The sequence below is a fragment of the Bradyrhizobium sp. 138 genome, from assembly GCF_023074075.1.
In the GTDB taxonomy this organism is placed as follows: domain Bacteria; phylum Pseudomonadota; class Alphaproteobacteria; order Rhizobiales; family Xanthobacteraceae; genus Bradyrhizobium.
The window spans coordinates 453,043-565,264 of the sequence record NZ_JADPKT010000003.1 but is presented as its reverse complement, the minus strand read 5'-3'; the positions used below and the strand labels follow the sequence as shown (position 1 = coordinate 565,264).

The 112,222-nt window shown below is 63.6% G+C and carries 106 protein-coding genes, 1 tRNA gene and 1 pseudogene (1 of these 108 cut by a window edge); 51 read left to right on the top strand and 57 right to left on the bottom strand.

Features of this window, described 5'->3' with window-relative positions; all coding sequences use genetic code 11:
* The 3 genes from IVA79_RS03630 to IVA79_RS03620 form a co-directional block, all read left to right on the top strand.
* Positions 1 to 740, top strand: the 3' portion of a protein-coding gene (locus IVA79_RS03630; RefSeq protein ID WP_247550398.1) for an acetyl-CoA C-acetyltransferase. Its footprint begins 439 nt before the window's first position; the window shows 740 of its 1,179 coding nt (coding positions 440–1,179); its start codon lies beyond the left edge, outside the window; it ends in the stop codon at positions 738 to 740.
* Between the two features lie 253 nt (positions 741 to 993).
* Positions 994 to 1,719, top strand: a complete 726-nt coding sequence (phbB, locus tag IVA79_RS03625; RefSeq protein ID WP_247550397.1) for an acetoacetyl-CoA reductase — start codon at positions 994 to 996, stop codon at positions 1,717 to 1,719.
* A gap of 141 nt (positions 1,720 to 1,860) precedes the next feature.
* Complete coding sequence (locus IVA79_RS03620) at positions 1,861 to 2,730, top strand: EamA family transporter (protein WP_247550396.1); 870 nt, start codon at positions 1,861 to 1,863, stop codon at positions 2,728 to 2,730.
* 6 nt (positions 2,731 to 2,736) lie between these two features.
* Here the strand turns inward: IVA79_RS03620 and IVA79_RS03615 are convergent, their stop codons facing one another.
* Positions 2,737 to 3,159, bottom strand: a complete 423-nt coding sequence (locus tag IVA79_RS03615; protein ID WP_247550395.1) for a cupin domain-containing protein — start codon at positions 3,157 to 3,159, stop codon at positions 2,737 to 2,739.
* Between the two features lie 22 nt (positions 3,160 to 3,181).
* Complete coding sequence (gloB, locus tag IVA79_RS03610) at positions 3,182 to 3,949, bottom strand: hydroxyacylglutathione hydrolase (RefSeq protein ID WP_247550394.1); 768 nt, start codon at positions 3,947 to 3,949, stop codon at positions 3,182 to 3,184.
* A gap of 108 nt (positions 3,950 to 4,057) precedes the next feature.
* Between gloB and IVA79_RS03605 the strand changes: the two genes are divergently transcribed.
* Entirely contained in the window at positions 4,058 to 4,804 is a 747-nt protein-coding gene (locus tag IVA79_RS03605; protein WP_247550393.1) for a methyltransferase domain-containing protein, read from the top strand.
* A gap of 57 nt (positions 4,805 to 4,861) precedes the next feature.
* Here the strand turns inward: IVA79_RS03605 and IVA79_RS03600 are convergent, their stop codons facing one another.
* From IVA79_RS03600 to IVA79_RS03580, 5 genes are all read right to left on the bottom strand, one after another.
* The gene (locus tag IVA79_RS03600) at positions 4,862 to 5,653 is read right to left on the bottom strand and encodes a DUF4167 domain-containing protein (protein WP_247550392.1); all 792 of its coding nucleotides are present in this window, start codon (positions 5,651 to 5,653) and stop codon (positions 4,862 to 4,864) included.
* A 455-nt stretch (positions 5,654 to 6,108) separates the two neighbouring features.
* Positions 6,109 to 6,990 carry a peptide chain release factor N(5)-glutamine methyltransferase gene (gene prmC / locus IVA79_RS03595; protein WP_247550391.1) on the bottom strand — a complete coding sequence of 294 codons (882 nt, stop codon included), beginning with the start codon at positions 6,988 to 6,990 and terminating at the stop codon, positions 6,109 to 6,111.
* Between the two features lie 3 nt (positions 6,991 to 6,993).
* Positions 6,994 to 8,079, bottom strand: a complete 1,086-nt coding sequence (gene prfA / locus IVA79_RS03590; protein WP_247550390.1) for a peptide chain release factor 1 — start codon at positions 8,077 to 8,079, stop codon at positions 6,994 to 6,996.
* Between the two features lie 57 nt (positions 8,080 to 8,136).
* The gene (ptsP, locus tag IVA79_RS03585; protein WP_247550389.1) at positions 8,137 to 10,404 is read right to left on the bottom strand and encodes a phosphoenolpyruvate--protein phosphotransferase; all 2,268 of its coding nucleotides are present in this window, start codon (positions 10,402 to 10,404) and stop codon (positions 8,137 to 8,139) included.
* 374 nt (positions 10,405 to 10,778) lie between these two features.
* Entirely contained in the window at positions 10,779 to 12,035 is a 1,257-nt protein-coding gene (locus IVA79_RS03580) for an aspartate kinase (protein WP_247550388.1), read from the bottom strand.
* Between the two features lie 149 nt (positions 12,036 to 12,184).
* Between IVA79_RS03580 and IVA79_RS03575 the strand changes: the two genes are divergently transcribed.
* The 3 genes from IVA79_RS03575 (at position 12,185) to IVA79_RS03565 (ending at position 14,472) form a co-directional block, all read left to right on the top strand.
* Positions 12,185 to 12,652: a PH domain-containing protein gene (locus IVA79_RS03575; RefSeq protein ID WP_247550387.1), complete on the top strand. Its 468-nt coding sequence runs from the start codon at positions 12,185 to 12,187 to the stop codon at positions 12,650 to 12,652.
* A gap of 14 nt (positions 12,653 to 12,666) precedes the next feature.
* On the top strand, positions 12,667 to 13,434 hold the full coding sequence (ubiG, locus tag IVA79_RS03570) for a bifunctional 2-polyprenyl-6-hydroxyphenol methylase/3-demethylubiquinol 3-O-methyltransferase UbiG (RefSeq protein WP_247550386.1): 768 nt from the start codon (positions 12,667 to 12,669) through the stop codon (positions 13,432 to 13,434).
* Between the two features lie 138 nt (positions 13,435 to 13,572).
* On the top strand, positions 13,573 to 14,472 hold the full coding sequence (locus tag IVA79_RS03565; protein WP_247550385.1) for an EamA family transporter: 900 nt from the start codon (positions 13,573 to 13,575) through the stop codon (positions 14,470 to 14,472).
* On the opposite strand, the gene IVA79_RS03560 is transcribed toward IVA79_RS03565, so the two are convergent.
* The 4 genes from IVA79_RS03560 to IVA79_RS03545 are packed head-to-tail and all read right to left on the bottom strand — an operon-like array spanning position 14,469 to position 16,938.
* Complete coding sequence (locus tag IVA79_RS03560) at positions 14,469 to 14,951, bottom strand: DUF1178 family protein (protein ID WP_247550384.1); 483 nt, start codon at positions 14,949 to 14,951, stop codon at positions 14,469 to 14,471. The genes IVA79_RS03565 and IVA79_RS03560 overlap by 4 nt on opposite strands.
* Positions 14,948 to 15,823 carry a carbon-nitrogen hydrolase family protein gene (locus IVA79_RS03555; RefSeq protein WP_247550383.1) on the bottom strand — a complete coding sequence of 292 codons (876 nt, stop codon included), beginning with the start codon at positions 15,821 to 15,823 and terminating at the stop codon, positions 14,948 to 14,950. Before IVA79_RS03555 ends, IVA79_RS03560 begins: the two co-directional genes overlap by 4 nt.
* Positions 15,820 to 16,095 carry a glutaredoxin 3 gene (grxC, locus tag IVA79_RS03550; protein WP_247550567.1) on the bottom strand — a complete coding sequence of 92 codons (276 nt, stop codon included), beginning with the start codon at positions 16,093 to 16,095 and terminating at the stop codon, positions 15,820 to 15,822. The genes IVA79_RS03555 and grxC overlap by 4 nt, the downstream gene beginning before the upstream one ends.
* Positions 16,096 to 16,140: 45 nt before the next feature.
* Complete coding sequence (locus IVA79_RS03545; protein WP_247550382.1) at positions 16,141 to 16,938, bottom strand: ComF family protein; 798 nt, start codon at positions 16,936 to 16,938, stop codon at positions 16,141 to 16,143.
* Positions 16,939 to 17,154: 216 nt separating this feature from the next.
* Here IVA79_RS03545 and IVA79_RS03540 point away from each other — a divergent pair, with 216 nt between their 5' ends.
* Positions 17,155 to 18,003, top strand: coding sequence for a methyltransferase domain-containing protein (locus IVA79_RS03540; protein ID WP_247550566.1), 849 nt, complete (start codon positions 17,155 to 17,157; stop codon positions 18,001 to 18,003).
* A gap of 55 nt (positions 18,004 to 18,058) precedes the next feature.
* Here IVA79_RS03540 and IVA79_RS03535 read toward each other — a convergent pair whose 3' ends face one another.
* Positions 18,059 to 18,469 carry a (deoxy)nucleoside triphosphate pyrophosphohydrolase gene (locus IVA79_RS03535; RefSeq protein WP_247550381.1) on the bottom strand — a complete coding sequence of 137 codons (411 nt, stop codon included), beginning with the start codon at positions 18,467 to 18,469 and terminating at the stop codon, positions 18,059 to 18,061.
* A 140-nt stretch (positions 18,470 to 18,609) separates the two neighbouring features.
* On the opposite strand from IVA79_RS03535, the gene IVA79_RS03530 reads away from it, so the two are divergent.
* Positions 18,610 to 19,971 (top strand): TadE/TadG family type IV pilus assembly protein, encoded by a 1,362-nt coding sequence (locus IVA79_RS03530; protein WP_247550380.1) that lies wholly within the window; start codon positions 18,610 to 18,612, stop codon positions 19,969 to 19,971.
* 106 nt (positions 19,972 to 20,077) lie between these two features.
* Here the strand turns inward: IVA79_RS03530 and argJ are convergent, their stop codons facing one another.
* Both argJ and IVA79_RS03520 read right to left on the bottom strand, forming a co-directional pair.
* Complete coding sequence (argJ, locus tag IVA79_RS03525) at positions 20,078 to 21,319, bottom strand: bifunctional glutamate N-acetyltransferase/amino-acid acetyltransferase ArgJ (protein WP_247550379.1); 1,242 nt, start codon at positions 21,317 to 21,319, stop codon at positions 20,078 to 20,080.
* A 117-nt stretch (positions 21,320 to 21,436) separates the two neighbouring features.
* On the bottom strand, positions 21,437 to 22,345 hold the full coding sequence (locus IVA79_RS03520; RefSeq protein WP_247550378.1) for a peptidylprolyl isomerase: 909 nt from the start codon (positions 22,343 to 22,345) through the stop codon (positions 21,437 to 21,439).
* A gap of 353 nt (positions 22,346 to 22,698) precedes the next feature.
* Between IVA79_RS03520 and secA the strand changes: the two genes are divergently transcribed.
* Positions 22,699 to 25,539, top strand: coding sequence for a preprotein translocase subunit SecA (secA, locus tag IVA79_RS03515; protein WP_247550377.1), 2,841 nt, complete (start codon positions 22,699 to 22,701; stop codon positions 25,537 to 25,539).
* Positions 25,540 to 26,774: 1,235 nt separating this feature from the next.
* Here the strand turns inward: secA and IVA79_RS03510 are convergent.
* Positions 26,775 to 27,218 carry a MarR family transcriptional regulator gene (locus tag IVA79_RS03510; RefSeq protein ID WP_128930249.1) on the bottom strand — a complete coding sequence of 148 codons (444 nt, stop codon included), beginning with the start codon at positions 27,216 to 27,218 and terminating at the stop codon, positions 26,775 to 26,777.
* 179 nt (positions 27,219 to 27,397) lie between these two features.
* On the opposite strand from IVA79_RS03510, the gene IVA79_RS03505 reads away from it, so the two are divergent.
* The 7 genes from IVA79_RS03505 to IVA79_RS03475 all read left to right on the top strand — a co-directional run bounded on the left by IVA79_RS03505 (position 27,398) and on the right by IVA79_RS03475 (position 34,873).
* Complete coding sequence (locus tag IVA79_RS03505) at positions 27,398 to 28,582, top strand: substrate-binding domain-containing protein (RefSeq protein WP_247550376.1); 1,185 nt, start codon at positions 27,398 to 27,400, stop codon at positions 28,580 to 28,582.
* Between the two features lie 153 nt (positions 28,583 to 28,735).
* Positions 28,736 to 30,250, top strand: a complete 1,515-nt coding sequence (locus IVA79_RS03500; RefSeq protein ID WP_247550375.1) for an amidase — start codon at positions 28,736 to 28,738, stop codon at positions 30,248 to 30,250.
* A gap of 36 nt (positions 30,251 to 30,286) precedes the next feature.
* Positions 30,287 to 31,144, top strand: coding sequence for a branched-chain amino acid ABC transporter permease (locus tag IVA79_RS03495; protein WP_027577047.1), 858 nt, complete (start codon positions 30,287 to 30,289; stop codon positions 31,142 to 31,144).
* 4 nt (positions 31,145 to 31,148) lie between these two features.
* Positions 31,149 to 32,366 (top strand): substrate-binding protein, encoded by a 1,218-nt coding sequence (locus IVA79_RS03490; protein WP_247550374.1) that lies wholly within the window; start codon positions 31,149 to 31,151, stop codon positions 32,364 to 32,366.
* A gap of 6 nt (positions 32,367 to 32,372) precedes the next feature.
* Entirely contained in the window at positions 32,373 to 33,464 is a 1,092-nt protein-coding gene (locus IVA79_RS03485) for a branched-chain amino acid ABC transporter permease (RefSeq protein WP_247550373.1), read from the top strand.
* Positions 33,454 to 34,185, top strand: coding sequence for an ABC transporter ATP-binding protein (locus tag IVA79_RS03480; protein WP_247550372.1), 732 nt, complete (start codon positions 33,454 to 33,456; stop codon positions 34,183 to 34,185). Before IVA79_RS03485 ends, IVA79_RS03480 begins: the two co-directional genes overlap by 11 nt.
* Positions 34,178 to 34,873, top strand: a complete 696-nt coding sequence (locus tag IVA79_RS03475; RefSeq protein WP_247550371.1) for an ABC transporter ATP-binding protein — start codon at positions 34,178 to 34,180, stop codon at positions 34,871 to 34,873. The genes IVA79_RS03480 and IVA79_RS03475 overlap by 8 nt, the downstream gene beginning before the upstream one ends.
* 774 nt (positions 34,874 to 35,647) lie before the next feature.
* On the opposite strand, the gene IVA79_RS03470 is transcribed toward IVA79_RS03475, so the two are convergent.
* From IVA79_RS03470 to IVA79_RS03450, 5 genes are all read right to left on the bottom strand, one after another.
* Positions 35,648 to 36,496: a DUF3883 domain-containing protein gene (locus IVA79_RS03470; protein ID WP_247550370.1), complete on the bottom strand. Its 849-nt coding sequence runs from the start codon at positions 36,494 to 36,496 to the stop codon at positions 35,648 to 35,650.
* A 100-nt stretch (positions 36,497 to 36,596) separates the two neighbouring features.
* Positions 36,597 to 38,108: a murein L,D-transpeptidase family protein gene (locus tag IVA79_RS03465; RefSeq protein WP_247550369.1), complete on the bottom strand. Its 1,512-nt coding sequence runs from the start codon at positions 38,106 to 38,108 to the stop codon at positions 36,597 to 36,599.
* A gap of 517 nt (positions 38,109 to 38,625) precedes the next feature.
* Positions 38,626 to 39,588, bottom strand: a complete 963-nt coding sequence (locus IVA79_RS03460; RefSeq protein ID WP_247550368.1) for an acetyl-CoA carboxylase carboxyltransferase subunit alpha — start codon at positions 39,586 to 39,588, stop codon at positions 38,626 to 38,628.
* A gap of 269 nt (positions 39,589 to 39,857) precedes the next feature.
* On the bottom strand, positions 39,858 to 40,817 hold the full coding sequence (gene xerD / locus IVA79_RS03455; RefSeq protein ID WP_247550367.1) for a site-specific tyrosine recombinase XerD: 960 nt from the start codon (positions 40,815 to 40,817) through the stop codon (positions 39,858 to 39,860).
* Positions 40,818 to 40,834: 17 nt separating this feature from the next.
* Positions 40,835 to 40,981: a hypothetical protein gene (locus IVA79_RS03450; protein ID WP_057747440.1), complete on the bottom strand. Its 147-nt coding sequence runs from the start codon at positions 40,979 to 40,981 to the stop codon at positions 40,835 to 40,837.
* A 172-nt stretch (positions 40,982 to 41,153) separates the two neighbouring features.
* Between IVA79_RS03450 and IVA79_RS03445 the strand changes: the two genes are divergently transcribed.
* The 3 genes from IVA79_RS03445 (at position 41,154) to IVA79_RS03435 (ending at position 44,336) form a co-directional block, all read left to right on the top strand.
* Positions 41,154 to 41,777: a shikimate kinase gene (locus tag IVA79_RS03445; RefSeq protein ID WP_247550366.1), complete on the top strand. Its 624-nt coding sequence runs from the start codon at positions 41,154 to 41,156 to the stop codon at positions 41,775 to 41,777.
* A complete protein-coding gene (aroB, locus tag IVA79_RS03440; protein ID WP_247550365.1) occupies positions 41,774 to 42,916 on the top strand; it encodes a 3-dehydroquinate synthase in 1,143 nt (380 codons plus the stop codon). The genes IVA79_RS03445 and aroB overlap by 4 nt, the downstream gene beginning before the upstream one ends.
* A gap of 67 nt (positions 42,917 to 42,983) precedes the next feature.
* Positions 42,984 to 44,336, top strand: a complete 1,353-nt coding sequence (locus IVA79_RS03435; RefSeq protein ID WP_247550364.1) for a hemolysin family protein — start codon at positions 42,984 to 42,986, stop codon at positions 44,334 to 44,336.
* A gap of 33 nt (positions 44,337 to 44,369) precedes the next feature.
* On the opposite strand, the gene IVA79_RS03430 is transcribed toward IVA79_RS03435, so the two are convergent.
* Positions 44,370 to 44,639 carry a BolA family protein gene (locus IVA79_RS03430; RefSeq protein WP_247550363.1) on the bottom strand — a complete coding sequence of 90 codons (270 nt, stop codon included), beginning with the start codon at positions 44,637 to 44,639 and terminating at the stop codon, positions 44,370 to 44,372.
* Positions 44,640 to 44,745: 106 nt separating this feature from the next.
* Between IVA79_RS03430 and IVA79_RS03425 the strand changes: the two genes are divergently transcribed.
* Positions 44,746 to 45,378: a DnaJ domain-containing protein gene (locus IVA79_RS03425; RefSeq protein WP_247550362.1), complete on the top strand. Its 633-nt coding sequence runs from the start codon at positions 44,746 to 44,748 to the stop codon at positions 45,376 to 45,378.
* Between the two features lie 2 nt (positions 45,379 to 45,380).
* Here the strand turns inward: IVA79_RS03425 and IVA79_RS03420 are convergent, their stop codons facing one another.
* Positions 45,381 to 46,418: a sensor histidine kinase gene (locus tag IVA79_RS03420; RefSeq protein ID WP_247550361.1), complete on the bottom strand. Its 1,038-nt coding sequence runs from the start codon at positions 46,416 to 46,418 to the stop codon at positions 45,381 to 45,383.
* A gap of 161 nt (positions 46,419 to 46,579) precedes the next feature.
* A complete protein-coding gene (locus IVA79_RS03415; protein WP_247550360.1) occupies positions 46,580 to 47,683 on the bottom strand; it encodes a citrate synthase/methylcitrate synthase in 1,104 nt (367 codons plus the stop codon).
* Between the two features lie 77 nt (positions 47,684 to 47,760).
* On the opposite strand from IVA79_RS03415, the gene IVA79_RS03410 reads away from it, so the two are divergent.
* Positions 47,761 to 48,975 carry a citrate synthase family protein gene (locus IVA79_RS03410; protein WP_247550359.1) on the top strand — a complete coding sequence of 405 codons (1,215 nt, stop codon included), beginning with the start codon at positions 47,761 to 47,763 and terminating at the stop codon, positions 48,973 to 48,975.
* 297 nt (positions 48,976 to 49,272) lie between these two features.
* Positions 49,273 to 50,685 (top strand): allophanate hydrolase, encoded by a 1,413-nt coding sequence (atzF, locus tag IVA79_RS03405; RefSeq protein WP_247550358.1) that lies wholly within the window; start codon positions 49,273 to 49,275, stop codon positions 50,683 to 50,685.
* Here the strand turns inward: atzF and IVA79_RS03400 are convergent.
* The 5 genes from IVA79_RS03400 to IVA79_RS03380 form a co-directional block, all read right to left on the bottom strand.
* Positions 50,682 to 51,407: a Crp/Fnr family transcriptional regulator gene (locus IVA79_RS03400; RefSeq protein ID WP_247550357.1), complete on the bottom strand. Its 726-nt coding sequence runs from the start codon at positions 51,405 to 51,407 to the stop codon at positions 50,682 to 50,684. The two genes, atzF and IVA79_RS03400, sit on opposite strands and share 4 nt — an antisense overlap.
* A gap of 61 nt (positions 51,408 to 51,468) precedes the next feature.
* Positions 51,469 to 52,347 carry an ABC transporter ATP-binding protein gene (locus IVA79_RS03395; protein ID WP_247550356.1) on the bottom strand — a complete coding sequence of 293 codons (879 nt, stop codon included), beginning with the start codon at positions 52,345 to 52,347 and terminating at the stop codon, positions 51,469 to 51,471.
* The gene (locus tag IVA79_RS03390) at positions 52,335 to 53,114 is read right to left on the bottom strand and encodes an ABC transporter permease (protein ID WP_247550355.1); all 780 of its coding nucleotides are present in this window, start codon (positions 53,112 to 53,114) and stop codon (positions 52,335 to 52,337) included. The genes IVA79_RS03395 and IVA79_RS03390 overlap by 13 nt, the downstream gene beginning before the upstream one ends.
* A complete protein-coding gene (locus IVA79_RS03385; RefSeq protein ID WP_247550354.1) occupies positions 53,111 to 54,112 on the bottom strand; it encodes an NrtA/SsuA/CpmA family ABC transporter substrate-binding protein in 1,002 nt (333 codons plus the stop codon). Before IVA79_RS03385 ends, IVA79_RS03390 begins: the two co-directional genes overlap by 4 nt.
* A gap of 214 nt (positions 54,113 to 54,326) precedes the next feature.
* Positions 54,327 to 54,983: a DedA family protein gene (locus tag IVA79_RS03380; RefSeq protein WP_247550353.1), complete on the bottom strand. Its 657-nt coding sequence runs from the start codon at positions 54,981 to 54,983 to the stop codon at positions 54,327 to 54,329.
* Between the two features lie 296 nt (positions 54,984 to 55,279).
* On the opposite strand from IVA79_RS03380, the gene cobS reads away from it, so the two are divergent.
* The 5 genes from cobS to IVA79_RS03355 all read left to right on the top strand — a co-directional run bounded on the left by cobS (position 55,280) and on the right by IVA79_RS03355 (position 61,215).
* Positions 55,280 to 56,278: a cobaltochelatase subunit CobS gene (gene cobS / locus IVA79_RS03375; RefSeq protein ID WP_247550352.1), complete on the top strand. Its 999-nt coding sequence runs from the start codon at positions 55,280 to 55,282 to the stop codon at positions 56,276 to 56,278.
* A gap of 52 nt (positions 56,279 to 56,330) precedes the next feature.
* Positions 56,331 to 58,232 (top strand): cobaltochelatase subunit CobT, encoded by a 1,902-nt coding sequence (gene cobT, locus IVA79_RS03370; protein WP_247550351.1) that lies wholly within the window; start codon positions 56,331 to 56,333, stop codon positions 58,230 to 58,232.
* Positions 58,229 to 59,329 (top strand): esterase-like activity of phytase family protein, encoded by a 1,101-nt coding sequence (locus IVA79_RS03365; protein WP_247550350.1) that lies wholly within the window; start codon positions 58,229 to 58,231, stop codon positions 59,327 to 59,329. Before cobT ends, IVA79_RS03365 begins: the two co-directional genes overlap by 4 nt.
* A 238-nt stretch (positions 59,330 to 59,567) precedes the next feature.
* On the top strand, positions 59,568 to 60,680 hold the full coding sequence (locus IVA79_RS03360) for an NADH:flavin oxidoreductase/NADH oxidase (RefSeq protein WP_247550349.1): 1,113 nt from the start codon (positions 59,568 to 59,570) through the stop codon (positions 60,678 to 60,680).
* Between the two features lie 127 nt (positions 60,681 to 60,807).
* A complete protein-coding gene (locus IVA79_RS03355; RefSeq protein WP_247550348.1) occupies positions 60,808 to 61,215 on the top strand; it encodes a hypothetical protein in 408 nt (135 codons plus the stop codon).
* Between the two features lie 230 nt (positions 61,216 to 61,445).
* Here the strand turns inward: IVA79_RS03355 and IVA79_RS03350 are convergent, their stop codons facing one another.
* The 6 genes from IVA79_RS03350 to rpmB all read right to left on the bottom strand — a co-directional run bounded on the left by IVA79_RS03350 (position 61,446) and on the right by rpmB (position 67,669).
* On the bottom strand, positions 61,446 to 61,691 hold the full coding sequence (locus tag IVA79_RS03350) for a PilZ domain-containing protein (protein ID WP_247550347.1): 246 nt from the start codon (positions 61,689 to 61,691) through the stop codon (positions 61,446 to 61,448).
* 452 nt (positions 61,692 to 62,143) lie between these two features.
* The gene (locus IVA79_RS03345) at positions 62,144 to 63,481 is read right to left on the bottom strand and encodes a DUF2235 domain-containing protein (RefSeq protein WP_247550346.1); all 1,338 of its coding nucleotides are present in this window, start codon (positions 63,479 to 63,481) and stop codon (positions 62,144 to 62,146) included.
* A 93-nt stretch (positions 63,482 to 63,574) separates the two neighbouring features.
* On the bottom strand, positions 63,575 to 63,934 hold the full coding sequence (locus IVA79_RS03340; RefSeq protein WP_247550345.1) for a 3'-5' exonuclease: 360 nt from the start codon (positions 63,932 to 63,934) through the stop codon (positions 63,575 to 63,577).
* 332 nt (positions 63,935 to 64,266) lie between these two features.
* The gene (locus tag IVA79_RS03335) at positions 64,267 to 65,412 is read right to left on the bottom strand and encodes an ATP-dependent helicase (protein WP_247550564.1); all 1,146 of its coding nucleotides are present in this window, start codon (positions 65,410 to 65,412) and stop codon (positions 64,267 to 64,269) included.
* A complete protein-coding gene (locus IVA79_RS03330) occupies positions 65,354 to 67,162 on the bottom strand; it encodes an AAA family ATPase (protein ID WP_247550344.1) in 1,809 nt (602 codons plus the stop codon). The genes IVA79_RS03335 and IVA79_RS03330 overlap by 59 nt, the downstream gene beginning before the upstream one ends.
* Before the next feature lie 195 nt (positions 67,163 to 67,357).
* Positions 67,358 to 67,669, bottom strand: coding sequence for a 50S ribosomal protein L28 (gene rpmB, locus IVA79_RS03325; protein WP_247550343.1), 312 nt, complete (start codon positions 67,667 to 67,669; stop codon positions 67,358 to 67,360).
* 467 nt (positions 67,670 to 68,136) lie between these two features.
* Here rpmB and IVA79_RS03320 point away from each other — a divergent pair, with 467 nt between their 5' ends.
* The 5 genes and pseudogenes from IVA79_RS03320 (at position 68,137) to IVA79_RS03300 (ending at position 74,963) form a co-directional block, all read left to right on the top strand.
* A complete protein-coding gene (locus tag IVA79_RS03320; RefSeq protein ID WP_247550562.1) occupies positions 68,137 to 68,946 on the top strand; it encodes a DUF3108 domain-containing protein in 810 nt (269 codons plus the stop codon).
* Positions 68,947 to 69,605: 659 nt separating this feature from the next.
* Complete coding sequence (locus IVA79_RS03315; protein ID WP_247550342.1) at positions 69,606 to 73,040, top strand: helicase-related protein; 3,435 nt, start codon at positions 69,606 to 69,608, stop codon at positions 73,038 to 73,040.
* A 10-nt stretch (positions 73,041 to 73,050) separates the two neighbouring features.
* A pseudogene (locus IVA79_RS03310) lies at positions 73,051 to 73,314 on the top strand (RNA-binding S4 domain-containing protein); the annotation flags it as partial.
* A 132-nt stretch (positions 73,315 to 73,446) separates the two neighbouring features.
* Positions 73,447 to 73,785: a ferredoxin FdxA gene (gene fdxA, locus IVA79_RS03305; RefSeq protein WP_247550341.1), complete on the top strand. Its 339-nt coding sequence runs from the start codon at positions 73,447 to 73,449 to the stop codon at positions 73,783 to 73,785.
* A 344-nt stretch (positions 73,786 to 74,129) separates the two neighbouring features.
* On the top strand, positions 74,130 to 74,963 hold the full coding sequence (locus tag IVA79_RS03300; protein WP_247550340.1) for a CarD family transcriptional regulator: 834 nt from the start codon (positions 74,130 to 74,132) through the stop codon (positions 74,961 to 74,963).
* 97 nt (positions 74,964 to 75,060) lie between these two features.
* On the opposite strand, the gene IVA79_RS03295 is transcribed toward IVA79_RS03300, so the two are convergent.
* Complete coding sequence (locus tag IVA79_RS03295) at positions 75,061 to 76,449, bottom strand: adenylate/guanylate cyclase domain-containing protein (RefSeq protein WP_247550339.1); 1,389 nt, start codon at positions 76,447 to 76,449, stop codon at positions 75,061 to 75,063.
* 33 nt (positions 76,450 to 76,482) lie between these two features.
* A complete protein-coding gene (locus tag IVA79_RS03290; RefSeq protein WP_247550338.1) occupies positions 76,483 to 76,854 on the bottom strand; it encodes a helix-turn-helix domain-containing protein in 372 nt (123 codons plus the stop codon).
* Between the two features lie 39 nt (positions 76,855 to 76,893).
* On the opposite strand from IVA79_RS03290, the gene IVA79_RS03285 reads away from it, so the two are divergent.
* Positions 76,894 to 77,667, top strand: coding sequence for a glutathione S-transferase family protein (locus IVA79_RS03285; protein WP_346658139.1), 774 nt, complete (start codon positions 76,894 to 76,896; stop codon positions 77,665 to 77,667).
* A gap of 30 nt (positions 77,668 to 77,697) precedes the next feature.
* Here IVA79_RS03285 and IVA79_RS03280 read toward each other — a convergent pair whose 3' ends face one another.
* Genes IVA79_RS03280 through cyoA form a run of 7 tightly spaced genes read right to left on the bottom strand, consistent with a single transcriptional unit; the run spans position 77,698 to position 84,629 of the window.
* Entirely contained in the window at positions 77,698 to 78,231 is a 534-nt protein-coding gene (locus IVA79_RS03280) for a response regulator transcription factor (protein ID WP_247550336.1), read from the bottom strand.
* Positions 78,221 to 79,624, bottom strand: coding sequence for an ATP-binding protein (locus IVA79_RS03275; protein ID WP_247550335.1), 1,404 nt, complete (start codon positions 79,622 to 79,624; stop codon positions 78,221 to 78,223). The genes IVA79_RS03280 and IVA79_RS03275 overlap by 11 nt, the downstream gene beginning before the upstream one ends.
* Positions 79,596 to 80,456, bottom strand: coding sequence for an SURF1 family protein (locus IVA79_RS03270; protein WP_247550334.1), 861 nt, complete (start codon positions 80,454 to 80,456; stop codon positions 79,596 to 79,598). The genes IVA79_RS03275 and IVA79_RS03270 overlap by 29 nt, the downstream gene beginning before the upstream one ends.
* Positions 80,453 to 80,833, bottom strand: coding sequence for a cytochrome o ubiquinol oxidase subunit IV (gene cyoD / locus IVA79_RS03265; protein ID WP_247550333.1), 381 nt, complete (start codon positions 80,831 to 80,833; stop codon positions 80,453 to 80,455). Before cyoD ends, IVA79_RS03270 begins: the two co-directional genes overlap by 4 nt.
* Positions 80,830 to 81,459 carry a cytochrome o ubiquinol oxidase subunit III gene (cyoC, locus tag IVA79_RS03260; protein ID WP_247550332.1) on the bottom strand — a complete coding sequence of 210 codons (630 nt, stop codon included), beginning with the start codon at positions 81,457 to 81,459 and terminating at the stop codon, positions 80,830 to 80,832. The genes cyoD and cyoC overlap by 4 nt, the downstream gene beginning before the upstream one ends.
* Positions 81,460 to 83,457, bottom strand: coding sequence for a cytochrome o ubiquinol oxidase subunit I (cyoB, locus tag IVA79_RS03255; RefSeq protein ID WP_247550331.1), 1,998 nt, complete (start codon positions 83,455 to 83,457; stop codon positions 81,460 to 81,462).
* 11 nt (positions 83,458 to 83,468) lie between these two features.
* The gene (gene cyoA / locus IVA79_RS03250) at positions 83,469 to 84,629 is read right to left on the bottom strand and encodes a ubiquinol oxidase subunit II (protein WP_247550330.1); all 1,161 of its coding nucleotides are present in this window, start codon (positions 84,627 to 84,629) and stop codon (positions 83,469 to 83,471) included.
* 181 nt (positions 84,630 to 84,810) lie between these two features.
* Here cyoA and IVA79_RS03245 point away from each other — a divergent pair, with 181 nt between their 5' ends.
* Positions 84,811 to 86,139, top strand: a complete 1,329-nt coding sequence (locus IVA79_RS03245) for an MFS transporter (protein ID WP_247550329.1) — start codon at positions 84,811 to 84,813, stop codon at positions 86,137 to 86,139.
* Between the two features lie 185 nt (positions 86,140 to 86,324).
* Here the strand turns inward: IVA79_RS03245 and IVA79_RS03240 are convergent, their stop codons facing one another.
* Both IVA79_RS03240 and IVA79_RS03235 read right to left on the bottom strand, forming a co-directional pair.
* Positions 86,325 to 87,716, bottom strand: coding sequence for a M48 family metalloprotease (locus tag IVA79_RS03240; RefSeq protein ID WP_247550559.1), 1,392 nt, complete (start codon positions 87,714 to 87,716; stop codon positions 86,325 to 86,327).
* Between the two features lie 133 nt (positions 87,717 to 87,849).
* The gene (locus IVA79_RS03235; protein WP_247550328.1) at positions 87,850 to 88,617 is read right to left on the bottom strand and encodes a thermonuclease family protein; all 768 of its coding nucleotides are present in this window, start codon (positions 88,615 to 88,617) and stop codon (positions 87,850 to 87,852) included.
* Between the two features lie 393 nt (positions 88,618 to 89,010).
* On the opposite strand from IVA79_RS03235, the gene IVA79_RS03230 reads away from it, so the two are divergent.
* The 3 genes from IVA79_RS03230 (at position 89,011) to IVA79_RS03220 (ending at position 91,889) form a co-directional block, all read left to right on the top strand.
* A complete protein-coding gene (locus tag IVA79_RS03230) occupies positions 89,011 to 90,216 on the top strand; it encodes an ABC transporter substrate-binding protein (protein ID WP_247550327.1) in 1,206 nt (401 codons plus the stop codon).
* A gap of 135 nt (positions 90,217 to 90,351) precedes the next feature.
* On the top strand, positions 90,352 to 91,140 hold the full coding sequence (locus tag IVA79_RS03225; RefSeq protein WP_247550326.1) for an enoyl-CoA hydratase: 789 nt from the start codon (positions 90,352 to 90,354) through the stop codon (positions 91,138 to 91,140).
* A 2-nt stretch (positions 91,141 to 91,142) separates the two neighbouring features.
* On the top strand, positions 91,143 to 91,889 hold the full coding sequence (locus IVA79_RS03220; RefSeq protein WP_247550325.1) for a hypothetical protein: 747 nt from the start codon (positions 91,143 to 91,145) through the stop codon (positions 91,887 to 91,889).
* A 111-nt stretch (positions 91,890 to 92,000) separates the two neighbouring features.
* Here the strand turns inward: IVA79_RS03220 and IVA79_RS03215 are convergent, their stop codons facing one another.
* The 3 genes from IVA79_RS03215 to IVA79_RS03205 are packed head-to-tail and all read right to left on the bottom strand — an operon-like array spanning position 92,001 to position 95,070.
* Positions 92,001 to 92,813: an enoyl-CoA hydratase/isomerase family protein gene (locus tag IVA79_RS03215; protein ID WP_247550324.1), complete on the bottom strand. Its 813-nt coding sequence runs from the start codon at positions 92,811 to 92,813 to the stop codon at positions 92,001 to 92,003.
* Positions 92,814 to 92,828: 15 nt separating this feature from the next.
* Complete coding sequence (locus tag IVA79_RS03210; RefSeq protein ID WP_247550323.1) at positions 92,829 to 93,989, bottom strand: acyl-CoA dehydrogenase family protein; 1,161 nt, start codon at positions 93,987 to 93,989, stop codon at positions 92,829 to 92,831.
* 16 nt (positions 93,990 to 94,005) lie between these two features.
* Positions 94,006 to 95,070: an acyl-CoA dehydrogenase family protein gene (locus IVA79_RS03205; RefSeq protein WP_247550322.1), complete on the bottom strand. Its 1,065-nt coding sequence runs from the start codon at positions 95,068 to 95,070 to the stop codon at positions 94,006 to 94,008.
* Positions 95,071 to 95,316: 246 nt separating this feature from the next.
* Here IVA79_RS03205 and IVA79_RS03200 point away from each other — a divergent pair, with 246 nt between their 5' ends.
* Positions 95,317 to 96,102, top strand: coding sequence for an SDR family oxidoreductase (locus tag IVA79_RS03200; protein WP_247550321.1), 786 nt, complete (start codon positions 95,317 to 95,319; stop codon positions 96,100 to 96,102).
* 141 nt (positions 96,103 to 96,243) lie between these two features.
* Here the strand turns inward: IVA79_RS03200 and IVA79_RS03195 are convergent, their stop codons facing one another.
* On the bottom strand, positions 96,244 to 96,516 hold the full coding sequence (locus tag IVA79_RS03195) for a GlsB/YeaQ/YmgE family stress response membrane protein (RefSeq protein ID WP_014490354.1): 273 nt from the start codon (positions 96,514 to 96,516) through the stop codon (positions 96,244 to 96,246).
* A 42-nt stretch (positions 96,517 to 96,558) separates the two neighbouring features.
* Positions 96,559 to 97,131 (bottom strand): YidB family protein, encoded by a 573-nt coding sequence (locus IVA79_RS03190; RefSeq protein WP_247550320.1) that lies wholly within the window; start codon positions 97,129 to 97,131, stop codon positions 96,559 to 96,561.
* Between the two features lie 162 nt (positions 97,132 to 97,293).
* Between IVA79_RS03190 and IVA79_RS03185 the strand changes: the two genes are divergently transcribed.
* Positions 97,294 to 98,313, top strand: a complete 1,020-nt coding sequence (locus tag IVA79_RS03185) for a 2-dehydropantoate 2-reductase (RefSeq protein WP_247550319.1) — start codon at positions 97,294 to 97,296, stop codon at positions 98,311 to 98,313.
* Positions 98,314 to 98,330: 17 nt separating this feature from the next.
* On the top strand, positions 98,331 to 98,546 hold the full coding sequence (locus tag IVA79_RS03180; RefSeq protein WP_247550318.1) for a hypothetical protein: 216 nt from the start codon (positions 98,331 to 98,333) through the stop codon (positions 98,544 to 98,546).
* Between the two features lie 129 nt (positions 98,547 to 98,675).
* Here IVA79_RS03180 and IVA79_RS03175 read toward each other — a convergent pair whose 3' ends face one another.
* The gene (locus IVA79_RS03175; RefSeq protein ID WP_247550317.1) at positions 98,676 to 99,296 is read right to left on the bottom strand and encodes a hypothetical protein; all 621 of its coding nucleotides are present in this window, start codon (positions 99,294 to 99,296) and stop codon (positions 98,676 to 98,678) included.
* 53 nt (positions 99,297 to 99,349) lie between these two features.
* Between IVA79_RS03175 and IVA79_RS03170 the strand changes: the two genes are divergently transcribed.
* The 5 genes from IVA79_RS03170 to IVA79_RS03150 all read left to right on the top strand — a co-directional run bounded on the left by IVA79_RS03170 (position 99,350) and on the right by IVA79_RS03150 (position 102,838).
* Positions 99,350 to 99,679 (top strand): hypothetical protein, encoded by a 330-nt coding sequence (locus IVA79_RS03170; protein WP_247550571.1) that lies wholly within the window; start codon positions 99,350 to 99,352, stop codon positions 99,677 to 99,679.
* Positions 99,680 to 99,725: 46 nt separating this feature from the next.
* Positions 99,726 to 100,364 (top strand): RraA family protein, encoded by a 639-nt coding sequence (locus IVA79_RS03165; protein ID WP_247550316.1) that lies wholly within the window; start codon positions 99,726 to 99,728, stop codon positions 100,362 to 100,364.
* 136 nt (positions 100,365 to 100,500) lie between these two features.
* The gene (locus IVA79_RS03160; protein WP_247550315.1) at positions 100,501 to 101,364 is read left to right on the top strand and encodes a hypothetical protein; all 864 of its coding nucleotides are present in this window, start codon (positions 100,501 to 100,503) and stop codon (positions 101,362 to 101,364) included.
* 19 nt (positions 101,365 to 101,383) lie between these two features.
* Positions 101,384 to 101,755, top strand: a complete 372-nt coding sequence (locus IVA79_RS03155; RefSeq protein WP_247550314.1) for a cupin domain-containing protein — start codon at positions 101,384 to 101,386, stop codon at positions 101,753 to 101,755.
* Between the two features lie 126 nt (positions 101,756 to 101,881).
* On the top strand, positions 101,882 to 102,838 hold the full coding sequence (locus IVA79_RS03150; protein WP_247550313.1) for a tripartite tricarboxylate transporter substrate-binding protein: 957 nt from the start codon (positions 101,882 to 101,884) through the stop codon (positions 102,836 to 102,838).
* A gap of 56 nt (positions 102,839 to 102,894) precedes the next feature.
* Here IVA79_RS03150 and IVA79_RS03145 read toward each other — a convergent pair whose 3' ends face one another.
* Both IVA79_RS03145 and IVA79_RS03140 read right to left on the bottom strand, forming a co-directional pair.
* The gene (locus tag IVA79_RS03145) at positions 102,895 to 103,188 is read right to left on the bottom strand and encodes a GYD domain-containing protein (RefSeq protein WP_247550312.1); all 294 of its coding nucleotides are present in this window, start codon (positions 103,186 to 103,188) and stop codon (positions 102,895 to 102,897) included.
* A gap of 125 nt (positions 103,189 to 103,313) precedes the next feature.
* Positions 103,314 to 103,667 carry a VOC family protein gene (locus IVA79_RS03140; RefSeq protein WP_247550311.1) on the bottom strand — a complete coding sequence of 118 codons (354 nt, stop codon included), beginning with the start codon at positions 103,665 to 103,667 and terminating at the stop codon, positions 103,314 to 103,316.
* 136 nt (positions 103,668 to 103,803) lie between these two features.
* On the opposite strand from IVA79_RS03140, the gene IVA79_RS03135 reads away from it, so the two are divergent.
* A tRNA-Arg gene (locus IVA79_RS03135) sits at positions 103,804 to 103,880 on the top strand.
* A 322-nt stretch (positions 103,881 to 104,202) separates the two neighbouring features.
* Here IVA79_RS03135 and IVA79_RS03130 read toward each other — a convergent pair.
* Positions 104,203 to 105,096 carry an ImmA/IrrE family metallo-endopeptidase gene (locus IVA79_RS03130; RefSeq protein ID WP_247550310.1) on the bottom strand — a complete coding sequence of 298 codons (894 nt, stop codon included), beginning with the start codon at positions 105,094 to 105,096 and terminating at the stop codon, positions 104,203 to 104,205.
* A complete protein-coding gene (locus IVA79_RS03125) occupies positions 105,093 to 105,569 on the bottom strand; it encodes a helix-turn-helix transcriptional regulator (RefSeq protein ID WP_247550309.1) in 477 nt (158 codons plus the stop codon). The genes IVA79_RS03130 and IVA79_RS03125 overlap by 4 nt, the downstream gene beginning before the upstream one ends.
* Between IVA79_RS03125 and IVA79_RS03120 the strand changes: the two genes are divergently transcribed.
* The 4 genes from IVA79_RS03120 to IVA79_RS03105 are packed head-to-tail and all read left to right on the top strand — an operon-like array spanning position 105,562 to position 107,725.
* The gene (locus IVA79_RS03120; RefSeq protein WP_247550308.1) at positions 105,562 to 105,804 is read left to right on the top strand and encodes a DUF2188 domain-containing protein; all 243 of its coding nucleotides are present in this window, start codon (positions 105,562 to 105,564) and stop codon (positions 105,802 to 105,804) included. The genes IVA79_RS03125 and IVA79_RS03120 overlap by 8 nt on opposite strands.
* 17 nt (positions 105,805 to 105,821) lie before the next feature.
* The gene (locus IVA79_RS03115) at positions 105,822 to 106,148 is read left to right on the top strand and encodes a multiubiquitin domain-containing protein (RefSeq protein ID WP_247550307.1); all 327 of its coding nucleotides are present in this window, start codon (positions 105,822 to 105,824) and stop codon (positions 106,146 to 106,148) included.
* Positions 106,123 to 107,328, top strand: a complete 1,206-nt coding sequence (locus IVA79_RS03110; protein ID WP_247550306.1) for a ThiF family adenylyltransferase — start codon at positions 106,123 to 106,125, stop codon at positions 107,326 to 107,328. Before IVA79_RS03115 ends, IVA79_RS03110 begins: the two co-directional genes overlap by 26 nt.
* Before the next feature lie 28 nt (positions 107,329 to 107,356).
* Positions 107,357 to 107,725: a DUF6527 family protein gene (locus IVA79_RS03105; RefSeq protein ID WP_247550305.1), complete on the top strand. Its 369-nt coding sequence runs from the start codon at positions 107,357 to 107,359 to the stop codon at positions 107,723 to 107,725.
* A gap of 782 nt (positions 107,726 to 108,507) precedes the next feature.
* Here the strand turns inward: IVA79_RS03105 and IVA79_RS03100 are convergent.
* Positions 108,508 to 110,784, bottom strand: a complete 2,277-nt coding sequence (locus IVA79_RS03100; RefSeq protein WP_247550304.1) for an EVE domain-containing protein — start codon at positions 110,782 to 110,784, stop codon at positions 108,508 to 108,510.
* A 113-nt stretch (positions 110,785 to 110,897) separates the two neighbouring features.
* The gene (locus IVA79_RS03095; RefSeq protein WP_247550303.1) at positions 110,898 to 111,944 is read right to left on the bottom strand and encodes a very short patch repair endonuclease; all 1,047 of its coding nucleotides are present in this window, start codon (positions 111,942 to 111,944) and stop codon (positions 110,898 to 110,900) included.
* Positions 111,945 to 112,222 lie beyond the last annotated feature (278 nt).

Below are 112,222 nucleotides of genomic sequence, written 5' to 3'. Positions count from 1 at the left end.
GTCTGTGGGATGCCTTCAACGGCTACCACATGGGCAACACCGCCGAGAACGTCGCGCGGCAGTGGCAGATTACCCGGGCCCAGCAGGACGAGTTCGCTGTCGCCTCGCAGCAGAAGGCTGAAGCCGCGCAGAAGGCCGGCAAGTTCAACGACGAGATCGTCCCCGTCACCATCAAGACCCGCAAGGGCGACGTCGTCGTCAGCGCCGACGAATATCCGCGTCACGGCGCAACGCTCGACGCGATGGCCAAGCTCAAGCCCGCCTTCGAGAAGGAAGGTACTGTCACCGCGGGCTCTGCGTCCGGCATCAATGACGGCGCTGCCGCCGTGGTGCTGATGACCGCCAAGCAGGCGGCCAAGGAAGGCAAGAAGCCGATCGCGCGAATCGTCTCCTGGGCGCAGGCCGGCGTCGATCCGAAGATCATGGGCTCGGGTCCGATCCCGGCCTCGCGCGCCGCGCTGAAGAAGGCCGGCTGGAACGTCGGCGACCTCGACTTGATCGAGGCCAACGAAGCCTTCGCGGCGCAGGCCTGCGCGGTCAACAAGGATCTCGGCTGGGACACAGCCAAGGTCAACGTCAATGGCGGCGCGATCGCGATCGGCCATCCGGTCGGCGCGTCCGGCGCGCGCGTGCTGGTGACGCTGCTGCACGAAATGCAGAAGCGCGATTCGAAGAAGGGCCTTGCCACGCTGTGCATCGGCGGTGGCATGGGCATCGCGATGTGCATCGCGCGCGACTGACGATAGCTGACGTGTAGCTTACGCGCAGTTTGCGCGTGCGCTGCACACACTGGTTAGTGCGTTGCACGCGACTAAAAAGGCAGCGGTTGCAAATCAAATATTCTTCGCAACCGTGCCAGCCTCGACTAAATACAAACGCCCGGCTCAACGCCGGGCGTTTTGTTCTTGATGTCCGTCAAACCAACCGCATAATCCGCAGTTAAAAAACGATCACGTCAGAAACGTCCGAAGAGTCCAAGGGAAGGAATACGACATGGCACGTGTTGCATTGGTCACGGGTGGTACGCGGGGCATCGGTGCTGCGATCAGCAAGGCGCTGAAGGCGGCCGACTACAAGGTTGCGGCGAGCTATGCCGGCAACGATGCGGCGGCGGAGAAGTTCAAGGCCGAGACCGGCATTGCCGTCTACAAATGGGACGTCAGCAGTTTCGACGCCTGTGCCGAGGGCGTGAAGAAGGTCGAGGCCGATCTCGGGCCGGTCGAGGTGCTCGTCAACAATGCCGGCATCACCCGCGACACCGCCTTCCACAAGATGACACTCGAGCAGTGGAACGCCGTCATCAACACCAATCTCGGCTCTCTGTTCAACATGACGCGACAGGTCATCGAGGGCATGCGTTCGCGCAAGTTCGGCCGCATCATCTCGATCTCGTCGATCAACGGCCAGAAGGGGCAGTTCGGTCAGGTCAACTATTCCGCGGCGAAGGCCGGCGACATCGGCTTCACCAAGGCGCTCGCGCTCGAGAATGCCAAGGGTGGCATCACCGTGAACGCGATCTGTCCCGGCTACATCAACACCGAGATGGTGCAGGCGGTGCCGAAGGACGTTCTGGAGAAGAACGTGATTCCGCAGATCCCGGCCAACCGCCTCGGCGAGCCCGAAGAGATCGCACGCGCGGTCGTGTTCCTCGCGGCCGACGAGTCTGGCTTCATCACGGGCTCGACGCTGACGGTCAACGGCGGCCAGTACATGGTGTGATGCGATCGCATCACGCGGCTTGATATTTTTGACATCGTCAGGCCCGGGCTTGTTCCGGGCATCCACGGCCTTACAACAGCCGTCGCCACGGAGAACGTGGATGGCCGGGACAAGCCCGGCCATGACGGAAACATTGGGCCGATGACTCCCCGTACCGCCACGCTGATCGGATTGACCGCGATCCTGATGTGGTCGCTGCTGTCAGTGATGACGGTGGCGACCGGAAAGATCCCGGCGTTCCAGCTCGCCGCGATGACCTTCGCGATCGGCGGTCTGGTCGGTCTGCTGACCTGGATCGGTCGCGGCGAAGCGGCGAAAAGCCTGCGTCAGCCGCTGGTCGTCTGGGTCGTCGGCGTCGGCGGGTTGTTCGGCTATCACGCGCTGTATTTTCTCGCGCTGCGCTTCGCGCCGCCGGCCGAAGCCGGTCTTCTGAACTACATGTGGCCGCTCCTGATCGTGCTGTTCTCGTCGTTCCTGCCTGGCGAGCGGCTCGCCCCGCATCACATCATCGGTGCCGTGCTCGGCCTCGTCGGCACCGTGCTGCTGTTCGCCGGCAACACCAGCGGGTTTGCACCGGAGGCGGTGCCGGGATTGATCGCAGCCTTCATTGCCGCGTTCGTCTGGGCAGCTTATTCAGTGCTGTCACGCCGTTTGAAGGCGGTGCCGACTGATGCCGTTGCGGGCTTCTGTCTGGCCACCGCCGTGCTCGCCGCGCTGATGCATGGCCTGCTGGAGACCACGGTCTGGCCGGAGGCCACGCTGCAATGGCTCTCGGTGATTGCGCTCGGTGTCGGTCCCGTCGGCGCCGCGTTCTATGCCTGGGATATCGGCATGAAGCGCGGCGACATCCGCGTGCTCGGCGCCGCTTCCTACGCGACGCCGCTGCTCTCGACCGGTTTCCTGATCGCCGCCGGTTTTGCCAAGGCCAGCGCCAACATCGCGATTGCCGCGATCCTGATTGCGGGCGGTGGCCTGATCGCGGCCAAGGACATGGTGCTGCGGAAGCGGTGAAGGGAGCTACGGTTCCCAGCCCTGTGGCGCGAGCTCGAAGCCTGCGAACTCGAACGCCGGCGCCACCGTGCAGCCGACCAGCGTCCATTCGCCCGTCGTCTCGGCAGATTGCCAGGCCTGTGCCGGCACGATCGCCTGCGGCCGTTCGCCATGGGCGAGGTCTGCGCCGAGGCGCACCATGTGCTGCGAGCAGCCGTCATGGGCGATGCGCAGCATCAAGGGACTGCCGGCGTAATAGTGCCAGGTCTCGACCGCGTCGACGCGATGCCAGTGCGAGCGCTCGCCGCGTGCGAGCAGGAAGTAGATCAGGGTCGAACGCGAGCGCCCGTTGGCGTCCGTGGCCTGATCGCGAAACGTCTCGCGGTAGTGGCCGCCCTCGGGATGCGGGCGGAGTTCGAGGCGCGCGATGATCTCGGCTGCGGTCGGCATCGATCCCGTCAGGACTTGTTCTTCAGGACTTGTTCTTGCGCTCGCGCAGCTCGCCGAACACGGCGGCGGCATCCGCGCCCTTCATGTGCAGCCTGGCCGCGACCTGTGGCTCATCGGCGCGCAGGAACACGTTGGCCCGCTTCTCGTCACCGAGAAGTGTCGGAATGGTCGGCTTGTTCTCCGCCCGGAGCTTCGCCACCTCCGCCGCGCGCGCCTGGAGCGCCGCATTCTCGGGATCGACGGTGAGCGCGAACTTGACGTTGGAGGCCGTGTATTCGTGGCCGCAATAGAGCTTGAAGTCGTCGGGCAGGGCGCGCAGCTTCAGGAGCGAATCCCACATCATCGGGTAGGTGCCCTCGAACACGCGCCCGCAGCCGATCGAGAACAGCGTGTCGGCGGCGAAGACCGTTTTCTCGGTGTCGAACACGTAGGAGATGTGGTCGAGCGTGTGGCCGGGCGTCTCGATCACGCGCGCCAGCAGATTGCCGATCTTGACCACGTCGGCATTGGCGACACGCAGATCGACGTTCGCAATCCCTGTGGTCTTGTCGTGCGGCGCGACGACGCGGCAATTGTATTTCTGCTTGAGCTCGGCGACCCCGCCGACATGATCGCCGTGATGATGGGTGATCAGGATGTCGGTCAGCTGCCAACCTTCGCGCTCCAGCGCCTTCAGAATCGGGCCGGCCTCAGGCGCGTCGATGGACGCCGTCGCCTTGGTTTCCACGTCGTGGATCAGATAACCGAAATTGTCGTTTAAACAGGTGAAAGTACGAATTTCGGCGGCCATGTCATCTCCATCGCGCTCAGCCCCGCCAGACAAATATGGCGTTAACGTTGCGCAGGCAATGCAATATTCCGCGCGCAGGCGTAGCCCGGCGCATGTTACATTGCGGTCATGACCATCGACGTCGTCGACCTCCGCGAGTTCTATTCCCGTCGCCTCGGGATTGTGGCGCGGCAAATGATCAATCGCGGCATCCGGGAGCGCTGGCCGCGTGCCGATGGCCAGCGCGTGCTGGGCCTTGGCTATCCCACGCCCTATCTGGGGTTGTTCCGGGAAGATGCCGAGCGCTGCATCGCCTTCATGCCGGCGGCCCAGGGCGTCCTGAAATGGCCGACCGGACGGCCGGCGCTGGCCTCGCTGGTCGACGAATTCTCGCTGCCGCTTCCCGACGCCGCGGTCGACCGCATCCTGCTGGTCCATGCGCTGGAGATGTCGGACGATCCGGCCGCGCTGCTGCGCGAGGTGTGGCGGGTGCTGTCGCCCTCGGGCCGCGTGATCGCGGTGATCCCGAACCGGCGCGGGGTGTGGACCCGCACCGACAGCACGCCGTTCGGTCACGGCCGGCCCTATTCGCGCTCGCAGATCACCGATCTGTTGCGCCAGACCTGGTTCACGCCGACCGCCTGGGGCGAAGCGCTGTTCATGCCGCCCTATGCCGGCGGCTGGGTGCTGAAATCGGCGCAGATGTGGGAGCGTGCCGGCGCGGCGCTGTCGCTGCCCTTTGCCGGCGTGCACATCGTGGAAGCCACCAAGCAGGTCTACCGCGCGATCCCCGCCAAGCGCGAACGGGCGCGGCTGATTCCCTCGCTGGCCAAGCCGGTGCTGGTGCCGTCCTCGACGACGGTGACGCGCAGCTGAAAAACAAATCGTCCCGGCGAGGCCGGGACGATTGCAGTCACAAAATCAGAACAGGTGTTACTCGCCCGGTGCGACTTCGTCGCTGGACGCAGCTGGAGCTGCCTCGCGTTCGGGGCGCGGGCCATGCGGCCGGCGCCGCCGGCGCGGATAGCGTTCGCCACCGCCGGCACCGCCCTCGAAACCGGCCTGGCCGCCACTCGCGCCGACATTCACTTGCGGCTGCGCGCCGGTGATGAAGGACGGCAGGCGATCGACGCTGCCGGCATCGGCGATGACGGGCTGCGGCTGGTTCGCGGGGAGCGGCTGCGGCTGATATTGCGGCTGCGGACGATGATCGCGCTCGCGGTGCTCGCGCGGCTGCTGGTTGTCACGCTGATAGGGCTGCTGTTGGTCGCGTTGCTGATGATCACGCTGGTGATGATCGCGCTGGCCGTCGCGGTCGCGCACGAAAGGCTGCTGCGGCGGCTGCGGGACGAAGCCCGGCTCCTGGCCGAAATTCGAGAAGTTCTCGCCGTCGTCCTCGCTGTCGTCGCTATGGCTGCTGATGGGCTCGTCGCCGCGCGGCTGCTGGTTCTGGCGGAACTGCTCCTGTGCCGCCGCGATCAGGCGGAAATAATGCTCGGCATGCTGGTAGTAGTTCTCGGCCGCAACAGGGTCGCCGGAGGAGCGTGCGTCGCGCGCGAGCTGGAGATACTTTTCAGCGATGTGCGAGGCGGTGCCGCGGATCTTGATGTCGGGCCCGTTGGACTCGTAGACCCGGGTCATCGGGTTCTGACTGCGCCGGTTATTGTTGTTGTTATTATTGTTGTTGCGGTTGCGCATCCGCTGCTTGTTCTGACCGTTTCTCATGTCCTGCCTTTAATTCCAGCCCTAAAGGTTGCACGCATTACTGAGGAGTGACCTAGTGACAGCGGTTCACATTGCTCGCGCGGACCGCGCGCAAGAGCGGATTGAACCCTGCAGATGTTCGTCGACCGTCGCGCTCAACAAAGACGCGTTCCCCACCCGCCAGCATTGATCGCCAGCGAACCCATTCATTTTGCTTGCCGAAACAAGCCCAGCTCTGTTGCGTAAGTCTTCAAGCGCAATATCTGGCTTTCGTTCACGTTGCGGTCGGAGAGCGGCGCAGCTCCACTGGCTATCGCGCTTCACAGGACCTGCGGCTTGGAACCTTTATCAGTAAAGCTCTCGCCCGAGAGCCCGGCTTTCACCCGTAGGTCTACGGGGCCGGCACCGATGTGTTGACCGGAACGTAGTCGTTCCCAAGGGATATTCCAAGAGCTTTTTGCAGGCCAATCCGGCTTTTATGGGGGCATTTTTCGGGCCGAAATGGCCCGCGGAATACCCGCCAGGTCGGCCTTGGGTGGCCTGTCCATCGTTAACCCCGCAGCCGCCATCAGGGTTTCAATATTTCTCGCCTGGCCCTGGCCGGCCTCAACGATCAGCGCTCCGCCGGGGGCGAGGCGCTCGCTCGCCTGCGGAATCAGGGCGCGGTAGGCGTCATAGCCGTCATTGCCGCCATCGAGCGCCAGGCGTGGATCGTGCTTGCGCACCTCAATGCTCAATGTCGGAATTTCGGCCGAGGGGATATAGGGCGGGTTCGACACGATGAGGTCAAACGGGCCGCGGAGCGCCGACGCATAGGAACAGGCGACGAAGCCGGCGCGACCGGCGAGGCCGAGCGTCGTGGCATTGTCGCGCGCCGTGTTGAGTGCCGTCAGGCTGACATCGGTGCCGACGCCAAACGCATCGGGAATTTCGTGCAGCAGCGCGAGCAGGATGGCGCCCGAACCGGTGCCGATGTCGGCGATGTGCGGCGGGTGAGATATTTGCCGTTCGCGAAAAATTTCGAGCGCAAGCTCGACCACGGTCTCGGTATCAGGACGCGGAACCAGGGTTGCTTCCGACAAACGAAACGGCAGTCCCCAGAATTCGCGTGTCCCGAGAATGCGTGCCACCGGCTCGCCGGCGAGGCGGCGCTGCGCGTGCTGGCTGAGCCGCGATGCTTCGGCCGTGGTGAGAGGACGGGCAGCCTGCACGACCAGGCCGGTCAGGTCGAGGCCGAGTGCAGCACCGATCAGGATGCGTGCGTCGAGTTCGGCCTCGTCGAGCTGTGCCGATTTCAATTGCGCTGCCAGTGCGCGCCGCGCGCTCTCGATGGATTGTCCGCTGAAGGGGTTGCTCACGCCTCAGGCCGCCGCGCCCTGCGCCGCGAGCTGCGCGGCCTGGTGCTCGGTGGTCAGCGCGTCGGTCAGCTCGCCCAGCGCTTCGCCCGCAATCACCTGCGGCAGCTTGTAGAGCGTCAGATTGATGCGGTGGTCGGTGACGCGCCCTTGCGGAAAATTATAGGTGCGGATGCGCTCGGAGCGGTCGCCGGAGCCGACCTTCTCCTTGCGCTCGGCCGAGCGCGCGGCGTCGACGCGTTGCCGTTCGGCGTCGTAGATGCGCGAGCGCAGGATGTTCATGGCGGAGGCGCGGTTCTTGTGCTGCGAGCGGCTGTCCTGCATCATCACCACGATGCCGGTCGGGATGTGGGTGATGCGGATCGCCGATTCGGTCTTGTTGACGTGCTGGCCGCCTGCTCCTTGCGCGCGCATGGTCTCGATGCGGAGATCGTCGTTCTTGATCTCGACGTCGACGTCCTCGACCTCCGGCAGCACGGCGACGGTCGCCGCCGACGTGTGGATGCGCCCCTGCGTCTCGGTGTCAGGCACGCGCTGCACGCGATGCACGCCGGATTCGAACTTCAGCTTGGAGAATGCGCCGCGGCCCTGCACCTCCGCGATGATTTCCTTGTATCCGCCGACGGTGCCTTCGCTGGCCGAGATCACCTCGACCTTCCAGCCCTGCAAGCTCGCGAAGCGCTCGTACATCCGGAACAGGTCTCCGGCAAATAGCGAGGCCTCGTCGCCGCCGGTGCCGGCCCGGATTTCCAGCACCACGTTGCGATCGTCCATGGCGTCCTTGGGCAGCAGCGCGACGCGGATCTTCTGGACCAGCTCCTCGATTTTCGGTGCGAGCTCGTCGCGTTCGGCTTCCGCCATGCCGCGCATCTCGGCATCGGTTGCGGGATCGGCGATCAGTGCTTCGGTGTCGGCGAGCTCCTTGACGGCGGAGCGATAGGTCTTGACCGCTTCGATCAGCGGCGTGATTTCGGCGAGCTCGCGCGTGATCTGCACGTAGCGTTCGGAGGCGAGCTGCCCCAGCGATTCGGCCTCGAGAGAGGCATGATGTGCAAGGAGCACATCCAGTTTGGCTTCGGGGAGTGACGACATCGGTTCAGTCTCAAATGGCGGAGGGAGGCGAGGCGGCAGGGAGCGGCGACAGGCCCGCTACAACGCCAGGCCTTCGGCCTCGGCAAATTCCGTCAGTTTCTGCCGGATCGAGACGCTGCCCGCCGGCGCGTCCACGAGCGGGCCGAGCATGGCTTCGGCCTTCTTGGCGTCGAGATCGAGCACCATGGCCTTGACCGGACCGAGCGCGGTCGCCGACAGCGACAGCGAGCGGTAGCCCAGCGCGATCAAAGCGAGCGCGCCGAGCGGCTTGGACGCCATCTCGCCGCACAGCGAGAGCGACTTCTTCGCCGCATGGCTCTTGCGGGCGATGTCGCGCAGCGCGCGCAGGATCGGCGCCGACATGGTGTCGAAGCGCTCGGAGACTTTTGCGTTACCGCGGTCGACCGCGAACAGGAACTGAAACAAATCGTTGGAGCCGACCGAGATGAAATCGACCTTCCGCAGGAGCTCGTCGAGCTGATAGAGCAGGGCCGGCACCTCGACCATGGTGCCGATGTCGATTCTTTCAGGCAGCGTGTGGCCGTGCTGACGCAAGTACGTGAGCTCGCGCTCGACCAGCGCCTTGGCCGAATCGAATTCGGCGACCTCCGAGATCATCGGGAACATGATGCGCAGCGCCCGGCCGCCGCCGGCGCGCAGCAGCGCGCGAATCTGGCCGCGCAGCAGGCCGGGACGATCCAGCCCGAGCCGGATCGCGCGCCAGCCGAGCGCGGGATTTTCCTCGATCACGGCTTCCATATAAGGCAGCGCCTTGTCGCCGCCGATATCGAGGGTGCGGAAGGTGACGGGCTTGGGACCGGCGGCATCGAGCACGGTGCGATAGAGCGCGAGCTGGTCGCTGGTGCGCGGCAGGCTCTGGCCGACCATGAATTGCAGCTCGGTGCGGAACAGGCCGATGCCGGCGCTGCCGGTGTCCTCGATATGGGGCAGGTCGATGGCAAGACCGGCGTTGATCATCAGCTCGACCTTCTGGCCGTCCTTGGTGACGCAGGGCCGGTCGCGCAGCGCCAGATATTGCGCCTGGCGGCGGGCGCGGAAGCGCACGCGCTCGGCGAAGGCCGCCTCGACTTCCTGCGAGGGGCGCACATAGATCGAGCCGGAGGTGCCGTCGACGATGATGGCGTCGCCGGGATCGGCGATGCCGGGCGCGTTCGGCACTTCGCCGACCGCGGGAATGCCGAGCGCGCGCGCCACGATCGAGACGTGGGAGTTGGCGGTGCCTTCTTCCAGCACGATGCCGCGCAGCCGCTTGCGATCGTAGTCGAGCAGCGCCGCCGGCCCCATCGCGCGGGCGATGACGATGGCGTTGTCGGGCAGTTGCTCGCGCGAGGGCGCGTGGTCCTGGCCGACCAGCTGCCGCATCAGGCGGTAGCCGAGATCTTCGAGATCATGCAGCCGGTCGCGCAGGTAAGGATCGGTCGAGCGCAGCATGCGCGCGCGGGTGTCGGACTGCACGCGCTCGACCGCGGCCTCCGCGGTGAGGCCGGTGGCGACCGCCTCGTGCAGCTTGTGCGACCAGCCCTGGTCGTTGGCGAACATGCGGTAGGCTTCCAGCACCTCGCGGTGCTCGCCGCCCTCGGCGACGTCGCCGCGCTCCAGCATGCGATCGAGATCGGCGCGCAGCTTGGCGAGCGCGGTGTCGAGCCGCTTGATTTCCTTCGGCAGGTCCTCGGCGATGTAGTCCTTGATGACGACGCGCGGCTCGTGCAGCACGACATGGCCGAGCGCGATGCCCTCCGACAGGATGGCGCCGACCTTCTGCGCGGAATGGCGCGCGGCCGGCTCCTGGCCCGGCTGGGCCAGCGCGGAGAGTTCGCCGGAGGCGATCAGCTCCGCCAGCACCATCGCTGTGGTCTGCAGCGCCTCGAGCTCCTCCTCGACATAGTTGCGCTTGGCGCGGTTCTGCACCACCAGCACGCCGAGCGTGTTGCCGGCCCGCAGGATCGGCACGCCGAGGAACGAATGGTAGATTTCTTCGCCGGTCTCGGGACGGAACGAGAAGGCCGGGTGGCTCTGCGCATCGCTCAAATTGAGTGGTGTCGCCTCGCTGGCGACGAGGCCGACCAGGCCCTCATGGGCGCTCAGCACGGTGTGGTGCACCGCCTCGCGGTTGAGGCCTTCGGTGGCATAGAGCTCCAGCGTGTTGTCGATGCGCAGCACATAGACCGAGCACACCTCGGCCACCATGTTGGCGGCGATCAGCACCACGATCTTGTCCAGCCGCTCCTGGGCCGAGACCTGCTCCGCCATGGTTTCGCGGAGCCGTCTCAACAAGACGCGGGGACCTCCCGACGCGCTCCGCATGAACCGTCAATCTCCTTCGTCTGCCGGGCCCGGCGGTATCGGCCGGCGGCTGGCCCAAAATTCCAGAAAAACAATCAAATTGTTTGTCCGGCGCAGGCACAAGTCCAAAATCTACTTCAGATTTAGCGCTTGTACCGAATCAGCGCCGCCTGAACTGGGACACAGTCTGCGGCAGCCCACCCTGTTCGCCGTATAGCGAATTGAGGCTTGTTTTGCCAAGCAAAACGCCTGCCAAACGCAAAGGTGTGTACACCTCGGCGTTTGCTGCGACCGCTAAGAGAAAATTAGCCTAAGCGCGGTCCGGAAAAGTGCGCAGCGGTTTTCCGGAAAGACCACGCTCAAACACCAATCTGAAGCGCGACGAGGGGCGCGCTTCAGGCCTGATCGAGGCCGTAGAGCGTGTGCAGCGTGCGCACCGCAAGCTCGGTATAGGCGGTGTCGATCAAGACCGAGAATTTGATCTCGGAGGTTGTAATGGCCCGGATGTTGATATTCCGCCCCGCGAGGGCCGAGAACGCCTGGGCCGCGACGCCGGCATGGCTGCGCATGCCGCTGCCGATCACCGAGATCTTGGCGACGTCGGTGGCGGTATCGAGCCGCGCGTAGCCGATCTTGCCCTTGGCGGCGGTAATCGTGTCCTTGGCGCGGGTATAGTCGGCCGCCGGCACCGTGAAGGTGAGGTCGGTGGTCTTGCCGTCCTCGGAGACGTTCTGCACGATCATGTCGACGTTGATGTTGGCCTCCGCGAGCGGGCCGAAGATCGAGGCCGCCACGCCCGGCTTGTCCTCGATCTGGCGCACCGAGATCTGGGCTTCGTCCTTGGAGAAGGCGATACCGGTGACGACGTGGCTTTCCATGATCTCCTCCTCGCTGCAGATCAGCGTGCCGGGCGGCTGGTTGGCATGCGGGTCGATATCCTCGGGCTTGTCGAAGCTCGAGCGAACGAAGATCGGCATGTTGTGGACCATGCCGAGTTCCACCGAGCGGACCTGGAGCACCTTTGCGCCCTGGGAGGCGAGTTCCAGCATGTCTTCGAACGCGATCTTGTCGAGCCTCTTGGCCTTCGGCACGATTCGCGGGTCGGTGGTGTAGACGCCGTCGACGTCGGTGTAGATGTCGCAGCGGTCGGCCTTGACGGCTGCGGCAACCGCCACGGCCGAGGTGTCCGAGCCGCCGCGGCCGAGCGTGGTAATGCGATTGGTGTTGGGCTCAATGCCCTGGAAGCCGGCGATGACCGCGACCTCCTTGCGCTCCTTAAAGCGCTTGATGATCTCGCTGCCGTCGATGTCCTCGATCCGGGCCGAGGCATGGGCGTCGCTGGTCTTGATCGGGATCTGCCAGCCCTGCCAGGAGCGGGCCTGGATGCCCATGCCCTGAAGCACGATGGCAAGCAGGCCGGAGGTCACCTGCTCGCCCGAGGCGACGACGGCGTCGTATTCGCGCGCGTCGTGCATCGGCGAGGCCTCGGTGCACCAGGCCACCAGCTCGTTGGTCTTGCCGGACATCGCCGAGACGACCACGGCCACTTCGTGGCCGGCGTCGACCTCACGCTTCACATGGCGTGCGACGTTGCGGATACGTTCGATGTTGGCGACGGATGTGCCGCCGAATTTCATCACGAGGCGGCTCATGACGACGCGTGCATTCCTTCATAAGGATCAGTATGGTGGCCCGCGCAAGGCGATGCTGCGGGCATCCGACCGCGCGTATACAGAGGGGCGGGGCCGACGGCAAGCGGGTTCCTGCTCCGGCCAATCCGGGCAATGGGTTATCAGAGGTTATGGCGCGCTATATTGACGAAATTCTGCAGCCGGGCGAGCGGGTGCTGTATTCGACCAATGCGCACTGGATCTTCTATTTTCCGGCGATCCTGGCCTGGCTCGCGGCTCTGGGCCTTTTGCTCCTGTCGGGGCAGACCACGGCCAATGGGCTCGTGATGCTGTGCCTCGTCGCCGCGGCGCTGGTGGCGCTCGCCGCCCTGTACTGGACTGTGAAGGGCTGGTTCCACCGCTTCACCACCGAGACCGACGTCACCAATCTCAGGGTCGTGCACAAGACCGGGTTCATCAAGCGCCGCACCTTCGAGATGGCTCTGGATAAGGTCGAGAGCGTCGATGTCGATCAGACCATCCTTGGACGTATTCTCAACTACGGCGACGTGACGATTCGCGGCGTTGGCGAGGGGATCGAGACGATCAAGACCATCGCTTCGCCGCTCGCCTTCCGTAGTTCGATCACCACGCGGTAGGACCGCGCGTAACCATGAGCATGCAGCAAAATACTTCCGCCACTGCCCAGCCGGGCTCGACCGTCGACGCCGCCGAGATCGCGAAATTCTCAAAACTCTCGGCGGAGTGGTGGGACCCCAACGGCAAGATGGCGCCGCTGCACCGGATCAATCCGCTGCGGCTCGGCTATATCCGCGATGCCGCCTGCCGCAAGTTCGAGCGCAATTTGCGCAGCCTCAACTGCCTAGGCGGCTTGCGCGTGCTCGACATCGGCTGCGGCGCCGGCCTGCTCTGCGAGCCGCTGTCGCGCCTCGGGGCGCAGGTCATCGGCGTCGATCCCTCGGCGAGCAACATCGCCGCGGCGAAGCTGCACGCCGACAAGGGCCATCTTGCAATCGACTACCGCTGCACCACGGTGGAGGAGATCGACCCGCGCGAGCGCTTCGACATCGTGCTGGCGATGGAAGTGGTCGAGCACGTCGTCGATGTCGGCGTCTTCCTGAAGCGCTGCGCGGCAATGCTGAAGCCGAACGGCCTCATGGTGGTCTCGACGCTGAACCGCAACTGGAAGAGTTTTGCGCTCGCCATCGTCGGCGCCGAATACGTCCTGCGCTGGCTGCCGCGCGGCACCCATGAATGGAACAAGTTCGTCACCCCCGACGAGCTGACGAAGTATCTGCTCGACAACCGCCTCGTCATTACCGAGCAGACCGGCGTGGTCTACAGCCCCTTCGCCGACAAATGGACCTTGTCGTCGGACATGGACGTGAACTACATGGTGGTGGCGGAGGCGATGGTGTGAGGCTGCGTCCCTGCCTTCGCAGGGGACGGCAGTGAAGTTCGTTGCGAGAGCATCGCACCCATGACGTCGACATGATTGACCTGCCTCGCCGCTGGCGGCAGGTTGGCTGAAATCTTTGGCCCTCCGCTCCATTTCCCCATGCTCACCATCGCCAGCCTCTGGATTCCCTTCACCGTCATTGCCGCGCTCGGGCAGGTCGTGCGCAATGCGATGCAGCGGTCACTGACGAAGCCGCTGGGGACCTGGGGCGCGACCAATATCCGCTTCCTGTTCGGCTTCCCGTTCTCGGTGCTGTTTTTAGGCGTGGTGCTGATCGCGACCGGCGATCATCTCGGTATGCCACCGTTTGCGTTCTGGCCGTGGCTCCTGCTGGGCGCGCTCAGCCAGATCGTCGCGACCGGCCTGATGCTGCTGGCGATGAACGACCGCTCCTTTGTGGTGACGACGGCGTATCTGAAGACCGAGGCGATCCAGACCGCGATCTTCGGCTTCGTCTTTCTCGGCGATCACCTGACCTGGCTGAAGGTGCTGGCGATCGTGATCGCGACAATCGGCGTCGTCATCACCGCGCTGCGGCCCGGCGGCGAGAAGAGTTTTGCGGAATTGAGGCCGACCATCACCGGCCTCGTCGCCGCCGCGGCCTTCGCGCTCTCCGCGGTCGGCTTTCGCGGCGCCATCATCAATGTGCCCAGCGTATCGTTCGTGACCTCAGCGTCGTTCACGCTCGTGCTCGGCCTGTTCGTGCAGACGCTGGTGCTGACGATCTATCTGCTCTGGCGTGCGCCGGACGTGTTGCGAGGGATTCTCGGGCTATGGCGGCCGTCGATGCTGGCTGGCTTCACCGGCGCCTTCGCCTCGCAATTCTGGTTCCTGGCCTTCGCGCTGACCGCCGCTGCCAATGTCCGCACGCTCGCTTTGATCGAGGTGCTGTTCGCGCAAGGCGTGGCATATTACTCGTTCAAGCAGCCGATCGCGCCCCGCGAGCTCGCAGGCATCGCGCTGATCGTGGTCGGCGTGGCGGTGCTGGTGGGAGTCTAATTCCTATCTTCCGGCAGCGTCGGCAGCGGCGAGACCTCGATGCCCTCGTCGATCAGCGACTTCGCTTCTTCCGGCGAGGCCTCGCCGTAGATCGGGCGATGCTCTTTGTCGCCGTAATGCATCGCGCGCGCTTCATTGGGGAAGCGCTCGCCGACATTGTCGGCGTTCTTGACGATGTGGTCGCGCAGCTCCTTCAGCTTGGTGCGCAGCTCTTTTTCCTGCGCCATCAGCAGCGAGGTCGGGCCTGAAGGCGCCGCCTCGGGCGCGGCCGTCGTGGTCGGCTCCGGCGGCGGCGTGGCGCGCCCGCGCCCCTTCTTGCCGACGATGCGCGGCGCCATGATCGCCTTCTCGACCTTGGCCGAGCCGCAGATCGGGCAGGTCACGAGCTTGCGCTTGACCTGCTGATCATACGCCGACGAGCTCTGGAACCAGCTCTCGAAGTCGTGGTCGCGGTCGCAGCGAAGTGCGTAGCGGATCATGCCGATCCCCGAACGAGGTGCAGATGGTCCGGCCCCGCCTTGGGGTCGGACACGCCGAAGCGGCGGCCGTGCTGGAGCGAGGGGATCGCGCGGCGCGCGGTCTCGACCTTGGCCGGATCGATCCTGGCCATGATGATGCCGGGCTCGACGTCGCCCTCGGCGAGGATCTCGCCCCAGGGGTCGATGATCAGCGAATGGCCGTAGGTCTCGCGTTTGTTCTCGTGCAAGCCTGCCTGGGCTGCTGCGAAGATGAAGCAGCCGGTCTCGATCGCGCGCGCGCGCAGCAGCACATGCCAATGCGCTTCGCCGGTCTTGCGGGTGAAGGCCGAGGGCACCGTGATGAAAGACGCGCCGCTCTCGGCAAGGGCACGGTAAAGCGCGGGGAAGCGCACATCGTAGCAGATCGTCAAGCCCACCCGGCCCCAGGGCAGGTCGGAGATCACGGCGGTCTCGCCCGGCTGGTAATTGGCGGATTCGCGATAGCTCTCGCCGTCCGGCAGCTCGATGTCGAACATGTGGATCTTGTCGTAGCTCGCGAGCACGTTGCCCTCGGGCCCGATCAGGAAGGAGCGGTTGACCGCCTTCTCCGGCGAAAAGCGCAGCGCCAGCGAGCCGACATGGATATGGATCTTCAGTTCCGCCGCGAGCGCCCGATAAGCCTTCAGCGAGGTGTCGTCCTCCTCGCTCTGGAGATGCTCGAACAGTGCCTTGCGGTTCAGCTGCATCATGTTGCTGACTTCGGGCGTCTGCACGTAATCGGCGCCATTTGCCGCAGCCTGCCGGATCAGCTTCGTGGCCTGTTCGAGGCTCGGCCCCGGCATCAGGCCGGTGCGCATCTGCACCATTGCGGCGGTGAATGTGTTCTCGCTCATGACACCGCCTTCACGCTTTCGAGCATACCGTCGAGTTTGCCTTCGCGATCGAGTGCGTAGAGGTCGTCGCAGCCGCCGACATGGGTTCCGCCGATCCAGATCTGCGGGAAGGTCGAGCCCTCGCCGGCGCGGTCATACATCTCGGCCCGCCAGGACGAGTTCTTGGCGACGTCGAATTCAGTGAAGGCCGCCTTCTTGCGGGTCAGCAGCGACTTGGCCGCGGAACAATAGCCGCAGCCCGGCCTGGTGTAGATCTCGACAGCAGCGTTCATCTCGTCTGGCGCTCTCTTCATGAATTCATTGAGTTATATGGGACTTTACCGGACCTCCACAACCCGGGCGAACACCAGCACGTCGACCTGGGCTGCCTTGGCGCGCAGCAGGGCCCGCGCGCAGGCATCCAGCGTTGCGCCCGAGGTCAGGACGTCGTCGATCAGGACAATGCGCCGGCCCTGGACTTCAGCCTGACGGTCCGGGGATACCTGGAACGCGCCCTGCACATTGGTGGCGCGCTGGGCTCGCGACAGGCCGATCTGCTGCTCGGTGGCGCGCACCCGGCGCAGCACCTCAGCTCTCGTTTTGATCCCGCTCTGTCGCTCGATGATCTGCGCCAGCGCCCCGGACTGGTTGTAGCGGCGCCGCCAGGCCCGCTGCCAGTGCAGCGGCACCGGCACCAGCATGTCGGCGCCGGCCAGCAGCTCGCCACCGGCTCGGGCCATCCAGCGGCCCATGGCGGGCGCCAGATCTGTGCGGTCCTGGTATTTCAGCGCATGCACCAGCGTGCGCGCGACGTCGTCATAGCGCACTGCTGCGCGAGCCCGCTGGTAGGCCGGCGGGCTCGCGATCGCCTCCATCGACAGCATGTCGGGGCCGGGATCGTAGACGAAAGGGATGCCGAGCCGCGGGCAATAAGGCCGCTCGATGAACGACAGCCGCGCCCAGCACGAAGCGCAAACGCCCTCGCCGTCGACCGGCTCGCGGCAGGACACGCACAGCGTCGGCAGCGCAATGTCGAGCGCGAGCCGAGTGGCGCGCGACAGGATCTGACAGCTGGCCGTCCACGCGGCACGCAGCGGTGCGGCAATGGAGCGGGTGGGTGCGGCGTCGGCTTCCATGACGGGAGGCTAGCGTTCCGTGCTCATCGGCTCAAGCCACCGCTCTCGTGCCCCGGACGCAGTGCGCCGCGTAGCGGTGCGCTGCCGAGCCGGGGCCCAGAGAGCCGCAAGCGCAGATGCATGGGTCCCGGCTCTGCGCAGCAGCGCAAGAGCGCTGCAGCGCGTCCGGGACACGAGAGCGTTGCCAGAACAGTGGTCATCGGCGTAACCAGCGGCATGGCTCAGACCACCCAAACCCCGCCCGCCCTGTTCGATCGCGCCTTGCTGCACGCGCGGCAGCGCCGCGCGCAGGCACAGGGTGAGGTCACCTTTCTGCTCGATCGGGTCGCCGAAGACATGTCCGACCGGCTCGCGGCGGTGATGCGCGAGTTTCACGCTCCGGCCGATCTTTGGACGCCCGGCGAAGGTCTCGCGGTGCTGCGCGCACGCCTGCCTGCCATCGCGCACATCGCGCTCAATGCGTCGGGCTCTGAGAAATTGCCCTTCGCACCCGAAAGCCTCGACCTCGTCGTCTCCGCCCTGGCGCTGCAATTCGTCAACGATCTGCCGGGCGTGCTCACACAGGTCCGGCGTGCGCTGAAGCCGGATGGGCTGCTGCTCGCCGCGATGATCGGCGGTGACACCCTGACCGAGCTGCGCCAGGCCTTTGCCGCGGCGGAGGCTGAATGCGAGGGCGGCGTGTCGCCGCGCGTGGCGCCGTTCGCCGATCTGCGCGATATCGGCGCACTGCTGCAGCGGGCCGGCTTTGCGCTGCCCGTGACCGATGTCGATCGCGTCGTGGTGCGCTATGGCAATGCGTTCGCCTTGATGCAGGACCTCCGCCGCATGGGCGCCGCCAATGTGCTGATCGAGCGGCGTCGCACACCGTCGCGGCGCGCGACGCTGCTGCGGATGGCCGAGATCTATGCCGAGCGCTTTGCCGATGCCGACGGCCGCATCCGGGCGACGTTCGACATCATCTGGCTCTCCGGCTGGGCGCCGCATGCGAGCCAGCAGCAGCCGCTGAAACCGGGGTCAGCCAAGGCGAGCCTTGCGGAGGCCGTGAAGAAGGCGGGGAAAGAGTGACGCGTGTCCCGGACGCGCTGCAGCGCTCTTGCGCTGCGTTCGGGGGCACACCACGTCACATCAGCAAATCAATCAGATGCGGGATCAGCGGAATGTCCGCGGGCGGCATCGGGTAGTCGCGCAGCCTGTTGGCGCGGACCCAGGCCAGAGCCTGGCCTTCACGCGGCGCCACCTGTCCTTCCCAGCGCCGGCAGATATAGAGCGGCATCAAGAGGTGGAAGCTCTCATAGCCGTAACTCGCGAAGGTCAGCGGCGCGAGGCACGGCTCGGCGACGGTGATGCCGAGCTCCTCGTGCAGCTCGCGGATCAGGCTCTGCTCCGGCCGCTCGCCGGGCTCCAGCTTGCCGCCGGGAAATTCCCAGAGGCCGGCCAGCGTCTTGCCCTCGGGGCGCTGCGCGATCAGGACGCGCTTGTCGGCATCGACCAGCGCGCACGCCACCACCAGTATCAGTTTGAGATCGGCCATGCCCGGAATGCGCTCGCTGAGGTCGTTCGCAAGGATTCGTTAATCCCGCTGAGGAGCCACGTTTCTATGGCGCCCATAAGTCATATTTAATCAACGGTTCCTAGAGTGGAAACATATTTAAACTATTCCAGGCTCGGTCCATGCGCGCTGTGCTTTCCACCACCATCCGCCGCTTCGTCCGCGACCGGCGCGGCAATATCGCGGTGATTTTCGCACTCGCCTGCGTCCCCCTGATTACCGTGATCGGTTGCGCGGTCGATTACTCCCGTGCGACGCAGATGCGGGCCAAGCTTCAGGCCGCGGCCGACGCGGCCAGTGTCGGTGCGATCGCCAAGGCGTCGCCGGCCTTTGCGGCTGCGGGCACGATGACGTCGGACGGTGCGATTCCGGTCGGCGTCACCGACGCAAGGAACATCTTCAATGCCAACGTCGCCAACCTGACCGGCTACACCCTCGACAGCGTCACGCCGACCGTGGTCAAGAACGGCTCGACGGTCACCTCGACCGTCGCGTTCAGCGGCAGCATCAAGACCATGTTCCTCGGCGTGATCGGCAAGACCGCACTGACGGCGAGCGGCACGTCGACGGCGACGGCCAGCATGCCGCTTTATGTCGACTTCTACCTGCTGCTGGACAATTCGCCGTCGATGGGCGTGGCGGCAACGCCGGCCGACGTGACCAAGCTGGTCAATGCGACCACCGGCAATAGCTTCAAGCCGAACGACCAGTGCGCGTTCGCCTGCCACGACTACAACGACTCCAACAATTACTACAATCTGGCCAAGAGCATTGGCGTGACCACGCGGATCGATGTGCTGCGTAGCGCGACGCAATCGCTGATGGATACTGCCGTCGCGAGCCAGACCTATTCGAACCAGTTCCGCATGGCGATCTACGATTTCGGCGCGGCGTCCTCCAGCATCGGCCTGCGTGCGCTGTTCGCGCTGTCGTCCAGCCTGTCGAGCGCCAAGACGGCCGCGGCAAACATCGACCTGATGGGCGTCTACGGCAACAATGATTCCTACACCAAGGACATGGATTCGCCCTTCACCTCGGTGTTTCCGGCCCTCAACAATGTGATCAGCGCGCCGGGGGCGGGGACGTCGTCCGCGCCGATGAAGTACGTGTTGTTCGTCTCCGACGGCGTGGCGGACGAGAACAATTCGGGATGCCTGAAGCCGATCAAGAACGTGAGCGGCATGTCGCGCTGCCAGTCGCCGATCAATCCCGCGCTCTGCGACACTCTGAAGAACCGCAAGATCAAGGTCGCCGTGCTCTACACCACCTACCTGCAGCTTCCGACCAACTCCTGGTACATGAACTGGATCGATCCGTTCAATGCCGGCCCCTATGGTCCGTCGCCGAATAGCGAGATCGCCCAGAACATGCAGAGCTGCGCCTCGCCGGGGCTGTATTTCGAGGTGAGCCCGACGCAAGGCATCTCGGACGCGATGAACGCGCTGTTCCGGAAGGCGGTCGCCGACGCCCGGATTTCGGGGTGAGGTGTTTTGCGCGTCCTTCCGGGGCGATGCGCTCGCATCGAACTCTGGTGCACAATTGCGCTCCATAGTTCTCGCTTCGCGAGCCCCGGAATGACAACCTTGGAGTTTACGACCTGTAGTCCCCGTTGATCGCGACATATTCCTTGGTGAGATCGCAGGTCATGACGCGGTCGCGGCCCTTGCCGAGGCCGAGCGAGACCAGAATCGCGATCTCCGGCGCCTTCATCGCTTCCGAGACCTGCGCCTCGTCATAAGACGGATCACGCGCGCCGCTCTTGGCGACGCGGATGCCGTTGAAGGAAATCGAAAGCTTGTCGCGATCGGCCGGCTCGCCGGCCTTGCCGACCGCCATCACCACACGGCCCCAATTGGCGTCCTCGCCGGCGATCGCGGTCTTGACCAGCGGCGAGTTCGCGATCGACATCGCGATCTTGCGCGCCGAGGCCTTGGTCTTGGCGCCCTCGACCGTGATTTCGACCAGCTTGCGCGCGCCCTCGCCGTCGCGCGCCACCTGCTCGGCGAGGTTGGCGAGCACCTGGTTGAAGGCCTTGACGAAGGCCTTCAGGCGCGGATCGCTGGCGCGGCCGATCTTGGGGGCGCCGTGCGCGGCGGCAGCGCCAGTGGCGAAGGCCAGCAGCGTGTCCGAGGTCGAGGTATCGCCATCGATGGTCACCGCGTTGAAGGTGTCCTCGACTCCGGCCTTGAGCAGCGCCTGCAAGGCCGCGGGCGCGATCGGCGCGTCGGTGAAGATGAAGGACAGCATCGTCGCCATGTCGGGGGCGATCATGCCGGCGCCCTTGGCCATGCCGTTGATGGTGACCTTGGCCTTGCCGAGCTTGACGGTCGCGGTCGCGACCTTCGGGAAGGTGTCGGTGGTCATGATCGCCTTGGCGGCTGCGAGGTAGTCGCCGGGCTCGGCGGCTTCGGCGAGGCGGCCGAGCACGCCGTCGAACTTGGTCGCGTCCAGCGGCTCGCCGATCACGCCAGTCGAGGCCAGGAAGATCTCGCTTTCGCTGCATCCGACCGCCTTGGCCGCGATCTTGGCGGTCAGCGCGGTGGAGGCGCGGCCGGTCTTGCCGGTGAAGGCATTGGCGTTGCCGGAATTCACCACCAGCGCGCGTGCCTTGCCGCCCTTCAGTTTTGCGCGGCACCATTCCACGGGGGCGGAGGGGCATTTCGACTTGGTGAAGACGCCGGCGACCGCGGTGCCCTTGTCCATCACCGCCAGCAGCACGTCGGTGCGGTTCTTGTAGCGGATGCCGGCTTCGGCCGTCGCAAGGCGGATGCCCGCGATCACGGGCATGTCGGGAACGTGTTTCGGGGCGAGCGGGGAGACGGTTGAGGACATCGCGGGGCGCCTTGGTGGGGTCTGGATATGCAGATGGCCGGGGAATCCCCGGCCATTGCGACGTTAGATACTATTGGCGTCCGTGAAGTGACAGCGAATTCTTGCTGCTTCGCGGCCTTACTTCTTGGCAGGCGGCGCCATCTTGCTGTCGGACGGCTTGGCCGCGTCGGCGGGCTTGGCGTCTGCCGCCGGCTGGTCCAGCCGCTCGACCTTGGCCTCCGCGCGCAGCTTGGCCACATACTCGGCCTGAGCCTTGCGGGTGACGTAGCTCTCGATCTGGGTCTTGACCTGCTCGAAGTCCGGTGCCTTGCGGCTGCGCTTTTCCTCGACCTTGATGATGTGCCAGCCGAACTGCGACTTCACGGGGTCGGAGATCTTGCCCGGCTCCAGCGCGAAGGCGACGGTCGAGAATTCCGGCACCATCTGCTCCTTGGTGAAGAAGCCGAGGTCGCCGCCGTCGGCCGAGCCCGGATCCTTGGACTTCTTCTTGGCCAACTCGGCGAAATCGGCGCCCTTGTCGAGCTCGGCCTTCACCGCCTTGGCCTCGTCCTCGGTCTCGACCAGGATGTGGCGGGCGCGCACCTCCTGCTCGCCGGTGATCTGCTTGGAGGCCTCCTCATAGACCTTCTTCATGGCGTCGGGGGTGGTGGCGGCCTTGCCCTCGCCCGCGAGCAGGCTGTCCATCAGGAGGCGGTTGCGGGCGAATGCCAGGCGCTTCTTGAACTCCTCGCTATCGGCAACCTTCTTGTCTTCGGCAGCCTTGCTGACGATTTTCATGTCGATCAGGAACGACAGGACGTTCTCGTCCTTGGTCGCCGGGTCCATCTGGGCGAGGCTCGCCCCGAGCTCCTCCTCGGCCATGGCGACGTCGCTCTTCTTGATTTCCGCGCCATTGACCTTCGCCAGCACCGGATCGTCGGCGGCCCGGAGCGGGCCGGCAAACGCCAGGGACAGCGCCAAAGCGAGGCTGCCAGCCAGGGCGGATGCACGGCGGAAACCGGTGGTTACCGGGAACGAGGTGGTCATGGAAAATCCTTATGTTGAAGCAGGGGGCTGCTCGAGCGGGGCGGACACTCGCCCAATTCAGGGGGCCTTGGCAACGCGAAAAGTCTGTCAAAATGATGAATTAGCCGCAATGCGCCCGCCGTTGACAAGGCCCTGACCGGGCCATATCTCTGCCCGGTCGCGACCATGGCGATGGCGTTTATTTTGCTGCGTTTTTGGCCGTTGAACCCAGACTTGCCCAATTCCCACCCATATGGCGGACGACCCCGCAGTCCGGGCCAACGGCGCCATCAGGCGTCACGGTGAGTTGATAGGCAGGCGGGTGACAACTTCTTGGGCCCAACGCGGTTGAATCGCGAACACAGGAACTAGGCATGATCGGCGCGCTCGCCCGCAAGTTTTTCGGCTCCGCCAACGACCGGCGGGTGAAGGGATATCAGTCCCGCGTCAACGCCATCAATGCGCTGGAGGGAGAGGTTTCCAAACTCTCCGACGAGGCGCTCAAGGCCCGCACCGCCGAGTTCAAGAAGCAGCTCGCCGAGGGCAAGACGCTCGACGACCTGCTGGTCCCCGCCTTCGCAACCGTGCGCGAGGCCGCCAAGCGCACGCTCGGCCAGCGCCATTTCGACGTCCAGCTGATCGGCGGCATGGTGCTGCATGAGGGCGACATCGCCGAGATGAAGACCGGCGAAGGCAAGACGCTGGTCGCAACGCTCGCGGTGTATCTCAACGCGCTCGCCGGCAAGGGCGTGCACGTCGTCACCGTCAACGACTACCTCGCCCGCCGCGACTCCGCCTGGATGGGCCAGATCTACAGCTTCCTCGGCATGACCACCGGCGTGATCGTGCACGGCCTCGACGATGCCGAGCGCAAGGCCGCCTATGCCTGCGACATCACCTACGGCACCAACAACGAATACGGCTTCGACTACCTGCGCGACAACATGAAGTACCGGCTCGAGGACATGGTCCAGCGGCCGCATTTCTTCGCCATCGTCGACGAGGTCGACTCCATCCTCATCGACGAAGCGCGCACGCCGTTGATCATCTCCGGTCCGCTCGACGACCGTTCCGACTTCTACAACACCATCGACGGCTTCCTGCCCAAGCTCGACAAGACCGATTACGAGGTCGATGAGAAGCAGCGCACGGTGACGCTGACCGAAGCCGGCATGGAGAAGATCGAGACCCTGCTGCGGGATGCCGGCCAGCTCAAGGGCGAGTCGCTCTACGACGTCGAGAACGTCTCGGTCGTGCACCACATCAACCAGGCGCTGCGTGCCCACACGCTGTTCACGCGCGACAAGGACTACATCGTCCGCGACGACGAGGTCATCATCATCGACGAGTTCACCGGACGCATGATGCAGGGCCGCCGCTATTCCGAAGGTCTGCACCAGGCGCTGGAAGCCAAGGAGCACGTGCAGGTTCAGCCGGAGAACCAGACGCTGGCCTCGATCACCTTCCAGAACTATTTCCGGATGTATGAGAAGCTCGCCGGCATGACCGGCACGGCGTTGACCGAAGCCGACGAACTCTTCGACATCTACAAGCTCGAGGTCGTGGAAATCCCGACCAACGTACCGATCGGCCGCCTCGACGAGGACGACGAGGTTTATCGCACCCACAAGGAAAAATACTCGGCCATCCTCGCCGAGATCGAGCGGGCCAATTCGCGGCTGCAGCCGGTGCTGGTCGGTACGGCATCGATCGAGAAGTCGGAAGTGCTTGCCGAATTCCTGAAGCAGAACGGCTACAAGCAGATCGATTTCGGCAAGGAGAACGCACTCGACAAGCTTTACGCGGCTGCCCGCGCCGGCAAACCGGCAAAGCTGTTCGCGGTGCTGAATGCGCGCTTCCACGAGCAGGAAGCCTATATCGTCGCGGAAGCCGGCGTGCCCGGCGCGATCACGATCGCGACCAACATGGCCGGCCGCGGTACCGACATCAAGCTTGGTGGCTCGCTCGAGATGCGCATCCCGAAGGAGACCGCGGGCATCGAGGACGAGGCCGAGAAGGCCATGAAGATCGAGCAGATCAAGGCCGACGTCGAGCGCTTCCGCGACATCGTGCTCAAGGCTGAAGAGATCGTCGAGATCGAGCCGGCGAAGGGCAGCAAGCCCGCCAAGACGGTGACGAAGCCCGGCGGCCTCTACATCATGGGCTCCGAGCGGCATGAATCCCGCCGCATCGACAACCAGCTGCGCGGCCGGTCCGGCCGTCAGGGTGATCCCGGCCGCTCCAAGTTCTTCCTGTCGCTGGAAGACGATCTGATGCGCATCTTCGGCTCGGATCGCCTCGACAGCATGCTGCAGCGTCTCGGCCTGCAAGAGGGCGAGGCGATCATCCATCCCTGGATCAACAAGGCGCTGGAAAAGGCGCAGCAGAAGGTCGAGGCGCGCAACTTCGACATCCGCAAGAACCTCCTCAAGTTCGACAACGTCCAGAACGACCAGCGCAAGGTGATCTTTGACCAGCGCGTTGAGCTGATGAAGGACGAGAGCGTCGCCGAGACCGTCGCCGACATGCGCCACGCCTTCATCGACGACCTCGTCGCCAAGCACGTGCCCGAGCATGCCTATGCCGAGCAGTGGGACGTTGCCGGTCTGAAGGACGAGCTGAAGCGCGTGCTCGATCTCGACCTGCCGGTCGACGACTGGGCCAAGGAAGAAGGCATCGCCGACGAAGAGCTGCTCACGCGCATCGAGACCAAGGCCGACGAGCACATGGCGGCCAAGGTGGGGCAATGGGGTCCCGACGTGATGCGTTACGTCGAGAAGACCATTTTGCTCCAGACGCTCGACCATCTCTGGCGCGAGCATCTGATCATGCTCGACCATCTGCGCCAGGTCATCGGCCTGCGCGGCTACGGCCAGCGCGATCCGCTCCAGGAGTACAAGACCGAAGCCTTCAATCTCTTCCAGGAGATGAGCGCGCACTTGCGCGAGGCCGTCACGGCGCAGTTGATGCGCGTCGAGATCGTCCCGCCGGAGCAGGAAGCTCCCGTGCTGCCGCCGATGGAGGCGCACAAGTTCGACCCGAACACCGGCGAGGATGAGATGGCGCTCGCCAGCGTCACGCTCGGCGCCCAGGCCTCCGACGCCGCGCTGCGCGATCCCAAGAACCCCGCCAGCTGGGGCAAGGTCGGCCGCAACGAGGACTGCCCCTGCGGCTCAGGCAAGAAGTACAAGCATTGCCACGGGCGGTATGCGTAATCGCTAACTTCGCTGGCATGCGCATGTGAGCCGCGAAGCTCGCGCCTTATTCTCCATTGTCGTCGCCCGGTTTAACCGGGCGACCCAGTGCGCCGCGGCCTCTCAATTCAATCACAATCGTCTCTGGAATACTGGATCGCCCGATTGAATCGGGCGATGACTGTTGTGCGTGTGGCGCGCAACCCTCTCCACATCGTCATCCCGGCGAAGGCCGGGATCCATACCGCGGAATCCATCGATCGTGCGCAGTCGTCGTGCCGCACGAGAAAGACAACTACCAGCCAAAGCGACATCCTGCCGACAAAACACTTCAGTGGGACATGATGCTCGGCACGGCCATCGTGAAATGCGCGCCTGAGCAAGGCGCGAAGCCCAGCATGGCTCGCAGCTGAAGCCTTCGGTCAAAGCGCGGGATCGTGTCTCGGAGAATCCGCGGGGTAGACCACCCAATCTTTGCGGCTGCTCTTTTGTGAACTGGATCACCGCAACAAAGCTCGATCCGTGTTTTGATTGAGATGCATCACGCGGCCCGACAAAAAGGAGCCCAGGCAATGTCTAAACGTGTACTGCCAACCGCCTTTTGTGTTCTTGCCCTCAGTTTCTACGCCTGCGGTTCTGCCGCTGCGAGCCAAGTGGCCGGATGGTGGGGCGGAACGTGGTCGTGCAACATAGACGGCCGGCCGGCCCGGATGAAATGGGCCGCCGTGGATGATAGTCAGACAACCTGCGACGGGAACACTTGTACCAGTAGCTCGGGAGCACGCTGGTCAGGCAGCTTTTCAGACAATGGCTCGCGCTGGGTGAGGCTGACAAATCCACGCAGCGGCACGCAGGGCGGCGTATATTTCAACCATGCCGATGGCAATAGATGGTACTTAGCCAAACCGGCCAGCAACAAGGCTGTGGGCTGGACGACATGGAACGGCCAACGTTATTCCCTCTCGTGCTGGCGATGATGCAATCGTGCGTCGCCTGCTTATTCTCAGCCTGCACTCAAGGCGAGCCTTGAGAACGGAACAAGGTCTGGGTGCGCTCTGTCTGGTATATTTTGCGCGGTGAGCGATGACATCAGCGCTCGACCGCGCACAAGATAAAATGCGGCCAGGCTCTTGAACGCCGTGCCGCCACATCCAGCGTGACCTGCGCGAGTGCTTTCGGAGAGTTTCCCTCTCGATGCATCGAACGGCAGATGAGCGTGTCCGCTTCGATAAGCGCGACCCTCCAATTCACGACGTCTAATTCGAACTGTCGATCAAACTCTCCAGCAGCCGCTTCAATTCGCTGGTCGACTTGTCGCCGTAGCTTTCCAGGATGTGCTCCTCCTGGTCGACCGCCAGCGAGTTGAGCTTCTTGCTCAGCACCTTGCCGCGGTCGGAGATGAACATCAGGACCTTGCGGCGGTCGTTCGGATCCTGCACGCGATAGACCAGCGTGTCCGAGACCATGCGGTCGATCATCTTGGTCAGGGTCGGATGGTTGAGCAGCACGGCGTCCGCAAGCTCGCCCATCGAATGGCCGTTGCCATCCGACAGCACTTTCAGGATGCGCCATTGCTCGACCGGCACGCCTTCCTTGCTCAACCGCAGTTCGAGCTGCCGATTGATTTCCCGGTTGGCTTGCGCGAGCAGGTAGGCGAGGTGTTCGGTGATCGGGGAGTTTTCTTTCGACGGTTTTGCCACGGCTAAGACTTCGTCTTGACCCAAATGAGTGAATGTCTTGCAATCAATGCTGCATCTATATGCACTTCAATTGTTGAATATTCAATATTTTCAAAATAGGATCATTGCCCAACAAAAGGGCGGAAGCCGCGGCCGCCTGCCCAATGTGCTTTCAGGTCTGGTCCCAGACAGGAGTTGGCGTGCACACGACGGTGAACTTCCCGGCTCACGGCGGCCCGGCGTTGCCGCCGTCCTTGCTGTTCAGGAATCTGTCGTCTGCGGCGGCGGATGGCGTGTTGTCGCCGCGCGACCACGCCTCCTTCAGGCGGCGGGGCGCCAACAAGCTGCGTGTCGGTGGCTTCATCTGCTGCACCGGCTCGCCCGGAGTGTGGGGGCCCTGCGCGACCAACAGCGCGACGCTCGCCGTCGCCGAGATCAACAAGCGCGGTGGCATCCTCGGCCGCGAGATCGAGCTTTCGATCTACGATGCCGGCGGACCTCTCGATGACGTCCTGAACCGCGCCGAGCAGGCGATCGCGTTCGACGAGGTCGATCTCATCGTCGGCTTGCACACCAGTGCGGTCCGCGTTGGCCTCCGCGATGTCACCACGCGTCATCGGATCCCCTATATCTATACGCCGGTCTACGAAGGCGGCGAGCGGACGCCTGGCGTGATGGCGATCGGCGAGACGCCGCGCTGGCAGAGCCGCCCCGCCATCCACTGGCTCGCCGACGTCAAGAAGGCCAAGCGCTGGTACCTGATCGGCAGCGACTACGTCTGGCCCTGGCAATCGCACCGCGCGGTGAAGAACTACATCAAGGAGACTGGCGGTCACGTCGTCGGCGAGGAATTCGTTCCGCTCGGCGAGGACAATCACGAGCCGCATCTGGCGCGCATCCGCGCTGCCAAGCCCGACGTCGTGTTGATCTCGCTGATCGGCACCGACAGCAGCACCTTCAACCGCGCGTTCGGCGAATGCGGCCTGGGCGCCACCACGCTGCGGCTTGCCGGCGCCATGGATGATACCGTGCTGCTCGGTATCGGCGCCGACAACAGCGAAAACATGTTCTGTGCCTCGGGCTATTTCACCGGCACCGGCGCGCGCGCCAATGACGACTTCCAGAGCCGCTATCACGCGATGTTCGGACCGAATGCGCCGCCGATCGGCTCGGTCGGACAGTCCAGCTACGAAGGCCTGCGCTTCCTCGAGGCCGTCGCGAACAAGGCCGGTTCGTTCTCGATGGGCCCGATGCTCGCGGCCGGCCGCAACATCGTCTACAGCGGCGCCCGCGGGCCGGTCACCGTCCGCGACGGGCGCGCGCGGATGCCGATGCATCTCGCCGAAGCGGACGGCCTCGATTTCAGGCTGATCAAGCCGATCTGACCTCGCCGCGGCAATCCGTGCGGGCCGGTCTGCAAAATAATACTTGAAAAGGAAAATATTTCCGTTTTGAATGTTCGAGCCGGGCCGGTGCGCTCGTCGCCCGCAACGCGGCCGCACGCCCAAGGACTGATCCAGAAACTTCAGGAGAGCGCCGTGACTGTTGTCCTTCCCACGCCAGCCCAACTTCGCAGCGTCGCCGAGCAGTGCGGCCTTTCGCTGACCGACGACGATATCGCTTCGTTCCGCGGCCTGATGCAGGGCTCGATCGAGGCCTACAATCTCGTTGCCGCGATGCCGGACGAGGTGCCTGAGGTGAAATACCCGCGCACGCCGGGCTATCGGCCCTCGACCGAGGAAAACCCGCGCAATGCCTGGTATCGCAAGTCGACCGTGAAAGGCGCCGCCAGCGGCAAGCTCAAGGGCAAGACCGTGGCGCTGAAGGACAACATCATGCTGGCCGGCGTGCCGATGACCAACGGCTCGTCGACGCTGGAAGGCTTTGTGCCCGATTTCGACGCCACCATCGTCACGCGCATGCTGGATGCCGGCGCCGAGATCAAGGGCAAGGTGCATTGCGAGCATTTCTGCCTCTCCGGCGGCAGCCACACCGGCTCCTACGGGCCGGTGCACAATCCGCACAAGATGGGCTACTCGGCCGGCGGCTCGTCGTCGGGCTCCGGCGTCGTGGTCGCGCTCGGCGAGGTCGACATGGCGATTGGCGGCGATCAGGGCGGCTCGATCCGCATGCCGTCCTCGTTCTGCGGCATCTACGGCATGAAGCCGACCTGGGGCCTCGTGCCCTATACCGGCATCATGCCGATCGAGATCTATGTCGATCATACCGGCCCGATGACCGCGACGGTCGCCGACAACGCGCTGCTGCTCGAGGTGCTCGCCGGCGACGACGGTTACGACCCGCGCATCAAGTCGCCGAAGGTCGAGGAGTACACCAAGGCGCTCGGCCAGGGCGTCAAGGGCATGAAGATCGGCATCGTCAAGGAAGGTTTTGAGCAGCCGACCGCGGAGGCCGCGGTGAATGAAAGCGTGCGCGAGGCCGCAAAGCGCTTCAAGGATTTGGGCGCCACCGTCGAGACCGTCTCGATTCCGATGCATCTCCTGGGCGGCGCGATCTGGACCCCGATCGGCACCGAAGGCCTGACCCAGACCATGATGTTCGGCGACGGCTACGGCCTGTCCCGCGGCGATCTCTATTCGACCTCGCTGATGGATTTTCATCGCGGCTGGCGCCGGCAGGCCGACTCGCTGTCCGAGACCACGAAATTGTTCATGATGCTCGGCACCTACATCAACAACAATTTCGGTCCACGCTTCTACGGCAAGGCGCTCAACATCTCGCGGCGGCTGACCGCGGCCTACGACAAGGCGTTCGGCGACTACGATCTGCTGCTAATGCCGACCACGCCAATGAAGGCGACCAAGCTGCCGGAGCCCAATGCCAGCCGCGAGGACTACGTCGCCCGCGCGCTCGAGATGATCTCCAACACCGCGCCGTTCGACATCACCCATCATCCCGCGATGTCGCTGCCCTGCGGCATGGTCGATGGCCTGCCCGTCGGCCTGATGCTGGTCGGCCGCATGTTCGAGGAATCCACCATCTATCGCGCCGCTCATGCCTTCGAGCAGATCGGCGACTGGAAGAAGATGTGAGCGCGGCCTTGATGCAGGCGAACGGAAGACCACCATATGGCTAACGCGTTCGTCGCAGCGTTCGAGATCCTGAGCTTCGGCGCGATCATCGTCCTGATCGTGCTGGGGCTCGGGATCATCGCCAGCATGATGGGCATCTTCAACTTCGCGCAAGGCGAGTTCGTCCTGCTCGGGGCCTACATCACCTATCTCGCTTATGCCAAGGGACTGCCGATATGGGCCGGCATGGTCGCGGCGCCCTTCGTGGTCGGCGCGCTCGGCTTCGTGCTGGAGGCGCTGATCATCCGCAGATTCTACGCAGCACCGATCGTCGCCATGCTCGGCACCTATGCGCTCGGCCTGATCATCCGCGAATCCGTGCGCGGGCTGATCGGCGGCTTCTATCTCACCGTGCCCGAGCCGATCGGCGGCTCGATCGATATCGGCGCCATGCACATCTCGGCCTGGCGCTTCACCATCATCGTCATCACACTCCTGGTGATGGGCGGCTGCTATCTGTTGCTGTCGCGCACCAGCTTCGGCCTGCGCGTGCGTGCCACGCTGGAGAACCCGTCGCTGGCGCGCGCCTCGGGCATCTCCACGCCGCTGATCTACGGCGCCACCTTTGCGTTCGGCGCGGCGCTCGCCGGCCTTGCCGGTGCGCTGATCGTGCCGGTGTTCAGCCTGTTCGCCGACCTCGGCCTGCGTTTCCTGATCCAGGGCTTTGTCGCGGTCATGGTCGGCGGCGTCGGCTCCTTCATCGGGCCGGTCGCAGGGGCCGGTGTCATCGGCACGCTCAGCGCGGCGCTGCCCTGGGTGATGGCGCCCGTCGTCGCCGACGTGCTCGTCTTCGTGCTTGCCATTGTCTTCATCAAATTCCGCCCGCAGGGCCTCATCGCTGGAAAAGGGGTTTAGCCACATGTTCGATCGCACTCAGCTCTCACGCCGCCGCTTCCTCTCCAATTTCGCCTTTGCCTCCGGCGCGGTCGCAACCGGGGTTGGAAGCTGGGTGATCCCGGCGCCCTGGGCCAATGCGGCGGAAGCGCCGATCAAGGTCGGCATCGCCACCGACCTCACTGGTCCGATCGCCTATGCCGGCAACGCCGACGCCAATGTCGCCAAGATGGTGATCAAGGAGATCAACGCCGCTGGCGGCCTGCTCGGTCGTCCGCTCGAGCTCTACATCGAGGATACCGCGTCGAACGAATCGGTTGCGGTGGGCAACGTGCGAAAACTGATCCAGCGCGACAAGGTCGACATGGTGCTCGGCGGCATCACCTCCTCGATGCGCAACGCGATCAAGGACCCGATCGTGGCGCGCGGCAAGACGCTCTACATTTATCCGCAGCTCTATGAGGGCAAGGAGTGCACGCCCTATCTGTTCTGCACCGGGCCGACGCCGGCGCAGCAATGCGACGAGTTCATCCCCTGGCTGATCAAGAACGGCGGCAAGAAGTTCGCGCTGCCGAGTGCCAATTATGTCTGGCCGCACACGCTCAACGTCTATGCCCGCAAGGTGATCGAGGCGAACGGCGGCGAGGTCGTGTTCGAGGAATACTATCCGCTCGACCAGGTCGACTTCTCCGCGACCGTCAACCGCATCGTCTCCAACAAGGTCGACGTCGTCTTCAACACCGTCATTCCGCCCGGTGTCGGTCCGTTCTTCAAGCAGCTCTATGAAGCCGGCTTCCTCAAGAACGGCGGGCGGCTCGCCTGCGTCTACTATGACGAGAACACGCTCAACATCAATCAGGCCGCGGAAATCGAGGGGCTCGCGAGCTGCCTCGACTATTTCAAGGTGCTGACCAAGGAGAACCCGTTCGACGCCAAGATCCAGGCGGCCTACGAAAAGGATTTCCCGGGCAACTTCCTGTTCGCCGCCGGCAGCGCCGCCACCGGCACCTATCGTGGCCTCAAGCTGTGGGAAGCCGCGGTCAAGGAAGCCGGCAAGATCGATCGCGAGGCCGTTGCCGCCGCGCTCGATCACGCCAAGATCGCCGAAGGTCCCGGCGGGCCGGCCGAGATGGTGCCGGGCAAGCGGCACTGCAAGATGAAGATGTACACCGCGGTCGCCAAGGCCGGGAATTACGAGATCGTCGCGCGCAGCGAGGGTCTGGTCGATCCAAAGGAATGCTGAGGTGGAATGCTGAAGCCGATGAGTGTGGTAAGACAGGCCATCGCCGCCGACGCAGACGACGACATGGACGGTGCGATGGCTGAAGGCGCTGCGGCGGGACAACCGGCGGCGGGACGACGAGTCCTGCCGATCGTGGAGGGCGTCGTGCTCCTTGCGGCGCTGCTGGCGCCGCTGGTGCTGCAGGACTATCTCACGGTGTTCGCGACGCGCGTGATCATCCTGGCGCTGTTCGCGCTGTCGTTCGACCTGGTCTGGGGCTATGCCGGCATCATGAGCTTCGGCCAGGCCCTGTTCTTCGGCTCGGCCGGCTACGGCGTGGCGCTGCTCGCCCGCGACCTCGACATCACCAACATCTTGCTGGTGCTGCCGGCGGGCACCATCATCGGCCTCACCTTCGCGCTGCTGCTCGGCGGCTTCCTGCTGCTGGGCCGGCATCCCTCCAGCGTGATCTTCGTCTCGCTCGGCACGCTGACCGGCTCCTACGCCGCCGATCGTCTCGCGCGCGGCTGGTATTATCTCGGCGGCCAGAACGGCATCCCCTCGATCGCGCCGATGTCGCTCGGGACTTACGAGTTCACGGAAGGGCCGGCTTTCTACTATCTCGTGCTCGGCATCCTCGTCGCGGTCTACCTGCTCTGCCGCTTCCTGGTGCGCTCGCAATTCGGTCTCGCGCTGGCGGGTTTGCGCGAGAACGAGCAGCGCATCGCCTTCTTCGGCTACAAGGCGCAGCACCTGAAGGCGATCATCTTCACCATCGGCGGCGGCGTCGCCGGGCTTGCCGGCAGCCTCTATGCCTTTCACGAAGGTTTCGTCTGGCCCAACATGGTCGGCGTCGTGGTCTCGACCCAGGTGGTGCTTTACGTGCTGTTCGGCGGCTCCGGCACGCTGATCGGCGCCGTCATTGGTGCCGTCATCGTCGAGGGCGTCAGCTTCTGGCTGTCGGACAATTACCGCGACATCTGGCCGATCATTCTGGGATTGTTGCTGCTGCTGGTGATCCTGTTCCGGCCGCTCGGCCTGATCAGCTTCGTCCTCGGCGAGCGTGAACGGGTCGGCAGCTTCGGCGCCAAGGTCAAGGAGAAGCGCAATGCTCCTTGAAGCCGCCGGCATCAAGAAGATCTTCGGCAAGCTCACTGCGCTCGACGGCGCCGCACTCGCCGTCGGCGAAAACGAGTTCCACGGCCTGATCGGCCCGAACGGCTCCGGCAAGAGCACGCTGATGAAGTGCATCGCCGGCGCCGAGGTGCCGACGCAGGGGAAAGTCTCCTTCGTCAACACCGACATCACCGCGTTCACGCCGACCGAGCGGGCGCGGGCCGGCATGAGCCTGAAATTCCAGATCACATCCGTGCTGCCGTCGCTGACGCTGTACGACAACATCCTGCTCGCGCTGCAGGCGCAGTCTTCGCTGTTCGATCTCGTATTCTCGCGCACCAGGGGCGCGCTGCACGACCAGGTCATGGCCATGCTGAGGCAATTCCGTCTCGCCGACCGCGCCTTCGATGCGGCGGCGGCGCTGTCGCACGGCCAGCAGCAATGGCTGGAGATCGCGATGGCGCTGGCGGGCAAGCCGAAACTGCTGCTGTTGGACGAGCCGACCGGCGGCATGAGCCTGGAGGAGCGCCGCGTCACCGGCGAATTGCTCCAGCCGATCAAGCAACATTGCTCCCTCGTCATCGTCGAGCACGACCTCGATTTCATCCGCGATATCTGCGACCGCCTCACCGTGCTCGACCAGGGCAGGGTGCTGGCGTCGGGCACCGTGTCCGAGATCCAGGCCAACACATCCGTCCAGGAGATCTATCTGCGCCGTGCCTGAATTTTTGGACATCAAGCATCTCGACGCGGGCTATGGCCGCAGCCAGGTCCTGTTCGACGTCAACCTCGGCATTCCCTGGCGCGGCGGCGTCGCCGTGCTCGGGCGCAATGGCGCCGGCAAGACCACGCTGATGAAGACCATCGTCGGCGAGCTGCCGGCGTGGAACGGCGAGGTCGCCTTCGACGGCCGCGACATCAGCCGCCGCGCCACCCAGGAGCGCGTCCGCGCCGGCATCGGCTACGTGCCGCAGGAGCATTCGGTGTTCGCGCGCCTGTCGGTGCGCGACAATCTCGCCGTCGGCTCGCTCGCGTCCAAGGATGCCTCCGCGGTCGACCGCGTGCTGACGATCTTCCCGAAGCTCGGCCAGCGCCTCGACCAGCCCGCCGGCACGCTCTCCGGCGGCGAGCGCAAGATGCTCGCGATCGGCCGCGCCATGCTGGGCGATCCAAAATTGCTGCTGCTGGACGAGCCGACCGAAGGCGTCTGGATCGGCGTGATCGAGGAGATCACCGAGCGCCTGATCGAGCTCGCCAAGACCATCGCCGTCATCATCGTCGAGCAACATCTCGACCTCGCGCTGCGCGTCGCCGACTACGCCTACGTGCTCGACCGCGGCCGCGTCGCGCTGCAGGGGGAGGCGGGGGCGGTGAGGGGCAATCCGGAGCTGATGCGGTATCTGGCGCCGTGACTCAGCTGCCGTAGCCCGCATGAGCGAAGCGACATGCGGGACTCATCCGCGACATTCCCGGATATCGCTTCGCTCATCCGGGCTACACGCCGTCATGCGCCGGCCCGGCGGAGATTGCGGCGGCCTTACTCGGTTCAACTGTCAAACAGCCACATGACATCGCGATCCCGCGGCGCCTTGCGCCCGGGTTTTGCTTCGCTTCTGGCGCCCCCTTCGAATCGGAAGGGCGCAGGGAAGGCCGGGTACCGGCTGGCACCCGCGAGCCCCTGTGCATGAGTGCGTAGATAAACGCTCACAGGGGAGACACAGGTGCAGCCCGATAACCGGCCTTCCCTGCGCAGTGGTTTGACGGCTTATGTCGCGCTCTCCCCGGGGAGCGAAGCACTTTTGCCCCCGTCGCCCTGCAGATCGCTGATGCGCGCGTCCGGTCGGACCGCCACACCACTGCAGCACTTGACGCCAGCCAGCGGGCGCCAGGACCACACGATTTTGCCGTACGCGCGCCGTGCTGTCGTACACGCGCCCGCTGATCGCTCACGGGGACACCCCGCCCTGCGACCGCCTCTGGCGCCAACACCGCCCACGTCCACCGCAACTCACCCCACGAACCGTGACGATCGCGACCCGCCCCCTCCGGCGGGATGAGATGGCAAGGGAGTATAGGGTGTGTCGTGCTTCGGGTAAAGGGAAATTATGAATTATCCGAAGGAATTGAGATTGGGGAAAGTGTGCCCGGCAAGGCGCGTTGCGGCTCCAAAAATGATGAGCCTAACGTTATCTCGGTTCGGCAGAGTATGCGGTGGGCGCCATCAAGAGTGCATCTTCTAGCGGTGGCGGGATCTCGAACATCTGAGCGCCGTTCCGGAAATGAAAGACACGTCGGATCCGGTACACGTCACTTCGCTCTGCGGCAACGTCGACCTCTCGCCTCGTGAGCCAAAACGCAGTGCGCTCGTGTCCACATGTCGTCTTGATCTCCAGCAATCGCTCTTCTCCATCAGGCTCAAAGGATCGCACGTCGTAGCCGTATCCATCGCCATCCAAATCGGAAACCCAACGAACGTTGGTGGCAAGGTCGTCACGCCCGGCCCGTCGCAGGCGGTCGCGTTCAAACTCCACGACGAATTTCTCGCCTGCTTTTCCTAGCTCACGATTTTTGGCGTCTCGCTCAGCTGGATCGAACTTGCCGACGAGACGTCGAACCGCTGGCGTCAGCATTTTGTCCGAATTGGCGAACGATGGCGGAGGAACGAAGATTGCGTCATCGTTCAGCGCTAGTGGTTGAGTGTCTGCGTTTGCGGGGTAGAGAAAATCTGAAGCTCGCCCGACATTCCGCTCAACAGCCGCGACCAGGGCATCCTGATAATGCGCCAACGGTTTGTAGCCGTTGATCCACTGCGCCCCGAGCATATCGAGAACCGCGGAGATATTTTGAAGCTTGCGTTCGATCGAGCCTTCAGACCGACGCACGATCGTCATGAGCTGGCGACGATTCTGAGCCTTGCTGTACGCTGCTCCTGCTATTTCGGAAGCCAGCATCCGAAAATAGCTGTCGACCACGGCGGAGAGCTCGCTCTCCGTCCAAGGTGTTCCAGCGATTCCCTCGGTGTGCTCCCGGTCCAAGTTTCAGCCTCTTGGACTGGGAGAGTATCAGGGAAGTCGCTCGGTGCAACGGCGGCGCCCAAGACGTAGAAAAACCGCTTCGTCGTGAGCGATTGGATTGTTACTTCATCGCCCCAAAGCGGCTCTCGAACGAGTTCGACGACACCACCGGCGCGGCGCCGGCCATCTGGCCGCTCTCACCGGCACCATCGCTCACCGACGGCTTCAGCGCCGGCCGCGTCGCGGCAAGTCGCGTGTCGGGCTGCTTCGCCGGCTCGGCGGGCTTGGCGGCAGCAACAGCCGGCTTCGGCGCATCCTTCGCGGCATCCTTGGGCTTGTCATTCCCCGGCACGAAGCGGCCCACGGCGGCCTTGAGCCGGGACGCTGCGGTGGGCGGCGTCGGGGCGGTCTGGGCCGGCGCGACGGAGGCGGTGGCTTGCGGCGGCGGGGTGGTGGCCGTGGTGTCGGCGGTGCCCATGCCCATCTTGCGGCCGAGGTTGGAGAAGAAGCCGCCGCCTTGAGATTTTTCGGCAGGCGCGGCCGTGGCGACGCGGGTGCTGCTTGCGGGCACGGCAACGACCGGCTCTTCCTGCGGCGCGGGCGCGGACGCCACCGCATCGAGATTCGGCTTGGGCGGATTGACGTGACCGGGGATCGTGCCCGGCGCCTTCGCCATTGCCAGCATCTGCAGCGTGTTGCCTTCGGCGCCCTCGGACAGGCCGGTCGAGCCTTCCGGAATCTTCGCGGCGAAGATCTTGTTCATGCCGCCGTCGATGCCGGTGTTCATGCGCGCCACCGGCGTGCCCTTGGCGACGAGCCTGGCGTATTCCGCCTCGTCCTTGGCTTGCTTGCCGCGCACGGCGGCGACGACGTCCTCTGGGATAACATAGGCCGGGCACTTCGCCGAGGCGTCGAACACCGGATCGCGCTTCGCATCGGGCGGCTTGGTTGCGTCGAAGACGTACTTCTTCTCGCAGAAATCGACCTTCGGCTCCTGCCGCGTCACCTCGAAATGATCATAGCCTTCCTTGATCATCTTCCAGAACGGCATGTTCGGATTGTTCCGGTGCTTGGCCATGTTCACCGGCGTCATCTTGAACGGATAGGCCTGCAGCTGGAACGCCTTCTGTCCTCCGAAGAAGGATTCGCGCCCGAGCGAATAGATCTCCGCGATCTGCTCGTCGGTCATCGCGTAGCAGCCGCGCGAAGAACAGTCGCCATGCACCATCAGCTGCGAGCCGGTGCGCCCCAATGCCTTGTCGAACGCGTTCGGATAGCCGGTGTTGAACGACAGATAATAGGCCGATTGCGGATTCATCTGGCCAGGATTGATCGAGTAGAATCCCTCCGGCGCCTGGCGGTCGCCTTCGCGCACCTTGGGGCCGAGGTCGCCCGACCAGCGGCAGATCGGATAGGTCTTGAGCAGCGCGAACTGGCCCGAGCGGGTCTGCTTCCAGACCTCGAGCTCGGCCTCCTGCTTGAACAGGCGGACCAGGATCGGCGATTGCAGATCCATGTCCTTCTCGACCATCGCGGCGAGCAGCTTCGGCGGCACCGGCTGGTTGGCCTTTGCGTTGGTCGCGAGCGAGACCTGGTCGGTGTCGCAGCCGGCCAGCAGACCGCCAGCCGTCATCAGCGCAACCGAAGCCAAGAGCGCGCGAGCAAGCGAACGAGAAATCAAGATGGACCCCACACCGTGCCGGGCAAGAAGCGCGAACCCCAATTCATGGGAGCATGATCCGACCGGACAACCGGACCCGTCACGACGGGCTTTTTCAGCTCACGCCCCAGCGCTTATGCCCTGAAGCCATTGATTAAAATTCTAACCTCTGGGTCATGTGGTCGCAACCCGAGCGGGGATCACGAGCCCGTTGGCCCATCGGCATGGTCAACGAAGACTGAACGGACGCGACTTGATGGACGTGACTTGGGACGGAACTTGGGCCTTTCGGCCCAACCCGGACTCAGATCGCCGATTTGGGCAAAAAAAGGGTTAATGCGGGGTTACCGGGGTGCCCCCGGGAGGTCTCGCAGGGTGGGCAAAGGCGCATCGCGCCGTGCCCACGATCTGCGTGTGATCGGTGAGAATTCGTGGGCACGTCGCGCAAGAGCGCGCCTTTGCCCACCCTACGGCACCGAATCCGCCCGAATCAGCCCAGTTTCCGGCCGATATCGAGGAATTTCTGCCGGCGCTGCTTGCGGATGGCGTCGCCGTCGAGGCCGCGCATCTCGTCGAAGGCCTTGGCGATGGCCTCCCCGGTGGTGGCGATCATGGCGGCGGGGTCGCGGTGGGCGCCGCCGACCGGCTCCTTCAAAATGCTGTCGATCACGCCGAAGCGGAGCATGTCCTGGGCGGTGATCTTCATGTTGTTGGCGGCTTCCTGCGCCTTGGTGCCGTCGCGCCAGAGGATGGAGGAGGCGGCCTCGGGCGAGATCACGCTGTAGATCGCGTGCTCCAGCATCAACACCCGGTTGGCGGTGGTAATCGCAATGGCGCCGCCCGACATGCCCTCGCCGGTGATGATCGCGACGTTCGGCACGGTCAGCGCCAGGCACGCGTCGGTCGAGCGCGCGATCGCCTCGGCTTGTCCGCGCTCCTCGGCGCCGATGCCGGGATAGGCGCCGGCGGAATCGGCCAGCGATAGCACCGGCAGGCCGAACCGCTCGGCCATCTCCATCAGCCGCACGCATTTGCGATAGCCTTCGGGCCGCGCCATGCCGAAATTGTGCCGGATGCGGCTTTCGGTGGAATCGCCCTTTTCCTGGCCCATCACGCAGATCGGCTCGCCGCGGAAGCGGCCGAAGCCGGCAACCAGCGCCTCGTCCTCGCCGAACTTGCGGTCGCCGGCGAGCGGGGTGAATTCGGTGATCAGGCCCTTGATGAAGTCGTTGAAGTGCGGCCGCTGCGGATGCCGCGCCACCAGCGTCTTCTGCCACGGTGTCAGGTTCTGATAGAGGTCGGCGAGCGCCTGCGCCGCCTTGTCCTCGATCCGCCCGATCTCGTCAGAGATGTCGGTGCCGGAGGCCGCGAGCGTCCTGAGCTCGTCGACCTTGGAGTCGAGCTCGGCGACGGGCTTTTCAAAGTCGAGATAGCTGCGCATCTGGTCTTGCATCAACTCAATATAGGGGACGGGGCGAGGCGGCGAAGCGGATTTCGATTTGCGGAGAGAAGCGTAGCTTCTTCAATGGGTTGGCTTGTGTACTGCGAGCGAGCCCGCCAAATCATGCGAAAGGCCCCGGCTCTTTCTGCGGAGATGTGGCCGAAGTCAAGGCGGTTTGATGGGTGATGCGTAGCCCGGATGGAGCAAAGCGCAATCCGGGAAGGTCTTTCCGTGACCTGAGAACCCCGGATTTCGCTGCGCTCCATCCGGGCTACGAAAACTCACTTCTCCGCCAGCGGGTGCAGATCGCGCACCAGGCTCTTCAGCCGCTCCTCGACCACGTGGGTGTAGATCTGGGTCGTGGAAATGTCGGTGTGGCCGAGCAGGGTCTGCACGATGCGCAAATCAGCGCCGTTGTGCAGGAGGTGACTGGCAAAGGCATGGCGCAGCACGTGCGGGGAGACCAGCCGGGCCTGCAGGCCGGAGGCGACCGCGAGCTCCTTGAGGTCGCGGGCAAAATGCTGCCGCGTCAGATGCCCGCTCTCGCCGAACGAGGGGAATAGCCATTTCGAGGCGGCGAGGCTGTCTTTCTTCTTCTCGGTTTTCGCAGCCTCCGTCGCCGCGAGATAATCCGCCATCGCCTGCCGCGAGGCCTCGTTGAGCGGCACCAGGCGCTCCTTGTTGCCCTTGCCGCGCACCACGATCATGCGGGCGTCGCGCTTGGCCGCCGAGCGCGGCAGCGCCACCAGCTCGGAAACGCGCAGGCCGGTGGCGTAGAGCACCTCGAGCAGGCAGTAGAGCCGCAAGCTCCGCAGCCGCTTGGCGGGCGAGGCATCCTCCGCCTCGCTTAATTCCTTGGCGCGGCGGAGCATGCGGTCGACATCGGCGATCGACAGCACCTTCGGCAGGCCGCGGCCGCGCTTGGGGCCGGACAGGATCGCGGCGGGATCCTCGGCCCTGATGCGTTCGTTGAGGAGAAAGCGATAGAGGTGCCGCATCGCCGACAACCGGCGCGCGACGCTGGTGGATTTGAAACCGCGCGTGTCGAGATCGGCGAGATAGTCGCGCAGGACTTGCGTCTCCGCGTCCACAAAATTGTGGCCGGCGCGGCCAAGAAATTCCGAGAAATCGGTGAGGTCGCGGCGATAGGCGTCGAGCGTATTGGGCCCGGCGCCCTGTTCTGCCGCGAGCATGTCGAGGAACAGGCCGGTGAGCTTGCTATCGGAGGGCTTGGTTCGCATGCCCTTCAGGCTAGCTCCTATTTCTTGAGAAACTTGTCCGGCGGGATCGTCACCGTCATTTCCCGCGGCTTCGGATTGACGAAGTTCGCCAGCGCGAAGACCGCGCCATAGACGATGCCGGCGATCACGGCGACGACCGTCAGGAAGCGGAACAGGCTGGGCATCGTTCTGGGGTCTCTACGGGGTTCCGGAGGGCAAATTAACCAATGAAATCATCCAACATGTTCGCCGTTTCGTGGCAAGAGTCCTCTGGCGAGGGCACCCTCGGGGTCGTATAGGTGGCCACAGCGTGCCGCCTTTGGCGGCAGATCGAGCGAGATCCATTCGAGCGAGACCATGTCCGACGCCGCGTTGCCGATACCAGCTTCGCCTGAAGCCGACATCCTGTCGGCGCTCGGCGCGCGCTCGATCGTGCTCGTCGGCATGATGGGGGTGGGGAAATCGACCATCGGCCGCCGGTTGGCGGCCCGTCTCAAGCTGCCGTTCGTCGATGCCGACACCGAGATCGAGACGTCGGCCCAGATGAGTATCCCGGAGATCTTCGAGCGTCACGGCGAATTGTATTTCCGTGACGGCGAGGCGCGGGTGATCGCGCGGCTGCTCGACGGCGGGCCGGTGGTGCTGGCAACCGGCGGCGGCGCCTTCATGCGCGAGGAGACGCGCGCGCGCATCGCGGCAAAGGCGGTGTCGATCTGGCTCAGGGCCGACCACGACGTCATCATGCGCCGCGTGCGCCGCCGCGCCGACCGTCCGCTGCTCCAGACCGCCGATCCGGAAGGAACCGTGACGCGCCTTCTCACCGAGCGTGAGCCGGTCTATGGCCATGCCGACCTCACCATCGCCTCGCGCGACGTGCCGCACGACAAAATCGTCGAGGAATGCATCGAGGCGCTGCTCGCCCATCTTTGCGGCCAACAGGCCGCCCAGCCACCTGCCGACGTTGCGAGTGCCATACGATGACTGCGCCGTTGAAACATTCCGATCCTGTCAATGTCGAGGTCGCGCTGGAGAATCGCGCCTATGACATCGTCATCGGCCGCGGCGTGCTGGCTTCGCTCGGCGAACGCGTCGCGCGCCTGCGGCCCGGCGTGCGCACAGCTATCGTGACCGACCGTACGGTGGCCAAGCACTGGCTCGAGCCCACTGAAGCCTCGCTCGCGGCGAGCGGCATCCCGACCTCACGCATCGTGGTCGAGGAAGGCGAGATCTCCAAGACCTATGCCGGCCTCGAAAAGGTCAGCGAGGCCCTGATCGCCGCGAAGATCGAGCGCAACGATCTCGTCATCGCGCTCGGCGGCGGCGTGGTCGGCGATCTCGCCGGCTTTGCCGCGGCGATCCTGCGCCGCGGCGTCGATTTCGTGCAGGTGCCGACCTCGCTGCTGGCGCAGGTCGATTCATCCGTCGGCGGCAAGACCGGGATCAACTCGCCGCAGGGCAAGAACCTGCTCGGGGCCTTCCACCAGCCGGTGCTGGTCATCGCCGACACCGCCGTGCTCGACACGCTGTCGCCGCGCCAGTTCCGCGCCGGCTATGCCGAGGTCGCCAAATACGGTGTGCTCGGCGACGAGGCCTTCTTCACCTGGCTGGAGAAGAACCATGCCGACATCGTCAAGGGCGGCTCGGCGCGCGAGCACGCGATCGCCACCTCCTGCCGCGCCAAGGCCGGTGTCGTCTCGCGCGACGAGCGCGAGACCGGCGAGCGCGCGCTGCTCAATCTCGGCCACACCTTCGGCCACGCGCTGGAGGCGGCGACGGGCTTCTCCGACCGCCTGTTCCATGGCGAGGGCGTCGCGATCGGCATGACGCTGGCGGCGCAGTTCTCGGCCAGGCTCGGCATGATCGGCGAGGCCGATGCGCTGCGCGTCGAGCGGCACCTGATCGACGCCGGCCTGCCGACGCGCCTGCAGGACATCGCAGGGTTCGCGCAGGAAGGGCTTGCCGATGCCGACGCGCTGATGGCGCTGATGGCGCAGGACAAGAAGGTCAAGCGCGGCAAGCTCACCTTCATCCTGCTGGAAGCCGTCGGGCGCGCGGTGATCGCAAAGGACGTCGAGCCGGCCCCGGTGCGCGATTTCCTGAAGGCGAAGTTATCACAGTGATGGCAGGACCGCTTGGCACGGCCGCCCACGAAGCGGCGCGGAATGCCGAGGCGGCCGCGAGGCAAACATGAGCTCGATCTCGATCAATCTGCTGCTTGCGGTCCTCCTGCTCGCCGCCAACGCGTTCTATGTCGCGGCGGAATTCGCGCTGGTGAAGAGCCGCGGGTTTCGCGTCAAGGCCATGGTCGAGCAGAACCGCTTCGGCGCCCGCCTGCTGCAGACCATGATGGGCAACATCGAATCCTATCTCGCCTGCTGCCAGCTCGGAATCACCATGGCCTCGCTCGGCCTCGGCTGGATCGGTGAGCCGACCGTTTCTGCGCTGCTGAGCCCCATCCTCCAGCCGCTCGGCCTGTCGGAAGCCACGCTGCACTTCACCTCGTTCGTCGCCGGCTTCCTGGTGTTCTCCTCGCTGCACATCATCATCGGCGAACAGGTGCCCAAGACGCTTGCGATCCGGGAGCCGATGCCGGTGTCCCAGTGGATCGCGTATCCGCTGTATGCCTCGTACCTAGTGTTCTATCCGCTGAGCTGGTGTCTCAATACGGCTTCGAGCGCGATCCTGCGTCTGATCGGGGTCCAGGAGTTCTCGCAGCACGAGATCCTGACGGATTCCGAGATCGAGGGCCTGGTCGAGGAATCCGCCGTGCACGGCAAGATCGAGAGCGGCGAGGCCGAGTACATTCACAATGTCTTCCGCCTCGGCGAATTGACGGTGTCCGACGTGATGGTTCACCGCACCGCCATGGTGATGATCAATGCCGATCTGCCGCCGGAGGAGCTGGTGCGGGAGGTGCTGGCCACCGAATACACCCGCATTCCGCTGTGGCGCGACAAGTCGGAGAACATCATCGGCATTCTGCACGCCAAAGATCTGTTGCGGGCCATCCGCGCGTCAGAGGGCGACACCTCGCGCATCGACGTCACCACCATCATGCTGCCGCCCTGGTTCGTGCCGGAAATGCGGCCGATATCCCAGCAGCTCAAGGCGTTCCGCCGCCGCAAGACCCATTTCGCCCTCGTCGTCGACGAGTATGGAGAGGTTGAAGGCCTGGTCACGCTGGAAGATATTCTGGAGGAGATCGTCGGCGATATCTCCGACGAGCATGACGTGGTCGTTGCCGGCGTGCGCCGCCAGCCGGACGGCTCGGTCGTGGTCGACGGCTCGGTGCCGATCCGCGACCTCAACCGCGTCATGGACTGGCACCTGCCCGATGAGGAGGCGACGACGGTCGCCGGCCTCGTGATCCACGAGGCGCGCTCGATCCCCGACCGCGGACAGAGTTTCACGTTCCACGGCTTCCGTTTCCGCGTCCTCCGCCGCGAGCGCAACCGCATCACCGCGCTCCGTATTTCACCGGTGGCGCGCGATGCGGAGCTGGAAGAGGCCAAGCCGAGGCGGGCCGGGACGTCGTTTTGATTTTCTTACCCTCCCGGAGAGGGTAAGCGAAGATCATCCTTCCCCCGGCGCCCTGGCCTGGATCGCCAGCGCGTGCACGCCGCCTGAGAGTTCCGCGGCCAGCGCCGAATTTATCATGCGATGGCGGTCGACCCGGCTCTTCCCTTTGAAGGCGGCAGATACGATATACACACGGAAGTGCGTCTCGCCGCTCGGCCGATGGCCGGCGTGGCCCTCATGCAAATGTGACTCGTCGACGACTTGCAGGCTTTCCGGCGTGAAAGCTTCCTGCAACCTGTTGCTGATAGTGTCGCGCATAGCCATGTTGTGCCAATCGGGTGTAGAGATCACGGCCCGTTATTTGCCGGGTTTGCAGCGAATTGCAATGTCAAGACTTGAAGGTTTTTGCATTGCGTAGTCAAAGTCAGCCATGCCGATCGATTCATCAAAGTTCTTCGACTCCATCCGCGTGAAGCCGCGGGGCAAGCAGCCGGAAGTGAAGCCGCGCGACACCGCGGTCGCTTGCGAGTGGGCCGGGTGTCAGAACAAGGGCGCGCATCGCGCGCCCAAGGGCCGCGAGAACCAGCGCGAGTACTGGCATTTCTGCCTGGACCATGTGCGCGAGTACAACCAGAACTACAATTTCTTCTCCGGCATGAACGCCGATGCGGTCGCGCGCTACCAGAAGGATGCGCTGACCGGCCACCGTCCGACCTGGAAGATGGGCGCCAATGGCGGCAAGAAGGGCGCGGAAGCCGAGATCGACATGGCATCCGATCCGTTCAGCATGTTCAGCGAGATCAACGGCCGCGCCAGCTGGCGGAAGGGGCCGGAGGCCGAGCCCAAGGCCGAGACGCGCAAGGTGATGAACGCCGAGCGCAAGGCGCTCCAGGTCATGGGCCTCGGCCCCAGTGCCACACTCGCGGACGTCAAGAGCAAGTACAAGGCCCTGGTGAAACAGCACCATCCCGACGCCAATGGCGGCGATCGCTCCACCGAAGACCGCCTGATCGAGATCATCAAGGCGTACAATTATCTGAAGACGGTGGTGCGGGAAGCGTAAGCCTACGCCTCCGGGAAGGACAGTTCGCAAACCAGCCCTTCCGGCCTCCACTGCCGGGTCACGCGTCCCCGCAAGGTCCGGATGATGCCGTCGACCGCGCCGATGCCGAAGCCCTTGCGCGTCGGTGGCTCGTTGACCCGCGGACCGCCGCGCTCCGACCAGCGCAGCACGAGAGGCTCCGCGTCGGTGGTCTCCCAGTGGATGTTCAGCCTGCCCGACTGTGTCGACAGCGCGCCGTATTTGGCAGCGTTGGTCGCCAGCTCGTGCACGGCGACGGCGATCGATTGGGCGAGCGTGGCCGGCAGACGGATGTCGTCGCCAGCGATGCTGATGCGTTCACCGTCTCCGCTTGTGTAGGGCCGCAGCTCCTCTTCGACGATCGTCTTCAGACTGGCACCGGTCCAGCGCGACGCCGAGAACAGCCGCTGCACGTTGGCAAGCGCGCTGAGCCGGCCTTGAAACGCGGCCTGGAATTCCGCGGCGGTCTCGGCCTTCGTCAGCCGCAGCATCGCCTGGGTCACCGCGAGCAGATTGTTCGAACGATGATCCACCTCATAGGCGAGGAGCATCATTCGCTGTTCGGCCTGCTTGCGGGCCGTGATGTCGACCAGCATGTTCACGGCGCCAAACAGTCTACCATGTTCGTCGCGAAGCGGCGTCGGATAGGGCATGAAGCAGATCCGGGAGCCGTCCGGCCGTTCGGCCACAGCCTCGACATCGCGCACCGGCCGGTTCTGCTTCAGCGCGATGGCCATGGGGCACTCATCGTGCGGAAGCGGCGTGCCGTCGGGCAGATAGAGCTTCCATGTCACGCACCACATCTCGCCGACCTTCGGCGTGCGTCCGGCAAAATCGATGCAGGCTTGATTGAAGAAGGTGATGCGGCCTTCTGCGTCGGTCGTGTAGATCGCGGCCGGCAGCGCCTGGAGCAAGTCCTGGAATCGCCTCTCGGAATCCGCACCGGCAGCGCTCCTGCTCGCTGCCTGCCTGGCGATCTCCCCGATCCTGGCCTCGTCAGATTGTCCAAGCAAGTCCAGCATCGCGTTCCTTTGCGGGAGCCAGATCATGCAATTCGCTGCGCGCAAATACGTTCCAAGGTGCAGATCAGGGATGACGGATCGTCATCAATCCAAAGAGACAGTTCAGGACTTCGCCCGCACGACAGCGGAGTGGAGCTCCGCTGTCGTCGTTCTCTTAGTCCTTAGTCGCATGAGGCCTGCGGCATGGCCCCGACATAGGACGAACTCGGGCGGATCAATCGTCCCGTGCGCTGTTGCTCGCGCGCATGCGCGGTCCATCCCGCAGCGCGCGCCATTGCGAAGACCGGCGTGAACGCCTGGCGCGGGATCGCCAGCGCATCGAGCAGGATCGCCGTGAAGAACTCGACATTGGTCTCCAGCGGCCGCTCCGGATTCTTCTTGCGCAGCGCGCTGCGGATATAGGCTTCGACCTCGCCGGCAAAGGGCAGGCCCGCGCCATCGGCCGACAGCCGCTCGATCGCAGCCTTCAGCACGTCGGCGCGCGGATCGCGCACGCGATAGACGCGATGGCCGAAGCCCATCAACCGCTCGCCGCGGGCCAGTGCCGCGTCCACCCATGGCTGGATCCGCTCGCTCGCGCCGATCGCGTCCAACATCTCCAGCACCGGCTCCGGCGCACCGCCATGCAGAGGGCCGGTCAGGGCGCAATAGCCGGCGGTGACGGCAGCGAACAGATCGGCCTGCGTCGAGGCCACCACGCGCGTGGTGAAGGTCGAGGCATTCATGCCGTGATCGCAGACCGTGACGAAATAGGCATCGAGCGCCGCGACCTCGCGCGGCTCGGGCGAGGCGCCACGCAACATCTGCAACGTGTCGGCGGCATGGCTCGCATTGGCATCAGGTGCGACCGGCTCCAGCCCCTTGGCGCGGCGGACCAGCGCGCCCGCGATCACCGGAAACGCACCGACGATGGTCGCCTCATGCTCCAGCCCGTTCTCCGCGCGAAGCCCCGCGACCGCCGCGCGAAACCCCTCGACGATGCCCATGCCGCGTGTCGCCGGCAGCAGATCCGGCAGGCGTGCGAAGGCGCGCTCGCGCGCCGCGCCCAGGCTTGCCCGCACATTTGCTTCGCTGAGGCCAGTCTTGCCGGCGCCGTTCCAGAGCCGGGCGGTGGCGCCCTCGAAGCTCGACTGGCTCGCCAGCCGGCCGACATGCTCGCCTGCAATGATGAGCTCGCCGCGCTCGCCATCGACATGGCTCAGCACGGTTTCGGCCGCGGGAACGCCGTCCAGCCCGATCTGGCTTTTAGTGAGGTGGATGTTCATGGCCCAATCTCCTGTTCACGGAGGACACAAGGTCAGGCCTCTCGACACATTGATCAATCTTGATTACATAAATCAATATGAAAAATTCGGCGCTCTATCTGTCTGCCCAGGAGGCCGCGGCCGAGCTCGCGATCTCGCCAGCCACCCTCTACGCCTATGTCAGCCGCGGCCTCATCCGCTCCGAGCCGACGCCGGATTCGCGGAAGAACCGCTATCGGGCCGAGGATGTCCGCGCGCTCAAGGAGCGCCGCGTGCCGTCGCCGGAGCCGCGGGGCCTGCGCAGCTTCGACGCCGATCTGCCTGTCATGGACACCGAGATCTCGACCATCACCGAGGAGGGCGCAATCTATCGCGGCGTCAACTGCGTCGATCTCTCCGAGAACGGCACGCTGGAGCACGCGGCGACGTTGCTGTGGGACGTCTCCGGGGTCGATCCGTTCGATCAGGACAATCAACCCGAGATATCCGAGGAGATGCGCGCGATCGGGCAAGCGGCGCGGCGGGCAGCGCCGATCGACCGCGCCATTGCCGTGCTGGCGCTGGCCGCAAGCGCCGACCCCCGCGCCTTCACCCGGGCGCCCGACGGCCGCGCCATGGTTGGCGCGCGCATCGTCCGCCTGCTGGTGGCGACCATGCTCAATGCCGAGCCCTCGGCCGCGCCGCTGCATGAGGACATCGCGAGGGCCTGGGCGGCGGACAACAAGCACGCGCCCGATTTGATCCGCCGCGCGCTGGTTCTGCTCGCCGATCACGAGCTGAACGCCTCGACCTTCACCGCGCGCTGCGCGGCCTCGACCGGCCTCAACCTCTATGATGCCGTGATCGCCGGTCTCGCCGCGTTGAAAGGGCCGCAGCATGGCGGCGCCGGCGTGCTGGCCTCGCAGCTCGTCAAGACGCTGGTCGATCGCGACGTCGAGCCGATGGTGCGCGAGCGCGTCGCGCTTGGCGAGCGTTTTGCCGGCTTCGGCCATGGCGTCTACAAGCGCGGCGATCCCCGCGCGCAATCGCTGCTCAATGCGCTGTCGCGCGCCGGCGCACCGCGAAAGTTCACCCGCGAGGTGCCGGAGCGGATCGCGGAGGCAACCGGCGAGTTCGTCAACATCGACTATGCGCTCGCCGTGCTCGTGCACGCCCTGCGCCTGCCCGCCGGCAGCGAGCTCGCTCTGTTCGCGATGGCCCGCAGCGTCGGCTGGATCGCGCACGCCAGCGAGCAATTGCAGTTCGGCAAGCTGATCAGGCCACGAGCCCGGTACGTCGGGCCGGCGCCGGGGCGGCGGGCCGGCGTTTCTTAACGTCCCTCGGTTGCGGGAAGAGCTATCGCATATGAGAGCTTTTCGCCGCGACCATCCTTCGAGACGCGCTCCTTTAGAGCGCTCCTCAGGATGAGGACGGAGTGCGTGGCAGCAGTTTCAACGGGCACCGACGCCGATTAGCCTCATCCTGAGAAGACCGCGAAGCGGTCATCTCGAAGGACGAGGCGTGCGCGCAGGCAATGCAGTTCACCGCAACAGGCGAAGCGCTTAATTGCTTTCCGTGTCGTCGCCCCCCGGGCAGGCTCGCGGCATCTTCGATCGCCTCCGGAGCCATTCGTGTCGCAAGCCGCCCTACCCAGCCGAAGCCGCGCCCTTCGCACCTCCGCCGAAATCGCTTCGGCCATCGCAACCGCTTATGAGCGTATCGAACGCGACCGACACCGCAACTGCTGGATCTATGTGAGGCCGATGCGGGAGGCGCTGGCGGAAGCCGAAGCTCTCGCACGACGCAGCGCGCAAGGCGAAGTTCTGCCGCTCCTTGGTGTGCCTTTCGGGGTGAAGGACAACATCGACGTGGCGGGCATGCCTACGACGGCGGCCTGTCCCTCATTCGCCTATGTTGCCGAGCGATCCGCCCGGTGCGTCGAGCGCCTGGCCGCAGCGGGTGCAATCTGCCTCGGCAAGACCAATCTGGATCAGTTCGCCACCGGACTCTCCGGGGCCCGGTCACCGTATGGCGTTTGTCCGAGTGCCGCCGACGATCGCTATGTCTCGGGCGGGTCGAGCTCGGGCTCGGCTGTCGCCGTCGCCTCCGGCCATATTGCCTTTTCACTCGGAACCGACACCGGCGGCTCGGGCCGGATACCGGCTGGCTTCAATGGCATCGTTGGAATCAAGCCGACGGTCGGGTTTGTCTCATCCCGCGGGCTCCTCCCGAACTGCCCGACGCTGGATTGCCCATCGATCTTCTGCAATTCCGCCGCCGAGGGCAAGCTGCTGCTGGGGCTCGTCGAGGGCTTCGACGACGAAGACCCCTACAGCCGTCAAGCGCCCGACCTTGTGTCTGCTTTTCCCAACAAATTCCGCTTCGGACGTATTTCCGCGCCTCAGCTGAACTCATTCGGCATGCCCGAATGCGACGCTCTCTACGAACAGGCATGCGAGAGGCTCGCGGGGTTGGGCGGCCACGCCATCGAGATCGACTTCACCCCTTTCGCCGAGGGGGGCGAAATGCTGTTTTCGGGGCCCTGGATCGCTGAACGCCATGCGGCGATCAGCACCCTCATCGATATCGATCATGGTGGATTGCTGGAGGTCACGCGCAAAGTCCTGGATTCGGCGTCGCACTTCGCCGCGACAGATGCATTCGCGGCGCAGCACCGTCTCCTGAAGCTGCGGCGGCAGGTCCAGCTACTCTTCAAGCAGATGGATGTCCTCGTAGTACCTACCGCACCGCGTCCCTTCACGATTGCTGACATGCTGGAGGACCCTGTCACGCTCAACAGCCGTCTCGGCTACTACTCCTATTTTGCCAACCTTCTGGACTTGTGCGCGGTGGCGCTTCCCAATGCCACGCTCTCAACGGGCATGCCCATGGGCATCACCTTGTTGGCAGCCCCATGGCACGACCATGCCCTGCTGGACTTTGCCGCGAGATGGCAACCGGACGACGGCGGCGCCCTCTTCGATCTGAAAGTCTACTCACCTGCCGCCAAATCTGGAGCTTCGCCTGATCTCATCGCGCTCTAGACCAGTTCGAGATCGAGCGCGCGCAAATTCAGGATGACGATCAGTCCTCTGTCGTAGCGGATGACGCCTCTTGCCTGCAGCCGCGAAAGCTGCACCGTCACCCACTGCCGTGTCGCTCCGATCAGGTTGGCGAGATCGCCATGGGTGAACGGAATGCCGATCACGATCTCGCGGCCATGCGGCGATCCGTAGATCTTGGAGAGAAAGATGAGCAGACGCTGCAAGCGCTCGGTCACTGACCGCGTGCCGAGCATCTGCGCCATGGCCGAGTAGCACCTTGCCTTGAACGCCAGCGCATCCAGAAGCGCAACCGCGATGGTGGCCGACTGGAGCGCAAGGTCGCGCAGCGCAGGGCCGGGCAGGAACAGCAGCCGGCTGCGCTCAATTGCAACCGAGGACCACATATGCGCTCCGGCCCCGAACAGGTCCGGCCCGCCGACGAAATTGCCGGCGAACCAGTACGCGAGCGTCACCTCACGACCGGAGGGTGCTGCATAATAGCTGCGGATCCGGCCCGACTCGATCAGATAGATGCCACTCTGGGTGTCGCCCTGGCGCCAGACATGCTTGCCGGTTTCCAGAACCTCCTGACGACCAATGGCAAGGACGCGACGCCGGTCCGCCTCGCATAAGGGATCGAGCAAACCCGGCAACGAACTGACCAGAGTATCCGACTCGGCCAGCATGACCCCGGCCGTGGTCCTGAGAGTTGTCGCTGACATCTGCCCGCTCCGTGGTAGCCGGAGCAGAACTATTCAAGAGCCATGCCAGCCCACACTATGGCTAGGTGGCTGTTTCCATTTGCTCGAACGCCTTGCGGCCTTCGGTCCGGATCAGATCGAGGCAATCCCGCTTGAGGGCGAGATAGGCGGGATCGGTCAGGATCGCGCTGGAGCGCGGGCGCGGGAGGTTCACGCAGAGATCCCGCAGGATACGACCGGGGCCGGCGCTCATGATCAGCACCCGATCCGACAGGAGAATGGCTTCGTCGATATCGTGCGTGACAAAAACGATCGTGGCATTGATCCGGTCGCGAAGTTCGAGAAGGTTGTCTTGCATCACCGCGCGGGTCTGCGCGTCCAGAGCGCCGAACGGCTCGTCCATGAGCAGGACACGCGGCTGGTTCGCGAGGGCGCGAGCAATCGCCACGCGCTGCTGCATGCCGCCTGAAAGCGTATGCGGATAGGCGCTCGCGAATCTCGTCAGCCCGATCATTTCAATCAGATCGTCGGCGATCCGCAGCGCTTCCGTTTTGGACTTGCCGAGTGCGCGTGGGCCGTGAGCGACGTTACGGCGCACCGATTTCCACGGGAAGAGATGCGGCTGCTGGAAGACCATCCCGACATCCGGTCGGCGTCCCAGCATCGGCCCGCCAGCCACCATCACCTGGCCTTCGAACGGCCGTTCGAGGCCTGCCATCGCATTCAACAGCGTAGACTTGCCGCAGCCCGACGGGCCCACGAGCGAGACGAATTCGCCCGACATGACGTCCAGGGACACCCGGTCCACCGCAATGATTTGGCCGCGTTGCGCATCGAAGACGATGCTCAAATCTTCGACGCGGATGATCGGTTGAGGTGTTGCCGATGAAGGTGCGGGCGGAGCATCCACGAGCCGGAGCGGTGAGGTCGGACGGAGCGGGTTGTGCATCATCGCCACCATACCGCCCGTTCGGCAATCGCCGCGAAGGAGCGATCGGCCACGAATGAGAGCAGTCCGAGCGCCGCCAGCCCTCCCATGACCTGTCCGGTCTGCATGTTCTGTTGCGCGATCTCGATCCGGTAGACGATGCCGGCAAACGCGCCCGCCAGCTCGGCGGCGACGAGGGTGTAAAAGGAGATACTTACCGCCGTGCGCAGGCCGACGACGATGTAGGGAAGCGCGCCCAAGAGGACGATCTCCGACAGCATCTGTCGGCGCGGCGTGCCGAGCATCAGCGCGGCACGAATGAGGCCGCGATCGACCTTATGTACGCCGATATGGGTTGCGAGCCACACCGTGAAGAACACGCCCCAGACGACCAGGAACAGTTTGCCAGTCTCGGACAGCCCAAACCAGAGGATCACGATCGGCACGAAGGCGATTGGCGGGATCGGGCGTAGAATATGGAACAAGGGGGAGAGCAGGCTCGAGACCAGCCGGAATTCGCCGGTCAGGACGCCGAGCACGATCCCAGCGGTGGCACCAATCGCAAATCCAGCCGTGACGCGGAAGAGGCTCGCTGAAAGGTCGCCGAAAAACTGTCCGCTGTGGATCCAGTCGAGCACGGCGACAGCGACCGTCGAAGGCGGCGGAAACAGCACCGCGTTGACGATGCGTGATCGCGCAACCAATTCCCACAGGCCGACAAAGGCCGGCACGGAGAGCGCGCCGACCAGCACGCTCAGGCGCCGGGCCGCGTTGGCACGGGCGCGTCCGCCGGCGCTCATGGATTGGCCGACAGCGTCACGCGCGCGCCATCAAGCGTTTTCAGCGGCGCCGTCACGATGACCTTCGCGAAATCGGGCATCCCCGCGCCGGGCGGATGATTGCCGGTCTCGAGGCGCCAGGCGGCGTGCGTCTTCAGCGTCTCGAGCAGCTTGTCGTCGAGGCGCACGTGATAGATGTAGTCCGACCAGATCGCCGCAAGCTCGTCGCGCTTCATGCCCGACGCCGTGGCGACAATGTCGATCGCTTCATTCGGATGAGCCTTGACCCAGCCCTCGGCTTCAATGAGGGCGGCCAGGAATTTGCTGACGACCGCCGGATTTGCCTCCAGATATGGCCGCGTCACGACGATGTTGAAGGTCTCCGAATAGATTCCCTTGGTGTCGAGCAGGACGGCACCCTCGCCGAGAGCCTTCTTTGCATTCGCGACATGCGGCTCCCAAGTGTCGAACGCATCGATGCTCCCCGCCGCCAGGGCCGGAAGCATCTCCTGCGGGCGAAGATTGACCAGCGTAACGTCCTTGGCGGTCAGTCCCGCCGCTTTCAACAGAGAAGCGGTGTAGACCTCGCTGCCCGTGCCGGCCGTGAAGCCAATACGCTTACCGCGCAAATCGGCTTTCGTTCTGATCGCGGCGGAGGCGGCCGTCATCGTCTTCAGATCGGAATATTCCATCCCGGCGACGAAGGCGATCGGTTGCTGGGCCATTGCGGCCGCCGTGACCGGAGCCTCCGCGGTCGTTGCGATATCCGCTCCGCCACCCATCACCGTGTCGAGGCACTGCTTTCCGCTCGTGAAATTCGAGACGGAGATATCGAGTCCCTGCTTGGCGAACAGGCCGTTCGCCTTGGCGACAATCGCCAGGCCCGAAATCGGCGCGAGATTCTGCGCAAGCCGTGCCTTCAGCACATCTTCGGCTTTGGCCGCGGAGCCGGGATTGAGGACAGCCGCACACGCGGAGATCGCGAGCAAGGCCATGTGGAGAGCTGTCTTCGAGCGCATGCAACGACCCCCAAATCGTGTCGGCGGCCGCAACGGCCCGCCTGTGATTGGACGAGGGTCATCCGAAGGCGAGGGGTCGTGAAGCAATTAATCGACAACGGAGTTCGCTGACCCGTTTTTGCGCATCGTGGATGCCCGGTGGACTGCAATTTGAGCAGCGGAGAGCTCGGTCCGCCCGCCTCTTGTGCGGCGCCAGCCCGGCTCGCTCAGGTCGCTAGGCCCGCGGCTTCGCCGCGACACGGCCGCCGTTCCGCCGGCGATAGATCCACACCGCCGCGCCCGCAACGATCGCGACACCAACCACGGCGAGGATCCAGATGTGCTTGCCGACATGCCCATGGTGAGGCAGCCCGGCATATTCATGCAATGCCGACACGGCCAGCACGCCGGGCAACACATGGGCCGGCGCCCACAGCAAAATCGCCGGGATGTTCACCACATAGAACTTTGCCGGCGCCATGCCGAGCGCGCCTGATGTCACCGGCACGAAGGCGCGGATCGGGGGCACGAAGCGGGCGAAGAACACGGCCCAGGTGCCGAAGCGATGGAAGAAATTCTCGCTCTGCGCGACCACGCGCGGATAATTGGTCAGCGGCCAGGTGGTGAGGATCTCGCGCTGCCGCCGGTGCCCGATCCAATAGGCCGATCCGTCGCCGAGCACGGCGCCAAGGGCAGCGGCAAGCAGCACCCATGGCAGCGCCAGCTCGCCGCCCGGAACCAGGGCGCTGAGTGCCAGGATGATGGTCGAGCCGGGGATCACCGAGCCCACCACCGGCACCGCTTCCAGCAGCGCCGCCAGGAACAGGGTCAGATAGGCCAGCCACGGATGGGCCGAGACGAAGGCGATGAGGGGATCGAGGAAGGATGTCACGTCGACTTTCGTATCGGCGATGGACCTGCGGAGGACCCTACCTAGTTAAGGATGGGCGGTAAAAGTGCCATTCGCGTAGGCAGGGCCGCCGGTCGCGACCGAAATTCGAGCGTGATTCGCAAGGCAGCCCTCCAAAAACTGCGTTCCTTGCCTATCTAAATGAAAACACAATGGAACTTTGATTGGCGGCCGGGCTTCTGCCGGCCACTTGTCTCTGATAGGTTGATTTTCAGCACCCAGCCGCAGCCAACGTGCGAATAACCGGTTTCGGGACCGCCCGGGACCTCGGAGGATTGATGACGACCGCCGCTCTGTCCAAAGTTGAGGAAGTTTCCGGTCAGCCCGACATGAAGGTGTCGGTGCGCCAGGTGTTCGGGATCGACAGCGATCTCGAAGTCCCGGCCTATTCCGAAGTCGATCCTCACGTGCCCGAAGTCGATTCCGATTACCGCTTCGACCGCGCCACCACGCTCGCCATTCTCGCCGGCTTTGCCCGCAACCGCCGCGTGATGGTGACCGGCTATCACGGCACCGGCAAATCCACCCACATCGAGCAGGTCGCGGCCCGCCTGAACTGGCCCTGCGTGCGCGTCAACCTCGACAGCCACATCAGCCGTATCGACCTCGTCGGCAAGGACTCCATCGTGGTCCGCGACGGCAAGCAGGTCACCGAATTCCGCGACGGCATCTTGCCCTGGGCGCTGCAGAACAACGTCGCGCTGGTGTTCGACGAATACGACGCCGGCCGCCCGGACGTGATGTTCGTGATCCAGCGCGTGCTGGAGGTCTCCGGACGCCTGACGCTGCTCGACCAGAACAAGGTGATCAAGCCGCATCCGGCGTTCCGGCTGTTCGCCACGGCGAATACGGTCGGCCTCGGCGACACCTCGGGCCTCTATCACGGCACCCAGCAGATCAACCAGGGCCAGATGGACCGCTGGTCGATCGTCACCACGCTGAACTATCTCAGCCATGACGAGGAAGTGGAGATCGTGCTGGCCAAGGCCAAGCACTATCGCACCGGTGAAGGCCGCGACATCGTCAACAAGATGGTGCGCCTTGCCGATCTCACCCGTAACGCCTTCGCCAACGGCGATCTGTCGACGGTGATGAGCCCGCGCACGGTGATCACCTGGGCCGAGAACGCCGACATCTTCGGCGATATCGGCTTCGCCTTCCGGGTCACCTTCCTCAACAAGTGCGACGAGCTCGAGCGTCCCCTGGTCGCCGAGTTCTACCAGCGCTGCTTCAACGCGGAGCTGCCGGAATCGGCAGTCAACGTGGCGCTCAGCTGATTCCTCCCGGTGTGTCGTCCCGGCCTTCGCCGGGACGACGGATCAAGGTGACATGACCACCTCCAACTCCAAATTCCGCAATACCAAGGAAGCACCGACCGAGCCGTTCAAGCGCTCGGTCGCTTCCTGCCTGAAGGCGATCGCCAAGACGCCGGAGCTCGACGTCTCCTTCGCCGCCGAGCGTCCCGGCCTTGCGCCCGGCAAGGCGCGGCTGCCTGAGCCGGCGCGCAAGATGACCAAGCGCGATGCGGCGATCGTGCGCGGCCACGCCGATTCCATCGCGCTCAAGATCGCCTGTCACGATGCCAAGCTGCATCGCAAGCTGATGCCCGGCAATCCGCAGGCGCGCGGCGTGTTCGAGGCGGTGGAGCAGGCTCGCGTCGAGGCGATCGGCGCGCGCCGCATGGCGGGCGTTGCCAAAAACCTCACCGCGATGCTCGACGATCATTTCCATCGCGGCAAGTTCGACGAGATCACCGACCGCGCCGACGCGCCGCTGGCGGATGCGCTGGCGATGCTGGTGCGCGAGCGCCTCACCGGCATGGCGCCGCCGACCGCGGCGAAGAAGATGGTCGATCTCTGGCGTCCGATCCTCGAAGACAAGATCGGCAAGCGGCTCGACCGGCTCGATGGCCTGGTCGAGGACCAGACCCGGTTCGGCGATGCCGTGCATGACCTCCTCACCGCGCTCGAGCTCGGCGACGAACGCAACGCCGATAGCGAAGACGATGACGACAACGACGAGAACCAGGACGGCGACAACGACCAGTCCGGCGCCGAAGGCTCGCCCGATTCAGACGCCGCCCAGGAGATGAGCGCCGACCAGGCGCAGGCGAGCTCGGAAGAGATGAGCGAGAGCGCGATGGAAAGCGCGCAGGCCTCGACCTCCGACACTTTCGACGACGGCGAGCTCGGCGACGACGAGACGCCGGGCGAGGCGACGCGTCCGAACGCGCACGGCAGGAACGAGCCGCGCGGGCCGGAATATCACGCCTTCGCGCCGAAATTCGACGAGGTCATTGCCGCCGAGGACCTCTGCGACCATGACGAGCTGGAGCGCCTGCGCGCCTATCTCGACAAGCAGCTGGCGCATCTGCAAGGCATCGTCGCCCGTCTCGCCAACCGGCTGCAGCGCCGCCTGATGGCGCAGCAGAACCGCGCCTGGGAGTTCGATCTCGAAGAGGGAATTCTCGACCCGGCGCGGCTGTCGCGCGTCGTCACCGATCCCTATCACCCGCTGTCCTTCATGCACGAGAAGGAGGCGACCTTCCGCGACACCGTGGTGACGCTGCTGCTCGACAATTCCGGCTCGATGCGCGGACGCCCGATCACGGTCGCGGCGACCTGCGCCGACATCCTCGCCCGCACGCTGGAGCGTTGCGGCGTCAAGGTTGAAATCCTCGGCTTCACCACGCGCGCCTGGAAAGGTGGCCAGTCCCGCGAAGCCTGGCTTGCCGCCGGCAAGCCGGCCAATCCCGGCCGCCTCAACGATCTCCGCCACATCATCTACAAATCCGCCGACGCCCCCTGGCGCCGTGCGCGGAAAAATCTCGGGCTGATGATGCGCGAGGGTCTGCTCAAGGAGAACATCGACGGCGAGGCGCTGGACTGGGCGCACAAGCGCCTGCTGGGGAGGGCCGAGCAGCGCAAGATCCTGATGATGATCTCGGACGGCGCGCCTGTCGACGATTCCACGCTGTCGGTCAATCCGGGCAATTATCTCGAGCGGCATCTGCGCCACATCATCGAGGAGATCGAGACCCGCTCGCCGGTCGAGCTGATCGCGATCGGCATCGGCCATGACGTGACGCGTTATTATCGCCGCGCGGTGACGATCGTGGATGCCGAAGAGCTCGGCGGCGCCATCACCGAGAAGCTCGCCGAGCTCTTCAGCGAGACCAACACCGCACCCACGCAAGCGGCCGGTCGCCCGCGACGCAAATTGCATTCGTGAGCACGCATTCATCCCGCCGCAGCTTTCTTCGGTGCGCTGCGGCGGGATTCTCCACTCTCGCAGCCTCTCGTTTCGCGCTGGCGCAAGCCGCGGCCGAGCCGCCGCCAAGAACAGCTCAAGTTGCGCTTCAGAACGAGCGCGCCGTCATCGAGCCCGTCAGCATCGAGGTCAACGCGCGCGCCATTCCCAATTTCGAGCCGCGCGACCGCACGCGCACGCGGTTCGGCTCGCTGGAGTATCGCAGCGGTCTGGTGCTGACCTCGCCCTTTCGCGGCTTCGGCGGCTTGTCCGGCATCCGGCTCGATGCCAGGGGCGAGCGCTTCCTCGCGGTCTCCGACCAGGGCGGCTGGTTCACCGGCCGCATCCGCTACGCCAGTGGCAAGATGGCCGGCCTCGACGACGTCGAGGCCGCGCCGCTGTTAGGTGCGGAGGGGCGGCCGATCACGGAAAAGCGGCTGTGGTGGGATTCGGAATCGGTCGCGCGCGACGGCAACCTGGTCTATGTCGGGCTCGAGCGCGTCAACCAGATCCTGCGCTACGATTTCTCCAAAGGCGGCACGCGCGCGCGCGGCGAGGTGATGCCGGTGCCTCCGGGCGTGCGCAAGCTGCCGTCCAACAAGGGGCTGGAGGCGCTGGTTGTCGTGCCCAAGGACAAGGGCAAAGACCAGAACATGCCGCTGGCGGGCACTTTGATCGCCTTCTCCGAGCGCGGGCTGGATGCCGACGGCAACCTCACAGCCTTCCTGATCGGCGGGCCCACGCCCGGCCAGTTCAGCGTGCGCCGCATCGAGAAATACGACATCAGCGATGCCGTGCTGCTGCCCTCCGGCGAGCTCCTGATCCTCGAGCGCAAATTCTCCTGGTTCACCGGCGTCAACATCCGCATCCGCTCGATCCCGCTGAAGGGAATCGCGCCCGGCGCGCTGGTCGACGGCCCCGCGCTGTTCGTCGCCGATCTCGGCCACGAGATCGACAACATGGAAGGCATCGACGCCCACGTCACCGCCGACGGCGAGACCGTGCTGACGCTGATTTCGGACGACAATTTCTCGATGCTGCAGCGGACCCTGCTGCTGCAGTTCACGTTGGCGGAGTAGGGGCCGGCTCTCTGCCCGTCATTGCGAGGAGCCCTTGCGACGAAGCAATCCAGACTGCCTCCGCGGAAAGATTCTGGATTGCTTCGCTGTGCTCGCAATGACGATGCGGAGGCAGGCTCGCGCCAAGCCGACACCGCAATGCGTGGCGCCACTACCGGCCATTCCCCGCACGCAACTAGCAATCCGCGCATCCCTCACTACACTCCCATCACCTCTCATCCCTCCGGAACCTCCCCGCATGTCCGTCCTGTTTTCCCCGATCAAGCTGCGCGGCCTGACGCTACCGAACCGCCTCGTGGTGTCGCCGATGTGCCAGTATTCGGCCGATGACGGCGTCGCCACTGACTGGCACTTCACCCACATCAACAATCTCAGCCTGTCGGGCGCGGCGATGTTCTGCATCGAGGCGACCCATGTCGAGGCGATCGGCCGCATCACGCCGGGCTGTCTCGGGCTCTACAGCGATGCCTGCGAGGCCGCCTTGATGCCGATCCTCGCCTCGGTGCGCAAGCATTCCTCCACGGCCATCGCGATGCAGCTTGCGCACGCCGGCCGGAAAGCGTCGAGCGCGCGGCCCTGGGACGGCGGCCAGCTGATTCCGATCGAGCAGGGCGGCTGGCAGACCGTGGCGCCGTCGGCGCTGCCGCACAAGGAGGGCGAGGCCGCCCCGCTGGCGCTGGATGCCGCGGGCCTCAAGCGCATCCGCGAGGCCTTCGTCGACAGCGCAAAGCGCGCCGCGCGGCTCGGCATCGACGCCATCGAGGTTCATGGCGCGCACGGCTATCTCATGCATCAATTCCTGTCGCCGATCTCCAACAGGCGCACCGACGAATATGGCGGCAGCTTAGAGAACCGCATGCGCTTTCCGCTCGAAGTATTTGACGCCGTGCGCGCTGTCTTCCCACACGACAAGCCCGTGGGCATGCGGGTGTCGTCGACCGACTGGGTCGAGGGCGGCTGGGATCTGAGGCAAACGATCGAATTCGCGCGCGCGCTGAAGGCGCGCGGCGTCGACTGGATCGATGCCTCCTCCGGCGGCGTCTCGCCGCTGCAGAAAATCCCGCTCGGCCCCGGCTATCAGGTGCAGTTCGCCGACGCGATCCGTCGCGAGACGGGACTTGCCACCATCGCCGTCGGCCTGATCACGGACGCCAAGCAGGCGGAAGAGATCGTCAGAAGCGGCAAGGCCGACATGGTCGCGCTCGCCCGCGGCATGCTCTACGACCCGCGCTGGGCCTGGCACGCCGCCGCCGAACTCGGCGGCGAGGTCGAGGCTCCCCCGCAATATTGGCGCTCGCAGCCACAGGCGCAGAAGGCGCTGTTCGGCAGGACCACGTTCGGCGCGCGGTGAGGGTGCGCGCGTGTGGCGCGACCTTTGCGCCCCTCACCCCCTCACGCATCCGTAACTCTCCTCACCTTCCACCTCCCGCAAAACTGGCCTAACCTCCGTCCCGTCAACTCCGCAACGGAGGCCCGCCATGCGTTTTCGTGTTCGCAAAACGGCTCACCTCTTCGAGCGCGTCGGCCTTGCGATGGCGGGTGCCGCGTGCGGTCTGTTCGTCGGCGCTTACGTCGGATCGGCGATCCCGCAACTCACCACGCAGGGTTTTCTGCTCTTGATGATGCTGCTCGGCTTCATCGGCTTCTATCTCGGCATCGACACGCCGCAAATGCCGTTCGACGCCGCGCACAGCCAGATCGACGCCGCCGAATTCATGAGCTCCGCCGGCACGCTCTGCGCCACGCTCACCGCCTTCGTCTCCGTCCTCGTCATCGTGCTCCGCCTCGATCCGCACGCGGGCTGGACCTGGCTCGTCTTCGTCGGCTGGATCCTCGGCGTCGTCATGCAGATCGTCGCCGGCGCAAAGGCCAGGATGCGGAAGTAAGAATCTTACCCGCAACGGAGCAAGCGCCTCGTCCTTCGAGACGACCGCTTCGCGGTCTCCTCAGGATGAGGCTTCGCGGCATTGGGGGGCTTTGAAATTGCTGCCGCGTACTCCGCCCTCATCCTGAGGGCCCGCCGAAGGCGGGCGTCTCGAAGGATGCGCTGCGAGGAAGCTGATCTAAAACGCGATTGCCCCGCTCCGACGGAGGCTGAGCGAGCAGCGCCCGCCCCCTAAAACACCACGCCCACCCGCGTGCCGCGCTTCCAGGCGATGCGGCAGCGTTTCTTGGTGTTGACGTGCAGCAGCTCGAATCTGTCGGGGATGTTCACCTGGCCGCCGAGATCGACGCAGGCCCCGCCCGGCGAATAGTCGATCAGCGTGCAGTTGATGACCGGCGCGCGCGCGTCGGTGATGATCTTGGCCTGGCGCGACACCAGTCCTGCGGGCTTCACGCGGGCATATTTGCGCGGATACATTGGCACTCTCCTCCAATTCCGCAGGTTTCGCGGCGGGTTCGCGGCGATGATGGAACGCAGATGATGCGATCCGGCTAAGGCGGGCCGGAGAATTTTAATGAAAAGTAGCAGCGAAAGCAGAAAGCGGCGGTAGCGGGGTGGGGGAGGAGGAAGGAAGTCGCATCCAGCCTCCGCTGTCGTCCCTGGCTAGTGCGCAATTGCGCACGGGGCGCAGGGACCCATACCGCGTGATCTCTCGGTTGTGGGCGGTAGCAGTACCGAACAACGAGTCTTCGCCAAACCGCCGCCTGTGGTTATGGGTCCCTGCTTTCGCAGGGACGACAGCTGCGCGTGTTGCGCGAGCCTGCCTCCACTCCGTCATTGCGAGCGCAGCGAAGCAATCCAGAAATGTATCCGCGGCGGCAGTGTGGATTGCTTCGTCGCAAGAGCTCCTCGCAATGACGAGCCCCCGCTCACCCCGTCACGATCTCCTCCGCCTCAGCCTCGGCGCCGGCATGCGGCCCCACCGGCATTGGCACCGTCACATACTGCTTCGGCATGTTCACCGGCCGGTAATCCGGCTCCACCGCCATCCGCTTCAACACGCTCTCATGCACATGCGCGCCTTCGGGGATGACGCGCGGCTCGCAATCGGGGATGTAGAAGCCGAAAAACACCTTCCGCTCCGGCCACTCCCGGTACTTCGCACTCTTCGGCAGATATTCCAGCAGACGCCAGCCCGCCGTCATGGAATCGTGCAGCACGCCCGTCTTCCCCGTGTAGGCGGGCTCGACATATTGAAACGGCGAGTTCTTGCGCTGGATGCCGAAGGCGAGCTGCTTCACGGTCGCCGGGTTGAAGTTCAGCCCCGCCTTCTCCGCCTCCGCGATCATCCAGATCAGCGGATATTTCGAGTCCCCGCTTTGCGCCTCCGGATAGCCGCCGCCGACGTCGCTGTGCACGCCGGCGAACCACACCTGCAGAATGTCCTGCGGCACTTTCTTCTCGTCAGGCACGTAGCGGTTGCTCCAGAACTCCTGCGGCTCCCGGTATTGCTTCAGGCGGAACATGCAGCGCCGCTCGTCGATCGCGATCGCCTGCCGGAAGGTCTTGACGCTGGGGTTGCGCAGCGTGAAGGCGAGCTCCTCCAGGCTCGGCCAGAACAGCCGGTCGGCGCGGGGCACGATCACGCTCGCCACACTGTCCCACACGCCGATGAAGTGGATGGTCGGCCAGCGCGTCGAGGTGATGCGCGCGAACTGGGCGGCGAGATCGAATGCGTTCTTCGGCAGCGGCCCCTGGTCGTCGAACGCGACGCTCTCGACATCCTCGATGTCGTTGCCGCGCCCGGTGCCGGAATATTGCTTGTAGGCGATAAGGCCCGAGCCGGCGAGATTCGCCTGCTCCGGCGAGATCAGGCCGATCTTGTGAATGAGCCCCGCCAGCACGCGCACCGTGTAAGCCCCGCGCGAAAAACCGAACAGATAGATGCGGTCGCCGGGCGCGTAATGCTGAACCAGGAAGCAATAGGCCGAGAGCACGTTGGCATCCAGCCCATAGCCGGTGGCGAGCCCCAGCACCAGATTGATATTGGCTTTCAAGCGGTGCCACGTCGTCGGCTCCGTCACCGTGCCGACCCCGGGATCGTAAAACACCATCTGCCGCGGGTGCGTCTTGTCCGTCTTGCGCAGGCAGCGATAGAGCTTCAGGACGTTGGAGATGTTCTCCGAGATCTCGTTGCCGGTCCCGTCACAGCAGATGACGAGGTTTTTGGAGGAGGGGTGGGGGGCGGTTGTGGCTGCGTGGTCCATGGGATGCGCCTCGGGGGGGATGCTACCGGGGCGAGTATAGCGGAAAATGGGAAGACGCTGAGAAGGAAATCGGCCAAACAGGCGCAATGTCGACTATGTCCCGTCTGCCTCTTTCAACCGTTTGTCGACCTCAACGACAAAAGGAGAAGGATTTCCCTTTGAATATACTAGGTGAAGCTCTGATTTTGCTCTTGTAAAACCGACGTAGAACAATCGGCGAGCTTCGAGGATTTGTTGAGGCCCGGCCGACTTTCTGGGGACGCGTCCTTGGTCCATACCAAAAAGAATGACGAGATCAAACTCGCGGCCCTTTGCACTGTGCAAAGTGGAAAGATTGACTCGATCAGTGCCTAAGCCGACACCAGAGAATTCAGCCAAAGTCATCGTGGTAAGGTCGCCGCCGCTGGACACCCTCTCCACAAATTTAAGTAGCCCATCGAAATCGTCATCCATTGTTCTGCTGCTCTTTACGAGTTGGTCAATGAATTCTGATCGTAGCAACATTAGCCAATCATGCAGCGCCGCATTCTCATCTCTCTGCTTCCAAAGGGTCGCTATCAGTTTAGTAAGAAAGTCACTACGAGCATGTTCGCCGTTCAATGCTTCCGAAAATAAGCGTGAGCCCTCTCGAGAGAGCCGTTGGAAGCTTGGCGAACCCGTTTTCCAACCTTGACAGCACCAAGTTGCACAAGACTCCAGCCAACGCATTAAGCGATTGCCGCGAGGATAGGGTGCGTTTTGGTCGGTTCTTACCGTTTCAAATCCGTACTTTGCCGCCGCATCATTCACAGCGTTGCCAATAAACGCTGCCGAATATAGAATTGCAATCTCACCAAGCTGAAGTTCGGGATCGCGCTTTTGTGCGGCTGGAATAATTTCTGAGAAGATACTATCTGCCTGTTCGACAAGGCTACCTGCAAAAGGGTGAAAATAGATAGTACCTTTTGGCGCGGTCTTCGGAGCTTCGTAGTCTCTCTTTCTCCAAGCGCGTAAGCAGACGCTGTCACGATGGATGATCCACACCGGTAGTTTAACCGCAATTGAAACGTTTCGACATCCTTCCGCTCCGACAGTTGCTTTAACATGGTTGGGTTGGCGCCCGTAAAACCGTATATGGACTGGTCGGCATCGCCAACTGCGAATAGCCTGATGCCAACTTTGAAGCACAGCCCGAGTACCATTCGGTGTAGGGCTGAACCTAAATCTTGGTATTCGTCGACTGCTAAAATCGGATACTTCGCAAGAATTGCTCGTTGGAGCCACTCGTGTTTCAATGCCTTCACAGCAAGTAGAGGCATGTCGTCGAAATCGATCAAGTTGGCCTTGCGCAGCTGGGCTTCGTATTCTTCGATGAGCCGGGCCGTCTGTGCCTTCGCTTCCCACTCCGGCGACTCTCGGTCCAGCACAGAACGCCGGTGTACCGCCATCGGCAGATCCCAATCGGATGGTTTGTCTCGTCCGTTGATGACCTTGTAATATGCGCGTTCAAGAGCCGCAGCCCTCTGCTTAGTAGTCGCGACTTTGAAGTTGTCTGGAAGGCCGAGCTTTGCGCTTTTGGCGTAGGGTAAAACGATCTGAGTTAGCGAGAATGAATGCACCGTTCCAATAAATACGCGACCGCTAGGCTCAATACCGAGCTGGGATAGCCGTCGTTCTAATTCTCCCGCGCATTCGTTGTTATAAGTGATGCAAGCGACTCCACGAGGTTCAAAAACGTCCTCGGACAGCATTCGAGCCAATTTTAGAGTTAGGGTCTTTGTCTTCCCGCTACCTGGCCCAGCCAGTAACACGCAGTGTCCCTTGGATTCATACGCGTGCCATTGCCCCTCATTGTCTCGAAGGTCATTCGCGGCCTTTATATAGAGCCTTCGGTCATACACGTTGGGCGACGTACTTAATTGCTCTTGAGATGTAGCCGGGGGGATTAGCATCGCCAACTCGGCTCGCTAAGCGTTGTGCAAATCGTCCCTTACCAATGCGCTCAATCATCGTCAGATATTCAGCTTGATCGAGGCCGTCTGAATCTTTCGCCCATTCGTCGACTAGCGCTTTCTTTTTCTTGCTTAATCCCGATTCAATCAATGTCTCGATGATGAGCGGCTTGATTGCTTTTACCTTGAACAAGTCGACTTCAAGCGTATTGCCTCCAGTGAAGATACCTATTTTGTCCCATTCGTCGCTCATCTTGTTGTAGGCCCCATCGAGAGCCGCGATTGACTTAGTCAATTTTTCTGCTGCTTCAGTTCCTTCGTTTGCAGCGTGGATTAGTTTCGTGAGCTTCATGGCGCGATTGTAGCCGAGAGGGCGCTTCTGTTCTTCGTCTTCGATTGGGTCCCAATCCGTGATGACCGCGAATGGTATGCGCAGTCCGGTCAGAAGCTTAGCGTACGGCTCAAAGTTGGTGCCCGACACGGAACAAACTGAGATGCCAAGATGGTCCAATGAGATCTTCAGCTTCTTGGCGAAAGCTGGCACGAGATACTCCTCTGCAGGGCCCTCTACTAGGATAACGCCGCGCGCGAAAAGCATTTCGGCGCGTGTCACATCAAGGTACCGTGTTAGATCCTCTTCCTCTGTGTCATTCAAGCCAAGAGCTGCAGTCGACATGCCGACAGTCCCTTTGCTTGAGTCCCTCAATAAAAGAATTGACCTCAAAGGAGAGATACTTGCGATGTGTGGCGAATGCGTCGTCAGAAAAATTGATAGGTTGATCTCGTCGTCGTCGTCGGTCTTTTGAAAGAGGTGCCGGTAGACCGATCTCTGTAGGTGAGGATGCAGGTGAGCTTCTGGTTCTTCAATGGCGAGAAATGTGTGGTTGCGGCGCCCTTCATTGATCAGGCTTTGTAGTTCGAGGGTCTTTAGGGTTAGAAAAAGCAGGTTGGCCGATCCAAGGCTTGCTTCGCTTATGGTGCGGAGCCCATCGTCTATTAGCAGCCGTATGCTTCGGTGAAGTCTGCTTACATCGGTGGCAGTGAATCCCAGCGTGGGCTTGGCATTTTGCTTCGGGCCGGTCATCGACAGAGATAGCGACTGTATTTGGCTTGCGAGTGCTTTGACTTCGTCGAGGTCGCCAATTGCAGCTGTAGCTGTCTCGATTGATTTTCCAATCTTAGCCAATTCGCCCGTTTCAACTCCGCTGAAAGCTTTCTCAATAAGAGGGCGGAGCGGGGAACGTCGCCAAATAGCTAAGTCACCCTCGGCATCGCGTAATGCTGGTAGCAAGTCCATGCAAAGACGTCGCCGTAAATCATGGCCAAAATTCTTTGCCTCATCTTCACCGCCGAAACAGATGTATTCGAAGTCGCTTTCTGTTTTCGGATCATCTTCTAGATCCGATCGAGGACGAAACTGGTACGTTAGCCGCGCGGTCTCCGGCTCATCATCTAGACGAAAATCCGTCAAAAGCGCGTTGACCTTCAGGTCGCTCTCGAAGTCCTCAACCTCGACCAAGATCGTTATCACTTGGCCTGTGTAAACTCCTCCAAGGCCATCCCAAAAGTCGGATAGGCCAAGCTGACGCGCACTGTCTGGAAGCGTAGGGTCAAATAGGAGGCGCAACGCGTAGATGAGGTTTGTCTTGCCGACGCGGTTTTCTCCGACGACAACGACATTGCGCCGCAGCTCGACATCGAGCTTGGAAAAGTTCCGGAAATTTTCAATTCTAATTCGCGACAGGTACAAATGCTCGCTCCGCAAGCTTAACGTTCAAGTCTCGGCTAGCTCAACCTTCTGCCACAATAGCCATTCTTTTACGGTTTGTGAGGTCCCATCAAACAAAAACGGCCGGATCTTCCGATCCGGCCGCAACGCAAAACTCTACTGGCTAAGCCTACGCCACGCGACGCAACTTAGCCCCCGCCCTAATGGTAAAACTTCTTAGCTGGCCTTCTTCGCCGGCGCGGTCGACGGGCCGACCTTCTTCTGGATGGCGCGCTTCAGCTCGAGGGCGCGCGGCGACAGCGCGTCGGCGTTGGCCTTGAGCAGGAAGGCGTCCAAGCCGCCATTGTGGTCGACGCTCTTCACCGCGTTGGTGGAGACGCGCAGGCGCACGTTGCGCTCGAGGGCTTCCGAGATGAACGTCACGTTGACGAGGTTCGGCAGGAAGCGGCGCTTGGTCTTGATGTTGGAGTGGCTGACCTTGTGGCCGACGAGGGGGCCCTTGGCCGTCAGTTCGCAGCGGCGAGACATGGCATCAATCCTTATCCTAAACCCCCAACGATTTGCGGCCGCCATTCTGGGCGCCACGGGGGCGAATTCTCTGTCCTTGCAGGGAGCGGGCGGACGTATAGGGGGGAAGGGGCCTTGCGTCAAGGTTTTGGGCGCGGATTCGAGGCCGTTGAGTTGCTTGGCGCGCCAGAGCTTGAGTGAAGGCGGCAAGCCGGGGCATGACAGCGAAGGGCAGGCGAGGCTTGCAGCCCGCGGCACCCTTCCAATCACCAAAACGGCAATGTTTGTCGCGCCTTACCATCACATAAAGGGCGTATTCGCGCTTGAAGAGTCCGGTGGAGTTCCCGGCTTCAGGTGCCCGGACACATTGTTTGCCGCGGTTTTTGGCTTAAGTAACAGCCATCGCGCCCCGATTGGAATGTTTCGTGCTCATAACGCCCTTTTCTGCGCCAAAACAGCGCTCAGTCCGCCCGCGCTTGGCCGGCTGGCTGGCGGCGTTTTGCGGGCTGGCGTTGGCGTGGAGCGCGGCGCCGGCGGCCGCGCAGGGCAAGCTCGAAGCGCAATATGAGGCCTCGCTGGCGGGCATTCCCGTCGGCAAGGGCGGCTGGAACATCGACATCCAGGACGACGTGTTCTCGGCGGCGGCCGCGGGCGGCACCTCGGGGCTTCTAAAGTCGTTCACGGGCGGGTCCGGCACCGGCGCTTCACAGGGCCGCGTCGTCGGCGGCGCGCTGGTTGCGACCGGCTACCAGGCCTCCACCACCACCCAGAAGAAGACCGAAGAGATCCGCATCACGCTCGACAAGGGCAATGTGAAGGATTTTGCCATTCTGCCGGAGCCGCCGGTCGACCCTGATCGTATCGTCGTCACCGACGCGCATCGCCGCGGCGTCTGGGACCCCATGACGGCCTCGATGCTGCGCGTGCCCGGCACCGGCGATCCCGTTTCGCCTGAAGCCTGCCACAGCGCGGCGCCCGTGTTCGATGGCCGCATGCGCTACGATCTCAAGCTCGATTTCAAGCGCATGGAGACCGTGAAGGCGGAGAAGGGCTACAAGGGCCCGGTCGTGGTCTGCGCGCTCTATTTCGTACCTGTGGCGGGCTACATCCCCGACCGCCCCGTGATCAAATACCTCGCCGCCCAGCGCAACATCGAGATCGCGTTCGCGCCGGTGGCGGGCACCCGCATCCTGGTCCCGTTCTGGCTGAAGGTGCCGACGCCGCTCGGACCTGCCATGCTGGAAGCGACCAGCTTCATCACCACGCCCCAGCCGCCAAGGGTGGCGAAGACGCAGTAGGGCGGTAGCGGCGCGTCGTAGCCCGGATGGAGCGTAGCGCAATCCGGGATTCTCGCCCGCGGCTCCCCGTATTCCGCTCCGCTCTATACGGGCTACGGTCTGGCTTCCGGGCGCGAATGAAATACTTCGCTATTTCAACCACATCCCTACTGTGCATGGGGTTGTTTTCGCGAAAAATGAGTTGGGGGGCCCGCCTGCCCGGGAATCCATTTGACTCCGCCCCGATTCTGATTCGACTCCGCGCCGTCCCCAACTTAAGGCTTTGCGCCATCGAAACGTCACTTGTGCGGCAGCCCAAAACTCCATCTAGTTGCCGCCGACAGGACTCCCGCGACATATTGCGTGAACGGAACGAGACTCAATCTGGAGTCAGCGATTCGGCCGCGATTCGTTCTAGAGTCGTTCCGAAGTTTAAGACGGGCAGGAAAAGCGTCGCAAAGTGAGACAGTTGCGCGGGATTTGGGGAGGGTGCGGCCGCACCTTCGGTGTGCCCCTCACCCTGAGGAGGCCGCGCAAGCGGCCGTTTGCCCGGCGGCACCAGCCGGGCCTTCATCCTTCGAGACGCGCTGACGCGCTCCTCAGGATGAGGAGCAACAAGCGCCCCCGCCTCAATCCGGCACTGACATTCGCCCAAATCGCCATTACCTAATCCCCCAGACATGGCCTTTTCCTCCTCCCCCTTCGCCTCCGAGCGCGCCCTGCACGATCGAGTGCCTGGCGCCGGCGTCACTGCGGTGCTCGGGCCGACCAACACCGGCAAGACCCATCTCGCCATCGAGCGGATGCTCGCGCATCCCTCGGGCATGATCGGGCTGCCGCTGCGCCTCTTGGCGCGCGAGGTCTACAACAAGATCGCAGCAAGGGTCGGAGCCGAGGCGGTCGCGCTCGTCACCGGCGAGGAGAAGATCAAGCCGAGGAGCCCGCGCTATTGGGTCTCGACCGTCGAGGCGATGCCGCGCGACCTCGATCTCTCCTTCCTCGCCGTCGACGAAGTCCAGATCGCCGGCGATCTCGAACGCGGCCATGTCTTCACCGATCGCATCCTCAACCGCCGCGGCCGCGACGAGACGCTGCTGCTGGGCGCTGCCACCATGCGCCCGATCATCGAGCGCCTGTTGCCCGGCGTCTCCATGATCACGCGGCCGCGCCTGTCGCAGCTGGAATTTGCCGGCGACCGCAAGATCACGCGCCAGCCGCGCCGCACCGCCATCGTCGCGTTCTCGGCCGATGAAGTCTACGCCATCGCCGAGCTGATCCGCCGCCAGCACGGCGGCGCCGCCGTGGTGCTGGGCTCGCTGTCACCGCGCACGCGCAACGCGCAGGTGGCGATGTTCCAGAACGGCGACGTCGATTATCTCGTCGCCACCGATGCCGTCGGCATGGGCCTCAATCTCGACGTCGATCACGTCGCGTTTGCCTCCGACCGCAAGTTCGACGGCTATCAGTTCCGCCGCCTGACGCCGTCCGAATTCGCGCAGATCGCGGGCCGCGCCGGCCGCGCCACGCGCAACGGCACCTTCGGCACCACCGGCCGCTGCGCCCCGTTCGAGCCCGAGCTCGTCAACGCGCTGCAGAACCACACCTTCGATGCCGTGAAGATGCTGCAATGGCGGAACGCGAAGCTGGATTTCGCCTCGCTCGGCGCGCTGCAGGTCTCGCTGAACCTCGCCCCCGGCCACGAGGCGCTGACGCGCGCGCCGATCGCCGAGGACATGCGCGTGCTCGACCACGCCGCCCGCGACGTCGAGGTGCGCGATATCGCGCATGGCAAAGAGGCGGTGGAACGGCTGTGGGAGGCCTGCCAGGTCCCGGACTACCGAAAACTGTCGCCGGCCGCCCATGCCGAGCTGGTGACGACGCTTTACGGCTTCCTGATGCAGAAGGGCTGCGTCCCCGATGCCTGGTTCGAAGCCCAGGTCACCCAGGCCGACCGCATCGACGGCGATATCGACACGCTGTCGGCCCGGATCGCGCAGATCCGCACCTGGACCTTCGTCGCCAACCGCCCGGACTGGCTGAAAGACCCCGAACGCTGGCAGGGGGTGACGCGGGAGGTCGAAAATAAATTATCGGATGCGCTCCATGAACGCTTGACTGAGCGTTTCGTTGATCGCCGGACCAGTGTATTGATGCGCCGCCTGCGGGAGAACACGAGCTTGAATACTGAAATCGGCAAGACCGGCGAAGTCATCGTCGAAGGCCATGTCATCGGCCGCCTCGACGGCTTCACCTTTGCACCGGACGCTGCGGAAGCGGGCTCCGATGCGAAAGCCTTGCAGGCTGCAGCGCAAGCGGTGCTCGCCGGCGAGATCAACACGCGCGCCGAACGGCTCGGCAATGCGCCTGATGACCAGTTCGTGCTGACCTCGGAAGGCACCATCCGCTGGACCGGCGATGCCGTGGCGCGGCTGTCTGCCGCAGAGGACGCGCTGCATCCGCGCATCCGCATCATCTCCGACGAGCGCCTGACCGGCGGTCCTCGCGACAAGGTGCAGGCCCGGCTCGAACTCTGGCTCAAGACGCATATCGAAAAACTGCTCGGGCCGATGTTCGAGCTGTCCAAGGCCGAGGATGTCACCGGCATCGCCCGCGGCATCGCCTATCAGCTGGTCGAGGCGCTCGGCGTGCTCGAGCGTCCCAGAATCGCCGGCGAGCTGAAGGATCTCGACCAGCCCTCGCGCGCGGTCTTGCGCAAATACGGCGTCCGTTTCGGCGCCTATCACATCTATTTCCCCGGCCTGCTCAAGCCCGCCGCACGCGCGCTCGCAGCGCTGCTCTGGGCGCTGAAGCAGGACAATGTCGATCTGTCCTCGCTGTCGGGCGCGCAGCATCTGGCATCTTCGGGCCGCACCTCGTTCCCGGTCGACAAGGCGCTGCCGCGCGATGCCTATCGCGTGCTCGGCTACAAGCAGGCCGGCGAGCGCGCCGTGCGCGTCGACATTCTGGAGCGCCTTGCCGATCTGATCCGCCCGGCGCTGGCCTGGCGCGAGAACGCGTCCGGCGAAAAGCCCGCCGGCGCCTTCGACGGCCGCAGCTTCGTGGTGACGCAGGCGATGACCTCGCTCACAGGCTCCGCCGGCGAGGATTTTGCGTCGGTCCTCCGTGCCCTCGGCTATCGCATGGAGAAGCGCCCGCCGCTGCCGCAAAAGCCTGTCGTGACTGAGCAGGTTGTAACTGAAACGGTCGCCGCAGAGACGCCGCCCACTGAGGGCAGCGCCGAGACCTCGAGCGAGACCGCTGCGGAGGCCGTCGCGGGCCTGCCCGAGGAGGCATCCACCGCAGCCGCCGCGGAAGCCGTCACCGTCGAAGACGCCCCCGGCATGGAGCAGCAGGACGAGGCCGCGCAAGCAGAGCCCGCGCTGGAAGCTTCCCCCGAGGTTCCCGTCACGCCTGAAGACGCGCCCGGCATTGCGCCGCCGGCCGAAGAGGCCGCTGCGTCCCCGGAGGCTGGCGGCCTCGAAGCTGCTGCCGCCGAGACCGTGGCAACGGAAGCCGCCGCATCGGCCGACGCTGCCGCGCCTGAAGCCGCGGCTGCGCCCGCTGCGCCCGAGCTGATCGAGGTCTGGCGTCCCGGCGGCCGTCACGAGGACCGCAAGCCGCGCCACGAGCGCCATCGCCATCAGCGTCACCACCATCAGCGTCCGCAGGCCGGCGCCGAGGCTGGAGCTGCACCCGCGGAAGGCGGGGCCGCGCAAGCCGCCGACGGCGAGAAGCGCAACGAGCGTCATCGTCACGGCGGTGGTCATCGCAGGGACGGCGGCCGAGACTTCCGCAAGCCGCGCGAAGGTGGCGAGGGCGCGCCGCGTCCCGAGGGGCGCGACGACAAGAACCGCCGCTTCGAGGGCAAGGACCGCGACAACAAGGGCCGCGATCGCGACAAGGGTAAATTTGGCGGAGATCGCGACAAGGGCCGTGACAACCGCGGCCGCGATCGTGACAAGGGCCGCGACCGCCGAGATCGCGAGTCCGGTCCGTCGCTGCGCCCCTACGCCTCGAGCGCGAACCCGCGCGAGCGCGATCGTCCAGCCGATCCGAACTCGCCCTTCGCAAAACTCGCCGCGCTGAAAGAGCAATTGTCCGGTCGGAAGGAGTGATCCCACGACCGAGCGGCAGCGCCTCGACAAATGGCTGTGGCACGCGCGGGTGGTGAAGGCGCGCACCTCCGCGGCCGAGCTCGTCGCCACGGGCCACGTCCGCATCAACGGCGCACGCGAGACCTCGCCGGGGCATGCGGTCAAGATCGGCGACGTGCTCACCATCGCGCTCGACCGCACCGTGCGCGTCTTGAAAGTCACGGGCTTCAACGAACGCCGCGGCGATGCCGCCTCGGCGCGGGTGCTCTACGAGGAGCTCGGCGTGCGCAATTAATTGCGCAACGTATTCATTTCTTGGACGATCAAGCGCACACAAGTGTCATGATCGGGCCTTGCCGACCTTGCGGCGCCGGGCCATCCGCGCTACGCAAGCCGCGACTTTTAAAAGAGCTTTTCGGAGCGTTGGATGACTTACGTCGTCACTGAAAACTGCATCAAGTGCAAGTACACCGACTGCGTCGAGGTCTGCCCGGTCGACTGTTTCTACGAGGGTGACAACATGCTCGTCATCCACCCCGACGAGTGCATCGATTGCGGCGTGTGCGAGCCGGAATGCCCCGCCGACGCCATCAAGCCGGACACGGAACCGGGCCTGGAAAAGTGGCTCGAGGTCAACGCCGACTACGCCAAGAGCTGGCCGAACATCACCCAGAAGAAAGAATCACCTGCCGACGCCAAGGAATTCGACGGCATGGAAGGCAAGTTCGAGAAATATTTTTCTCCGAACCCCGGCTCCGGCGACTAAATCGGGCCCAAACTTAACCCTAATAGCGGCGCTGCCGCCGAAAACCAGCCCTGAAGACCCCTAAATCATTGATTTTTGCGGGAAATGTGCTATATTGGGCACATTAAGCCGAACCCCGTCAGCCCCGTTGGCCCCTCTGGGTTCCCGTGAAACCAAATGTCGAACAGGGGCGTGGCAGTTTCCGCGCGCAGGCTGTGTCACAGAAAACGCGTAAAAAGAGTACTTCAGCGAGGGCTTCCCATAAGGAGGCCAAAAAAGTCGCCGCGGCCAGCCGTAGCGCATCCAAGGGTCGGACCGCGACGAAGGCGCCGGCTGCAAAATCCTCGAAGAACAAAAGAAGCGCAATGCCTAACAAGACTGCCAAACCGGCCGCGAAAGCGACCGCTGCTAAGCCTGCTGCCAAGCCTGTGACTGCCAAGCCTGTGACTGCCAAGGCTCCCGCAGCCAAGGCCTCCGCTGCCAAGCCCGCCGCGCCGAAGGCTGCCGTTGCTGCTGCTCCTGCCAAGGCTCCTGTCGCTGCTGCGAAGCCGGCCGCGAAGCCCGCTGCTGCGCCGAAGGTCGAGGAAAAGAAGGTCGTGACCCAGCGTCAGGGCTTCAAGGCCAACGAATTCGTCGTCTATCCCGCTCACGGCGTCGGCCAGATCCTGGCCATCGAGGAGCAGGAGATCGCCGGTGCGAAGCTTGAGCTGTTCGTCATCAACTTCATCAAGGACAAGATGACGCTGCGCGTGCCGACCGCCAAGGTCGCCAATGTCGGCATGCGCAAGCTGTCGGACCCGACGCTGGTGAAGAAGGCGCTGGAGACGCTCAAGGGCCGCGCCCGCGTCAAGCGCACCATGTGGTCGCGCCGCGCCCAGGAATACGAAGCGAAGATCAATTCGGGCGACATCGTCGCGATCGCGGAAGTCGTGCGCGACCTCTACCGCTCGGAGTCGCAGCCGGAGCAGTCCTACAGCGAACGCCAGCTCTATGAAGCGGCGCTCGATCGCCTCTCCCGTGAGATCGCGGTGGTGCAGCACTCGACCGAGACCGAAGCGGTCAAGGAGATCGAGGCCCAGCTCGCCAAGAGCCCGCGCCGCAACGCCAAGGCGGAAGCCGCCGAGGGCGAAGCGGATGCCGAGGGCGATAGCGACGATACCGATGGTGACGACACCACCGTCGCCGACGAGGCCGCGTAAGCGTCTCTCGCTTCGATTCCAACAGATCAAAAGCCCGGCCGTTCGGCCGGGCTTTTTGTTTGGGTTCGTGACAGCGGCGTCGAGCACGATCGGCATGCTACAAGCCGCGGGCCTGAGTCCATATTCCGATCGGACGCTGGATCCCACGGACCGCCTGTGGCTCCTGCGCCATCAGTGGCTGAAATGCTTCGGCTGCGCTGCCAAGCTCGGCCTTCGCGCGGCTGATGAGATCGTCGCTTGCCACCAGCGCGCAGTCGAGCGTGCGGGTCAACGCCTCGAGACGGCTCGCCGCGTTGACGGTGGCACCGATCACGGCAAATTCTAGACAGGTCTGCCCGATATCGCCGAGCACCACCGGCCCATAATGCAAGCCAAAACTCACACGCAGCGGCGACTCTCCCAATGCCGTTCGTCGCCCGTTCCAACTGTTCGCCGCGCCGATCATGGCCTGGGCACACCGCAGCGCGTTGCTGGCATCGTGCGCGCCGGCAAAGGGAGTGCCGAACGTCGCCATCAATCCGTCACCGAGATATTTGTCGAGCGTGCCGCTGTGGCGGAAAACCTCCTGCTCCATCAGCCCGTGGAATTCACGCAAGGTCCGCACCACCTCCTGCGGCGTGCGCGCATCGGCAAAGGCCGTGAAGCCGACGATGTCGACGAACAGCACCGCAGCGTGTTGCGTGCGCACCTGCCTCAGGGGCTCGTCCTGCTTCGACAATTCCGCGACGACATTGGGCGAGAAGTAGCGTGCCAGATTGCCGCGTTCGCGCTCCACCGCGGCATGTCGGACCAGCAGGTCATTGCTGCGCCGGACCGCGAGCGCCAACGTCATGGCCACGATCATGAATACGACGATTTCCTGGGTGCGAAGGTGGAATCCGATCGCACTGGGCGAGATCATTGCGAACAAGCGGTGATCGTCGCCGACTGCGGCGGCAATGCGGGCCGTCAGCCCCGGATCGCGATCGGGTTGCCACCACACCCAGGCCATGCCGACCAGCCAGAGTGCGGCGGTCCACGCCCCGACCGCAATCACGGTCCGCCAGGAATAGGCCAGTGTGGCGCCTGCGAGCAGTACGAAGAAATAGATGAAGTTACCGAAATGGTACTGCATCGCGACCGGCCAGTGCGTCGTCCCGAATGGATTAGGGACCACGATGAGGAGGGTGAGCAACGCCAGATCGCAGAACAGGAGCGCCAATTCGGACCGTGACACGCCCACCCGCCCAACCCTGGCCTGGGCCCAGCCGATCAGTGCGAACAGGCCGAGCAGCGCCACGTAATAGAGCTGCTCCCAGGCCGGGTTGATCACCAGCAGCAGGCAGCCAATGACGAGAAGGGCGACATAGCGCGCCCGGACCGCGAGTTGCAGGCCTTCCCGCTTGGCGGATGTCAGCGCAGCCTGAGCGAACTGGACTGTTTCGGCGTCACGCTTGCTCGGCGCGGGCGAAAGCGCAGCAGGCAGGTTGAGGCGCTCGACGAGCATTGTCACGGCAGTCTCCTCGTTTGGGCCTTCGCTTCAAGTCCGCTGCGTCCTTGCCGAGACGCCGATTTCATCCCGACGGCTTTCTCCGTCAGCCGCCGCTGCAACCGACGTCCACCAGTTTCCCAAGGCGTCGATCAATGGAACGACCGCGTGACCGGCGGGCGTCAGATCGTACTCCACGCGCAGCGGGTATCCGCCGAATTCAGTGCGGCTTATGATGCCGGCGTCCTCCAGCTTGCGAAGCTCGAGTGCGAGCATTCTGTGCGAGATGGTCGGATTGTCCCGGCGCAAGTCGCTGAAGCGCTTGGTGCCCTGCTTCAAATAATAGATCAGCAGCGTCGGCCAGCGACCGCTCAGAATCTGCATCACTTCCTCGATAGGACATCTCGACACGAGATCCTTCATCGGCGCCTCCAGGTTACAAAAAAGTTCGTAATTTACTTGATGCGACGAGCGACTAGGGTCGCATCACCGCTGCGCAGCGTGATCATCAGAAATCACGGAGAATGGATCATGGACCCAATTCTACTCTACGGCTTCCCGAAGGGAAGCTCCATGGGGCTCGTTGCGGCTCTCGAATGGCTGGGTAAGCCATATCGGCTGTGTCGGGTCGACATGATGGGCGAGATGCGAGGCCCGTCATACGCCCGCATCAATCCGCGGCATGAGACGCCAGTGTTCATCACCGAGCAGGGCGAGCTGCTGACGGAAACGATGGCGATCGCGGGCTGGTTAGAGGCCAGGGATATCGAGCGGCGGATCAGCTTCGATCCCTTATCGCGGCAAGCCGATCGCATGCATCAGCTCATGGCGTTCGTGAATACCGGTTTCACCGCCGCCTTCGCACCGCTGTGGGCCGCAATGGAAGCCGAAGCCATGGAGTCCGCCACGAAGTCGGTCCTGCGCGCCTTTGGCACCGCAAGGGTCATCGAGCGTCATGACAAGCTCGAAGGGATGATCGAATCGCGGGAATTCCTGCTCGGGGACCGGCCGACCCTTGCCGATGCCTTGCTTGTCGGCGTCGCGCGCTGGCTCGACTTCCACGCGGTTGCGGAGAGGAGCCGCTGGCCGAAGCTGGCGGCGTTGCGAGCGCGCCTCGAAGCCGATCCCGCGGTCCTCTACGCCGCCGCTCTGGAGGACGGCGGCTCCGATCCGGGAACGGGATCGTGCCAAGGCCAGGTCGCGCTGGCCGAATTGATTGCGCGGTTCGGCAAATAGGGAACAAGGAGGAGCCTCGATGCGCTCCTCCTACTTCACGGGCCGCTTCTCGAGCTTCCTCGCCAGCGTCCTGCGGTGCATGCCAAGCCGGCGGGCCGCCTCCGAGATGTTGAACTCGGTCTCGATCAGGGTCTGGTGGATGCGCTCCCATTCCAGCGTCTTGATCGAGGTCGGCCGCGCATCCAGCGCGACCTCGGTATTCCCCTCGGCCTTGGTGAAGGCGGCTTCGATGTCGTCGGTGTTCGAGGGTTTTGCCAGATAATGGCAGGCGCCCAGCTTGATCGCCTCGACGGCGGTGGCAATGCTGGCAAAGCCTGTCAGCACCACGATCAGCATATCGGGGTCATGGGTGTGCAAGAGCTCGACGCAGGCGAGGCCCGAGGCGCCGCCGAGCTTGAGGTCGACCACGGCATGGCTGAACGAGCGCTCCTCCAGCACCTGGCGCACCTCTTCGATCGAGGCGGCCAGCACGACATCATAGTCGCGGCGCTCGAACGAGCGCTTCAGCGTGCGCGCAAAGCCGGCATCGTCCTCGACGACGATGAGCGAACGGTCAGGCGTCAAAATTCCCTCCGATCGCCAGCGTTGCGAGCGGCAGCGTCAGGCGCACGGTGGCGCCCCGCTTTCTGTGGTTCTCGGCGGTGACGCTGCCGCCCAGCTTGCGCACCACGTTCACCACCAGGAACAGTCCGAGCCCGCCGCCGGCGCGGCCCTTGCTCGACTGATAGGGCTTTCCGAGCTGCGCCAGCATCTCCGGCGCAAAGCCCGGGCCGCGATCGCTGATCGACAGCACGAGGTTGTCGCCCTCGCGCTCGGCCACGAGCTCGACCCAGTCGCGCGAGACCTCATAGGCATTGTCGAGCACGTTGAAGATCACCTGCTTCAGCGCGATGTCGGAGACGATCGCTACGTCCGTCCCGAACGTGTTGACGAAGTAAAGCGTCCGCGCCGAGCGCGCGTTGCGCCACTCTTCCACCAGCGCGGTCATGAACGCCGTTACCGTCGTCGGCGAGGAGCCTTCGCCGCGCGCTTCGCCTGCCGAGACCAGGATGCCGGTCACGATCGACTTGCAGCGTTGCAGCGAGGTCTCCATCTCCGCGAGGTCCTCGGCGAGCTCCTGATCGCCGGCAAGATCCGGCATGCGGCGCCAGTCGCTGAGGATGACCGAGAGCGAGGCCAGCGGCGTGCCGAGTTCATGCGCTGCGCCGGAGGCGAGCAGACCCATGCGCACGATGTGGTCCTGCTCGGCGGCATGCTGGCGGAATGCCGCCAGATGTGCGTCGCGCTCGCGCAGATTTCGATTGATGCGGGTGACGAACACGACCAGCAGCACGGCATTGAGCACGAAGCCCAGCAGCATGCCGGCGACCGTGAGCGTGTAAGTCTCGCTCAACGGGTTGGGCGGCAGGTCGAGCGGGCGGTATGCCAGCGTCAGCCAGACAAAGCTTGCGCAGGTCAGCGCGACCAGCGACCAGGTCGAGCGGGCATCGAGCAGCACCGCGCCGAGCGTCACCTGCAGCAGGAACAGCGAGGTGAAGGGGTTGGTGGCACCGCCGCTGAGATAAAGCTGCGCGGTCAGCGCGGCGACATCAAGCATCAGGGCGACCAGCAGCTCGTTGTTGGTGATCGCGGCGCGATGGCGCACCCAGATCAGGCTGGAGACGTTGAGCAGCACCAGCGCGCCGATCACCGCGCCCATCCGCTCCAGCGGCAGGGGAATGCCGAGACCAAAATGCACGCCGCCGATGGTCACGATCTGGCCGACCACCGCGGTCCAGCGCAGCTGGATCAGCAGCGCCATGTTCTTGCGATTGGTCTCGTCGTCGGTCGGCGCAGCACCGATCAGCTCGCTGCGCGCATCTGCCTGCGATTGCAGCGTGACGGCCAGCCCGCCATGCGCAATTGTTTGGGAAAGCGTCTTCCCGTCGTCAGGCCTGTTCGACGATCGTTCCAGCATCTGATCCCGTCCTGTGCGCGGTGGCACCTAAGCCGCCGGCCGGTTCGTGGACGAAGCCCTTCAAGGCTCTCTTGCGGCGGAACAGCCCGCCGCCGAATGTGACGAAAAGCCTGCCGGCCAGCATGAAGGCCAGGGCAAACCACGTCAGCGCGTAGATCAGGTGGTTATTGGGAAAGCGGATCACGGTCAATCCGCCGATCGGACCGCCGGCAATTTGTGATCCGGCGCCGGCATCGACGAAGAAGGGCGCGACATCGTGGAGACCGCGGGCCGCCGCGATCCCTGCGACATCCCGCGAGTACCAGCGGTTGTGCTGGGGCACGTTGTTTCGGAGGAACCCGCCTTTGGGCTCGGTCATGCGGAGCAGGCCGGTGATCTCGATCGGGCCATCCGGATTGCTGTCCTTGCGCGTCGATGCCTCGCGCCGCTCCGACGGCACGAAGCCGCGGTTGACCAGGATTTGCGTGCCGTCGTCGCGCAGAAGCGGCGTCAGCACCCAATAGCCCGGGCCTTCCTCGGTGACGGCCTGAACCAGCGTCTCGCGATCATGCAGGAAGCGGCCGGCGACGCTGACATGCCTGTATTCGTCGTTTGCGGCGGAGACCGCGGACCACGAAGCGGGCGAGGGGATCGGCGCCGCCGGGGCATGAACGCGTTGCTCGACCCGGTCGATCAGCGCCAGCTTCCAGGCGCGCCGCTCGATCTGCCAGATGCCGAGCGCGATCAGGGTCACAAAGGCCATGAGCGAGAGGGCCGTGAGCCACAGGGAAGGGCGCGCAGCATGGCCACGCATCCCTTTTGCCTTGCTCGTCACGGTCCTCACCTCGCTCACTTCATTCCGCTCATCTGATGCATCGGCATCATGTTGCTGTTGAGATGGCTCATCACCCACAGCGAACCCGACAGCGCGATCACCACCATGACGATGGTGAAGATCAGGGCCATCATGCTCCAGCCGTTCTCGGACGTCGTGTTCATGTGCAGGAAGTAGATCATGTGCACGACGATCTGCACGACCGCGAAGGCCATGATGACGAGTGCGGTGATCTGCTTGCTCGGCAGCGCGCCGCTCATCACCAGCCAGAACGGGATCGCGGTGAGCACGACCGAGAGCACGAAGCCGAGCACATAGCTCGAGAACGTGCCGTGGGCATGGCCGCCTTCGTGGTGGTGGTCGTCCGCGTTGGCGGCGTGGGTATCGGTGTTCATCGCAGAACTCCCAGAAGATAGACGAAGGTGAAGACGCCGATCCAGACCACGTCGAGGAAGTGCCAGAACATCGACAGGCACATCAGACGGCGGCGGTTGGCCTCGATCAGGCCGAACTTCTGGACCTGCACCATCAGCGTCACCAGCCAGATCAGGCCGCAGGAGACGTGCAGGCCGTGGGTGCCGACCAGGGTGAAGAAGGCAGACAGGAAGGCGCTGCGCTGGGGCGTCGCGCCCTCATGGATCATGTGGGCGAACTCGGTGAGCTCGATGCCGATGAAGGCGAGGCCGAACAGGCCGGTGATCGCCAGCCAGACTTGCGTCTGCGCGATCTTGTTCTGCTGCATCGTCAGCATGGCGAAGCCGTAGGTGATCGACGACAGCAGCAGCATCGAGGTGTTCACCGCGACCAAATTGAGGTCGAACAGGTCCTTCGGCGCCGGGCCGGCGGCGTAATTGCCGCCGAGCACGCCGAAGGTGGCGAACAGGATCGCGAAGATGAGGCAGTCGCTCATCAGGTAGATCCAGAAGCCGAGCGAGGTGCTCCAGCCTTCCGGATGCGGGTGTTCGTCGGCGAGGTAGAAGACCGGCTCGCCGGTTTGGGAGGGATTGACGGCAACAGTCATTTACTTGGCTCCGGCGAGCAGCTTGGTGCGCGCGTCCTCGGTCCGGATGACGTCTTCAGCCGGAATGTCGAAGTCGCGGTGATAGTTGAAGGTGTGACCGATGCCGACGGCGAGCATCGCGATGAAGCTCAACGCCGCCAGCCACCAGATGTACCAGATCAGGCCAAATCCCATCGCGGTGGCGAGGCCGGCGAGGATGATGCCGGTGCCGGTGCTGCTGGGCATGTGGATCGGCCTGAACCCGGTGAGCGGACGCTGGTAGCCCCGGCGCTTCATGTCCCACCACGCGTCATTGTCGTGAACGACGGGGGTGAAGGCGAAGTTGTAGTCCGGCGGCGGCGAGGAGGTCGCCCATTCCAGCGTGCGCGCATCCCAGGGATCGCCGGTGACGTCCTTGAGCTGCTCGCGCCTGAGGAAGCTGACCGCGAACTGCACCAGCATGCTGAGAATGCCGAGGAAGACGAGGCCGGCGCCGATCGCGGCGATGACGAACCAGATCTGCAGGGACGGATCGTCGAACACGCGCAGGCGGCGAGTCACGCCCATCAGGCCGAGCACGTAGAGCGGCATGAAGGCGAGGTAGAAGCCGGTGACCCAGAACCAGAACGACATCTTGCCCCAGAACGGATCGAGCTTGAAGCCGAACGCCTTCGGAAACCAGTAGGTGATGCCGGCGAACGCGCCGAACACCACGCCGCCGATGATCACGTTGTGGAAGTGCGCGATCAGGAACAGGCTGTTGTGCAGCACGAAGTCGGCCGGTGGCACCGCCAGCAGCACGCCGGTCATGCCGCCGATCACGAAGGTCAGCATGAAGGCGATGGTCCACATCATCGGCAGCTCGTAGCGGATACGGCCGCGATACATCGTGAACAGCCAGTTGAACATCTTCGCGCCCGTCGGGATCGAGATGATCATCGTGGTGATGCCGAAGAACGAGTTGACGCTGGCGCCCGAACCCATCGTGAAGAAGTGATGCAGCCAGACCAGGTACGACAGGATGGTGATGACGACGGTGGCGTAGACCATCGAGGTGTAGCCGAACAGCCGCTTGCCGGAGAAGGTCGAGGTCACCTCAGAGAAGATGCCGAAGGCCGGGAGGACCAGGATGTAGACTTCGGGATGGCCCCAGATCCAGATCAGGTTCACGTACATCATCGGGCTGCCGCCGAAATCGTTCGTGAAGAAGTTGGTGCCGACATAGCGGTCGAGCGACAGCAGCGCGAGCACGACGGTCAGGACCGGGAAGGAGGCGACGATCAGCACGTTGGTGCAGAGCGAGGTCCAGGTGAACACCGGCATCTTCATCATGGTCATGCCGGGGCAGCGCAGCTTGACGATGGTGCAGATCAGGTTGATGCCGGATAGTGTCGTGCCGACGCCTGCGACCTGCAGTGCCCAGATGTAATAGTCGACGCCGACATCGGGACTGTAGCCGATGTTCGACAGCGGCGGATAAGCCAGCCAGCCGGTGCGGGCGAACTCGCCGATGAACAGCGAGGCCATCACCAGCACCGCGCCGCCAACCGTCATCCAGAAGCTGAAATTGTTCAGGAACGGGAACGACACGTCGCGCGCGCCGATCTGCAGCGGCACGACGTAGTTCATCAGGCCGGTGACCAGCGGCATCGCCACGAAGAAGATCATGATCACGCCGTGGGCGGTGAAGACCTGGTCGTAGTGGTGGGCGTTGAGATAGCCTTCGGAGCCATTGAACGCCAGCATCTGCTGGCCGCGCATCATCAGCGCGTCGGCAAAGCCGCGCAGCAGCATCACGATGCCGAGGATCATGTACATGATGCCGATGCGCTTGTGGTCGACGGTGGTGAACCACTCGCGCCAGAGGTAGCCCCAGAGACGGAAATAGGTGAGACCGCCGAGCAGCGCGGCGCCGCCGAGCGCGACCACCGCGAAGGTGCCGACGACGATCGGCTCGTGCAGCGGCAGCGATTCGAAGCCGAGCCGGCCGAAGATGAGCTTGAGAAGATCAGGAGACATGCGAACTCTCTTTAGGAGTCAGACTTCGGACGCTGTCCGAGGAAGAAGGACGAGGACTTCAGCGGCGTGAAGGATGGCCGCTTCAGGCCGGCGCCGAGCAGCGGCGCGGTGTCGACGGGTGCCGTGATGGAGGCGGTGGTCTTGCCCTGCGGCGCATCTGGCGTGCAGGTGCCGGCGACGAAGCTCGGCTCCGGTCCAAGCGCGGTGCCGCGGCGGGCGTATTTGTCGTAGGCCAGCGGCAGCGTGTTGTTCAGGCCCTGGTGGCCGGCGCCGCCCTTGGCGTCGATCGCCATCATCTCGCTCTGGCACATCTTGCCGGTCTCGACGCACATGTTGAGAATCAGGCGGTAGAGATCGGCATCGACGGTGCCCCAGCGGCGCACCGGCTCGTTCTGGCTCGGCTTTTCGAGCTGGAGATATTCGGCGCGGCCGAGCGAGCCGCCGGCGGATTTGGCGCTGGCGATCCAGGCGTCAAAGCCCTTGTCGTCGAGACCCCAAAAGTTGAAGTGCATGCCGGAGAAGCCGGCGCCGCTGTAGTTCGCCGAGAAGCCCTTATAGGTGCCGGCGTGGTTGACGACGGCATGGAGCTTGGTCTCCATGCCCGGCATCGCGTAGATCTGACCGGCGAGCGCGGGGATGTAGAATGAGTTCATCACCGAGGACGCCGTGATGCGGAATTTGATCGGACGATCGACCGGAGCTGCGAGCTCGTTGACGGTGGCGATGCCGTAGTCCGGATAGATAAAGAGCCACTTCCAGTCGAGCGCGACGACGTCGACCTCGAGCGGCGCCTTGGACTGGTCCACGGCGCGCTCCGCATGGATGCGGCCGAGCGTGCGATAGGGGTCGAGCAGATGCGTGCCCATCCAGGTCAGCGCGCCCAGGCAAACGATGATCAGAAGCGGGGCCGACCAGATCACCAGCTCGAGCTTGGTCGAGTGGTCCCAATCCGGCTCGTAGCGGGCGTCCGTGTTGGACTGGCGATAGCGCCAGGCGAACAGCACCGTCAGCGCCATCACGGGGACGACGATCAGGAGCATCAGGACGGTGGAGATGATGACGAGGTCGCGCTGTTGCGCTGCGATATCGCCGGCTGGCGCCAGCACGACGTAGTCGCAGCCGCTGAGCGCAGCAGCCAGAGGTAGTAGCGCCAGGATCTTGAGACGAGACACGGGCCGAGCCTTTGAGAATGAGTTTCCTTTGCGGGGCCAATGGGTAGCTGCGGCGCAGCAATCCGGACATTGGACAATTTGTCCAATGTTGCGGTGCGAAATGTTGGGTCAGACAGGGCCAGATTGCCTGGCGCCCCGCCGGGCGGTCGGCTTTGGTTTTCAGGACGTTAAGGGCGCACGCATGGCGACGGCACAGACCCCCGCAATGGCAGACCTCCACACGGGCGAGCACGGCCACGACCAGGCCAGTCCCGGCGAGATCGCCATCGGCGTCATCATCGGCCGCACCTCGGAATTCTTCGACTTCTTCGTTTTCGCGATCGCCTCGGTGATCGTGTTCCCGCGCCTGGTGTTCCCGTTCGCGAGCGAGCTGACCGGTACGCTCTATTCCTTCATGATCTTCGCGCTGGCCTTCATGGCCCGCCCCATCGGCACCGTCATTTTCATGACGGTCGACCGTGCCTACGGCAAGACGGCCAAGCTGATCTCGGCGCTGTTCCTGCTCGGCACCGCCACCGTCGCGCTGGCGTTCCTGCCGAGCTATCACGACATCGGCGTTGCCGCGATCTGGCTGCTGGCGCTGGCGCGCATCGCGCAGGGTCTGGCCTGGGGCGGCGCCTGGGACGGCATGGCGTCGCTGCTGGCGCTGAACGCACCGGCCTCCAAGCGCGGCTGGTACGCGATGGTGCCGCAGCTCGGCGCGCCGCTCGGGCTGATCGTGGCGAGCGCGCTGTTCGCCTATTTCGCCGGTAACCTCTCGGCCGACGATTTCTTCGACTGGGGCTGGCGCTATCCGTTCTTCGTTGCCTTTGCCATCAACGTCGTGGCGCTGTTCGCGCGTCTGCGCATGGTGACGACCGAGGAATATGCCTCGCTGTTCGAGACCCGCGAATTGCAGCCCGCCCGCATCTCCGACACCGTCGCCCGCGAAGGCCAGAATATCATGCTTGGCGCGTTCGCGCCGCTCGCGAGCTTCGCGCTGTTCCACATGGTGACGGTGTTTCCGCTGTCCTGGGTGTTCCTGTTCACCCGCGAAAGCCCGGTGCGCTTCTTGATCATCGAGATCGTCGCCGCCGTGTTCGGTGTCGCCGCGATCGTGATCTCCGGCATCATCGCCGACCGTGTGGGGCGCAAATCGCTGCTGATGGGATCGGCGATCGCGATCGCGATCTACAGCGGCTTTGCCCCGCAGCTGCTCGACGCCGGCGCGTTCGGCGAGACGATCTACATGGTAATCGGCTTCATCCTGCTCGGCCTGTCCTTCGGCCAGTCCTCCGGCGCGATCGCCTCGAACTTCAAGCAGGCGTACCGCTACACCGCTTCCGCGCTGACCTCGGACATGGCCTGGCTGTTCGGCGCCGGCTTCGCGCCGCTGGTCGCGTTGCTGCTCGCCACCAATCTCGGCGTCATCGCCTCGGGTGCCTATCTCTTGTCCGGCGCCTTCTGGACCTTGCTCGCGCTCTGGCTCAGCGGCCAGCGCGAGAAGGGCGACATGGATACGGGGCGCTAGGGTTCGCATCGCCACCGCACCACAGGTCTCGTAGGGTGGGCAAAGGCGCGTAAGCGCCGTGCCCACCATCTGTCGATGATTGAGAGAGGTGGTGGGCACGCTTCGCTTTGCCCACCCTACGGCAGCGCGATTTGTAGCTCAGATCAGCATTTGCTGTTTTAGCGCGCACGGCTACGCGCGCAGCGTCAATCCGCCACGATCTTCACGCGATCACGCACCTTCACCTGCGCGGTGCGATCGAGCCCGTTCAGCACGCGGAAGCGCTCGGCGGGATGATCGACACCCGCCATGCGATGCGACAGCGATTCCACGGTGTCGCCGGGCTGCACGGTGATGACCTTGATGCGCAGCGGCCGGGCCGCCTGGATCTCTTCGAGCGTCAGGCGGCGGAATGAATTGACGGTCTCGCGCGCGTTGCGCTCGCTCTCGGTCGACTTCTGCCGCGTCGCGAAGATGAAGCGATAGACGTCGCTGCCGAACCGCAGCGCGTAGACCTTGAACTGCCACTGGTCGCCCTTGGCGGTGGCGGACGCGGCCGGAAAACCATTGATCGTGATATCCTCGGTCGAGGCCTTCTCGACGCCCTCCATCCAGCCGGAATTGAGGTAGTCGCCGAGCGACTGCTCGGCCGGCACGCGCACCACGTCGAAACGCATCGCCTGTGCGCCGCCCTCGCGCACGCCGATCACGGCCTGGGCGGTGTTGTCGAGCGTGAAATTATCCGGCGCCTGGAAGGTGAAGCCGAGCTTCGGATGCAGGAATCTGCGGCCGCGCACGAAGCCTTCGCTGGGGTCTTCGCCGTAGACGAGGTTGTCGATCGCGGCGAGATAGCTCTCGCGGTCGCGCTCGGCGCCTTCAGGCGCGGTGTATTGCCGTGCGATGTTCTGCGCGTTCTGCACGCGCTCCGGGGTCGCCGGATGCGACGAGGTGAAATCCTGCGCGCGCGGATCGAGCGAAGACTTGCCGGCCTTCAGCTCGGCATTGCGCTCCATCGCCGACAGGAAGCGTGCCGCACCATAGGGGTCGAAATGCGCCTTGGCCGAGATGCCGACGCCGATGCCATCGGCCTCGATCTCCTGCTTGCGCGAAAAGCTCGCCATGGTGAGCTTGGTCTTGGCCAGCGCCAGCGCGGTGAGATCGGGATCGTTGCTCATGTCGGTGACGACGCGGGTGACGATCGCGGCCTGGCGCGCCTGGTCCTCGCGCATCGCGGCGTGCTTGGACAGCACATGCGCCATCTCGTGGCTGAGCACGGAGGACAATTCCGAGGTGTCGCTCGCAAGCGCAAGCAGGCCGCGCGTGACATAGAGTTGGCCGTTCGGCAGCGCGAAGGCGTTCACCGCGCCGGAATTGAGGATGGTGACCTTGTAGCCTTGGTCGGGACGGTCGGAGGCCGCGACCAGCCGGTCGACGGTCTTGCTGACGAGTGATTCGAGCCTGGGATCGTCATAAGTGCCGCCATAGCTCGCCAGGATGCGCTCGTGCTCCTTCTCGGTGGCGGGGGTCTGGGCGACGGCCGGCTTCGGCTTCGGCATCGCCACGGCGGTGGGCGCCGCAGCCGTCTGGAACCGGCCCATATCGCCGCAGCCCGTCAGCGCCGTGCCCAGGACAAGGCATAGCGCGGCCGGCGCAGCCCGCAGGCGGCGGCCATCACCTCGTCCGTGCCGTTCTAGCACCCCATTCACGTCGCTTAACCCGTGCCCGGCCCGCTTAAGGCCTTACCCCTGTCGGTTCGTTTGCGCCTAGCAATTCGACCTGTCCTACGAGGCGTATATCGATACGCGGCCCCGTATTCCCCTCGACCCAGCCCCGAATTCGAATACGCTTATTCTCCAGGGACTTAAGGGTAATGCCGGCGCTTTCGAATGCCGGCAGCGTGCGTTTTGAAATAGTCGCCGCAAAGCCCCGTGTCCAGTTTCGTCCGAAGTTGAGGTAGGTCATTGCCCCAGCTTGCCGGACCGACAGGACTTTACCCTCGACCACCACAAAACGCCCGATCCCTGCCAAAATATCGTCCGGACTTTCCGTGTTTTTTATGGCCGACGGGTCAGCCCAACTGCCCTTTTTTTGGCGCCGTGCCGCTGCTTCCGACGCCATCAGGGCGGCCGCGCAGTCCTTGTCCGTGATCTCGGCGGAGACCATGGCCTCGCCCTCGGCGAGCAGCATGGCCTGCACCGAGGTGTCGCTTTCGCCGATGAAGACCAGCGCGCCCTGGCGCCCGTAGCGGTCGGGCGTGTCGTCGCTGCCGCGGAAGGTCACGTCGCGGCCGGCGAGCAGCGATGTCAGCGCCTGCTTCGTGGCCGCGGTCGGTTCGATGCCGGCGAGACGGATCTCGCGGCCGTCGTTCAGGCGCACGCTGCGCGCATCGACGATGGCCGCGACGCGGCCTTCGCCCTGGGACTCGAACTGGCACGGACTGGCGAGCGCGGTAGTCGCGACGAGGACAAATACGACGATGAGATGAAGCAGTCGCGTCACGTGACCCGGAGAGATTGCGTTGCGTGTCGATCATAACTCAAACGACGCCAACGACGAAGAGGGGCCCTGTAGGGTGGGCAAAGCGAAGCGTGCCCACGTCTTTGCCAATCGCGCGGGTGGTGGGCACGGCGCGAAGAGTGCGCCTTTGCCCACCCTACGGCGGCGAGTGTGGGGCTTCCCTGGTACGTTTCACGCTCGCAATGACGGCGGCGAAACATCTCGCGTCATCGCACCATTCCGTTTTGCGGAAAACGAAAACCGCAATCCTACTCTCGCAACGTCCCCGCGCTTGCTGCGCTCTTGCGCATGCGGCATGATTGCGGCAACAGCGATAACCAAGAGCAATAACCAAGCCGCCATCAGAGCACGGCGCGATAAGGGAGATCGTTTTCCATGAAGCATGTTTTGTCGGGCATTTTCGCTGCAGCGTTTGCCCTCAGCGCGAGCGCCGTGCAGGCCGAGGACAAGCCACCGCTGAAGATCGGCGGCATCTTGGACATGTCGAGCCTCTATGCGGACATCACCGGCCCCGGCAGCGAGACCGCGGCCAAGATGGCCGTCGAGGATTTTGGCGGCGAGGTGCTCGGACGCAAGATTCAGGTGCTCGCGGCCGACCATCAGAACAAGGCCGATCTCTCAGCCAACATCGCCCGGGACATGCTCGACAACCAGGGCGTCGAGATGCTCTACGACGTCGCGGCCTCCGCGACTGCGCTTGCCGCCGGCGAGATCGCCAAGGCGCGCAACAAGATCGTGATCTTCAACGGCCCGGGCTCGATCCGTCTCAGCAACGAGGCCTGCGGCCCCTATACCGTGCACTACGTGTTCGACACCTACGGCCAGGCCAACGTCACCGGCCTTGCCGCCGTGAAGACGGGTCTCGACAGCTGGTACTTCCTCACCGCCGACTACGCCTTCGGCCAGGATCTGGAGAAGGACACCAGCGCGGTCGTCACCAAGACCGGCGGCAAGGTGCTCGGCAGCGTGCGCCATCCGCTCAACAGCTCGGATTTCTCGTCGTTCCTGCTGCAGGCCCAGGCCTCCAAGGCCAAGGTGATTGGTCTTGCCAATGCCGGCGGCGACACCGTCAACGCCATCAAGCAGGCGGCCGAATTTGGGATCATGAAGGGCGGCCAGAAGGTCTCGCCGCTGCTTGTTTTCGTCACCGACATCGACTCGATCGGGCTCGAGACCGCTCAGGGCCTGCTGCTGGCGGAAGCGTTCTACTGGGACATGAACGACGAAACCCGCGCCTTCTCCAAGCGCTTCCAGGAGCGCGTGAAGCGGCCGCCGACCTCGGCGCAGGCCGGCGTCTATTCCTCCGTGACGCATTACCTGAAGGCGGTGAAAGCGGCCGGGACGACCGACGCGGCCACTGTGATGAAGGTGATGAAGGAAACCCCGATCAACGACTTTTTCGCCAAGAATGGCAAGATCCGCGAGGACGGCCGCATGATCCACGACATGTATCTGTTCGAGGTGAAGAAGCCGTCGGAATCGAAGGGCCGCTGGGACGATTACAAGCTGCTCACCACCGTGCCCGGCAGCGAGGCGTTCCAGTCGCTGGAGCAGTCGCGCTGCCCGCTGGTGAAGAAGTAGGTCTCGTCATTGCGAGCGAAGCGAAGCAATCCCGAGATGTTTCCGCAGAGACAGTCTGGATTGCTTCATTGCAAGGGCTCCACGCAATGACGGTGTGGCGATAGCTCGGTCAAGCAACAACAAGGGAGACGCCTCATGAACGACATGGTCCTGCAAAAGCTCGAAGGCGGGCTGCTCACCATCACCATGAACCGGCCCGAGCGGAAGAATGCGCTCAACCCCGAAATGGTGACCGGGCTGGTCGAAGCGGCCCGGCGTGCGGCCGATGATCCCGAGGTGCGCGCCGTGTTGTTCAAGGGCGCCGGCGGCTCGTTCTGCGTCGGCGGCGACGTCAAGTCGATGGCGGCAGGCCGCGCGCCGCTGCCGTTCGAGCAGAAGCTTGCGAATTTGCGCCGCGGCATGGAGGTCTCGCGCATCCTGCACCAGATGCCGAAGCCCGTAGTGGCGCAGCTCGACGGCGCGGCCGCCGGCGCGGGCCTGTCGATGGCGCTGTCCTGCGACCTGCGCATCGCAAGCGAATCCTGCAAGATCACCACCGCTTTCGCAAAAGTCGGCTTCTCCGGCGATTACGGCGGCACCTATTTCCTCACCCAGCTGCTCGGCAGCGCGCGGGCGCGCGAGCTCTATCTGATGTCGCCGGTGCTGACCGCCAGGGAAGCGCATGCGATCGGAATGGTGACGAAGGTCGTGCCCGACACCGAGATCGATACCGCCGCGCACGAGCTCGCGCTGTCGCTGGCGCAGGGGCCCTCGATCGCGCTCGGCTTCATCAAGCGCAACATCAACAATGCCGAGCATCTGGCGCTGGAGGATTGCTTCGACGGCGAGGCGATCCATCACACCCGCTGCGGCGACACCGAGGATCACAAGGAGGCCGCCAAGGCCTTTGTGGAGAAGCGCAAGCCGACGCTCAGGGGCGCGTGACCATGGCGCCCTATATGCGGCTTCGACAGATCTGCCTGGTTGCGCCGCAGCTCGCGCCTGTCGTCTCCGACATCGCGGAGATCATGGGCCTCACAGTGTGCTACCGCGACGGCAATGTCGCCAAATACGGCCTGGAGAACGCGCTGCTCCCGGTCGACACGATTTTGCTGGAGGTGGTCGCGCCCTTCAAGGGCGGTACTACGGCCGGCCGCTTCATCGAGAAAACAGGCGGCCGCGGCGGCTATATGGCGATCTTCTGCTGTAACGATCCCGACGACCGCGGGCGCAACGCCAATGCGATGGGCGTGCGCACCGCCAACGTCATCGACCACGCGCCCTATCACGGCGTCCAGCTTCACCCCCGCGACTGCCGCGCCGCCTTCATCGAGTTCAACCATACCGAAGGCAGCGACGATATCTTGGGGCCGTACCCGCCGGCGGGGCCGGATTGGCAACAATTCATCTGCAAAGACGTGACGCAGGCGCTGACGGCGGTGGAGATGCAAAGCCCGGATCCGCAGGGGCTGGCGGAGCATTGGGGCAAGATCATCGGCGTTGCGCCGAGCGGCGCCGAACTGAAACTGCCCAATGCGACCTTCCGCTTCGTGAAAGGCGCCAGCGAGATCATGAGCGCACTGGAGTTTCGTGTGACCGACGTGGCGCGCATGCTGCATGTGGCCCGGGAGAGGGGGCATGCAGTGGCGGGGAACGAGTTCTTGCTGGGCGGGGTGACGTTCCGCGTGAGCTAACAGAGCAAAGCGTAGGGTGGGCAAAGCGAAGCGTGCCCACGCCTCTTTTCATTGGAAGCAAAATGGTGGGCACGCCGCTTGCGCGCCTTTGCCCACCCTACAGCATCGCGCTCACCTTCCCCTGAAATTCGCAGCCCGCCGCTCTTCCGTCGCCTTCACGCCTTCCTTAAAATCCTCCGTCGCGCGCAGCCGCGTCTGCTCGGCTAGCTCGTGATTGGTGGCGGCCATCACCCGATCGGCGAGCCCATTGCGCATCGTGGCGCGGGTGGAGAGCAGGCCGAGCGGGGAGCATTCGGCGATCTCGCCGGCGAGCTTCATCGCGGCCGCCTTGACCTGGTCCTGCGGCACGAGCTCGTTGGCAAGGCCCCATTTGTAGGCTTCTTCGCCGGTGACGCGGCGGCTGGTGTAGAACATCAGCTCGGCGTTGTTCTTGCCGATCAGCTCGGGCAACGTCACGGTCAGACCGAAGCCGGGATGGAAGCCGAGCTTGGTGAAATTCGCGGAGAAGCGTGCCTCAGGGCAGGTGATGCGGAAATCGGCGGAGACGGCGAGGCCCAATCCGCCACCGATGGCGGCGCCCTGCACGGCGGCGACGATCGGCTTCTTGGCGCGGAAGATGCGCACGGCCTGGATGTAGAGATGATTGATCGGCCCGAGGCTGTCGGCGGGGTCGCCCTTCTTCTCGGCCTCGCGCGCTTCCTGCGCCTGCCGTGCCGGATCCTGGAAGTTGGCGCCGGCGCAGAACGCCTTGCCCTGTGCCGACAGCACCGAGGCGCGGATCTCGATGTCGCGATCGAATTCGTCGAGCGCGTCCGCGATCTGGTTGATCAGCGAGATGTCGAAGAAGTTCAGCGGCGGCCGGCGGATCTCGATGGTGCCGACGTGCCCGACCTTCTCGACGCCGATATCTTTGTAGGTGCTCATGATGTCCTCGATTGATTAGCGCAAACCAAGTCCGCGGGCGATGATGCCGCGCAGCACCTCGGTGGTGCCGCCCTGGATGGTGAGTTTCGGTGCGGTCTTGATGGCGAAGTCGAGCTGCCGCTCGAGCGTCTCGCGGTTGGTCGCGGTCTCCTCGACGAAGGCGGCGAGATCTCGCACCCGATGCGGCAGCTGCTGCTCCCAGACCGTGCCGATATCCTTGACGATGGAGGCCTCGACCACCGGCTCCTTGCCGGCCTCGAGCATGCCGGCGACCGAAACCGACATGCGCCGCATGGTGTGGAGCTGCGCCACCAGGCGGCCGATGCCTTCGGCGCTGCGCGTGTCCGGGTTGGGGCCGACCGCGCGGACCAGCTCGGTCAGCACGTAATAAGTTTCGAGGAAACGCTCGGGGCCGGAGCGCTCATAGGCGAGCTCGCTCGTCGCCTGCTTCCAGGCGCCGTCGACCTCGCCGAGCACGTGATCGTCAGGAATGAAGTGATCGGTGAAGACGACCTCGTTGAATTCGTACTGGCCGGTGATCTGGCCGATCGGGTTCACCTGGATGCCCGGCTGCTTCATCTTCACCAGGAACTGGGTCAGGCCGTGGCGGCGGTTTTCCTTGGTCGGCGGCGAGGTCCGGAAGATCGCGATCATGTAGTCGGCGATGTGCGCCGACGAGGTCCAGATCTTGGTGCCGTTGATGAGATAGCCGCCGTCGGTCCTGGTCGCGCGCGTCTTCGCGGCGAACAGGTCGGACCCAGAGTTCGGCTCGCTCATGCCGATCGCAAAGCAGATCTCGCCGCGGCAGATGCGCGGCAGGATCTCCATCTTGATATGTTCGGGCGCGTATTTCAGCAGCACCGGCCCGCTCTGGCGGTCGGCGACGAAGAAGCGCCGCGTCGGCGCGTTGGCCACGCGCATCTCTTCGGTCACCACGTAACGTTCGAGGAAGGAGCGCTCCTGGCCGCCATATTTCTTCGGCCAGGTCATGCCAAGCCAGCCCTTGGCGCCGACCCGGCGGGAGAATTCCGGTGCGTCGGTGTCTTCGCGGTTGGGCTTGTGCGGATCGAATGTGCCGGCGGCGATTTCCTCGGCGAGGAAGGCGCGCACTTCCTTGCGGAGTTGCTCGCATTTTTCGGGCAGGCGGATCGGATCGAAACGGAGCGCAGCGGTCATGTGTTTCTCTCCCTGATCAGCGCGATGCCACGAGCGGCCACAACTCGTCGGCGCCTCTGGTGGCGACCAGCTTGCCGAGCTCGACGGCCCAATGGCTCTCCGATCCGAAATCGTCGCGCCAGGCCAGCGCCCGCAGCGAATAGCGGTGCAGGATGTGCTCGAGGGTGAAACCGATCGCGCCGTGCACCTGATGTGCGATGGCGCCGCCTTTTTCCGCGGCCTCCGCGCAGCGGATCTTTGCCGCGGCGGCTTCGAGATAGACCTCGTCGTCAAAGACCTTGGCATTCGCGATGGCGTCGGCGGCCGAGGTCGCAGCCGCAAGGGCGGCGGCGGATTCGCCGGCGAGGCGCGCCAGATTGTGCTGCACGGCCTGGAATTTCGAGATCTTCTTCTCGAAGGCGACGCGCTCGTTGGAATAGCGCACCGAGATGTCGAGCATCGATTCCAGCGCGCCCGCGATCTGCAGGCTGCGCGCAACGCCGCCCATCAGCATCAGCGTGGTCTGGTCAAAACCCTTCGGCGCAGCCTTGAGCGTGACGGGCTGGACCCTGTCGAGCGTCACGGTGTCGCTGTGGTCGTAGCCGACATTGAGCCCGCCCTCGATCCGCGCCTTGGTCGCATCGACCAGCGCGATCGAGACGCCGTCCTTGCCATGTGCGAGCACTGCAAAATGCTTGGCCGCCTTCGCAAAGGGCACGCCGCGGGCGCGGCCGGAGAGTGAGCCGTCGGCATCGAGGGTGATGCGATCCTTTGGTGAGGCCGGCAGCACCGTCATCTCGCCCTCGGGCGAAGCGATCTTCGCCTGGGCCAGCAACCAGCCCGCCAGCATGGTCTCGGCCAGCGGAACCGCGACGGCAAAACGGCCGGCGGCGTTCAGCAGCGCAAAGCCGTCGGCAAGGCTGGCGCCGGAGCCGCCGAGATCATCGGGCACCCAGGACAATGGCAGGCCGGCTTCGCTCAGCCCCTGCCACAGCGGCCCCTGCCAGGAATTCTTCTTGTCGTTGTTGATGGTTTGCGGATCGGCGAGATCGGCGAAGATCTTCTCCGCGGTCTCGACGACGATGTTGTCACTCTCCGCCACAGCGTTCCCCGTGTTTTGCCGTTGGCGCGTGCCGCCTGGTTGAGCGAGCCGCGCAGGTCTTCTTGCGCCCGATGATCCGAAAAAGCCATGGCCCTGACAAGCGTTGATCGCAGGTCAACCTGCGGCGCCGGCATGGACGCAAGTAACAACGGGCTAATTCCGCTTAGCGGAGTTTGCTCGATTTGCAGGGCGCGGCAAACTCGCTAAACAGGGCGCCAGCAATTTACAGAGGGAAGGAAATTCCGGATGGCAAAGGACGGCTTGTGCGCAATCGTGACGGGGTCAGCCTCAGGCCTGGGCGCCGCGACCGCGGAAATTCTCGCGCGCAGCGGGGCGCGGCTCGTCATCAACTATTCGTCGAGCAAGACCGAGGCCGAGGCCATGGCTGAGACCTGCCGCAAGGCCGGCGCGGCGGAGGTGCTGGTCGCGCAGGGCGACGTTTCGAAGGACGACGATTGCCGCAAGATCGTCGCGGCCGCCAGCGGGTGGGGGCGGCTCGATATCCTGGTCAACAATGCCGGCACCACCAAGCACGTAGCCCACGCCGATCTCGACGGCTTGTCGGCCGAAGATTTCCAACGGGTCTATGGTGTCAACACCATCGGCCCGTTCCAGATGGTGCGCGCGGCGCGCAGCCTGCTCGAGGCCGGCGCGAAGGTCTCGGGGCGGCCCTCCGCTGTGGTCAACGTGTCCTCGGTCGCCGGCATCAGCGGCGTCGGCTCGTCGATCGCCTACGCCGCCAGCAAGGGCGCGCTCAACACCATGACGTTGTCGCTGTCGCGCGCGCTGGCGCCGCTGATCCGCGTCAATACCGTATGCCCCGGCTATATCGACACGCCCTGGTTCACCAAGGGCCGCGGCGAGGCCGGCGCCAAGCAGGTGCGCGACAGCGTGGTGGCGAAGGTGCCGCTGAAGGTTGCTTCAAGCGCGGAGGACATCGCGCAGCTCGTCTGCTTCCTGGCAATGCCGGCCTCCAGCAACATGACCGGCGAGGTCGTGCGCATGGACGCGGGGATGCATTTGATTACGTGAGGCGGACGCGCTCTCTCCTCGTCATGGCCGGGCTTGATCCGGCCATCCACGTGTGGCTGCGCGGACCGAAAGACGTGGATGCCCGGGTCAAGCCCGGGCATGACGATGCGGAGGCAGCGAGCCTTCCTTATCGTTGCGCCGCTACCCCTTGATCACGCCGCTCGCCACCAGCCGGTGCCAGATGAACAGCACCACCACTGCGCCAATGGTGGCCATGATGAAGCCGGCGCCCTGGTCGGGACTGTAATGGCCAATCGCCTGGCCGACGAAGGTCGCCAGAAATGCGCCGGCGATGCCGAGGATGGTGGTGAGGATGAAGCCGCTCGGGTTATTCGGTCCCGGCGCCAGCCAGCGCGCGATGAGGCCGGCGACGAAGCCGACGACGATGATCCACAACAGGCCGCCCATGCTCATGAGTGTGCTTCCCTTCCCGAGAATGCGTCGATCAGAGTTTGATTAAAGTCTGCCCGAGATCTCGTTCTCGGTCGGCAGCCGTCCGTCCGGCGTCAAATGGTCGATGACCTGCGGCAGATACTGGCTGAGACCGTTGAGCAGCTCCTCGCGCGACAGGCCGCTCTGGGCTGACAGGCTCTCGATCTGATCGGCGCCGAGGGCGCTGGCGAGATCGCCCGGTGCGATCGGCTTGTTCTCACCCTTGCCGACCCAGGAGTTCGCGGCATCGCCATGGCCGCCCTGCTGGAGCTGGTTGAGGAGATCGCCGAGCCCGCCGCTGAGCACGGTGCCGGCCGCGCCGCCCGCAAGCAAGCCGCCGAGGCCGCCCTTGAGTAGGCCTCCGAGACCGCCAAGACCGCCGCTGTCCGCGTTCACCGGCGGAGGGGCGGGCGTCGGCGACGGTTGCGGTGCCGTGCCGGATTGGTTTGCGGTCATGTGCTTGAACGCCTTCCAGGCGAGCAGGCCGAGCAGCGCCATGGTCATCGGCGACATGCCGCCGGAGGATTTTTCGGAGCTTGGTGCACTGGGGCCACGCGGACCGTTCTGCATGCCGTTGAGGACGTCGAGTAGACCCATGGTGCTCTCCTTTGGCGTCTCGTTCGGCGAGCGCTCGCCGCTGACTGCCCCCGGGGCGAAAACATATGGGGCAGTCATGACCGTTACAAGTCGGATGCGACGCGATTGGTTGCCGGCCCCGCCTCTGCTATCGAAGGCGGGTCGTTCAGGGAGCAAGGTGAGGTGATGACGGATCGACCGATCGTGGTGGCCGGCGCGGGTGCCATCGGCTGCTTCGTCGGCGGCACGCTGGCGGCCGCGGGCCGCCGCGTCGCGCTGCTGGTGCGGCCGCGGGTGAAGACCGAGATCGAGCGGTTCGGCCTGCTTCTGACCGATTTCGACGGCTCCGAGAACAAGCTCGGCGCGGGCCAGCTCGCGCTGTCGGAGGATCCTGCGATCTTCCACAGCGCCGGCATCGTGTTGGTCACGGTGAAGAGCGCCGACACCGCCGACGTCGCGGACCAGATCGCGCAGCACGCGCCTGAGGATGCCGTCATCGTCTCGCTTCAGAACGGCATCGGCAATGTCGCGGTGCTGCGCGAGCGGCTTTGCAGCCCTCTTGGCGGCCGCCGCGTGCTCGCCGGCATGGTGCCGTTCAACGTGATTGCGATGGGCGAGGGACGCTTCCATCGCTCGACCTCCGGCGACATCCATATCGGCCAGGACGCCGAGAACACCGCGGCGGCGCTCTCGGTGCCCGGCCTTGCCATGCGCGCAAGCGGTGACATCACCGGCGTGCAATGGGGCAAGCTGATCATCAATCTGAACAACGCGCTCAGCGCGCTGTCCGACATGCCGCTCGCCGCGCAACTGGCCAACCGCGATTGGCGCAGGCTGTTCGCGGACCAGATGGCCGAGGGGCTCGCCGCGCTGAAGGCCGCCGGCATCGCGCCTATCTCGGCGACGCCGATCCCGATGAACCGGACGCCGGCCTTGCTGCGACTGCCCGACATGATCTTCAACGTGATCCTGGGACGAACCATGAAGATCGATCCCGAGGCGCGCTCCTCGATGTGGCAGGACCTGAAACACGGCCGCAAGACCGAGATCGACTATCTGCAAGGAGCGGTCATCGCGCTCGCCGAGCAAAACCATGTCGAGGTGCCGCTGATGCGCCGCATTGTTGCGCTGATCAAGGACGCCGAGGCGGCCGGCAACGGACCGCCGCGTCTGACGCCGCAGCAGATCCGCGGGTCGGCGTGAGTGCGAGGAGGAGCGCGATGAAACGTGGTTGGACGATGGGAATAGCGCTGGCGACACTCTGCGGCGCATCGACGCTGGCCTATGCGAGGCCGCCGACAGTCCAGAACTCTCCCGGCTATGATAGGCGATTGCAGGAGAGTCGGTCGCAGTTGGGGAGTTCGCCGACGGTAACGGCGCCGGCGGATGTGCCGGTGGCCAAACCGAAGCACGGTAAGAAGAAGCACACGAAGTGAGGTGCGACGCTCTCGTAGGGTGGGCAAAGCGAAGCGTGCCCACCATCTCTCTCAATCACAAATGAATGGTGGGCACGGCGCTTTGCGCCTTTGCCCACCCTACGGTCATCTCGCACTGAGGGCTGCAGCTCAGCTCTTCTTCGCCGGCTTGCTCGGTGTCGGGTTGAACAGCTTCTTCAGATCGTTCAAGCTTTCCGATAGCCGCGGCCATTCGCAGGAGAACGAGCCCTTGGTGCACGCTGCGCCCTTTCGCTGGCCGACGGTCTGCTGCACTTTCGGCCGCTCGATGGGGATAGGCACGCGCTCGACCTCGGTTCGCAATGCGATCTGCTGCAGTTGCCGCGCCTGTTGCTCTTGCTGCTCGCGCTGTTGACGCGCGGTGGCCTGGGCGGCTTCGTTGTTGCGGCGCTCCTTGGCGAGATAGGCGGTGTAGGCTTCGTCGATCTTCTTCTGCTCCTCCGGCGTCGGATTGGGTCCGGCGATGTCGAAGGTGCGATCCTGCAGGAAGTCGTAATAGGAATAGCCGCCGCCTGGCTTGCGGCGGCCGGCAAACTTGGCGTTGCAATCGGCAAGGGCGGATGTCTTCTCAGCCTTGGTCGGCGATTTCTCGGCGGCGTCAGCGCACTCCTCGAAGTCGACCGGCGCGCGCTTCCACCATTGCGCCTGGGCATGCGGCAGCGTCAGCAGAAAAAATCCTGCTGCGGCAACGACAAACAGCGCCGCACGACGCGATGCAACTACGACCGACATTCTACGAGAGCATTCCCTGCAAAACTCAACCCGCCCCGAGTCGAGACAGATTCTTGCCTCTTTATCGCCGGCTTGTCACCCATGGAACCTGGGAATTTCATGGCTGCGATGCTGACATTTTGTGCTTGACGTGGCGCAGGAGTCACAGCGTCGCGCTGGCCGGCTGCTACACTTCGCCCCGCGAGCGCCTTATTCGAGGCGACGCCAAGAAAAACGAACAAGAAAAAGCGAACAAGAACGAAATGGAGACGTGCAATGTTGCTGCCCCTGTCCGATGTGCCGCGCGGCGCGATGATTCCGGGAAGGTCCGCCGCACGCTGTTGCGCGACGAACGCGCAGCGTGGTTGAAGGAAGCGCGCGCCTTCCGGATTTGGCCGGCGTAGGCGCGGGCGCGCGCCGAATAGAAAAATTACAGAAGGATATTGCGACATGACGATCACGATCGCAGCGAACAGCGTGCCGAAGCCGCCGGCCGAGATCATCAAGGGCTTTCGGAATGCGCCGACCTCGGTCATTTCGGACAATCTCGCCCGTTTGCCCGGCGCGGTTGGATTGAAGCCCTATCATCGCGGCGGCAAGCTCGTGGGGACGGCCTTCACGGTGCGTACCCGCCCGGGCGACAATCTCGCCATCCACCGCGCGCTCGACCTGGTCGGTCCCGGCGACGTCATCGTGGTCGATGGCGGCGGCGACGAGACGCGGGCGCTGGTCGGCGAGATCATGAAGAACATCGCGCAATGGCGCAAAGCGGAAGGCTATGTCATCGACGGCGCGATCCGCGATGTCGCCGCCTTCGCGGCCGACGACTTCCCCTGCTATGCCCGCGCCGTGATCCATCGTGGCCCCTACAAGAACGGTCCCGGCGAGATCAACGTGCCTGTGACGATCGGCGGCAGCGTGATCGCGCCCGGCGACATCGTCGTCGGCGACGAGGATGGCGTGGTGTCGTTTCCTGCCGCGGGTGCCGCCGCGCTTCTCGAAGCGGTCCGCACCCAGGTCGCGCGCGAGGAGGAGACATTGAAGGCGATCCGCGAGGGTCGCTACCAGGGCTCATATGGAAAGGCGTGATCCGGCAGCGCTTAAGTCAAGGCAAGGCTGAACTGATCGCAAGTCGAAGTCGGCCCTTTGCTATCTTGGAGAATGATTTCACGACCTTTGTTTCGGCCAAAGTTCTCTCATGCCTTTGATGCTGAGGTTGCTTTAAATGTTGAGGAGCTACGCATTCGTCCTGCCTGGTGTTCTCTTTTTGTTGGTCTCTGGAAACAACGAGGCCTACGGCAATGATCCCCAGCCGCCGTTCGTCACGGTCTCGTCGACAGATTCAGTGCGGCGAATGACGGAAGAGGCATACGCAAAGGCAAAAGGTCTGTCTCCGAGTGAGGTGGAAAAGCGCTTTGCGGCGAGTGGAGCCCTGCGATGCCCTGGCGGAGCCAGCAGTGCCCAGGTCACCGGAGCGCGCGACGTGATCACGGCGGCCGCTCACGCGTTTCGGGACCTTTGCAAGCCACATACGTCACCCGAGAAGTGCATCTTCGAGTACTATTGGGGAGCGGAGAGGCGGATCATTCCTTTGTCGGCGAGCCTATGGATGGGCACCTGCGCCGATGCTGCCCCAAGAGCGGTTGTCAACGATTGGGCTGTCGCAAAACTCGCGTTTCCCGCGGAAGTGATGCCTTACGAGATCTACGAACGGACGGAAATTCTAGCCGAGCTGGAGCATGTTCTGGCGGTCGTCGGTTATGATATCGAAGCCACGGGAAAGAAGGACAAGTACGGACAGTTCAACAAGACGCTGCAGGAGTGTCAGGTGCGCGCGGTCATGGACTGGGCGATATTCCAAACGAACTGCGAGTTTGAGGTTGGGGCGTCCGGTAGCGCTCTGTTTCGCATGCGCGATAATCGAATGACCCTGTTTGGCGTTCTTAGCGGCGACCATCACGATAAAGACTATTGTCCGAAAGGCGGCTGCGACTTCAAGGCTGGGCATTGGTCCAGCGTGTACGTGACCTTGAAGGCCGAGTTCAAAGATCGGCTTCTGACTGTCGTGAGCCAGTCTGCTGCAAAATAGACGTTGAAGGGAGGATGGCGTGAGCCAGAAAGACGAATTTCACAACATCGACGATCCCGGCGACGGGTTGTTCCGTGAGCTGGCGGCCGGAGTGACCACGCGCATCTTCTCCGGCGAGCAGGCGATGCTGTCGGTGGTGACGCTGGCGCCGCACGCGCAAGGCACGCTGCATCATCATCCCGAGGAGCAATGGGGCGTCCTGCTCGATGGCTCCGCCATCCGCGTCCAGGGCGACGAAGAGATCCCGGTGAAGAAGGGCGATTTCTGGCGCACCCCGGGCAACGTGCCGCACACCATGCGCGCCGGCCCCGATGGTGCGCGGGTGCTGGACATCTTCAGCCCGCCTCGACCAGAATACAAGAAAGCGGGGTCGGGCTTCGGCACGAGCTAAAGCGCTTTGCGCTTTAGATGTATCATTTTTGCATGATCCTTTCGGAAAGCCGCTGCACACTTTTCCGGATCATGCTCCAGCGCCAAAGAGCAAAAGCCGGCGCTGAAGACAAAAAGGGAGGGGACCATGACCATCACACGACGCACGCTGTTGGCCGCACCGGCCATTTTCGCAATGACGCCGGCGATGGCGCAGGCCGGCAAGATCACGCTGGTGGTGCCGTTTCCGCCGGGTGGATCGACCGATGCGATGGCGCGGCTGCTGCAGAGCAATCTGCAAACCAAGCTCGGCCGCATCGTCGTGGTCGAGAACAAATCGGGCGCCGCTGGCGCGCTCGGTGCGGCACAGGTTGCCAAGAGCCCGGCGGACGGCTCGAACTTCCTGGTCACCTTCGATTCCCACGCGGTGATTCCGTCCATCCTCGACAAGCCGCCGGTGGACGTCGAGCGCGAGCTGATGCCGGTGCTGCTGATCGGCACCGCGCCTTACGTGATCGCGGCGGGTGCCGACCGTCCCTATAAGAGCTTTGCCGACGTGGTGGCGGCCTGCAAGGCGAGCCCTGGTGCGGTGAAATATGCATCCGTCGGCATCGGCACGCTCGGCCATCTCGCCATGACCGTGCTCGGCAGCAAGGCCGGCGTCGAGATCATGCACGTGCCCTATCGCGGCGGCGGCCCAGCGATGAATGATGTGCTCGGCGGCCATGTCGATCTCATCGCGGGATCGGCGGCGCTGGTCGCCGCCCAGCTCGGCACCAACATGCTGCGTCCGATCCTGCAGCTCGGCCGCGAGCGGCTGCCGGCCCTGCCTGATACGCAGACCGCGATCGAGGCGGGCTTTCCCGATTTCGAGACGTTGGCCTGGTGGGGCATCTTCGCGCCCGCGGGCACGCCGCCTGACGTCGTCGCAGCCTTCGCGGCGGCGTCCAGGGAGATCCTGAGCGAGCCCGCGACCGCCGCCCAGCTCAAGGATACCCAGCACATGACGCTGCTGCTCCAGGACGGCGCCGCCTTCAAGACCTTCTTCGACAGGCAGGTCGCCTATTGGGGCAAGGTGGTGAAGGACAACAATATCAGGGCGTGAGAATCCTCTCCCCGGGACACCATCCCAGGTCCAGTGCACGCGCGCGGGCTTGAGCGTCAGAGCATCTTGCCGACGATGTTTTTCATATCTGCTGCCGAGAACGCGCGCAGCGTTTCGGTGCGGACATTGCCGAGTGCGCCGAGACTAAGGCCGAGCGACATCGCGGCAGCCTCATCCGGAGCCTCGATAACGGTCACAATGTCATATCGTCCCTGCGTCCAGACGATCTCTTTCACGGTCACGCCGAACGTTTTGGCCATCTCCTTGAAGGCCTCGGCCCGCTTCGGCGAGTCCTTGACGTTGCGGACTCCCTGATCAGTGAAATTTCCCAGCACGACATAGGTCACCATGGTCGTCCTCCCTGGTCAGAACCAAGATGCAATTCTCGCTTGAGGAAACCGCGCCTAGCTTGCCACAGCGGCGGAGACAGCGCTACTTGCACTTTGGGGAACGTCAGCGACTGCGACTTATCGGGTCAGGACAATGGCCGCGCGAAACTGAGCTCATGGCCGTCCGGGTCGCTGAGATGGAAGTAACGCTCGCCCCATTCCGCATCGCGCGGCGTGGTCGACGGATGCCATCCTGCGGCGCGCGCCTGCTCATAGGTCGCGTCGACGTCGGCAACGTAGAAGATGACGCGCCCCCACCAGGACCAGTGCTTGTCGTCCGGCTGCGCCGTCAGGTTGAGATAGCCACTGCCGGCGCGAAAGCTGGTGAATGCCGCGGCCTCGCCGCCATACAGCAGCTCGAACCCGAGCGAGCGGTAGAAGTGCACGGCGCGCGCCATGTCATGGGTGCCGAGCGTGATGGCGCTGATGCTGTCGATCATGTGGGCTGCTCCGCAGGGGCGATCCAGAAGCGATTGTACAACCTCGTTGTTCGGGTTGACGATGGCCCGCCTTGCGGCTGGCGAACCGTATCCTGCTCTGCTATGAGGGGACCGAACCCGCGACGCCGGGTTCCGCGGTCCCGTAGCTCAGCCGGATAGAGCGACGGTTTCCTAAACCGTAGGTCGCATGTTCGAGTCATGCCGGGATCGCCACTAAATACAGTCACTTGGTTTAAAATTCAGGCCGCGCGCCTACCCTATTTTTCCTATTGGGTAACGCCTGGGGTAACGTGTTCTAGCCTCCGCTTTTTCATGCCTATATTGCCAACTGCGCCACGGCTCTCACATCGGCGGTCCAGGTTACGCAAATTTTGCATGCGTTCAGCTAGTGTGGGGGGCACGTTTTCGAATCCTGACACTGGAAAGTTGTTCGCAGTGCTGCCTTCCTTTTCGGGAGGCCGGTCGGATTAAACATTCCTGTCCGGCCTTGTGAGGAAGAGCTGACATAAAGAGAAGAAGATAACTCTGTGCTTGGCTACTTTCGGAATCGTGGCTTCCAGCTTTCAACGAGTGCGTCTTCGTCGTCTTCCAATTCTTCGGCTTCAGCGCGCAGACTCAGGTTCTTGCAGGTGAGGATGGTGAGTGTCCGTCCGTACCGGCCGAGGCCGACGACTTCCTCACTCACACGATAGACACGCTCGCCACCCAGCCAATCGTTCAGCTGGCCGTCGCCAGCATCACGTTCGCCGGTGCGAATGTTCTCAGGCTTTGCATTGAAGCTGGCAGTGACCGTACCGGCGGGGACAGGCGTACCCTTCCGCAGCCAGCTAAGACCTTTTGCCTGCTTGAGGCCGTCCGACATGAAACACCAATCAATGGCGTCGCCAGCACTGCAAATAACTGCGACGCCGTCAGACGTAAGCGAGCTGTAGCGAATGGCCGTGGCCGTAAGGGATGTTTCGCACTCTTTGCGAAGTGTTTCTACGCAGCCGAGCCCAGCATCGTGATCGGCGATGGCTTTCTTGAATGGAAGCTCGGGCATGAGAAGGGCTGCTGCAAAGTGATCGGCTTCTTGCTCATATGGATCACCTGACACGAATCCGGCGCGGGATTGATGGATGCCAGTCGTAAGCAACGCTTCGGGATGGCCTTCGATGAAGTAATGCCCAAGCTCGTGGCTGATGCTGAATCTTTGGAAACCACGGCTGGGAATGTCCGTAGCATACATGATGCCGAATTTGTCTCCGGCCTTGATCAGCATGCCCGAGACGCCCGATGCAGTATCGGGCTTCGCTTTCACGACGATGCCCTTGCTGGCTGCAATTGCTTCGGGGTCTACCCACAGCCCCTCGATCTTCATCTGCCGCAGCACCGAACCCGCCGCTGCTTCGGCAACACTGCGGCGGGCCGGGCCAGGTTTGCGGGTCATTCGCCTTCTTTCACGCCCCGCTTCACGAGGAGATCGACGAACTCGGTCGCCAGCTTCAAATCCTGCTCTGTCAGTTTTCCAAGATCGCGGTGAAGACGTCCGACCGTTTCCGCAGATGCATCGGGCGTATCAGAACGCCCAAGCAGATAGTCGGTGGTGACATCGAGAGCTGAGGCCAGCGCCTTCAGGTTATCGAACGAAGGTTTCCGGGGGCCTGACTCGAAGTGAGACACCGAAGCAGGCGGCAACCCGGATTTAGCGGCAAGTTCAGCCTGATTCAGACCGCGAAGGTTCCTCGCGGCTTTGAGGCGTTCTTTAAAGATATCAATGGGTTGTTCGGAGGTCATGGTGTTTTCGTTATGTGGAACTTGACGATTTCGCCATTTCGCGTCATCATCATGGCGATCGTGGCAATCATGCCATGGCGGAATCGCAAGGCGCAAGCCCTGAAAAGCGGAGTTGATGATGTCCAAGAACGACAGGTTTGTTGTCCGGCACGGCGATGATTGGGCCGTGAAGAAGGGCGGAGTCGGCGCACCCGAAAGTGTGCACCACAAGCAGAGCCGTGCCGAGCAGCAGGCCAAGTCCACGGTTCGTGGCCTCGGTGGCGGTGAAGTGCGCATTCAGGGCCGCGACGGAAAGTGGCGAGACTCGGACACCGTTGCTCCGGGCCGCGACCCGTTCCCGCCGCGTGACAAGAAACACTAAAGAACAGGAGAACTACAATGACCAATGGAAATGAAGGACACGGGGGTGGCGGGGACCCGGGTCAGGGCGGCGGTAACCCCGGTCAAGGTGGCGGCGGTGGCAACGACCACGCTCTCACGATCATCGTGGAGGGCACGCCGCATGAATGGACCAAAAACGAAATCACCTACGACGAGGTGGTGACCCTTGAGGTTCCCGATTACGCCCAGCACCCCGAGATCACCTACTCAGTCACGTACAAGAAGGGTCAGGGCAACAAGCCCGAGAGCGACTTGGTCAAGGGCGAGTCGGTCAAAGTCAAAGACGGAATGATCTTCAATGTTTCAGAAACTGGTCAGTCATAACGAAGACATCCGCCGGCTCGTCGAGCGAGGATACGCGGTTGGTTTTGACAGCAAATGTCTAATCATCCGCGATATTCTTTATCTCGATGACAAGCTGGAACTGCAAGTCGGTGCGATCGCCACGAAGCTCGTTTTCACCGATCCGGACCACGTCGTGCAAGACGATCATCAGATCTTCTTTGCTGGATCGCATCCGCACAATCTGGACGGCACTCCGATCACCAATCTCGGCGGGGGTACGACCACTTTAGCACTAAGCGAGGCTGCCGCCGACGTGGTCGTTCAACGGCAATTTTCGAACAAGCCACGCGTTGATGGGCAGTTGGTTCCGTTCGCGGACTTCTTCGCCAAGATCGAAAGCTATGTGGGTATTATTTCAGGGCCGGCGATCGCGCGTCACGGCGGTACGGTACTGACATTCCGATCCGTCGAGAAGATCGCAGATGATTCTGTTTTCAAGATTCAGGACACCTTGACCAGTCGCGCCGAAATCACCGACCTTGCTGCCAAGTTTAAAGACGAAATCGTCGCGGTTATTGGCCTAGGCGGTACTGGGGCTTACCTGCTGGATTTTCTCGTCAAGACGCCGGTTAAGGAAATCCGAGGCTTCGACGTCGACCCTTTTCACGTTCACAACGCGTTTCGTTCACCGGGTCGGTTCGACGACGCCGAGTTCAAGCGTTCCAAGGCCGACGTGTATCAGGCTCGGTACGAGAATTTCCGGCACGGGCTCAAGCTGACCCCGAAATTCGTGGACGCTTCTTGTGTTGATGATCTAGAGGGCGTCACGTTCGTCTTCGTCTGCGTCGATAAGGGCAGCTCGCGCGCCGGCATCTTTGATTTGCTCATGGCAAAGAAGATCCCTTTTATCGACGTTGGCATGGGGCTGAACCGAAAGAATGGCCCGATCTCTGGTATGATGAGGGCGAGCTACTATTCAGAAAAGCAGGGGCAGCAGGTCAAAGATATGGCGCTGGCCCCGTTGGCCGACCGGCCGGACGATGTTTACAAGACAAATATACAGATCAGTGAACTGAATGCACTCAACGCTGCGATGGCAATGATCCGGTACAAGCAATTCAAGGGCTTCTACCTTGAGGACGATCCCGAGGCGTTCAATTTTATTTTCGGTCTCAACGATTTTAAGATGATTATTCGGTCGAACCAAAGTGAAGCTTAGCGCTCTTACACTCCAACGCGTCGAGTACATGCCGAAGCAGCTTGAGCCCGGTATCCTTTACGTGTCTGAAAAATTTGGCACTGCAGCGCATCTGTGTGCGTGTGGATGCGGTGAGAAGATTCGCACGCCTCTCGGCCCAACGGAATGGTCGGTCAAGGAAACCACCGGCGGACCAAGCGTCTGGCCGTCGATCGGTAATTGGCAGAAAGCCTGCCAATCGCACTACGTCATCCAGAACGGAAAAATCGTCTGGCACGATCAGTGGTCTGCCGCGCGGATCGCGGCCGGGCGCCAGGGCGAGCAAGAGCGCAGGAAGGTTCACTACGCGGCGATGTACGCAAATGAGGGTCTCTGGCAGCGCTTCTGGAAGTGGATCAAATCGCTGTACGGTTCGTGAGGAAATATGAAGTTCGCGGACATCGAAGGGCAACGGCGAGAGGCCCAACCTGGGCTCTTCGGCGCATGCCCGTCTTGCGGCGCCCCCATGGTTGCGAAGTGCGGGGATCTTAGGGTCCGGCATTGGGCGCACCGTGGAATTCGCGTTTGTGACCAATGGTGGGAGCTCGAAACAGAATGGCATAGGGCATGGAAAAACGAATTTCCCCAGGATTGGCAGGAAATCATTCAGATCGCATTGAACGGCGAGAAGCATGTCGCAGACGTCAAAACGAAGGGTGGCACGGTCATCGAGTTTCAGCACTCATTTTTGAACTTGAAGAGCGCGTAGCTCGCGAGGCATTTTATCGTAAGATGGTTTGGGTCGTAGATGGCCGCAGACGCAAACGCGATGTTGTGCAGCTATTGAAGTGTATTGGACCATGCGCGTGGGGCCAACCGCCGTTCATCCTTCACGTAGCCAGTCACGAAGAATGCGCGCTGTTGCGCGATTGGCAGTCCAGTACCGTACCGGTGTATTTTGATTTAGGGCTCTGCGAGCATAATGGGGTGTCGACCTTCTGGCGGCTCGATCCCGTCAGCCGAATAGGTAGAATGTACTTAACCCCAGTGTCGAAAGAATCCTTTCTGAGGGTGCATAGCGAGGGACTCGATGCCGAGCAAAAGTTCTCCGAAGGTGTAAGCATTATTGTGAAGCTCTTCAGCGCACGGCTCAACGACCTGAGCCGGTCCAGGATTTCCGACTCTACCGTTCGCGGAGGTATGTGCGGCGTCGTTTATAGCTTAGTTCGCGCCGTCCTGCCATTCTCCCGCCGAAAAACGGGGAATCTTGATCCACCGCTCCTCGATAACGAACTCGAAAGCGGCATCTCCGATCTGAACGTCGATGCCACCATAATGCATCTGACGATGATGGTTTGCACAGACGATCATTATGTTGGATGCAGCCAGTGACCCAATTTGCAGTTCGGAGACAGGCATCACATGGTGCGCCTCTACATATGGCTCACCATTTTTCTTCTTGAATCCAAACGGATCGCGGCCAAGGACCTCACACACCTGACATTTGAATCCGATTTGCTTTTTCACGTAGCTACCTACGCTTCCGCGTTCGATGTATTTGCTGACGCGTTCCTTAATTTCGAGGCTCGCATGAATGTATTTCTTCTGAAGTGCCGTCAGATTACCCGAGGAGTCTGATGGCTCATCGGCCTTGTTGACAATTTCTTGGATGTCTTCGCCTAGGAGATCGACGACAGAATGGAAATCGTCGGCGCTGATGGGGAATGATGCAGCTTGAAACCCATCTAAGAGCAATGGAGAGATTGTCGGCGTGTCGTTTCGCAATCGCTCAATCGTAAGCGGTCTGTGCAGATAGGTTCGCAAGTAGCGAATCCGAACAGTCGGCCATCCTGGCTCGCGGCCCGCGCCGTCATTCCAGGACGCGTCATTTGCTTCCGCGCCTTCGAAAACGTTGCTGTCGACCTCGCATATCGCGTAGATACCAGCCTCCAGTGGCGGCTTGCCATCACGCTCTTCGATGGTCCGACGATCAACGCCTACACGAACGATGCCGAGCTGGCCGGGAGCAAAACGATCACGATCAGAAGGCCGAATTCCCCAGGTGTCATATTCAATGTTTTTGTCGAGGAAACGATCAATCGCCCACTTCTTCGGGTTGCAAACAAAGACCCAGTAAGGAGCGGTCTCTTGGCCGCTTACAGGTAGACCGGCAAGAATGCGGGCAACCTCAGTAGCAAGGGCGGATGGATTTTGCGAAAACTCGTTCCAGATGACCTCTTCAAGCTTATTGCCCCGAGTTAAGCCAACCCTGCCATCTGCCGTGTATTCAGGGTCAAAACGTCTGAAGTTCATCATCTTCATGTAAACGCCATTGACGTTTCTGAAGGTTTCGGCCTCAGACGTGTTTGTCATCATGAGCCTATTCAAAAGCGCCGAGAGTTCAGCCACCTCCCTACTTGTTTTGGAGGGGGGTGAACCGCGATGTTGAAGATATAAGTTGAGCGCGAGTATTAGCTCTTCTCGATTCCAAGACGGATTACGCTTGCTCGTTGGTTCGTCAGCTTCTTCGTCTACCTCAACCGCGCTCTCAATCGGGCCTGCATCTGCAAGGCCGGACGCCCATGCTTGAACGTCTTCTAGATTGACGTTTAGCTCGCGCTTCCATGACGTGTGCGCTTGACCGGGCAGTTCGCGAGTCCTTCGTAAGAGACTGTCAAAATCCTGACGGCTCCATTGCCGCTCGCGAGCAGCACCTTGCATAATCTCAATTGGAAATGACCAGTCTCTGTCACCTTGCGCCCACGCCATATCGAACGGTTCAGTTGCTGTCAGACCTAACGGCGGTAAACCGAGATCATAACAAGCATAGTCGACACGGGATTGAATGTTGCCGAACACGCGTCCATGCCGGTTCATATCTGTAAGGCCGATAGCGGCAGCGGCCTGCGCGTTTGTAAACGAATTAAGGTATCCGCCATGGGCCGCGGCTCGATCTCGCCACCAGCCGATCAGTTTCTCGGTCCGCTCTTGCGTGAGGCTCACTCCAGGTGCGGGGGGCGTGTCACTGTCGTTTTGAAGTCCTAAGGTGCGGCGCGCGTACCATTGAGCACGCGCGGAGAACTCTTCCGGGTGATCTACGATGATTTGCTCGTAGGAAAGGTCGGCGAGGTCGGCATCGGCCAATGCCTCAAAGCCCTGCGTTGGCTTTGACTTCATCACTGACACCTCGGCGGCAGCCAATAGGCCCCGGTTTTTCAATTGGCCGAACGTCCGCGTCGTTGGGTTACCTTGGCGCTTCTGGATGCCAGCGTATTCGCTTACAGCTCTTATGATTTTTTCTTCGGCCGGCGAAAGGTCGCTCAAATCCAATCCGGTCTTTTCGACAACAAGTGCGCGGCCCAGATCAGCAGTCTTCGCCCGGATGGCGATCCGAACCTCATCAGTCGAGGCATTTTGCCTTTCAATATTTTGCTGAAGCCGGGTCAGGTCATCCAGCGACCGGACTGCTCGCAAAGCCCTCTCTATTCTTTCGTCCATCTGCGCTCCCCCATGCGCAGTGTGGTGAAATAGAAGCCCGAAGCAACAACAAAGTAAGTTTTTGGGCCGTCAGAACCCATAGGAAAGACTACTTGGTCGCCGTGAGGAGAGGGCTACTTTTGGGCGAGCGCTTCCTTCACCCGAGCGATGGCTTTCGGCAGGTCGTTCCTGATCTCATCGCCAGGAATGCGCACGGAGCGAATGCCTAGTGCTGCAAGCGTCTCAGTCATAGCGGTATCTCTTGCCTTCTGTTTGGCGCGCGTATGATGCCCGCCATCGCAAAACACGGCGACGCGTTCATCCGGGAAGAATAAGTCGGCTTCCGTAACCAGGCCGTCAGTGTGGCGAAACTCGACGTCATTCCACAGGTGATACCAGGAAGGAAAAGTCGCGCCATCGCTCATGATGAGCATCTGACACGCGGGAAACAGCTTTTCTTTCGCAAGTGCTTGGATCACGAATAGCTCGATAGGTGTTTCGGCGCCCCAAACCCGCCGAGCTTCAACCTGTTTGAAGGGCGTGAAGAACAATTTGCGCCGATGCTTTTCGTACCGAGCTTTCATCTGTTCGGAAGGCATCTTGAGATCCATCGTAAGGATTTCGTCGCCCTCAGGCACTTCCGTCGCTAGGAAGAACTGGTCAATTACGATCCCGATCTCGTCGAGATAACCCTTGCTTCCACCTTCCACGAAGCCTGGTATATGCCCGAACAGTGACCATCCACCTGAAAAAGGATCATAACCAAAGTAAGTCGGTTCGCTCGCAAGCCACGCGTCAATATCAAGCTTCGAGATCAAATCGATTGTCGTTTCCTGAACCTTCTCGCGTTTGGATGCGGGAATAAGCGTCATCGCGAAGGGGCGGACCTGAAGGACTCCGTCGACCTCGTCACCTGGCACGCAACTCAGGACGATGGATACGAGCTGGAAGTTCGTCCCGCGCTCCTGAAATAGCGCGATCTCACCCTCGCTGGGCTTGTCGAACATTTTTCCGCCCGCAGCCTCGCTCATCACCTTGGTGACTGGTTGAACGCCACCAAGGTCGAGCGTGGCGACCCGGATCAGTTCTGGAATGGATGACCAATCCACCGCGTAGGGAGGTTTCGGAAAGACACCGTAGGCCGGGTCTGCCAATAATGAGGCGGGTCTGTTCTCGATCATCTGGAAACGTTACCCCGAATATTGCCAAATCTAAAGGCGGGCCTTCTTGCGGCCAGCAATCCCGAAGACGCTCTTCCGCGTGCCAGCCCTCGTCCTGAGAAAGAGGCGAAACTCGGCTTAGACCGGGCGCGGCTCCATATAGAGATCATGCACGCGTTCCGGTGCTCCTTATCAACTCGGGTGTACTGCACCACCAGCTCATTAATTACCTGCGCCGACCAGATGGGTTGATGGACCGAATAGGCGAACACGCTGCGCTTGAACGTTCGGGTGAAGCG

Excerpts from the sequence above, each read along its gene's own strand:
- phbB (WP_247550397.1), top strand. The coding sequence starts at position 994 with ATGGCACGTGTTGCATTGGTCACGGGTGGTACGCGGGGCATCGGTGCT.
- IVA79_RS03620 (WP_247550396.1), top strand. The coding sequence starts at position 1,861 with ATGACTCCCCGTACCGCCACGCTGATCGGATTGACCGCGATCCTGATG.
- IVA79_RS03615 (WP_247550395.1), bottom strand. The coding sequence starts at position 3,159 with ATGCCGACCGCAGCCGAGATCATCGCGCGCCTCGAACTCCGCCCGCAT.
- gloB (WP_247550394.1), bottom strand. The coding sequence starts at position 3,949 with ATGGCCGCCGAAATTCGTACTTTCACCTGTTTAAACGACAATTTCGGT.
- IVA79_RS03605 (WP_247550393.1), top strand. The coding sequence starts at position 4,058 with ATGACCATCGACGTCGTCGACCTCCGCGAGTTCTATTCCCGTCGCCTC.
- IVA79_RS03600 (WP_247550392.1), bottom strand. The coding sequence starts at position 5,653 with ATGAGAAACGGTCAGAACAAGCAGCGGATGCGCAACCGCAACAACAAT.
- prfA (WP_247550390.1), bottom strand. The coding sequence starts at position 8,079 with ATGTCGTCACTCCCCGAAGCCAAACTGGATGTGCTCCTTGCACATCAT.
- ptsP (WP_247550389.1), bottom strand. The coding sequence starts at position 10,404 with ATGCGGAGCGCGTCGGGAGGTCCCCGCGTCTTGTTGAGACGGCTCCGC.
- IVA79_RS03580 (WP_247550388.1), bottom strand. The coding sequence starts at position 12,035 with ATGAGCCGCCTCGTGATGAAATTCGGCGGCACATCCGTCGCCAACATC.
- IVA79_RS03575 (WP_247550387.1), top strand. The coding sequence starts at position 12,185 with ATGGCGCGCTATATTGACGAAATTCTGCAGCCGGGCGAGCGGGTGCTG.
- ubiG (WP_247550386.1), top strand. The coding sequence starts at position 12,667 with ATGAGCATGCAGCAAAATACTTCCGCCACTGCCCAGCCGGGCTCGACC.
- IVA79_RS03565 (WP_247550385.1), top strand. The coding sequence starts at position 13,573 with ATGCTCACCATCGCCAGCCTCTGGATTCCCTTCACCGTCATTGCCGCG.
- IVA79_RS03560 (WP_247550384.1), bottom strand. The coding sequence starts at position 14,951 with ATGATCCGCTACGCACTTCGCTGCGACCGCGACCACGACTTCGAGAGC.
- IVA79_RS03555 (WP_247550383.1), bottom strand. The coding sequence starts at position 15,823 with ATGAGCGAGAACACATTCACCGCCGCAATGGTGCAGATGCGCACCGGC.
- grxC (WP_247550567.1), bottom strand. The coding sequence starts at position 16,095 with ATGAACGCTGCTGTCGAGATCTACACCAGGCCGGGCTGCGGCTATTGT.
- IVA79_RS03545 (WP_247550382.1), bottom strand. The coding sequence starts at position 16,938 with ATGGAAGCCGACGCCGCACCCACCCGCTCCATTGCCGCACCGCTGCGT.
- IVA79_RS03540 (WP_247550566.1), top strand. The coding sequence starts at position 17,155 with ATGGCTCAGACCACCCAAACCCCGCCCGCCCTGTTCGATCGCGCCTTG.
- IVA79_RS03535 (WP_247550381.1), bottom strand. The coding sequence starts at position 18,469 with ATGGCCGATCTCAAACTGATACTGGTGGTGGCGTGCGCGCTGGTCGAT.
- IVA79_RS03530 (WP_247550380.1), top strand. The coding sequence starts at position 18,610 with ATGCGCGCTGTGCTTTCCACCACCATCCGCCGCTTCGTCCGCGACCGG.
- argJ (WP_247550379.1), bottom strand. The coding sequence starts at position 21,319 with ATGTCCTCAACCGTCTCCCCGCTCGCCCCGAAACACGTTCCCGACATG.
- IVA79_RS03520 (WP_247550378.1), bottom strand. The coding sequence starts at position 22,345 with ATGACCACCTCGTTCCCGGTAACCACCGGTTTCCGCCGTGCATCCGCC.
- secA (WP_247550377.1), top strand. The coding sequence starts at position 22,699 with ATGATCGGCGCGCTCGCCCGCAAGTTTTTCGGCTCCGCCAACGACCGG.
- IVA79_RS03495 (WP_027577047.1), top strand. The coding sequence starts at position 30,287 with ATGGCTAACGCGTTCGTCGCAGCGTTCGAGATCCTGAGCTTCGGCGCG.
- IVA79_RS03490 (WP_247550374.1), top strand. The coding sequence starts at position 31,149 with ATGTTCGATCGCACTCAGCTCTCACGCCGCCGCTTCCTCTCCAATTTC.
- IVA79_RS03485 (WP_247550373.1), top strand. The coding sequence starts at position 32,373 with ATGCTGAAGCCGATGAGTGTGGTAAGACAGGCCATCGCCGCCGACGCA.
- IVA79_RS03480 (WP_247550372.1), top strand. The coding sequence starts at position 33,454 with ATGCTCCTTGAAGCCGCCGGCATCAAGAAGATCTTCGGCAAGCTCACT.
- IVA79_RS03465 (WP_247550369.1), bottom strand. The coding sequence starts at position 38,108 with ATGACGGCTGGCGGTCTGCTGGCCGGCTGCGACACCGACCAGGTCTCG.
- IVA79_RS03460 (WP_247550368.1), bottom strand. The coding sequence starts at position 39,588 with ATGCAAGACCAGATGCGCAGCTATCTCGACTTTGAAAAGCCCGTCGCC.
- xerD (WP_247550367.1), bottom strand. The coding sequence starts at position 40,817 with ATGCGAACCAAGCCCTCCGATAGCAAGCTCACCGGCCTGTTCCTCGAC.
- IVA79_RS03450 (WP_057747440.1), bottom strand. The coding sequence starts at position 40,981 with ATGCCCAGCCTGTTCCGCTTCCTGACGGTCGTCGCCGTGATCGCCGGC.
- IVA79_RS03445 (WP_247550366.1), top strand. The coding sequence starts at position 41,154 with ATGTCCGACGCCGCGTTGCCGATACCAGCTTCGCCTGAAGCCGACATC.
- aroB (WP_247550365.1), top strand. The coding sequence starts at position 41,774 with ATGACTGCGCCGTTGAAACATTCCGATCCTGTCAATGTCGAGGTCGCG.
- IVA79_RS03435 (WP_247550364.1), top strand. The coding sequence starts at position 42,984 with ATGAGCTCGATCTCGATCAATCTGCTGCTTGCGGTCCTCCTGCTCGCC.
- IVA79_RS03430 (WP_247550363.1), bottom strand. The coding sequence starts at position 44,639 with ATGGCTATGCGCGACACTATCAGCAACAGGTTGCAGGAAGCTTTCACG.
- IVA79_RS03425 (WP_247550362.1), top strand. The coding sequence starts at position 44,746 with ATGCCGATCGATTCATCAAAGTTCTTCGACTCCATCCGCGTGAAGCCG.
- IVA79_RS03420 (WP_247550361.1), bottom strand. The coding sequence starts at position 46,418 with ATGCTGGACTTGCTTGGACAATCTGACGAGGCCAGGATCGGGGAGATC.
- IVA79_RS03415 (WP_247550360.1), bottom strand. The coding sequence starts at position 47,683 with ATGAACATCCACCTCACTAAAAGCCAGATCGGGCTGGACGGCGTTCCC.
- IVA79_RS03410 (WP_247550359.1), top strand. The coding sequence starts at position 47,761 with ATGAAAAATTCGGCGCTCTATCTGTCTGCCCAGGAGGCCGCGGCCGAG.
- IVA79_RS03400 (WP_247550357.1), bottom strand. The coding sequence starts at position 51,407 with ATGTCAGCGACAACTCTCAGGACCACGGCCGGGGTCATGCTGGCCGAG.
- IVA79_RS03395 (WP_247550356.1), bottom strand. The coding sequence starts at position 52,347 with ATGGTGGCGATGATGCACAACCCGCTCCGTCCGACCTCACCGCTCCGG.
- IVA79_RS03390 (WP_247550355.1), bottom strand. The coding sequence starts at position 53,114 with ATGAGCGCCGGCGGACGCGCCCGTGCCAACGCGGCCCGGCGCCTGAGC.
- IVA79_RS03385 (WP_247550354.1), bottom strand. The coding sequence starts at position 54,112 with ATGCGCTCGAAGACAGCTCTCCACATGGCCTTGCTCGCGATCTCCGCG.
- cobS (WP_247550352.1), top strand. The coding sequence starts at position 55,280 with ATGACGACCGCCGCTCTGTCCAAAGTTGAGGAAGTTTCCGGTCAGCCC.
- cobT (WP_247550351.1), top strand. The coding sequence starts at position 56,331 with ATGACCACCTCCAACTCCAAATTCCGCAATACCAAGGAAGCACCGACC.
- IVA79_RS03360 (WP_247550349.1), top strand. The coding sequence starts at position 59,568 with ATGTCCGTCCTGTTTTCCCCGATCAAGCTGCGCGGCCTGACGCTACCG.
- IVA79_RS03355 (WP_247550348.1), top strand. The coding sequence starts at position 60,808 with ATGCGTTTTCGTGTTCGCAAAACGGCTCACCTCTTCGAGCGCGTCGGC.
- IVA79_RS03350 (WP_247550347.1), bottom strand. The coding sequence starts at position 61,691 with ATGTATCCGCGCAAATATGCCCGCGTGAAGCCCGCAGGACTGGTGTCG.
- IVA79_RS03345 (WP_247550346.1), bottom strand. The coding sequence starts at position 63,481 with ATGGACCACGCAGCCACAACCGCCCCCCACCCCTCCTCCAAAAACCTC.
- IVA79_RS03340 (WP_247550345.1), bottom strand. The coding sequence starts at position 63,934 with ATGGATGACGATTTCGATGGGCTACTTAAATTTGTGGAGAGGGTGTCC.
- IVA79_RS03335 (WP_247550564.1), bottom strand. The coding sequence starts at position 65,412 with ATGCTAATCCCCCCGGCTACATCTCAAGAGCAATTAAGTACGTCGCCC.
- rpmB (WP_247550343.1), bottom strand. The coding sequence starts at position 67,669 with ATGTCTCGCCGCTGCGAACTGACGGCCAAGGGCCCCCTCGTCGGCCAC.
- IVA79_RS03315 (WP_247550342.1), top strand. The coding sequence starts at position 69,606 with ATGGCCTTTTCCTCCTCCCCCTTCGCCTCCGAGCGCGCCCTGCACGAT.
- fdxA (WP_247550341.1), top strand. The coding sequence starts at position 73,447 with ATGACTTACGTCGTCACTGAAAACTGCATCAAGTGCAAGTACACCGAC.
- IVA79_RS03300 (WP_247550340.1), top strand. The coding sequence starts at position 74,130 with ATGCCTAACAAGACTGCCAAACCGGCCGCGAAAGCGACCGCTGCTAAG.
- IVA79_RS03295 (WP_247550339.1), bottom strand. The coding sequence starts at position 76,449 with ATGCTCGTCGAGCGCCTCAACCTGCCTGCTGCGCTTTCGCCCGCGCCG.
- IVA79_RS03290 (WP_247550338.1), bottom strand. The coding sequence starts at position 76,854 with ATGAAGGATCTCGTGTCGAGATGTCCTATCGAGGAAGTGATGCAGATT.
- IVA79_RS03285 (WP_346658139.1), top strand. The coding sequence starts at position 76,894 with ATGCGACGAGCGACTAGGGTCGCATCACCGCTGCGCAGCGTGATCATC.
- IVA79_RS03275 (WP_247550335.1), bottom strand. The coding sequence starts at position 79,624 with ATGCTGGAACGATCGTCGAACAGGCCTGACGACGGGAAGACGCTTTCC.
- cyoD (WP_247550333.1), bottom strand. The coding sequence starts at position 80,833 with ATGAACACCGATACCCACGCCGCCAACGCGGACGACCACCACCACGAA.
- cyoC (WP_247550332.1), bottom strand. The coding sequence starts at position 81,459 with ATGACTGTTGCCGTCAATCCCTCCCAAACCGGCGAGCCGGTCTTCTAC.
- cyoB (WP_247550331.1), bottom strand. The coding sequence starts at position 83,457 with ATGTCTCCTGATCTTCTCAAGCTCATCTTCGGCCGGCTCGGCTTCGAA.
- IVA79_RS03245 (WP_247550329.1), top strand. The coding sequence starts at position 84,811 with ATGGCGACGGCACAGACCCCCGCAATGGCAGACCTCCACACGGGCGAG.
- IVA79_RS03240 (WP_247550559.1), bottom strand. The coding sequence starts at position 87,716 with ATGGGCCGGTTCCAGACGGCTGCGGCGCCCACCGCCGTGGCGATGCCG.
- IVA79_RS03230 (WP_247550327.1), top strand. The coding sequence starts at position 89,011 with ATGAAGCATGTTTTGTCGGGCATTTTCGCTGCAGCGTTTGCCCTCAGC.
- IVA79_RS03225 (WP_247550326.1), top strand. The coding sequence starts at position 90,352 with ATGAACGACATGGTCCTGCAAAAGCTCGAAGGCGGGCTGCTCACCATC.
- IVA79_RS03220 (WP_247550325.1), top strand. The coding sequence starts at position 91,143 with ATGGCGCCCTATATGCGGCTTCGACAGATCTGCCTGGTTGCGCCGCAG.
- IVA79_RS03215 (WP_247550324.1), bottom strand. The coding sequence starts at position 92,813 with ATGAGCACCTACAAAGATATCGGCGTCGAGAAGGTCGGGCACGTCGGC.
- IVA79_RS03210 (WP_247550323.1), bottom strand. The coding sequence starts at position 93,989 with ATGACCGCTGCGCTCCGTTTCGATCCGATCCGCCTGCCCGAAAAATGC.
- IVA79_RS03200 (WP_247550321.1), top strand. The coding sequence starts at position 95,317 with ATGGCAAAGGACGGCTTGTGCGCAATCGTGACGGGGTCAGCCTCAGGC.
- IVA79_RS03195 (WP_014490354.1), bottom strand. The coding sequence starts at position 96,516 with ATGAGCATGGGCGGCCTGTTGTGGATCATCGTCGTCGGCTTCGTCGCC.
- IVA79_RS03190 (WP_247550320.1), bottom strand. The coding sequence starts at position 97,131 with ATGGGTCTACTCGACGTCCTCAACGGCATGCAGAACGGTCCGCGTGGC.
- IVA79_RS03180 (WP_247550318.1), top strand. The coding sequence starts at position 98,331 with ATGAAACGTGGTTGGACGATGGGAATAGCGCTGGCGACACTCTGCGGC.
- IVA79_RS03175 (WP_247550317.1), bottom strand. The coding sequence starts at position 99,296 with ATGTCGGTCGTAGTTGCATCGCGTCGTGCGGCGCTGTTTGTCGTTGCC.
- IVA79_RS03165 (WP_247550316.1), top strand. The coding sequence starts at position 99,726 with ATGACGATCACGATCGCAGCGAACAGCGTGCCGAAGCCGCCGGCCGAG.
- IVA79_RS03160 (WP_247550315.1), top strand. The coding sequence starts at position 100,501 with ATGTTGAGGAGCTACGCATTCGTCCTGCCTGGTGTTCTCTTTTTGTTG.
- IVA79_RS03150 (WP_247550313.1), top strand. The coding sequence starts at position 101,882 with ATGACCATCACACGACGCACGCTGTTGGCCGCACCGGCCATTTTCGCA.
- IVA79_RS03145 (WP_247550312.1), bottom strand. The coding sequence starts at position 103,188 with ATGGTGACCTATGTCGTGCTGGGAAATTTCACTGATCAGGGAGTCCGC.
- IVA79_RS03140 (WP_247550311.1), bottom strand. The coding sequence starts at position 103,667 with ATGATCGACAGCATCAGCGCCATCACGCTCGGCACCCATGACATGGCG.
- IVA79_RS03130 (WP_247550310.1), bottom strand. The coding sequence starts at position 105,096 with ATGACCCGCAAACCTGGCCCGGCCCGCCGCAGTGTTGCCGAAGCAGCG.
- IVA79_RS03120 (WP_247550308.1), top strand. The coding sequence starts at position 105,562 with ATGTCCAAGAACGACAGGTTTGTTGTCCGGCACGGCGATGATTGGGCC.
- IVA79_RS03115 (WP_247550307.1), top strand. The coding sequence starts at position 105,822 with ATGACCAATGGAAATGAAGGACACGGGGGTGGCGGGGACCCGGGTCAG.
- IVA79_RS03110 (WP_247550306.1), top strand. The coding sequence starts at position 106,123 with ATGTTTCAGAAACTGGTCAGTCATAACGAAGACATCCGCCGGCTCGTC.
- IVA79_RS03105 (WP_247550305.1), top strand. The coding sequence starts at position 107,357 with ATGCCGAAGCAGCTTGAGCCCGGTATCCTTTACGTGTCTGAAAAATTT.
- IVA79_RS03100 (WP_247550304.1), bottom strand. The coding sequence starts at position 110,784 with ATGGACGAAAGAATAGAGAGGGCTTTGCGAGCAGTCCGGTCGCTGGAT.
- IVA79_RS03095 (WP_247550303.1), bottom strand. The coding sequence starts at position 111,944 with ATGATCGAGAACAGACCCGCCTCATTATTGGCAGACCCGGCCTACGGT.